Below are 110,489 nucleotides of genomic sequence, written 5' to 3' on the forward strand. Positions count from 1 at the left end.
CCAGGCGGGCACCCTCGGCCTTGCCCTTCTCGATGTAGTCCAGCACGCGCTGCGTCTGCCCTTCATCGACCATCGCCCCCATCGGCGCGCCGGGATCGAGTGGATGGCGCGGCCGCATCGCCTTGCCCGCCTCGACAACGCGTGCGACGAACTCGTCCTTGATCGAGCGCTCGACCAGCAGCCGCGACGCCGCGGTGCAGACCTCGCCCTGGTTGTAGAAGATGCCGCCCGCCGCCGCTTTCGCGGCGACGTCGAGATCATGCGCATCGGCAAAGACGATGTTCGGGCTCTTGCCGCCGCACTCCATGTACGCGCGCTTCATGTTCGACACGCCCGCGCACTGCAGCAGGCGCTTGCCGACCGCGGTGGAGCCGGTGAACACCAGTCCATCGACATCCATGTGCAGCGCCAGCGGCTCACCGGCGGTCTTGCCGAAGCCGGGCACCACGTTCAGCACGCCGGCCGGGATGCCCGCCTCGATGGCGATTTCAGCCAGCCGGATCGCCGTCAGCGGCGATTTCTCCGAGGGCTTCAGCACGATGGAGTTGCCGGTCGCCAGCGCCGGCGCCAGTTTCCACGACGCCATCAGCAGCGGGAAATTCCACGGCACGATGGCGCCGACCACGCCCAGCGGTTCGCGCGTGATCAGTCCCAGCTCGTCCGGACCGGTGGCGGCGACTTCGCCGTAGACCTTGTCCAGCGCTTCGGCGGTCCAGCCCATGCAGCGGATCGTCGCGGCGATGTCCACGTTGCGCGCATCGCTGACCGGCTTGCCCATGTCCAGCGACTCCAGCAGCGCCAGTTCGTCCGCATAACGCTCGATCAGCTGGGTGAACTTCAGCAGCACCTTCTTGCGGTGCGTCGGCCGCGCATTCGACCAGGCGCCGGCATCGAAGCTGCGACGCGCCGCGGCGACGGCCCGGTTGATGTCCTCTTCCTGCCCATCGGCGACCTGTCCCAGCACGCGCCCGTCGATCGGGCTGATGCAGTCGAAGGTCTTGCCGGCGGCAGCATCCACGTACTTGCCGTCGATAAACGCCTGCGTGCGGATCGACAAGCCGGCGGCCATCGCCTGCCAGTCCTGTTGCGTACGGGGATTGCTCATGGGGGCTCCAGGTTGGGTTTGTCCCCTTCTCCCACCGGGAGAAGGTGGCGCGAAGCGCCGGATGAGGGTTCGGCGGAGTCCACGATGCCGGTAACGCACTGGCTTCGCCGGACCCTCACCCCAACCCCTCTCCCGACGGGAGAGGGGCTCAAATCATCTAGAACGTCGCCGGTGTATTGGCGCTGACGATCACGGCATCGGTGTCGCCGACATTGCGGAAGCGGTGCGGCATGCGGCTTTCGAAGTAGTAGCCCTCGCCCGCCACCAGCACGCGGACCTGGTCGCCGACGGTGACCTCGACTTCACCGGCGATCACCACGCCGCCCTCCTCGCCGTCGTGCGCCAGCATGCTGTCGCCGGTGTCGCTGCCCGGCGGCATCACCTCGCGCAGGATGCACATCTGCCGCTGTGGCCGGTGCTGGCCCAGCAGGAAATAGTGGATGCCGTTGCTGCCGACGTCGGGCAGGTCGCCGGCGCCGTAGAACGGGCTGTCGGGCAGCCCCTTCTCGAGGTCGAGGGTGAAGAAGTCGGCCAGCGAGATCGGGATGCCGTCCAGCACCTTCTTCAGCGAACTGACCGAGGGGCTGACCTTGTTCTGTTCGATCAGCGAGATGGTGCTGTTGGTGACGCCCACGCGTTTGGCCAGCTCGCGCTGGCTGAGGCCTTTGGATTTGCGGACCAGTTGCAGGCGTGCGCCGATGTCCATCACCACCCTTGCCGGAAGACCGATGTGTTGCGGGATACTTTACACCCCGGGGCAGACGGGTCAATCCGCGTTCTCCGGGCGATTCGCCAGCCGGATGAACGTCGGCGGGCCAAGGCAGCGGAGGCGGCGCGGATTCTACCTTCGGCACGGTTGTAAAGTTTTTTCAACGCGCTAAGCTGCGCCCAGTCCTTGCCCCGGAGCCGTGATGAGCGCTGACGACACCCCCTCCGCCCTGGCCGACCACTACGCGCGCCAGAACCTGGAAGCGCCCGGTTCGCTGGACAACTTCTGGATGCCGTTCACGGCCAACAAGCAGTTCAAGGCCAAGCCGCGTCTTCTCGCCAGTGCCTCGGGCATGTATTACCGGGATGTCGACGGCAACGAGGTGCTGGATGCCACCGCAGGCTTGTGGTGCTGCAACGCCGGCCATGCGCGTCCGCGCATCGTCGAAGCAGTGAAGCAGCAGATCGGCACGCTCGACTTCGCGCCCAACTTCTCGATGAGCTCGCCGCTGCCGTTCAAGCTGGCCGAGCGCCTGGCCGCACTGGCGCCGGGCGATCTGAACAAGGTGTTCTTCAGCAACTCCGGCTCCGAGGCCGTGGACAGCGCCCTGAAGATCGCCCTGGCCTACCACCGCGTGCGCGGCGAAGGCCAGCGCACGCGCTTCATCGGGCGCGAGAAGGGCTACCACGGCGTCGGCTTCGGCGGCATGTCGGTCGGCGGCCTGCCGAACAACCGCAAGTGGTTCGGCCCCGGCCTGCCCGCGGTCTCGCATATCCGCCACACGCTCGACGTACCGCGCAACGCCTTCTCGAAGGGCCTGCCGCCGCAAGGACTCGAACTGGCCGAGGACCTCGAGCGTCAGATCGCGCTGTACGACGCGTCGACCATCGCGGCCGTCATCGTCGAACCGATCTCCGGTTCGGCCGGTGTGGTCATCCCGCCGGAGGGCTACCTGCAGCGCCTGCGCGAGATCTGCGACAAGCACGGCATCCTGCTGATCTTCGATGAAGTGATCACCGGCTTCGGCCGCGTCGGCCACGCCTTCGGTGCGCAACGCTTCGGCGTGACGCCGGACATGATCACCGCCGCCAAGGGCATCACCAACGGCTGTGTGCCGATGGGCGCCACCTTCGTCTCGGAGCGCCTGTTCGAGGCCTTCATGAGCGGGCCGGACAACGCCATCGACATGTTCCATGGCTATACCTACTCCGGCCATCCTCTGGCCTGCGCGGCCGCGCTGGCCACGCTGGATACCTATGAAGAGGAACACCTGTTCGACAAGGCGCTGCAGCTGGGCGATTACTGGCAGGAGGCCCTGCACTCGCTGAAAGGGCTGCCGAACGTCATCGACATCCGCAACTTCGGCCTGGTCGGCGCCATCGAACTGGCCCCGCGTCCCGGCGCCCCGGGTACCCGCGCCTATGACGTCTTCGCCCGTACCTTCCACGAAGGCCACGTGCTGACCCGGGTGACCGGCGACGTCATCGCCCTGTCCCCACCGCTGATCGTGGAAAAGGACCACATCGACCGGATCGTGAATGTCCTGGCGGACACCATACGGGCAACCGCGTAAAATTACGGATCAACGGCCCCAGCGCTCCCCCTCGCGCGAAGCCCCTTCCCGCTACTGGAGAGCAACATGCTGATTGGCGTCCCCAAGGAAATAAAGAACCACGAATACCGCATCGGCCTTACCCCGTCGGGCGCGCGCGAGCTGGTCTCGAATGGCCACCAGGTCATCGTGCAGCGCGACGGCGGCAAGGCCATCGGCCTGACCGATGAGCAGTACGTCAAGGCCGGCGCTGAAATCGTCGACACGGCCGCGGAGATCTTTGCCCGCGCCGACATGATCATCAAGGTCAAGGAGCCGCAGCCGAACGAGTGCGCCATGCTGCGCCCCGGCCAGGTGCTCTACACCTACCTGCACCTCGCGCCCGATCCCGAGCAGACCAAGGCGCTGGTCGCCTCCGGCGCCACCTGCATCGCCTACGAAACCGTCACCGACCGCAAGGGCGGCCTGCCGCTGCTGGCGCCGATGTCGGAAGTCGCCGGCCGCATGTCGATCCAGGCCGGCGCGCATGCGCTGGAGAAGGCGCAGGGCGGTTCCGGCGTGCTGCTCGGTGGCGTACCCGGCGTGAAGCCGGCCGAAGTGCTGGTGATCGGCGGCGGCGTGGTCGGCATCAATGCCGCGCGCATGGCGATGGGCATGAACGCGCACGTCACCATCCTCGACCGCTCGCTCGACCGCCTGAAGTACCTCGATGAACTGTACGGCCACCAGCTGACCACCATCTACTCGACCCGCGACGCCATCGAAGAGCGCCTGCCCGAGACCGACCTGGTGATCGGTGCCGTGCTGATCCCCGGCGCCGCCGCGCCCAAGCTGGTCTCGCGCGACCAGCTGAAGCTGATGCGTCCGGGCTCGGTGCTGGTGGACGTGGCGATCGACCAGGGCGGCTGCTTCGAGACCTCGAAGGCCACCACGCACCAGAACCCGACCTACGAAGTGGACGGCATCATCCACTACTGCGTCGCCAACATGCCGGGCGGCGTCGCCCGCACATCCACGTTCGCACTGACCAACGCCACCCTGCCCTTCGCCGTGCAACTGGCGAACAAGGGCGCGAAGCAGGCGCTGCTGGACGATGAGCACCTGCTCAACGGCCTGAACGTGCATGCCGGCAAGGTCACCTACAAGGCGGTCGCCGACGATCTCGGCTACGCCTACGTGCCGGCGCGCGAGGCGCTGGCCTGATCCATCCCCGAGGAGACATCGCATGAGCCACCCGCTGCACCATCATCTCAACGGACAGCGGGTGGAAGGCGGCAGCGGCCGCTTCGGCGATGTGTTCGACCCCGCCACCGGCACCGTCACCGCGCGCGTGCCGCTGGCCTCGGTCGATGACGTGAAACAGGCGGTGGACGCTGCGTCCGCCGCCTTTCCGGGCTGGTCCGCCACCACGCCGCTCAATCGCGCGCGGGTGATGTTCCGCTTCAAGGAGCTGCTCGAAACGCACGCGGGCGATCTGGCGAAAATCATCACGTCGGAACACGGCAAGGTGCTGTCCGACGCGCGCGGCGAAGTCACCCGCGGACTGGAAGTGGTGGAGTTCGCCTGCGGCATCCCGCATCTGCTCAAGGGCGAGCATTCGATGAACGTCGGTCGCGATGTCGATTCGTGGACCGAGTACGCGCCGCTGGGTGTCGTCGCCGGCATCACGCCGTTCAACTTTCCCGCGATGGTGCCGCTGTGGATGTTCCCGGTGGCGCTGGCCTGTGGCAACACCTTCGTGCTGAAGCCCTCCGAACGCGACCCGTCGGCCGCCCTGTTCATGGCCGACCTGCTGAAGCAGGCTGGCCTGCCGGACGGCGTGTTCAACGTCGTCCACGGCGACAAGGTGGCCGTCGATGCGCTGCTCGACGAGCCGCGCGTACAGGTGCTGAGCTTCGTCGGCTCCACGCCGATCGCCGAGTACATCTACGCGCGCGGCAGCGCCAACGGCAAGCGCGTGCAGGCGCTGGGCGGCGCGAAGAACCACATGGTCGTCCTGCCCGACGCCGATCTCGACGGCGCCGTGTCCGCACTGCTGGGCGCGGGCTACGGTTCGGCCGGTGAGCGCTGCATGGCGATCTCGGTGGCCGTCTGCGTGGGCGATGCCACCGCCGATGCACTGGTCGCGGCGCTGGCACCGAAAGTCGCCGCGCTGAAGATCGGTCCCGGCTGCCTCGATCCGGAAATGGGCCCGCTGGTCACCTCTGCGCACCGCGACAAGGTGCGCGGCTATGTCGATGCCGGGGTGGCCGAAGGCGCCGACCTCGTCGTCGACGGACGCGGCCATGTGGTCGACGGCCACGCGGATGGCTTCTTCCTCGGCGGCTGCCTGTTCGACCGCGTCACGCCGGACATGACGATCTACCGCGAGGAGATCTTCGGCCCGGTGCTGTGCGTGATGCGCGTGCCGGATCTCGACGCCGCACTGCAGTTGGTCAACGAGCACGAGTACGGTAACGGCACGGCGGTGTTCACCCGCGACGGCGGTGCCGCGCGCGAGTTCGCCCATCGCGTGCAGGCCGGCATGGTCGGCATCAACGTGCCGATCCCGGTGCCGATGGCCTTCCACAGCTTCGGCGGCTGGAAGCGCTCGATCTTCGGGCCGCTGCACGTGCACGGCCCGGATGGCGTGCGCTTCTATACGCGCCTGAAGACGATCACCGCCCGCTGGCCCGAGACGCATTCCGCCGAGTTCGTGATGCCGACGATGAAGTAAAGTCGGGGCCGGTTCCTGCACGGTACTGGCCCATGTGTTCACGTCGTCTCCGCGTTTTCGCCGCACTCGCCTGCCTGGCCTCGTCGATGGCCGCATCGGCGGGCGAACCCGTCGCCCAGGTGCGCGTCGCCTTCGATCGCAACGGCATTGTCGCCACGCGCGCCGAGGGCATGGCCGACCTGGCCACCGGACGCAAGATCACCGCCGACGATCCCGTCCGCGTCGCCTCGATCTCCAAGCTGGTGACGTCGATCGGGGTGATGCGACTGGTCGAAGCGGGCGAGCTCGATCTCGATGCCGACATCTCGACCTACCTGGGCTGGACGCTGCGCCATCCGCGCTTTCCCGACACGCCGATCACCCTGCGCCTGCTGCTGTCGCATCGTTCCAGCCTGACCGATGCCGCCGGCTACTACGCCACGCCGCTGGGACAGCCTCTGAAAGGCATCCTCGACGACCCCAAGGCCTGGGACGACATCCACGCGCCGGGTACGCACTTCCGCTACACCAACCTCAACTTCCCGCTGGTGGCGATGGCGATGGAGAACGTCACCGGCGAGCGTTTCGACCGGCTGATGCGCCGTCTGGTGCTGGAGCCGCTGAAGCTCGATGCCTGCTTCAACTGGGAAAGTTGCGACGCCGCCACCGCCACGCGCGCCGTCGTGCTCTACCGCGATGCCCAGCCCGTGCGCGACGACAACCGCACCGGCAAACCTGCGTGCGCCGTGGTCGTCGAGGATGGCGCGGACTGCGATCTGGCCCGCTGGAAGGCCGGCGAGAACGGCGCGCTGTTCTCGCCCCAGGGTGGCCTGCGCATCTCGGCGAACGGCCTGGCGAAGATCGGTCGCCTGCTGCTCAACGGCGGCGAGGTCGACGGCACACGCCTGCTGGCCCCGGCCAGTGTCGACGCGATGATGGCGCCGCAGTGGACGTTCGACGGCCGCAACGGCGTGACCCATGAAGAGGACACCGGCGACGGGCAGAACAAGGCCTTCTTCTGCCGTTACGGCCTCGCCGTGCAGACGCTGGCGACGCCCGTGGACGGCTGCGGCGACGATCCGTTCGGCGACCGCGTCGCCCGCGTCGGCCATTCCGGCGATGCCTACGGTCTGCGTTCCGGGCTGTGGGTCGACCGTGCGTCCGGCACGGGCGTGGCCTACTTCGCCACCGATGCCGGCGGTTCGCGCGGCGGTGCGCATTCCGCGTTCAGCCGCATCGAGGAAACGCTCGCCTCCGGACCGCCCTCGCCCTGACGCGACACGGTCCGCTCAAGATCTCCCTGTACCGGCCGATAGTGCCTACATGTCGGCCCGCGTCGATCGACGATGCGGGCGTCTTACGATCCAACAGGGGGATCCTTCACCATGACGTCACGTCCTACCGTCCTGCTTTGCGACGATTCGCGCGCCTTGCGCATGCTGGCCGCACGCCAGCTGGAAGACTGCGGTTTCGATGTCGTCGGCGAAGCCGGCAACGGCCTCGAGGCCGTCAGCCAGTACCAGGCGCTCAAGCCCGATGTGGTACTGATGGACCTGGTGATGCCCGAGTGCGACGGCAAGCAGGCGCTCGGCCGCATCCTGTCGCTGGACCCGGCTGCCCGCGTGGTGATCCTGAGTTCGCTGGGCGGACAGGCGGACATCGAGGAATGCCTCAAGCTGGGCGCCAGGTCGTACCTGCAGAAACCGATCGATCCGGAGGTGATGGATCGCGTGTTGCACGAAGCGGTCGCCTGACCGCGCGCACGTCCTCCTTCCTCTTCAGTACGAGACCACACAATGGCAGCGAAATTCCTGGGCCAGTTCCTGCTGGAACGCGGCACCATCACCTCGGCGCAACTGCTGGCCGCACTCGACGCGCAGCGCGCCTCCAATCCCCTGCTCGGCGAACTCGCCGTGCACCACCAGATGCTGGATGCCGCGCAGGCCCGCCGCATCAACGATCGCCAGCGCGCCGAGGACCGCCGGTTCGGCGACATCGCGCTGGAAATGGGGCTGCTGGATGCCGGCCAGCTCGACGTGCTGCTGGCGGCGCAGAAGAAGGGCCGCAAGCTGTTCGGGCAGGTCCTGATCGACCAGGGCACGCTGACCGCCGAGCAGCTGGAAAGCGAACTGGTCGCGCACCGCCGCGATCTGGACGAAGCCAACCATGCCCTCGCCCTCGGCATCGCCGGCCACGCGCTGGCCGACACTGCCACCAGCGCGATCCGCGTCAGCAACCGCCTGTTCCCGCGTCTGGTCGGAAGCCAGTGCCAGGCGTCGGGCATCGCCGATGCCGCCACGCTCGAGGCCTGCGAAGTCACCGCGCACGTGCGTATCGACGCCGGTACGGACTCACTGCTGATCGGCATCGGCTGCGGCCGCGCCACGATGCAGGCGATCGCCTGCGCCCTGCTGTCCATCGCACCCGCGCAATGCGACGACGAACTCGCCGTGGATGCGCTGGGCGAACTGGTCAACGTGCTGATGGGCTACGTGGTACGCGATACCCTGCCCGACGACGCCCGCTACCGCGCGCATCCGCCGAGCACCGCGCTCTCCGCCGCGGATCTCGCCGCGCGCGACAGCACACTGGCGCTGTCGATGGCGTCGCAGCGCGGCGATTTCGTCCTGATCGTCGGCTGACCGACGGGGGTGGGCGCTACGCCCGCGTCAGCCGCCACGCGCGGTGGATGCGGGCGTTGCGTTCGAAGTCCGGCGGGATCGTGCCCGCGCTGATCTCTTCGCAGCGCGCGAACTCGGCGATCGCATTCTCGTCCAGCTTGAAGCGGCGGAAGTTGTTGCTGAAGTACAGCACGCCACCCGGCGCCAGTCGGGCGACCGCCGCGCGCAGCAGACGCACTTGTTCCTTCTGCACGTCGAAATCGTCGGCGCGCGCGGAGTTCGAGAACGTCGGCGGATCGCAGAACACCAGGTCGTATTCGGCCTGCTCGGCCTCCAGCCAGCGCACGGCGTCCGCCTGCACCAGCCGGTGCTTCGCGCCGCCGAGGCCGTTCTCGGCCAGGTTGTCGGCGCACCATTGCAGGTACGTCGCGGACAGATCGACGCTGGTCGTCGTCGCGGCACCGGCCACCGCCGCCTGCACGCTCGCCACGCCGGTGTAGCAGAACAGGTTGAGGAACCGCTTGCCGCGCGCTTCCTGCGCCATGCGACGGCGCAAAGGCCGGTGGTCGAGGAACAGGCCGGTGTCGAGATAGTCGAACAGGTTCACCCGCAGCCGCGCATTCGATTCCTGCACGACGATGAACTCGTCGCGCTGCTGCATGCGGCCATACTTGGACCCACCCTTGCCGCGCTCGCGCGACTTCACTGCGATCTGCTCCTGCGGCACGCCGAACACCTCGCGGGTGGCGGCCAGCAGCTCGCTGAAACGACGGCGCACGTCGTGCTCGGGAATGGTGGCCGGTGCGGCGTACTCCTGCACATGCAGGAACGTGCGTGCCTGGCCGCCCTCATCCTGGTACACGTCGATCGCGGCGGCGTACTCGGGCAGGTCGGCATCGTAAACGCGATAGCAGGTGACGCCGTCGCGCGTGCGCCAGCTCTTGAACTTCTTCTGGTTCTTGCGCAGGCGGTTGGCGACCATCTGCGCCCCATCGGACAACGGCTTCGCCTCGCGCGGCTCGCGCGCCGGCGTGGCGACCGGATCGCAGACGATCAGCGCGCATTCGATCGCGCCATTGAACAGCTGGTACTTCTTGCCGGCGCGCAGACCCGTCGCATACCCGAGATCGGCATTGCCGCACAGCAGGCTGGCGCGCCACTGAGGCACGGCGCGCTGCAATGCATCGCCCAGCGTGCGGTACAGTTCGGCGTCGGCCGCGAGGCGTTCGTCGTACGGCGGATTGCAGACCACCAGACCGCGCGGCGTTTCCTGCACCGGCAACTGCGCCACATCGCGCGCATCGAACTGCAACTGTCCGGCCAGTCCCGCGAGCACGGCATTGTCGCGCGCGGCACGGATCGCACCCAGGTCGATGTCGCTGCCGAAGAACACCGGCCGCAACGCCTTCCGCCCGTCGGTTTCGCGCTGCACCGCATCGGCGAACAGCGCGCGCCACGCGTCGACGTCGAACCCCAGCCAGCGCGACGGCAGCACGTTGCCGTGCCGTTGCAGGCCCGGCGCGACGTCGGCCGCCATCAGCGCGCCCTCGATCAGCAGCGTGCCGCTGCCGCACATCGGGTCGAGCAATGCACCGCCCTCGTGGTACAGCGCCGGCCAGCCACCGCGCATCAACACGGCCGCCGCCAGGTTTTCCTTCAACGGTGCATCGTTCTGCGCCTGCCGCCATCCACGCCGGTGCATCGGGCCGCCGCCCAGGTCGATCGAGATCGTCGCGCGGTTCTTGCGCAGCGACAGGTTGATGCGCACGTCCGGCTGCTCGACGTCCACCGATGGACGTTCCAGGCCCTGCTGGCGCAGGCGGTCCACCACGGCATCCTTGACCCGCTGCGCGGCGAAGCGCGCATGCGTGATGGCGTCGCCCGAGACATGCGCATCCACCGACAGCGTCAGCTCGGACCGCGTGTGCTGTTCCCACGCGATCGCCATCACGCCGTCGTACAGCGCCTGCTCGTTGAGGCATTCGAACTCGGCGATGGGCCACAGGACGCGGCTCGCCAGCCGCGACCAGAGCACGGCGCGCTGCGCATCCGCCAGTTCGCCATCGGCATTGACGCCGGCGACGGTGGCGGTGGCCTTGGGCACGCCGAGCGCGAGCAGTTCGTCGGCAAGCAGGTATTCCAGGCCTTTCGCGCAGGAAACAAAGAACTTCAAGGGAAAACTCCGGAATTCGGGGCGGCAGCGCGTGGACGGGCGCAATTTTGCCGGACCGGAGGCAGGAACACACGGAAAACCCCGCCCGTGGAACCTCAGCAGGGCGACAGCCGCGCACCTTCACGCGACAGGGCGAGCCGGTGGGTCAGGTCCAGCCGTTCCAGCAGCGCTTCGTCGTGGGACACGATGACCAACGCGCCGCGGTATTGCCGCAGCATGCGCTCCAGCGCCTCCAGTCCATCCAGATCCAGGTGGTTGCCCGGCTCGTCGAGCAGCAGCAGGCCGGCCGGTTGCTCGGCATACAGGACGCAGGCCAGCGCAGCCTTCAGGCGCTCGCCGCCGCTCAGGCGCCCGCTGGGGTCTTCGATAAGGCGGGCATCCAGCCCCAGCAGGGCCAATCGCGTGCGCAGGGCGGATTCGACCTCCCCAGGGTTCGCCTCACGCAGTTGCGCCAGCACACTGGTGTCGGGATCCAGTCCGGCCAGACGCTGGTCGAGCCAGGCTACGGGCACGTGGGTGGTAACGCTTCCGGCCAGCGGCAGCACGTGCCCGGCCATCGCCCGCAGCAGGGTGGATTTTCCGCTGCCATTGGGACCGGTGACACCGATGCGCTGCCGGCCGGTGACAATCAGGTCCATCCCGCCGACCGTGGCCGGCACGAACGGCAGCACGGCGCGCTCCATCCGCACCACGACACGATCCTGCGCCGCGGCCGGCGGCGTGAACATCGCCAGTTCGACCGCCGTCTCCTGCTTGTGTGCGGCTTCCCGTAGCTGCAGCGCGAGTTGCTCGCGGGCCGCCTGCTGGCGGACCGCAAAGCGGCCTGCGCTCTCCTCGCTGCGCGACTTGCGCAGACCGAGCAGGATCGGCGGCAGGTTGGCGTCGCGCGCATCGCGGTTGCCGCGTGCCTGTCGCCGTTGCTGGCGCTCCCGCTGCTCATGCAGCGCGCGTGCCTGCCGCTGCACCGCAGCCTTGGCCTGCGCCAGTTCGCGCTGCGTCTGTTGCCGCTCGTCCGTCTTGCTGTCCGCGTAGAAACGGTAATTGCCGCCATACGTGCGCAGACCGCGCGGCGACAGTTCCTCGATGCGCACGACGGTGTCGAGCAGGCGGCGTTCATGGCTGATCACCAGCAGCCCGTTCGGCCATTGCGCCAGTTGCGCATGCAGCCGCTGCCGCTGATGGGCATCGAGATGATTGCTGGGTTCGTCGAGAATTAGGACATCGGCCTCGGACAGGAACGCGCCCGCCAGCGCGACACGCATCGCCTCTCCGCCGCTCAGCGTATCGGCGCGACGCCCGGGTGGCAGATCCGGCAAGCCCTGCGCGTCCAGCGCCAGCGCGAGCCGCTGGCGGATGTCCCAGCGATCGCCCAGCGCCTCGAAGTCGCGCACATCGGTACTGCCGGCTTCGATGCGCGCCAGCGCATCGAGCCAAGCGTCCACGCCGGCGAGTGAGGCGACGGTGGCGCCCGGCGGCACGTGGACCTGCTGCGGCAGGTAGTGGACGCAGCCACTTGCGCTGCGCTTGCCCGAACTCGGCGCGATCTCGCCAGCCAGCAGGCGCGCGAGCACGCTCTTGCCCACGCCATTGCGGCCGACCAGCCCCGTGGGGCGGCCGTCCAGATGCAGGTCGAGATCGGAGAACAGGATCCTGCCGTCAGGCAGGGACAACGACGCGCGGTCGAGCGTCAGGAACGGATGCGTCATGCGGATTCCACGGGATGCCATAGGAATGCCTCCGGCGCGAAGACCGGGAGGAACCTGGGCCGTCAGGCGACGGCGGCATCAATGGCGCATGGGCGTGAACACCTGGGACGAATGCAGGCCGCGATTCTACACGCAAGCCAGGACGTGGTCTGAACGCCACGCCCGCCGTGCGTTCAGAGCGACGCGAGCAACTGGCCGAACGCGCGAGCGGATGCCTCGACATGGTCGGAGAGGCGGTGCGTATCGTTGACCAGCAGCAGGCGCGCGCGACGCGGAAACGCCCAGTCGACCACGGCCTGTGCGGGGATCAGCTCGTCGTCCCAGCCATGGATGATCGACACCGGGATCGCGGCGGCGTCCAGTTCCGGCAGCGGCCCCATCGTGATCGGCGGCGCCATCAGGAACAGGCCGCGCACCGGCACCTCCAGCGAGATGCGCCCGGCGATGTAGGCGCCCAAGCTGGAACCGGCCAGCACCACCGGTCCGCGCGACGCCGCCGCCTGCGCCAAACCGCGCAGGCGCTCTTGGCGCGCGACGACGTCGCCCAGCGAGCTGACATCGCGGCGCGCATCCAGGTCGGTGAAGTCCGGCCGCTCGTGCGTCCAGCCAAGACGCTCGGCCACGTCGGCCAGCGCGGTGACCTTGGTCGCGTCCGGCCCGCTCTCGAAGCCGTGCGACAGGATGCAGTGGCCACGCATCACAGCGCCTCCACCGTGTCGCCCAGGCGGAACGTGCCGCCTTCGACGATGCGTGCACACAGGCCGCCGTGGCCGCGCATGGCGTTGTAGCCACCCGGACCCAGCGCGTCTTCCATGCGCGAACAGGGATCGCAGTCCTCCGTGCCTTCGAACACTGCATCGCCGATGCGAAAGCGACGGCCCTTCAGCGCGACCAACGGAATGCCCGACACCACCACGTTCCGGCGCAGCAGCGACGGCGCGAGATCCGGACGCTGCGCCAGCGCCGCAATGACCGGCAGGTGCTCGGCCTGGATCAGGGTGATGCCGCGCTTGCCACTGCCGCCCTTGTAGCGGTCGCCGACCAGACCGCCGCCGGTGACGGCTTCGACGGCCTCGGCAGCGACCATGACCTCATCGCGTGCGGGACGCAGGCCGATCCATTCGACCTTGCCGGCGCGCGGCAGGGTCGCCATCAGCTTGGCCAACGATGATTCAGGATTCAGTGGCATGGGCGACCGCACGCGACGTGGAAGGTCACCAGTTTACTGGACCGGCCTGGGGCCCGCCGCGCCTGCTAGCATCGGCGCATGAGCACCGAACGCACCGCCTTCGCACGTATCGTCGATCCGCTGCCCTACGAGGACAGACTCGAGGCGCGTACGCTGGACCAGATCGATCTGGTGGTCATCCACTGCACCGAACTGCCGGACCTGGCGACCGCGCGCGAGTACGGCGAGCGCATCCTGCACGCCTCAGGCACAGGCAACTGCGGCCACTATTACGTCGACCGCGACGGCAGCGTGCATGTCTACGTGCGGTCGGAGCGCGTCGCCCACCATGTACGCGGCTACAACCCGCGATCGGTCGGCATCGAACTGGTCAACACCGGCCGCTATCCGCACTGGCTGTCGACCGGCAGCCAGAGGATGGAAGAGCCCTACACCGACGCGCAGATCGCTTCGCTGGGCGCGCTGCTGGCGGACCTGCAGCGCGAACTGCCGTCGCTGCGCTTCATCGCCGGCCACGAGGACCTCGACACCGCCTGCGAGCCGGCCAGCGACGATGCGGACGTGCTCGTCCACCGCAAGATGGATCCGGGCCCGCTGTTCCCTTGGGACGTAGTGCTGCGTACCACGCCGCTGCAGCGCCTGCTGCCCTGACCGGGCCGCACGCGGCGGGCCGCTATAATCGCCGCTCGCCACGCATTCAGGCCCTGCCGTGCCCGCTCCCGAACCCGTCGTCTCCGAACTGATCGAACTGCTGTCGCTGGAGCGGCTGGAAGACAACCTGTTCCGCGGCCAGAGCCGCGACATCGGCACCAAGTACGTGTTCGGCGGCCAGGTACTGGGGCAGGCGCTGTCGGCCGCCCAAGCGACGGTGGAAGGTGGCTCCGGCAGCCGACGCGCGCACTCGCTGCACGCCTACTTCCTGCGCGCGGGCAACATCGAGGCGCCGATCGTTTACGAAGTGGACCGCACGCGCGACGGCGGCAGCTTCTCGGTGCGGCGCGTGACCGCCATCCAGCACGGCCGCGTGGTGTTCTTCTGCGCCGCCTCGTTCCAGGCCGAGGAAGAAGGCGCGGAACACCAGCTGTCGATGCCGGAAGTGCCGCAGCCGGAGGACATCGCCCCCGCTCCGCCCGTACCGGCCGAGGTGATGGCCACGCTGCCGCCGAAGGTGCAGCGCTGGATGTCGCGGCGCGGTCCGTTCGAGTTCCGCCACGTCTATCCACGCGACGAACTGAATCCGCCCAAGCGTCCGCCGTTCCAGCAGGTGTGGTTCCGCCTGAGCGAGCCGGTCGGCGATTCGCCGGAGTTGCATCGCGCACTGCTCGCCTACGCGTCCGATTTCCAGCTGCTGGGCACGGCGACCTATCCGCACGGCATCAGCTACTACCAGCCGAACGTGCAGATGGCCTCGCTCGACCACGCGCTGTGGTTCCACCGCCCCTTCCGCGCCGACGACTGGCTGCTGTATTCGATCGACAGCCCCAGCGCGAGCGGCTCGCGCGGACTCGCGCGCGGACAGATCTTCGACCGCCAGGGCCGGCTGGTCGCCAGCACCGCGCAGGAAGGCCTGATCCGCGTGGTGCCCGATGCCGAAGCGGCATCGGCCGTTCCGGCCAAGGACTGAGGAGCCAGCATGCGCCAGGTGTTTTCCAGCCAGCGGATCGAGACCGTCGAGGGCGTGGCCAAGCTGCTGATCGATGCCGGCATTCCCGTGCACATCAGCAACGGCCGCTCGTACCACAGCAAGCGCGGCGGGCAGTTCAGCTATACCGAACCGGTGAAGGCACAGCTGCAACCCTCGGTCTGGGTGCGCCACGCCGATGACCAGCCGCGCGCGCGCGAACTGCTGCGCGAGGCCGGCCTGCTGGAAACCACGCGGCCCGGGTATGCGTCCACGCTGACGTTCAACAGCCCTCAGGAACAGGCCACCGCGCAGCGGCCCTGGGCCTGGCGCATCCGCCTCGTCCTGCTGGCACTGATCGCCCTGGCGGCCGTCGTGATGTGGATGCGCCGTCCGGTGCCGCCACCGGCCGCCGTGCCGCAGCTGGAGCAGGCACCGCCCGTCCAGCCTGCCCCGGCGGAGGAAGAGGAAGACCGCATCCGTATCCAGCCCGCCACCGGCGGCTGAGCACCGGGGTGGCATGCAAAGGCGCGTTGCGCTGTCCGGTCACATCCTGCTCGCAGGACCGTCTCGGTCATCACTCCCATCGATGACTCCGACGCCATGAACGCGATCGCCCTCGACCTGATGCTGCAGACCGAACTGCCCGCCGCCACCCGCGGCAGCCAGGAAGCCTATGGCCGCATCGTCCACGCCTGCCAGAACACGGTCACCGCCATCGCCTTGGCGATCACCCGCGACGTGCAGGCCAGCGAGGACATCGCGCAGGAGGCGTTCCTGAAGGCCTGGCAGCAACTCGACCGGCTGAAGAACAGCGCCAGCTTCCTGCCGTGGCTGCGGCAGATCACCCGCAACCTGGCACGCGACTGGCTGCACGCGCAGCATGGCCGGCCGATGTCGGGCGAGGTGGCCGAGATCGCCATCGGCATGGCCGCCGATCCCGGTCCGACGCCGGCCGAACGCCTGTTGCAGACGGAAGAGGAAATCGTCGCCACCGAGATCATCTCGTCGCTGCCGGAAGACAGCCGCGAGACGCTGTTGCTGTTCTACCGCGAAGGCCAGAGTTCGCAGCAGGTCGCCGACCTGCTGGGCCTCAGCGATGCCGCCGTGCGCAAGCGCCTGTCGCGCGCCCGTGCGATGGTCCGCGACGAACTGCTGCAGCGCTTCGGCGAGTTCGCGCGATCCACCGCGCCGACCGCGGCCTTCACGATGATCGTGCTGGGCGGCCTGGTCGGCGCGATGCCGGCCGCGAGCGCGGCAACGGTGATCGGTTCCGGTGTCCTGGGCAGTGGCCTGGCCGGCAAGCTGGGAACGGGGGGACTCACCACCGGCGGCGTCACCGGCGGCGTAGCCGGCGGTTCGCTGGGCGTGATCTTCGAGCAGGTCACCCAGCATCCCGCCGCACTGTGGGGCGCCATGGGCGGCGTACTCGGCGGCCTGATCGGTTATGCCTTCACCTGGTGGTACCTGGCACGCTTCTGCCAGACCGCGCAGGAGCGGCAGCAGGTGCGGCGTTTCATGGCGCTCAACACCATCACCGGCTCGGCCTGGCTGTTCTGCCTGATGCTGGCATCGCTGCTGGCAACCGGCTGGCAGGCCCTCGCGATCATCACGGTCGCGGGACTGTCAGCGGTCAACTACCAGTACCTCGTCATGCTGCCGAAGATCATGGACCCGATCCTCGCCTACCCCGTCAACGAGCGGCGGCGCCGCGGCTACGGCTACCTGATCGGTAAACAGGCGATCGTGCTCAGCAGCGTGCTCGCCGTAGGCGCTGTCGTGTTCGTCCTCATCCGCACGGGTCGCCTGGTCTTCTAGCCAACACGCGCGCACCGGCCCCGAAGGACCGGTGCGCGATGATGCGCTACTCAGCGACGGGTCGGCCGGCCCGCAGCCAGCTCGTCCTTGGACAGGAAGCCATCCTTGTTGGTGTCGAGCGCATCGAAGCGCGCGGCGAAACGGCCCTTGTCCTTCACCTCATCGCGCGACAGGCGTCCGTCCTTGTTCGCATCCAGCGCCGTGAAGCGCTCGTCCATGCGCGCCTGCATGCGCTGCTGGAACTCGGCACTGCGTGCGACATCGGCCTGGTCGATCTCGGCACGCGTCAGCTTGCCATCCTTGTCGGCGTCGGCCTTGGCGAACCATTCGTCACGACGCTGCTTGCCGCGCAACTCGCGGTCGGCACGGTCGATCACACCATCCTTGTTCGCGTCCAGCGTATCGAAGCGTGCGGCGAAACGCGGGTTCGCGGCGGCCTCGGCCTTGCTGATCCGGCCATCGCCGTCGGTATCGAGCTTCCCGACGCCGTCGCCGTGGCGCGGGCCGCCATGACGGCCATGGCCACGCATGCCCTTGCGCTGCGGACGCTCGTCGGCGGTCAGTTTGCCGTCGCCGTTCTTGTCCAGTTCGGCGAAACGCTCCGCCAGACGCGGATGCGCGACGGCTTCGGCCTTGTCGATGGCGCCGTCGTTGTTCTTGTCGAGGCTGGCGCGCGCCGGCTTCGCGGCATCGCCGGTCTGCGTGGCGGCGAACGCGGATCCGGCGCCGAGGGCGGCCAGCACGGCCACGAAAAGCAGGGTCTTGCGGTTCATCGTGTTCTCCTGAAGACGCGGCGCCACCTGCGCCACTGGCAGGGAAAACGCGCCTGCACCCCGGCGGTTGACGCGCGGACGGACGCGTTCAGGCAGCGGACGGTCGCGATGCCCGAGACCGGGGCGCCGCAGTATGCTGGCCGCATGTCACTTCCGCTCGCCCGTGCCCTGTCGATCTTCGGCCATCCAATGCTGGTGCTGCCGATGGCCGTGCTGGCGATCGCGTTGGCCCAGGGCGATGCGCGGACAGCCGCATGGTCGGCGGCGGGCTTCGGCGCATTCGCTGCGCTGGTGATGGGCTACTCGTGGTGGCAAGTGCGTCGTGGGCGCTGGGGCCACGTGGATGCCAGCGCAACACACGAACGCAGCGCGTTGAACCGTTTCCTGCTGGTGGCCCTCACCGCCGGTGCCGTCCTGGTCGCGTGGCGCGGCGGTCAGCCGCTGTTCGCACTGGGACTCGCGCTGTCCGCGGCCATGATCCTGGTCGCGATGCTGACGGCGCGCTGGTGCAAGCTGTCGCTGCATCTGGCATTCGTCGTCTTCGCGGCATGCCTGTTGCGCGAACTCGGCACCGTGTGGATGCTCGCGGCGTTGCTCTTCGCCGCCGCCGTGGCCTGGTCGCGTCTCGCGCTGCAGCGGCATACGCATCGCGACCTGGTCGCCGGCGCGGTGGCCGGCACGCTCGCGGGCCTCGCCTTCTGGCCATTGGCTGCCCACTGGACGCACTGACATGGGCGAGAACACACAGCCCATCGACGACCTGCGCCTGTTCCATACCGGCGAGCATCCGTGCGGCTACTGGCCCGACCGCGTCGCCCGCGATCTGGTGCTGGATCCACGCGATCCGCGTCTGCCGCAGCTTTATCCGGATGCGCTGGGCTGGGGCTTCCGCCGCTCCGGCGACATCGTCTACCGGCCGCACTGCCGGCAGTGCCGCGCCTGCGTCGCCGTGCGGATCCCGGTGGCCGACTTCGTCCCCGACCGCAGCCAGCGGCGCTGCGCGGCACGCAACGCGCACGTGGACACGCGGATCGTCGCTGCGCTGCGCGACGAGGAACACTTGGCCTTGTACCAGCGCTATCTCGCCGCGCGCCATCCGCTCGGCGGCATGGACGACCACGGCGCGACCGAGTTCGACCAGTTCCTGGTGGGCAGCTGGTCGCGCGGGCGCTTCGTCGAGCTGCGCGAAGACGGTCGCCTGCTGGCGGTCGCGGTGACCGACGTCATTCCCGGTGCGCTGTCCGCGGTCTACACGTTCTACGATCCCGCACTTGAATCGCGCAGCCTGGGCACACTGGCCATCCTGCGCCAGATCGAATGGGCGCGACGCGACGGCTACGCTCACCTGTATCTCGGCTACTGGATCGATGGCCATCGCAAGATGGACTACAAGCGCCGGTTCGCGCCGCTGGAATGCTTCAACGGACGGAGCTGGGTGCCGGCCGATCTGTGAGTCGAGCGTTGCATCCGGGCGTCTAATGTGAGGCGTAAATGTAAATGGCAACTCCGTGATTGAGTGCACAGAATGTGCCACCGACGCGACTGCGTGTCGGCGCTGGAACATCCACTCAATCGCTTGGAGCTTTCATGAAGTTCAACATTCTTGCCCTCGCGGCGCTGACCACCCTGGCGCTGGCCGCCTGCAAACCGGCCGACGATGCCGCGCCTGGTGCCGATGCGCCGACCGTCGAAGCCCCTGCTGCCTCCGGTGACATCGTCGCTGCTCCCGCAGACGCCACGACCGGCACCGTCGATGCCGGCACCGGTGTGCCCGAGTGCGACCAGTACCTGGAAAAGGTCTACGCGTGCATCAGCGACAAGGTGCCGGAAGCGCAGCGCGAGATGATGAAACAGGGCATCGAGCAGTCGAAAGCCGGCTGGTCGGCCCTGACCGACAAGACGGCACTGGCCGCCCAGTGCAAGACCGCGATGGACCAGGCCAAGACCGCCTACGCGGCGATGGGCTGCACGTTCTAAGCGTTTCCCGGGCTAACTCGTCGTTAGCCTGCAGCGCCCCGGTTTTCCGGGGCGCTTTTTTACGCCTGTCATCGTGACGTGACAAAATCCACGCATGCGTACCCTCTTCCTCCTGTTCACGATGACCCTCGCCGCCTGCAGCTCGCCCGCCAAGATGGATGAGCCCGCCAGCAGGCAGGCCATGCCGCTGCGTGTGGCGACCTACAACACGTCGCTCTTTTCCGACGATGCGGGCGGCGTGATCCGGCAGCTTGAAGGCGATGACCCGCACGCGCGCAAGATCGCCGCGGTACTGCAGAAAGTGCGTCCCGACCTGGTATTGCTCAACGAGTTCGACTACGACGACGCGCATCGCGCCGCCGACCTGTTCCAGCAGCGCTATCTCGAGATTGCCCAACCCGGGGGCGGCGAACCGCTGCGGTACCCCTATCGCTATCTCGCACCGGTGAACACCGGCGTTCCGAGCGGCCTGGACCTGGATCGCAACGGCTCGGTCGGCACCAGCGGCCGCGAACGCGGCAACGATGCGTGGGGCTACGGACTGCATCCCGGCCAGTACGGCATGCTGGTGCTGTCGCGTTTCCCGATCGATGAAGCACAGGTGCGTTCGTTCCAGTTGCTGCGCTGGAGCACGCTGCCGGGCGCCACCAACCCCGTCGACCCGACGTCGAACCAGGCGTTCTATCCCGACGCGATCTGGAAACAGCTGCGCCTTTCATCGAAGTCGCACTGGGACGTGCCGGTGAGGACGCCGGGCGGCGTGGTCCACTTCCTCGTCTCGCATCCGACGCCGCCGGTGTTCGATGGTCCCGAGAACCGCAACGGCCTGCGCAATGCGGACGAGATCCGGCTGTGGCGCGAGTACCTGACGTCGCGTGATGCGCCGTGGCTCTGCGACGACCAAGGCCGTTGTGGCGGACTGGCGGCCGATGCGCGCTTCGTCATCGCCGGCGACCTGAACAACGATCCGGCCGATGGCGACGGCCAGCACGAGGCCATCATCGAACTGCTGGAACACCCGCGCGTGATGCGCATGGCCACGCCGCGCAGCGAAGGCGGCGAAGAGACCGCGCTCGCCTACGCGGCCAAGGGACTGCAGCGTCGTGGCTCACCTGCGCATGTCACGGGCGATTTCGGCCGCCGCAACGGTGCGCTGCGGCTGGATTACGTGCTGCCGTCCACCGGCTTCCGCCTGACCGGCAGCGGCGTGTTCTGGCCGAAGAAGGACCAGCCCGATGCCGCCATCGCCGACGGCAGCGACCATCACCTGGTGTGGGTGGACCTTACGCTGTAGCGGTCGACGGCGCCGCGCTCATGCGCGGTCCGAAGCCGAACAGCGATTCGTTCTGCGCCGACACGATCATCCGGATCATGCTGCCGGGCACCATCAGTTCCACCTGTACCTCATGACCCTCGGCGTCCTTGCCGACCAGCGTCATTTCGGTGAAGGCGCCGCCGGTGTCGATCTCCTTGCAGAAGATGTGCGGGCCTTCCGGTTGGTTGGTCAGATAGGGCTTGATCGCGTCGCCCAACGCTTCGAGCGCCTGTGGGAAGAAGAAGACGGCGTAGCCGGTGTTCCCGTTCACGGTGCGCGCCTCACGCCAGATCGATGGTAATGGCGGCGGCCGCATCGCGCGCTACCGCGCGTGCGGCATCGACGTCTGCGGCACGCGCCAGCGTCACGCCCACGCGACGATGGCCCTCCACGCGCGGTTTGCCGAACAGGCGCAGCGCGGTATCGGGCGCGACCAGCGCACCTTCGACGTTGCCGAACACCGGCACGCCGTGGCCGTGCGCCAGCATGGCGCAGGACGCGGACGGACCGCTCTGGCGGATCGCCGGGATCGGCAGGCCAAGGATGGCGCGCGCGTGCAGCGCGAATTCGGAGAGCTCCTGCGATACCAGCGTCACCAGACCAGTGTCGTGCGGGCGCGGCGAGACTTCGCTGAACCACACCTCGTCCCCCTTCACGAAGAGCTCCACGCCGAACAGGCCCCAGCCACCGAGGTCGTCGGTGACCGCGCCCGCGATCTGCTGCGCGCGCTCCAGCGCACGCGGCGACATCGGTTGCGGCTGCCAGCTTTCGCGGTAGTCGCCATCCTTCTGCCAGTGGCCGATGGGATCGCAGAATGAGGTGCCACCGGCATGGCGCACGGTCAGCAGGGTGATCTCGTAATCGAAGTCGATGAAGCCTTCCACGATGCAGCGGCCCGCGCCGGCGCGGCCGCCGGTCTGCGCGTAGTCCCACGCCGCATCGATATCGGCCTCGCTGCGCAACGTGCTCTGGCCCTTGCCGGAGGACGACATCACCGGCTTCACCACGCACGGCAGGCCGATCGCCTGCACCGCCTCGCGGTACTCCTCGCGCGTGTCGACGAAGCGGTATGGCGACGTCGGCAGGCCCAGCGTTTCCGCGGCCAGCCGGCGGATGCCTTCGCGGTCCATCGTCAGTCGTGCGGCGCGCGCGGTGGGAATGACCCGCGCGGCGCCTTCGGCTTCCAGCGCGACCAGGGTTTCGGTGTGGATGGCCTCGATCTCCGGCACGACCAGGTGCGGCTGCTCGCGGGCGATCAGCGCACGGATCGCGGCCGGGTCCAGCATGTCGAGCACGTGCGAACGATGCGCCACCTGCATGGCCGGCGCGTCCGCGTAGCGATCGGCGGCGATCACTTCCACGCCCAGGCGCTGCAGTTCGATGGCCACTTCCTTGCCCAGTTCGCCCGACCCCAGCAGCAGGACGCGGGTGGCATGAGGCGACAGTGGGGTTCCAAGGGTGGTCATGCGCAGGCGTCCGGAAAAGGGGGCGCCAGTTTAACGGGGCTGCCGACAGGCGGCGCCAACCGCCCGTTGACATCTGATATCAAATTGATATCTTTCAGCCTCAACCAAGGAAAAGTGCCATGAGAGAGAACGCCAAGTCGTCGTTGCCCGGTATTCCGGTCCTGCTGGGTGTCCTGCTGCTGGGCGCGGGGGCGCTCGCCATCTTCGTGACCGCCGCCGCGGGCAAGCTGCCTGCCGGGCTGATACTCGCCGTCCTGCTCGGCATCATCGCCATCTTCATCATGGCCGGCCTGTACAAGCTAGAGCCCAACCAGTCCGCCGTGCTCAGCCTGTTCGGCAAGTACGTGGGCACGGTGAAGGACAACGGCCTGCGCTGGAACAACCCGTTCTTCAGCAAGCGCAAGATCTCGCTGCGCATCCGCAACTTCGAGAGCAGCCGTCTGAAGGTCAACGAGCTGGATGGCAGCCCGATCGAGATCGCCGCGGTGATCGTGTGGCAGGTGGTCGATTCGGCCGAGGCCGTGTTCAACGTCGACGACTACGAGAGCTTCGTGCACATCCAGTCCGAATCTGCGCTGCGTGCGATGGCCTCCAGCTATCCGTACGACCAGCACGAAGAGGGCCAGATCGCCCTGCGCAGCCATCCGCAGGAGATCTCGCAGCACCTGCAGGAACAGATTGCCGAACGCCTGGGCAAGGCGGGCGTGGACGTGATCGAGGCGCGTATCAGCCACCTGGCCTACGCCCCGGAAATCGCCCAGGCGATGCTGCAGCGCCAGCAGGCCAACGCAGTGATCGCCGCGCGTACGCGCATCGTCGCCGGCGCCGTCGGCATGGTGGAGATGGCGCTGGCGGAGCTGCAGAAGAACGACGTGGTGAAGCTGGACGAAGAGCGCAAGGCGCAGATGGTCAGTAATCTGCTGGTCGTACTGTGCGGCGAGCGCGGCACCCAGCCGATCGTCAACACCGGCTCCATCTACTGACGCGGGCACGTCGGCATGCATGCCCTCGTCCCGCTGGTCCTGGCCATCTCCGGCCTCCCTGCCCTGCTCATCGGCGCATGGATGAGCCGCGAGCCCGACGCGCGCTCGCGTGCCCTGGCCCTGCACTGGGTGCTGGTAGGCCTGGCGATCCAGGCCGGCGCCGTTGGCGTCTACTGGGCGGGCGATGACGACAGGATCGCGCAGGGCATCGTGATCGCGATGGTGGTGCTGGTGAATGCGCTGATCGTATCGATGGTGCTGCGACTGCGCCGCAACAGGAAGAACCCGTGAGCGAGAAGCAGGACAAGAAGGCCTATCCGCTGCGCATCAATGCCGAGGTACTGGCGGCGATGCAACGGTGGGCGGACGACGAACTGCGGTCGCTCAACGCCCAGATCGAATACGTGCTGCGCGATGCGCTGCGCAAGGCCGGGCGGCTTCCGAAGGGGGGCGCCCAGGACAAAGACAACAAGGAATCGCCATGAACCACCGCTGGAGCCACAAGGTCGTCGAGATTCCCTACAGGATGTTCGCGGGCAAGCTGACTGACCGCATCCAGCAGGAGCTGGACAAGATGAGCACGCAGGGATGGGAGCTGGTCAGCACCCTCTTCATCGAACACGAGGTCTCGGTGCGGTTGTTCTTCAAGAAGCCTGCCTGAGCGGCAGCGATGGCCGGCCTGCTCAGACGGATCAAACGCCTCTGGATCGCGCTGGGAGTGGCGGCCACCGTCGTGTTCACCGCCTGGTGCCTGCTGGCCTATCGCGCCAATGCGGACGGCATCCGCGCATCGATGTCCGATGACCGCGTCGACGTCGTGCATGGCGATCACCGGTGGACGTTCCGCCCGCGCAGCATGCGGCCGCAGGCAACGGGGCTGTTGCTGTTCTCCGGCGCGCTGGTCGATCCGCGCGCCTACGCCCGGCTGGCACGCGATGCCGCCGCCGCGGGTCACCCCGCCGTCGTGGTCGAATTGCCCAGGCGCGGTGCGCTGGGCGGTGCGGAAGGATCGCCCGTCCTGCAGCGGGGCCGCGATGCGATGGCGGCCCTGCCCGAGGTGCGCTGCTGGGTCATCGGGGGACACTCCCGCGGCGGCGAAGTGGCGTCGCGTTACGTGCTTGCCTATCCCGATGCTGTCGCGGCCCTGCTGCTGATCGGCACCTCGCACCCCCGCGACGTGGACCTCTCAGCGCTGACGATACCGGTCGCCAAGCTGACCGGCGATCGCGACGGCCTCGCTACGCCCGAACGCGTCGCTCGAAACCGTCGCCTGCTGCCATCGACCACGCGCTGGGTCGACCTCCCGGGTGCCAACCACTCGCAGTTCGGGGATTACGGGTTCCAGCCCGGGGATCGGTTCGCACGACTGCCTCGCGAGCGTCAACACCGTCGACTGACCGAAGAAGTCCGCCGGCTGCTCGCGGCCACGACCCTTTCCGCCTGCCACCCCTCATCGACTCCGCCGTAGGAACCGCCATGCAGCAGAAGCACGAATTCGACGTCGCACCCTTGCCCTCCCATACCACCTGGTGGTTGTGGATCCCGATGCTGGTCGCCATCGGTGCGGCCGTCGCGGCGATCAGCATGGATTCGCATACCCCTCCTCCCGTGGCCGCCTGGCTCGTCGTGCCGTTCGTGTTGCTGGTCGGCATCGTGCTGACGCTGGCGCTTCGGCGCCGCCAGATCGCTCTCGACAACCGGACGCTGCGGGTACGCGCGACGTTCTACTCGAAGACGTTGCCCGTGGAAGCCATCGACGTGGACAAGGCCCGGGTACTGAGCCTGGAGGAGCACACCGATCTGGCGCCCATGTTGAAGACCAATGGCTTCAGCCTGCCGGGCTTCAAGGCCGGCCACTTCCGGCTGCGCAACCTGGGCAAGGCCTTCTGCCTGGTGACCGATCGCACCCGCGTGCTTACCCTGCCGCTGCGCGACGGTGGCATGGTGCTGCTGAGTCCAGCGCGCCCCGCCGATCTGCTCGCCCGGTTGCGCGAACTGGCGGCCTCCACGCCGCATCGCTAAGCTGCCGCCATGCACCGCCTGCCCGCCCGCGTCCTGACGACGCTGCTGCTCAACACGCCGCAGGTGGAGCTGTGGCCCGCCGACCTGCTGCGCGCACGCGGCAATGCGGATGCGCGCGCGCTCGCCGGCGCGCACACCGTACTGCGCCGCAAGCAGGATGGACGCTACCTGGCTGCCGTGTCGGCACACGCCGTCCTTCCGCTGGTACCGGGCCTGCGCCGCGAGCCCGGGCTCGACGACGCGTGGGACGCGCTGGACCGGCTCGAGGGCGCCTCACGCGGCTTGGATGCGGATGCACAGGGCGTGCTGCCGCTGCATGCGCTGCACGAACGCCTGCACGCCCTCGGGCTCGACGACAGCTACGGCGAGCGCAGCGGCCTCGCCCTGGTCGCCGAGCCGGCCGCGCTGGCGTTCGCCGGGCGCGACCGCTATCGCAGGCCGTTGTGGCTGACCGCCGCCGCCGCGCGCGCCTGGCTCACCATGCAGCGCGCGGCTTACGGGGAAGGCATCGTCCTCGACGCAATCTCCGGCTACCGCAGCCACGACTACCAGCTCGGCATCTTCACCCGCAAGCTGGCGCGCGGGCAGACGGTCGAAGAGATCCTCACTGTCAACGCCGCGCCCGGCTACAGCGAACACCACGGCGGTCGCGCGCTCGATATCGGCACGCCCGGCGAGCCGCCGGCCGAAACGTCCTTCGAGAATACGCCCGCCTTCGCCTGGCTCACGCGGCACGCCGGCGACTTCGGCTTCGCCATGAGTTATCCGCGCGACAATCCGCACGGCATCGTCTACGAACCGTGGCACTGGTGCCATGTCGCGAACTGACGCCGCGCACCCACCAGGGGTTTGATGATGGACCAACCGTACCAGCCGCCGGATGCGGAGCTCACACACGTAGACGACGGCACGCGCGGTCGCGTTTTCCGTGATGCGACCACGCTTACCCGCACCGCCACGGGCCTGCTGCTGGCCGGCGCGGCGACCTCAGCCGCAGCGATCGTTGTCTATCTCGTGCAGAACATCGTGCTTGGCGAAGTGGTGGCGGGCATGCGCGACTACGACGACATGCCATTCCCCCTGCTGATCGCCATGATGGGAATCGGTCTTCTGCAGTTGCTGGTCACCCTGGCCACCTACATCGTGATCGGCATGTGGCTCTACCGCATGTGCTGGAACGCCCACAGCCTGGCCGGTACCCGGCAAATGACGGTAACGCCCCGCTGGTCGGTGCTCTGGTACTTCATCCCGTTCGCCAATCTGTGGATGCCTTTTGTGGCGATGCGCGAGACATGGAAGGCCAGTGCGGCACCGCATGACGTGGCGAACGCACGCAGTCATCCGATAATCCCGCTGTGGTGGACACTGTGGCTGGTGACCGGCGTCCTGTCGTGGGCCGCGATGCGGACCGGGCTGACGGTCGCGGATGCGCAGGACGAGATCGACGGCAACATCGCGATGCTCGCCAGCGACGCGAGCAACATCCTGCTCAGCCTGGCCCTGCTGTTCATCGTCCGGCGCCTGTGGCGCATGCAGCAGGACGCCCGCGTCCGCCGCGCGTCGCGGGAGGTCTGACTCAGTCCTGCGACCGCTTCGTCGGCGTCTTCGCCTCGGTGCCGGCATCGGCGATACGCCACAGGTACTGCGCTGCATACGTGCGGTAAGGCCCCCACGTCTCGCCGCGCGCCGCCAGTTCCTTCGGCGTCGGCATGGCGTCCAGCTTGTCGACGAACTGCGCGCCCTTGCGCACGCCCAGATCATCGATCGGCAGCACATCCGGGCGACCCAGCCGGAACATCAGCATCATTTCCACCGTCCAGCGGCCGATGCCGCGCACGGGCACCAGCGCGGCGACGATCTCGTCTTCGTGCATCGTCGACATCTGCCGCAGCGTGGGGATTTCGCCACGCCGCTCGCGCGCCGCCAGATCGCGCAGCGCCAGCGTCTTGTTGCCGGACACTCCGCAGGCGCGCAGCGCCGCGTCGTCGATGCGGTCCAGGGTGTCGAAGTGGAGGCGCGCGCTGGCGATGGCGGCTTCGACGCGACCGACGATGGTCGCTGCCGCCTTGCCGCTCAGTTGCTGGTAAAGGATCGCCCTGGCCAGCGCGTCGACCGGATCGAAGGTCTTCTTCCAGGTGGCCTGGGGCTCGATGTAGCCGATCCGCTTCATCCACGCACCCAGCTTGCGGTCACGCCGGGTCAGGTGGTCCCAGGCGTGCTCCGTGTCGAAGCCGCGTGCGTGCCGGGGCATGGTGTCAGCGACGGATGGCGTCGACCGCCCACAACACCCAGCCCAGCATCAGGGTGATGCCGCCGGCGGGCGCCAACCGGGTCGGCAGGCCGAAGAGCGCCCCGCCCACCAGGCTTCCCGCAAACAGCAGCGTGCCCAGCAGCAGCAGGCAGAGCGCCCCGGTTCCGAGACGCCGGGTCGTACCGGGCGCCAGTGCGGCCAGCGCCAGCCCGTGACCGAATGCGAACAAGGCAGCCATCTGCACATGCGACTGCGCCTGGGCAACCGCTATCCCGTGCGAGGCATAGGCGGATAGACCCACCGCGACGGCCGCCAGCAGGCCGCCACTCAAAGCGAGGAACGAGGGTTTGCGTTGGCGTCGGTCGTAGTTCATCGGTTCGCGGGTCCCGGGATCGGGCGGGCATCCTGCCAGGGGAAGGACGTGCGATCCGGGAGTCGCAACCCCACAAACACAACGCGCCGCATGAAGCGGCGCGTTGGGGTGGAGCGGGTCATCCGGGACAGGCGTCCGGGAAGGTTTACTGCTTGACGGCCCAGTAGACGTCGAACTTGCCGTCTTCCAGGAACGCGCCATCGACGCCGGACTTCCAGGACTCGTACGGACGGTCGACGACTTCGTGACCGGCGGTGACCGCCCAGGCACGCAGTGCATTGCGCTGGTTGTCCAACTGCGACATATAACCCGTGTAGCTGCCGTAGGCCGACTTGCGGGCCTGCGTACGGACGTACTCCACCGGCGCACCGGACGGGATGGTGACCTTCAGTTCACCCGTGGAGGCGACCGGCGCCGGCGGCGGCGTGACCGGAGCGGCACCCTCGGCGGCGGCGTCGGCCTTCGGCGCGGCGCTGCCCTTGCGGACCGGCTGGGCGACATCGAAGGCGTACTTCTCGGTGCCGAAGTCGGTGGTGATGATGCGCAGCGGGCCGGCGGCGACCAGGCCGTTGGCGTCCATCACGCGCTTGATCCATTCCTGGTTCGACTTGATCGAGCCCTTGATGGCGTCGTTGTTGCGGTCGATGTTGCCGGCGTTGACGACCAGCAGGTCCTCGGCGGGCACGTCGACGATCTTGAGGTCGCTCAGCGTGCTGCCCGCTTCGCGGTAATCGATGTTCGGCACGGTGGCGAGCATGTTGCTCAGCTTGCCCAGGCCGGCCTTGACGGCGTCGCCGACGTGGCGGCTGACGTACATGCCGGCATAACGGCCGATCAGGTTGAAGCCGTACGAGACCTCATAGCTCTGCGTGACCTTGACGTTGCGGTTGTTCTTGCCGCTCGGCTCCAGCGCGAAGGTGCTGCGCTTGTCGGTGCCCATGCGCTTGTCGACGATCGAGTAGACGATCTTGCCCGGGCCGCCGGTCGGCGCGGGGCGCTCGCTCTCGGTGATTTCCCAGCTGCCCTGTCCCCAGGCCGCGTTGGCGGAATTGAAGTCCACCTTGGCGCCGACACCCGTGTTGTCTTCGCCGCCGGAGTAGCTCAGCTCGTTGGCCGCGCTCGGAATCAGCGGATTCCAGTCCTTCAGACGACGCACGTTGTTCAGCGTGTCGAACACGATGGTCATGCGACGGTTGGTCTCGATGCTTTCCTGCAGCTGGCGCGAGGACGGCAGGACCAGGCCGATCACCAGAAACAGCGCCAGAACCAGCGCCAACGCAATCACGAACTCGATCAAACGGGTCATTCAGGAGTCTCCGGGGGCCGGTGCCTCGGCCGTGAAAAAAATGCACCGCGCATCCTAGCAGGGTTGCAGGGCTTCGGGCAGCCCATCTGACACCGGTTGGCCGCCCCTCTCCGGGACGTACGCGGGCGCATGCCGAGTGGCTGCCGGAAGCCCTGTTGCGCTGCAACGGCGGGCGTTTCCGCCATCCAGCCGGGGGCCTTCGCTACGACCCCGGCGTCGCCCGGCGCACCCGGTCGGGTGGATGTCCTCGCCTCAGACCAGCTGCAGTTCGAACGCCTTCAGTACTGCCCTGGTGCGATCGCGCACGCCGAGCTTGGAGAGGATGTTGGAGACGTGGTTCTTGATGGTGCCTTCGGCCACGCCCAGCGAGTTGGCGATCTCCTTGTTGGAAAAGCCGCTGGCCATCAGGCGGAGGATCTCGGTCTCGCGGTCGGTCAGCGGGTCCGGCCGGTCCAGGCTGACGAACTCGTTGCGCATGTGTTCGAGCCCGGACAGCAGGCGCTGGGTGACGGCCGGCTGCACCAGCGAACCACCGTCGGCCACCGTGCGGATCGCGCCGACCAGCTGTTCCAGCGAGACATCCTTCAGCAGATACCCCTTCGCGCCCGCCTTCAGCCCGGCCAGGACCAGTTGGTCGTCGTCGAAGGTGGTCAGGATGATGGTGGGCGGCAACTGGCCCGCGCGCGCCAGCGCCTGCAGGGCCTCCAGGCCCGACATCACCGGCATGCGCATGTCCATCAGCACCACGTCGGGCTTGACCTGCGGGACCAGGTCCACGGCCTGCTTGCCGTCGGCGGCCTCGGCCACGACCTCGATGCCATCGTCCAGCGCCAGCAGGGAGCGGATGCCCTGGCGCACCAGGGTTTGATCGTCGACCAGACAGACACGGATCACGGGGTTCCTCCGGAGCTGAGCTCGGGTGTGGGTTCGGGTACGGGTTGGGGAGCGGAAAGGGGCGCGAGCGCGGGCGTTTCGGTCACGGGCAGGGCGATATGCAGGCAGAAGCCGCGCCCCGGCTGCGTTTCGATACGCAGTTCGCCGCCGTACTGGGCCAGGCGCTCGCGCATGCCGGTCAGACCGTTGCCGGCCACCACCTGCTGGCTGCCGGCACCGTCGTCGCGGGCGTCGATCAGGATCCGGGCGCCGTCGCGCCGGCAGTGCAGCCAGAGGTGCCGGGCACCGGCATGACGCACGGCGTTGGTGATGATCTCCTGGGTACAACGGAGCAACACGTGGGCGCGGTGCGGATCCTCGAGGGTCAGCGGCTCTTCGATGTCCATATGGATGGCCAGCGACGGCACCTTCTCGGCCAACGGCAACAGGGCGGCCCCCAGGTCGATCGCCCCACTGTCGCGCAGCTGGCTGACCGCCTCGCGCACGTCGGTCAGCAACAGACGGGCCAGCGTATGCGCCTGGCGCACGTGTTCCTGCGCACGCCCTTCCGTCATGTGGCCGGCCACTTCCAGGTTCAGACTGAGCGCGGTCAGGTGGTGGCCCAGCAGGTCGTGCAACTCGCGCGAAATGCGGGTGCGCTCGTTGACGCGGGCACTTTCGGCCAGCAGCACCCGCGTGGCGCGAAGCTCCGCGTTGAGCCGGCGCTGCTCCTCGCGCGCCTGGGCCTGCTGGCGCGCCACGTAGGTGGTGATCAGCACAAAGGCGGCGAAGCCCACGTAGAACATCGACTGGAAGAGCGCCTCCCAGAAATTGAAGTCGTCTCGCGCCATGAACGATGGCACCAGCAACACGTGCGCCGCGAGCAGCCAGGCCACCGCGAAGCGCAGTTCCAGCAGCCAGGGCAGCACGCCGGCCATGATCAGCAGCAGCACCGCGCCCAGGCCGGTCTGCGTATAGAAGCCCACGCCGATCGCGGTGGCCGTCAGCACCATCGCCAGCGGCACGTTCCAGGCCACCGGCAGGCCGTCGCGCCGTCCGTCCAGGGCGCGCGTGGCGAGCCAGTAGACGCCGCCGAAGCTGAAATAGCACAGGGCCGTCAGCGGCAGGTTCACGCCCTGCCCGTCGGTTCCGCTTGACGGCGGCAGCACCCACACGTTCAGGATGATGGGAATTCCCACCAGGGCCCACGTATAGAGCCCGGCGGCGCGCAGCAGGCGGGTATGGCTGAGTCGTCCCAACATCCGGGCATCTTAGGCGGAATCGTCCGGATCCATGGCCCAACTAAAGTCATGCCGGCGTTGAAGCAAGGGACGGCCGGGTTCATCCCCGGCTCACCCGCGCCTCACCGGTCGCGGCAGCGCCATGCGATAATCCGCCCTCGGCCACGCGCCGCCCTGCAAGACCCGTTCGGAGTCAGGTAATGTCGATTGTCATCCGCGACGTGCGCGAGCACGAGCTGGATTCCGTCCTAGCCCTCAACAACAATGCCGGCCTGGCCATCCTGCCGCTGGATTCGGCCAAGGTCCGCCGCTTCTACGAGACGGCCGAATACTTCCGCGTCGCCGAGCGCGACGGCAACCTCGCCGGTTTCCTCGTCGGCTTCGGCTCCGGCACCGCGCACGACAGCAGCAACTTCGCCTGGTTCCGCGAGCGCTACCCGCAGTTCTTCTACATCGACCGCATCGTCGTGGCCAGTCGCCGCCGCGGCGGCGGTGTGGGCCGTGCGTTCTACGCCGACGTGCAGAGCTTCGCCGAGCTGCGCTATCCGCACCTGGCCTGCGAAGTCTTCCTCGACCACGGCGCCGACCCGGCCCTGCTGTTCCACGGCAGCTTCGGTTTCCGCGAAGTGGGCCAGAACGTCATGGCCGAGGCGGAAGTCCGCGCCAGCATGCTGATGAAGGAACTCTGCAGCTATCCGTGGGTACGCGACACCTACGGGGATGCCCTGCCCGACCTCGCGTGGACCCGCACCCGCCTGCTGGCCGACGCCAGCGCACAACGGCCGACCGGTACATGAGCGTGACCCGGGCTTCCATGGACTACGAGCAGGCCGGCGAACTGAAGATCGGCCAGGTCGGTATCGCCAACCTCCGCATCCGCACCCTCGACGTCGACCAGCTGATCCGGGAGATGCGCGAACGCGTCGAGCGCGCGCCCAAGCTGTTCGGCCGCGCGGCGGTGATCGTCGATTTCGGCGGCCTGACCCGTCTGCCCGATGCGGACACCGCGCGCGCCCTGATCGACGGCCTGCGCGGCGCAGGCGTCATCCCGGTCGCGCTGGCCTACGGCACCCGCGAAACCGAAACGCTGTCCGAACAGCTCGGATTGCCGCTGCTGGCCAAGTTCCGCGCCCAGTACGAGCCGGTGGCCACGTCCGCACCCGCGCCTTCGCGCGCGGCGCCGGAACCCGCCCCGGCCAAGGCGCCCGTCGCGCCGGTCGCGAAAACGGCGGAGACGAAACCCGGGCTGGTGCAGAAGACCCCCGTGCGTTCGGGCCAGCAACTGTATGCCGAGAACCGCGACCTGACCGTGCTGAGCACCGTGGGCGCCGGCGCCGAAGTCATTTCCGATGGCTCCATCCACATCTACGGCCCCCTGCGAGGCCGCGCCCTCGCCGGCGCGCGCGGCAATGCCGACGCCCGCATCTTCTGCCGTGAATTCCATGCCGAACTGGTCGCCATCGCCGGCCACTACAAGGTGATGGAAGAAGTACCCAAGGAACTGCGTGGCAAGGCCGTGCAGATCTGGCTCGACCAGGACCAACTCAAGATCGTCGCGCAGGACTGACGCGCGGCGCCGACCGAACATAAGAACGACCAAGGAGAACACCGTTGGCTGAAATCATCGTAGTCACGTCCGGCAAGGGCGGCGTCGGCAAGACCACCACCAGCGCCAGCATCGCCTGCGGCCTGGCGCGCCGCGGCAAGAAGGTCGCGGTCATCGACTTCGACGTCGGCCTGCGCAACCTCGACCTCATCATGGGCTGCGAGCGCCGCGTCGTGTACGACTTCGTCAACGTCACCCAGGGCGAGGCGACGCTGAAGCAGGCACTGATCAAGGACAAGCGCTTCGACACGCTGTTCGTGCTGGCCGCTTCGCAGACGCGCGACAAGGATGCGCTGACCAAGGAAGGCGTGGAGAAGGTGCTGAAGGACCTGGACGCCGACGGCTTCGATTACATCGTCTGCGACTCGCCGGCCGGCATCGAGAAAGGCGCGTTCCTGGCCATGTACTTCGCCGATACCGCCATCGTGGTGGTGAACCCGGAAGTCTCCAGCGTGCGCGACTCCGACCGCATCCTCGGCCTGCTGGACTCCAAGACCCGCAAGGCCGAGAACGGCGAATTGCTGAAGCCGCACCTGCTGCTCACCCGCTACAGCCCGTCGCGGGTGGAAGGCGGCGAGATGCTGAGCATCAAGGACGTGGAAGAGGTGCTGGGGCTCAAGACGCTGGGCGTGATCCCGGAATCCGGCGACGTGCTCAATGCCTCGAACAAGGGCGAGCCGGTGATCCTTGAACTGGAATCGCCCGCCGGCCAGGCATACGACGATGCCGTCGGCAGGCTGCTGGGCGAAGACCGCCCGCTGCGCTTCACCACCGTGGAGAAGAAAGGCTTCTTCAGCAAGTTGTTCGGAGCCTGAGCATGGGCATGTTCGATTTCCTCAAGCCGAAGAAAGAAACCGCCTCCATCGCCAAGGATCGACTGCGGATCATCGTCGCGCAGGAGCGCACCACCCGTGGCGCGCCCGATTACCTGCCGATGCTGCAGCGCGAGCTGCTGGAAGTGATCAAGAAGTACGTCAATGTCGATGCCGAAGCGGTCAACGTGAAGCTGATCAAGGAAGGCGAGCACGACGTGCTGGATATCTCGGTGTCGCTGCAGGAAGGCAGCGCCTGACCGCGGGGGCGGAGCCCTGCTCCGCCCTTGCACGGTTCGACCATGGACGTCGTCGCAGACAGCATCGACGCCGAGGTGATGCGCGTCGACGCGCTGCCCTTTGCCGCGGCGGCGACCCTGCTGTCCCGTTACGGCCTGATGCTGCATCGCGTCGATGATGGCGCGTCCATCCCCGGCAGTTACTGGGGGGAACCCGAAGCCGGCGTCATCGCACACAACGTCTATGTGCGCGGCGACACGCCCGTGCACTCGATGCTGCACGAAGCCTGCCACCTGATCGTGCTGCCGCCGGAACGGCGTGCGCAGGTACACACCGACGCCACCGACTCGGTGATCGAAGAAGACGCCACCTGCTGCCTGCAGATCATCCTGGCCGACGACCTGCCGGGCGTGGGCCGTGGACGACTGATGACCGACATGGATGCGTGGGGGTACACGTATCGGCTTGGGTCGACGCAGGCGTGGTTCGAGCAGGACGCCGAGGACGCGCGTACCTTCCTCAGGGAACGTGGCCTGCCCCACTGCTGAGACCGCTCCGCTGCCGGAGGTCGCGCTGTCGCACTTGCACCCCCTGCCCCGCTCTCACTACCCTTCCGGTTCCTGCGCCCGCGCACCCTGAAGGACGTCCCGTGAAGCACCGCCACCTCCTGCTCGCCCTCGCCGTCGGCGCGAGTGTCGCCACGCTCGCCGCCTGCAAGAAGGACGAGCCTGCCGCCGATACGGCCGCTGCACCAGCCGCACCGAAGGGCGAGACCGCCGACCAGTTCATCGCGCGCGTCAACGACGAATTCAAGAAGATGTATCCGGAGCTGACCGCCGCGCAGTGGCTGTCGAGCACCTACATCAACGACGACAGCCAGCTGCTGGCGGCCAAGGGCAACGAGCGCTACCTGACCCAGCTCAACAGCTGGATCGAACAGGCGAAGAAGTTCGAAGGCCAGCAGATGTCACCTGAAACGGCGCGCGCCATCCAGCTGCTGAAGCTGGCCACCGCGATGCCGGCACCGAAGGATCCCGCCAAGCTCGCCGAGCTGACCCAGATCGCCACCAGGATGGAAGGCACCTACGGTGCGGGCAGCTATTGCACCGGCGAAGGCGATGCGAAGAAGTGCCGCCAGCTCGGCGAACTGGAAGACGTGCTGCGCAGCAGCCGCGACTACGATGCGCAACTCGATGCGTGGCAGGGCTGGCACACCATCGCCCAGCCGATGCGCAAGGACTACACGCGCTTCGTCGAACTGGTGAACGAAGGCTCGAAGGAAATGGGCTTCGCCGACGCCGGCGAAATGTGGCGCAGCGGCTACGACATGACCCCCGCCGAGATCGCCGCCGAGACCGACCGCCTGTGGGGCCAGGTCAAGCCGCTGTACGAGCAGCTGCACTGCTACACGCGCACCAAACTGCAGACCACCTACGGCGTGGAGAAGGGCCAGGTCAATGGCCTGCTGCCGGCGCACCTGATGGGCAACATGTGGCAGCAGGACTGGGGCAACCTGTGGGACGTGCTGGAGCCGTACAAGGGCGCCGGCGACCTCAACATCACCGCCGCGCTGGAGAAGCAGTACCAGGCGGACTACCAGGCCGCGCTGGCGAAGGCCGGCCCCGGCCCGAACACCGATACGCTGTTCAAGGCCGAACGCGACGCGCAGCTGCAGGTCGCCCGGCAGATGACCGAGCGCGCGCAGGACTTCTATACCAGCCTCGGCATGCCCAAGCTGCCCGAGAGCTACTGGTCGAAGACGCAGTTCATCAAGCCGATGGACCGCGACGTGGTCTGCCACGCCAGCGCTTGGGACATGAACATGACCGGCGACGTGCGCACCAAGATGTGCATCAAGCCGAACGAGGAAGATTTCACCACCATCTACCACGAGCTGGGCCACGTCTATTACTACCTGGCCTACAACAAGCTGCCGCCGCTGTTCCAAACCGGTGCGCACGACGGCTTCCACGAGGCGATCGGCGACACGATGGTGCTGGCGATGACGCCGGACTACCTGAAGTCGATCGGCATGATCGATGCCACGACGCAAAGCAACGAAGCGCTGATCAACAACCAGATGCGCATGGCGCTGGCCAAGGTCTCGTTCATGCCGTTCGGCCTGATGATCGACCGCTGGCGCTGGGGCGTGTTCGACGGCAGCATCAAGCCGGCCGACTACAACAAGGCGTGGTGGGAACTGAAGGCGAAGTACCAGGGCGTGGCGCCAGCCACTGCGCGCGGCGAGGACTTCTTCGATCCGGGCGCGAAGTACCACGTGCCGGGCAACACGCCGTATACGCGCTACTTCCTCTCGCACGTGCTGCAGTTCCAGTTCTACAAGGGCCTGTGCGATGCGGCCGGTTACAAGGGCCCGCTGTACAACTGCAGCTTCTACGGCAACAAGGCGGCGGGCCAGAAGTTCTGGGCGATGCTCGAGAAGGGCGCCAGCCAGCCGTGGCAGGGCACGCTGAAGGAACTGACCGGCACCGAGAAGATGGATGCCGGCGCGGTGCTGGAATACTTCGCCCCGCTGCAGGACTGGCTGAAGCAGCAGAACGAGGGCCAGACCTGCGGCTGGCAGACGCCAGCGCCCGCGCCCGCGGCCGCCGCGCCCACGAAGTCGTAAGCGAACGCGAGGGGCGGGTCGATGACGGCCCGCCCTTCCCCGGCACCAGACCTTGGAAAGGACGTCCTACCGATGACACATCCCATGACCTTCCGCCTGCTGGCGAGCCTGCTGCTCGCCGTGCCGCTGGCCGCGAGCGCCGCCGTCACCCAGGTGGCGGGTGAGGCCAGTCGTACGCCGGTCCAGACCGCGCCCGGCTGGAAGCTGGCGCAGTTCCCCGCACGCACCGCCACCCACGTTGGCTACCGCGAGATGGCGCTGGAACGGCTGGTGAAACTGCAGCAGTACAACGCCTCCGCCCGCCCCAAGGCCATGCAGATCGGCATCGGTCGCCAGCTCGCGGGTGAAGGCATCGGCAGGACGACACCGGCCTTGCGCTGGGTACCTCTGGCATCCGGCGGCGCCGTCGCGCGTCTGCAGGTCAGTTCGCCGGATGCGCTGGGATTGCGCGTGGGCCTGCAGGTGGCGGGACTGCACCCGCATGTCGAACTGAGATTCGGCGGCTCGGACGCGCCGACGCGTGTCGTTGCCGCAATCACCGCGGCCGAGGCCCGCCAGGCCGCCGACGCCCAGGGCATCTACTGGAGCCCGGCGACCGACGGCATCAGCCAGGTCATCGAGGTCTATCGTCCGGCGCACGTCACGGCGGCACAGGCGCGGCTGCAGGCGCCGCAGGTGTCGCACCTGCTGGCCAACAGTGAAAACAACTTCAAGATCGTCGAGAAGATCGGCGAATCCGCGAGCTGCAACATCGATGCGGTATGCCGCGTCGACAGCCTGGGCCCCGCCTACGTGCAAGCGAAGAATGCCGTGGCGCACATGGTCTTCAATGTCTACACCACCGCAGGCGGCATCTACGGCACCTACATCTGCACCGGCACCCTGCTCAACGACACCACGCCCGGCACGCAGGTGCCGTGGTTCTACTCGGCGGACCACTGCTTCGCCGGTGGCAGCGACGGCGTACCGGTGCAGGACCGCGCCAAGGTCGCGCTCAGCCTCAACACCTACTGGGGTTACGAGAATTCGGTCTGCGGCACCAACAATGGCGTGCGCGCCAATCCGCTGACCGGCGGCGCGGACGTCATGTTCCATGACGCCAACGTCGACGCCCTGCTGCTGCGTCTTCGCAACGCTCCGCCGACGTCGGCGACGTTCGCCGGCTGGGATGCCAGTCCGCTGGCCGCGAATGCCAGCGTGATCGCCCTGCACCATCCGTCCGGCGATGCCAAGAAGTACTCGCGTGGCCAGCATCTCACCGACGTCTATCCGGAGAACTTCACCGTCGGCTGGCAGGAGGGCACCACGGAGGGCGGCAGCAGCGGCTCCGGCCTGTTCACCCTGTATCGCGACAACAGTTACCGCCTGCGCGGCGGCCTGTACGGTGGAAGCGCGAGTTGCGCCAATGCCGGCAACCTCTCCAACCCGGGTAACCGCGACCACTACTCCCGTCTCGACCTGGTGTTCCCGCAGATCAAGCAGTGGCTCGCCGCCGATCCGGTCCGCGAGCACGGCACGCAGCCCCTGGTGCGTTCCGCCGGCGCGGTCGCACAGGGCCAGGGCGCACGGACCTCGCCCGCCACGGCTGCACCGGTACCTGCCGCCGTAACCGATCCGGCCGTACGCCAACGTCAGTCGCAGGCGGTGCCGTTGCGGGCCGGCACGCTCGAGCGCTGAGCCGGGCACGCACGCGAAGAGACAAGGCCGGCACCCGCCGGCCTTTTTTCTGCGTACGCACCCGCTTCATCGTGCGCACACGGAACGCAGCGAACCTGCGCACGACACCCTGCGGACCTGCCCATGCCGACGATCTTCACTCACGCGCTCATCCCGCTGGCGGCGGGCGTCGCGCTCGGCAGCAGACGAATCCCGCCCCGTCTGGTCGGCGCCGGCATGCTGGCCGCGATGCTGCCGGACGCGGATGTCCTGGCGTTCAAGCTGGGCATCGACTACGCGCATGCCTTCGGCCATCGGGGCGCCAGCCATTCCCTGGTGTTCGCGCTGGCCTGCGGTGCGCTCGCCGGCGCCGGTGCACGCGGGCTCCGGACCTCGGCCCTGACGGCTTTCCTGTTCATCGCGCTGTCGGCCGTGTCGCATCCGCTGCTGGATATGCTGACCGACGGCGGCCTCGGCGTCGCGCTGCTGTGGCCCTGGTCCGACGCCCGCCATTTCGCGCCGTGGCGGGTGATCGAGGTGTCGCCGTTCGCGAACCGCTTCTTCAGCGCGCGCGGCGTGGCCGTGCTGCTGTCGGAGTTCCGCTGGGTGTGGTTGCCGGTGTTGGCGCTGGCGGGACTGGCTGCGTGGCAACGCTGCAGAATGAAGGCTGTCTGTGGGAGCGACGTAAGTCGCGAATGAGCCACTTGAACGATTGAGAATTTTCGGTCTCGGATGATCGCGACTTACGTCGCTCCCACATCCGCATTCAGCGCCGAACGTCAGTTCACGTCCGGCGCAGACTCCGGCTTGCGGTCCTTCATCTGTGCGGCCAGTTGTTCCTCGAACTGCTCGAGCGTCAGCCCTTGCGCGGCCGCCTCGATCACCGCGGTGTCGCGCAGTTCGTCCGAATACACCAGCCGCACCGCATTGCCCTGCGCCTCGTGCAACGCGGCGGCCTGCTTGATCATCGCCAGCACTTCGGCGGCGCTGTCGGAGCTGCCGGCGATGCGGCCGTCCATGCCCAGCACCCACACGCCCGCCTGGCGCACTACGCCCGCCAGCAGTTCGCCCTGGGGATTGCGCAGCTCGGCATGCGGCTCGATGGCGGGCGCATTCGCGCGCGCCTGGTTGTGCGCCTTGATCGCCTTGCGTTTCTTCGCTTCGCGGCGGGCCTTGGACTGGATCGACATGGGAGTTCTCGCGGAAGGTCAGAGTTGATCGGTGGGTTCGAGCGCGGCGGCGTTCTTCGGGCAGGCCAGCCGCCGACGATGGGCCTGCGCCTCCCATTGCCACATCAGCCAGCCCAGCAGCGTGAATCCCGCCATGCCGAGCGCCAGGTGCAGGCCATGATGGCTCAACAGCGGCGACAGCACACCGGCGACCACGGCATTGACGATCAGATTGCTGAACGCCTGCAGCGACGACGCCGCGCCCCGCTGCCGCGGGTACATGTCGAGGATGGCCAGCGTCAGGATCGGGAACACCAGGGCCACGCCCAACGCCGCCAGCATCATCGGCAGCACCGCCCACGGCACCCGGATGTCGTCGCCGGCCCAGGCGTTGTAGCCCACGTTGGCCACCATGGCCAATGCCATGCAGGCGTAGCCGATCTTCACCAGCCGCGTGCCTTCGATGCGCCCGGCGGCGCGCCCGGACAGGAACGCGCCCAACACCATGCCGCCGATCGTGGGCAGGAACAGCCAGGCGAACTGCTGCTCGTCCAGGTGCAGCAGGTCCATCACGAACGCCGGTGCCGATGCGATGTACAGGAACAGGCCGGCGAAGCTCAGTGAACCGGCCAGCGCCAGCCGCAGGAAGCGCGGGTTCCGTGCGATGCCCACGTAGTCGCGCAGCAGATGGCGCGGCGAGACCCGGTGGCGCACTTCCGGCGGATGCGTCTCCGGCAGCCAGCCGACCACCGCGACGATCAGCAGCAGCGAGAAGCCGGCCAGGAACCAGAAGATCATCGGCCATGCGCTCCAGCCGAGGATCCAGCCGCCCACGATCGGCGCGATGGCCGGCGCGATGCCGAAGATCATCGACACCTGGCTCATCAGCCGCTGGGCGTCGTCGCCATCGCGCGCATCGCGGATCACCGCACGCCCGACGATGAAGCCGACGCCGGCGGACAGGCCCTGCACGCCACGGAACAGCAGCAGCGTGCCCATGTCGGTGGCCATCGCGCAGCCCACCGACGCCAGCAGGAACACCACCAGTCCGCCCAGGATCACCCGCCGACGGCCGAACGTGTCCGACAGCGGCCCGTGCACCAGGCTCATCAACGCGTAGGTCAGCAGGTAGACGCTGATGGTCTGCTGCATCGCCACCTTGTCGGCGCCCAGCTGCGCGGCCATGGCCGGGAACGCCGGAAAGATGGTGTCGATGGAGAACGGGCCGAACATCGCCAGTCCGCCCAGCAGCAGGGCCAGGCGCCGGTTCGAGATCGTGTGGGGGGCACTCATTGCGGGAAAACTCCGGACGGGCGCGGTGCGGCTTCATGAACAGGCCGCGCCGGGCGGCCCATGGTACGCCCAAACCGCCGGCCGGCCGTCCCGCCGGGCTATACTCCGCGGGCAAGACCCGGTGGGAGAAGTCCGTCGCCCGCGACGTGCTGCCGAAGGCGCAAACGCCCGTAATCGCTCAGGCCCGATACCACCACTGCAACGACACTCTGGAGAGACCGGCCGCCCATGCGGCAGCGCCGGCGCCGAAGGGGCACGAAGCGCGCGACCTCCTCGTCGGCGCGCTTCCAAACTCTCAGGCAAAAGGACAGAGGGGCATCCCACGCGCGGTTTCCGCGCGCCGGTCCCCATTGCCCTTCCCGGATGCCTTCCATGTCGAACACCCCCTCCCTGCGCGAGCTCGAGCACCACGGCGCGTTCCTCGAACGCCACATCGGCCCCAACGACGCCGAGATCGCGCACATGCTGCGCGTGGTCGGACACGCCTCGCTCGATGCGATGACCGACGCCATCGTGCCGGCCAGCATCAAGTCCGCGCAGCCGCTGGCCCTGCCCGCCCCGATCAACGAGGAAGAAGCGCTGGCGAAGATCCGCGCCGTCGCCGACCGCAACCAGGTCTTCCGCAGCTTCATCGGCCAGGGCTACTACGGCACGCACACGCCGAAGGTCATCCTGCGCAACATCCTCGAGAACCCGGCCTGGTACACGGCCTACACGCCGTACCAGGCGGAAATCTCGCAGGGCCGCATGGAAGCGCTGATCAACTTCCAGACCATGGTCACCGACCTGACCGGCATGGAGATCGCCAGCGCCTCGCTGCTGGACGAAGGCACCGCCGCCGCCGAGGCGATGACGCTGGCCAAGCGCTCGGCCAAGTCGAAGTCGAACACCTTCCTGGTCGCCGGCGACACCCACCCGCAGACGCTGGAAGTGCTGGCCACCCGCGCCGAACCGCTCGGCATCACCGTCGAGGTCGTGCGCTCCACCGATGCCTTCCACGAGAAGCTCGCCGCCGGTGATTACTTCGGCGTGCTGGTGCAGTACCCCGCATCGAGTGGCTGGGTCGAAGAGTGGTCGAAGGATGCCGAGACGATCCACGCACACCACGCGCTGTTCGTCGTCGCCACCGACCTGCTGGCGCTGACCCTGCTGAAGCCGCCGGGCGAGATGGGCGCCGACATCGTGGTCGGCAACTCGCAGCGCTTCGGCGTGCCGTTCGGCTTCGGTGGTCCGCACGCTGCGTTCATGGCATGCCGCGATGCCTACAAGCGCAGCATGCCCGGCCGCCTGATCGGCGTGTCGGTCGACGCCGAAGGCAAGCCGGCCTATCGCCTGACCCTGCAGACGCGCGAGCAGCACATCCGCCGCGAGAAGGCCACCTCGAACATCTGCACCGCGCAGGTGCTGCTCGCCGTCATGGCCAGCATGTACGCCGTCTACCACGGCCCCGAAGGCCTGGCGCGCATCGCCGGCCGCGTCGCCCGCCTGACCGCCATCCTCGCCGACGGTCTGCGCAAGATCGGCTATCCGGCCGTGCACGCCAGCGCATTCGACACGCTGTGCGTCGAACCCGGCGATGCGCGCGACGCCATCCTGGCCCGCGCCCGCGCCGCGCGCCTCAACCTGCGCGTGCGCGGCAACGGCTCGCTGTGCATCGCACTGGACGAAACCACCACCCGCGCCGACATCGAGGCGCTGTGGGGCGTGTTCGCCGGTGAAGGCGCCACGCTGCCGTCGGTCGATGCGCTGGATGCCAGCGCACCGTCGCTGATCCCGGCCGCCCTGCGCCGCACCAGCGATTTCCTGACCCACCCGGTGTTCAACACGCACCACAGCGAACACGAACTGCTGCGCTACATGCGCGCGCTCTCCGACAAGGACCTGGCGCTGGACCGCACCATGATCCCGCTGGGCAGCTGCACCATGAAGCTCAACGCCACCGCCGAGATGATCCCGGTGACGTGGCCGGAGTTCGGCAACATCCATCCGTTCGCGCCGGCCGAGCAGTCGCAGGGCTACACGCAGCTGATCGACGAGCTGGAAGCGATGCTGGTCGAATGCACCGGTTACGACGCCGTCAGCCTGCAGCCGAACTCCGGCGCGCAGGGCGAGTACGCCGGCCTGCTGGCGATCCGCGCCTACCACCGCGCGCGTGGCGAAGCGCACCGCGACATCTGCCTGATTCCCGAGTCCGCGCACGGCACCAACCCGGCCAGCGCGCAGATGTGCGGCATGACCGTGGTGGTGACCAAGTGCGATGCCAACGGCAACGTCGACGTGGAGGACATCCGCCGCGCCGCCGAGAAGTACAGCGACCGCCTGGCCGCGATCATGATCACCTACCCGTCCACGCACGGCGTGTTCGAGGAGGACGTGGTCGCCATCTGCGACATCGTCCACCAGCACGGCGGGCAGGTGTACACCGACGGCGCCAACATGAATGCGCTGGTCGGCGTGGCCAAGCCCGGCAAGTGGGGCTCGGACGTCTCGCACCTCAACCTGCACAAGACCTTCTGCATCCCGCACGGCGGCGGTGGTCCCGGCGTCGGTCCCTGCGCGGTAAAGGCGCACCTGGCGCCGTACCTGCCGAAGAAGCTCGGCGGCGAAGGCGACGTGGGCATGGTGTCGGCGGCCAGCTTCGGCAGCGCCAGCATCCTGCCGATCAGCTGGATGTACATCACGCTGATGGGCGCGGCCGGCCTGCGCAAGGCCACCCAGGTGGCGCTGCTCAACGCCAACTACATCGCCAAGCGGCTGGAACCGCACTTCGAGACGCTGTACACCGGCCGCAACGGGCTGGTGGCGCACGAATGCATCCTCGACCTGCGCCCGATCAAGGACCGCACCGGCATCAGCGCCGAGGACGTGGCCAAGCGCCTGATCGACTTCGGCTTCCACGCGCCGACGCTGAGCTTCCCGGTCGCCGGCACGCTGATGGTCGAGCCGACCGAAAGCGAATCGCAGCACGAGCTGGACCGCTTCATCGACGCGATGATCGAGATCCGCGAAGAGATCCGCGCGGTCGAGGACGGCCGCCTGGACCGCGAGGACAACCCGCTGAAGCACGCGCCGCACACCGCCACGATGGTGATGGCCAGCGAGTGGACCCACGCCTATCCGCGCGAACTGGCGGCGTTCCCGTTGGCCACGTTGAAGCTGCAGAAGTACTGGCCGCCGGTCTCGCGCGTGGACAACGTCTACGGCGACAAGAACGTCATGTGCGCCTGCATCCCCGTGGATGCGTACAAGGACGAAGTGGAAGCGTAAGCACCCGCTTCTCCCCGCTAGTCCGGCGAGGCCCCGCATGTCGGGGCCTCGTTTTTTTCACGGGCCCGTATCGCGCCATGCCGCCTGCGCCATCGGGCGCGTAAAGAGGTCTTCACGCCACACTGTGATATCACGTCAATGGGGCGATTGGCTCCGCAAGCACGCACGGCCGGCATGCAGACGACGGGATCGTGGCCCCGCCCTTTCTGGATTGTTCTCGCCTGTCTGGCGAGCCTGCTGGCCTCCGCTGTCGCCGACGCCTCCACCCTGGTCCGGGGCTACACCCCGCGCTACAGCGTCACTGCGCGTGGCGACCTGCTGGTCATCGGCAACACGCTGATGACCTGCCCCGCCACCGCGGCGAACTGCACGGCTGCCCAGGGCGGCAGCAGTTTCAACAACAACAGTTTCTCGATGGACTGGGTGAATGCGGACAACGTCACCACCTCGCCCCAGAATTCCTCGACCGCCACCCTGACCATCCCGGCCGGCAGCACGGTGGTGTTCGCCGGCCTGTACTGGGGTGCCGACACCAGCGGCAGTGGCGCCGCCGCCGCGCCGGCACCCGCCAGTCGCAACGTGGTGCGCTTCGCCACGCCGGCATCCGGCTATGCCAACACCACGGCGACCACGGTGGACGTGAGCGGCACCCGCTTCTCCGCGATGGCCGACGTGACCTCGCGCGTCCAGGCCGGCGGCTCCGGCGTCTACAAGGTCGCCGGCATCCAGGCCGGCCGCGGCACCGACCGCTATGCGGGCTGGTCGCTGGTGGTGGTGGTGACCAATCCCACCCTGCCGCCCCGCAACATGGTGGTGTTCGACGGCTACGCCACGATCAACAGCAGCGCGCCCACCGCCATCACCACCTCGGTCGCCGGCTTCCGCACGCCACCGACCGGTACCGTCGCATCGCGGGTCGGGTTCATCGCCTACGAAGGCGACCTGGACAGCACCGGCGACAGTTTCCAGGTCAACGGCACCAACCTCAGCAACGGCCTCAACCCCACCAACAACGCCTTCAACTCGACGATCAGCAGCGGCGGCACCCACTTCACCGCGAAGAGCCCGCATTACCTCAACCAGCTCGGCTTCGATGCCGACCTGTTCGACACCACCCTGCTGCCCAACAACGCGACCTCCGCCACGCTGACGTTCACCACCGGCGGCGAAACCTATTTCCCGGCTGCCATCCTCTTCTCGACCCTGGTGTTCGAGCCGGTGATCGATTCCAACTTCAGGAAGTCGGTGACCGACCTCAACGGCGGCACCGTGGGCACGGGCGACATCCTCGAATACACCCTCGCCTACGGCAACACCGGCAACGATGGTGCGTTGCAGGTGGTGGTGACGGATGCGATCCCTCCCAACACCACCTACGTGCCCGGCTCGCTGCAGATCGTCGCCGGCCCCAACGCGGGCGCCAAGAGCGATGCCGTCGGCGACGATCAGGCCAACTTCGACAGCGCGAACAACCGCGTCGTGTTCCGCCTGGGCACGGGCGCGAACGGCCTGGTCGGCGGCACGCTGTCGCCGGGCACCAGCGGCAGCGTGCGCTTCCGCGTGCAGGTCAATGCCACGGCGCCGCAGTACACCACCATCCCCAACACTGCGGAAACCGCCTATGTGTCGGCCTCGCTCAACGAAGCGAAGACGGCCACCTCCAACACGGTATCGGTCACGGTGTCCAACCAGGCGGATGTGTCCATCACCAAGACCGCCAGTGCGGCACAGGTCGTCGCCGGCGAACCGATGGAATTCACCCTGACCATCGACAACGCCGGCCCTGCTGCCGCCAACGGCACGGTGCTGCGCGACCCCGCGGTGGCGAATCTGGAATGCCTGGCCGCGCCGGCGCCTGGCAGCGCCACCTGCGAGGGCACCGGAGGCGCGCTGTGCCCCGGCGGCGTGGCCAGCGGGCCGGTGTCCGTCGCGGCGCTGCAGTCCACCGGCGGCGTCGTGCTGCCCACACTGCCTGCCGGCGGCCGCATCGTGGTCGAACTGACCTGCATTCCCGCAAGTCCCTGATCGACACCCGGGCCACGGTCCGCGCCGGATGTGAGGCGAGCGGCGGAATCGCCGCTATCATCCGCCCATGCCCGATCTTGCCGCCCTCGCCCTCGACGCCCTGATCTTCATTGGCCTTGCCTGGGTCGCGTGGCGTGCGCTGGGGCGGTCGATTCCGATCGCGGTCATCCCGATCATCATCGGCCTGTTGCTGGCGGCCATCGGCGTGCTGCCGGCCAGTTGGGGCGTACCGTCGAAGCTCGGCGACCAGATCGGCTTCCTCGGCGTGCTGCTGCTCGCGTTCACCGCGGGCCTGGAGACGCGCCAGTCGGCGCACCTGCCGACCGCCGCCGATGCCACGCCGCTGCCACGCACGCAGGCACTGCGCTTCGTCGCCAGCGCCGGCATGGCGCTGCTGCTGCCGTTCGCGCTCGGCACGCTGGCCGCGCACTACTACTTCACCGGCCTGCCGGGATGGGAAGCGCCGAAAGGCGGCGCCTGGATGGGCGCGCTGGCGATCGGCCTGTGCATCGCGGTCAGTGCGCTGCCGGTGCTGATCGGCATCGTGCGCGAACTCGGTCCGCTGCATCGACCGCTGACCCAGCTCGCGCTGCGCATCGCAGTGATCGACGACGCGGTGCTGTGGACCGGCCTGGCGCTGTTGCTGCTGGTGGCCGAAGGCGGCTCGCTGCTGGCCGGCGCGTCCACCACGCATGTGTTCGCGGTGGGCGTGATCATCGTGCTCGCCGCGGCCGGATCGCTGGCGTCGCGCCTGCGTACGCCGCCGACCTGGCTTGTGTGGCTGTCGCTGCCGGTGTTCCTCGTCGCCGGCGCCTGGGCCAGTTCGCAACTCGGCCTGCATGCGCTGCTAGGCGCGTACTTCGGCGGCGCGATGGTGCCGCCGTCCTGGACGAAGCGCCTGCCGGTCGAACGGTTGGGCCAGATCGCCCTGATCGGCCTCGCGCCCCTGTTCTTCGGCCACAGCGGCCTGAAGATCGACGGCAGCGTGCTGGGCTGGGCGTCGCTGCAGGCCTCGCTGGTGCTGCTGGTGCTGGCGGTGGTCGCCAAGCTGGTCGCGGTGATGCTCTGCCCGCCGGCCTCCACGCTGTCGCGGCGCGAAGCGCTCGCGGTCGGTGCGCTGCTGCAATGCAAGGGCCTGATGGAAATCGTCGCCGCCACCATCCTGCGCGACCACGGCCTGCTGTCCGAGCACGCCTTCGCTGCACTCGTCACGCTGGCCGTGCTGTCGACGCTGCTGACCGGTCCGTTCTTCCGCACGCTGGTGAAGCGCCACGCGACCGCGGACGCGCACGGCCGTCAGCCCGCCTGAGGTCTACGCGTCCAGATAAGGACGCGATGTTTCCGTCAGCCAGCCCATGAACGCCTGCACGCGCTGCGGCAGGTGGCGGCGGTGCGCATACAGCAGCGTCACCGGCATCGGTTCGGCGCGGTACTGCGGCAGCACTTCCACCAGCTGCCCCTGTTCGATCAACGTACGCAGCCCGGCCATCGGTGCCTGGATCAGGCCCAGTCCCGCCATGCACGCGGCTTCATAGGCATCGGAACTGTTGACCGTCAGTGCACCGGTCATCGGCAGGCTGGCGAACTGCGTGCCGTCCCAGTACTCCCAGCCGTCCGGCTTGCCACCGAAGGTGCTGGCGTAGTGGATCAGCCGATGCCCCTGCAGGTCGTCGAGGGACGACGGTACGCCATGGCGCTGCAGGTATGCGGGACTGGCGCAGGTCACCACGCGCAGCTCGCCCAGCGGTCGCGCCACCAGGCTAGTGTCGGCCAGCGTGCCGACCCGCAGCACGCAGTCGAAACCTTCCCGCACCACGTCGACACGGCGGTCGGTGCAGCTGAGTTCCAGTTCCAGTTGCGGGTGCGCCTGCAGGAAGTCCGGCAAATGCGGCAGCACGAAGTGGCGGGCGAAGCGCGCCGGCATGTCCACCCGCAGGCGGCCGCGCAGTGCCTGTGGCGTGCGCGCGAACAGATGCTGCACCTCGTCCATGTCGGCCAGCAGGTCGCGGCAGCGCTCGTAGAACGCTTGGCCGTCCTGGGTCATCTGCACGCGTCGCGTGGTCCTGTGCAGCAACTGGGTGCCGAGCCAGGCCTCCAACTGCTGCACGGCCGTCGAGACGCTGGCTTTGGGCAGGCCCAGGCTGTCGGCGGCGCGGGTGAAGCTGGCCATCTCGGCGACCCGGACGAAGGCCTGCATGGCGTCGAGGCGGTTCATGACGGCTCCAGCAATTGTTCTTACATGACGAACGGTCCAATCAGTTTAAGCCGATTTATCCGCCCATCGCCGCCCAATACAGTGGCGCTACGGTGAATCCACCGCCCGTCCCCACTGGAGCCCTGCCATGACCACAACCCCTTCCCCCCTCACCCTGATCACCGGCGGCAGCCGCGGGCTGGGCCGCAACATGGCCCTCGCCGTCGCCCGCCAGGGCCACGATGTGCTGATCACCTACCGCAGCCAGCAGGCCGAGGCCGCGGCCGTCGTCGCCGAGATCGAAGCACTCGGCCAGCGCGCCGCGGCGCTGCCGCTGGATGTCGGCCAGAGCGGCAGCTTCGACGCCTTCGCCGAGGCGGTGCGTGCGCAGCTCGCCGCATGGCATCGCGATCGCGTCGACCACCTGGTCAACAATGCCGGCATGGGCGTGCACGCCGGCTTAGCCGAGACCACGCGCGAGCAGTTCGACGCGCTGGTCGACGTGCATCTCAAGGGTCCGTTCTTCCTGACCCAGACGCTGCTGCCGCTGATCGCCGACGGCGGTCGCATCGTCAACATCTCGTCCGGCCTGACGCGCTTCGCCCTGCCCGGCTACGCCGCCTATGCGGCGATGAAGGGCGCAATGGAAGTGCTGACGCGCTACCAGGCCAAGGAACTCGGTGCGCGCGGCATCGCCGTGAACATCGTCGCGCCCGGCGCGATCGAAACCGACTTCGGCGGTGGTGCCGTCCGCGACAACGCCCAGCTCAATGCCTTCGTCGCTTCGCAGACCGCGCTCGGTCGCGTCGGCCAGCCGGACGATATCGGCGGCGTGGTCGCTTCGCTGCTGTCGCCCGCGATGGGGTGGGTGAACGCGCAGCGCATCGAAGCGTCGGGCGGGATGTTCCTGTAAGCCATGACCGTCCCCTCTCCCCGTGCAACGGGGAGAGGGTGCCGAAGCCGGGTGAGGGGCGAACGGAGGCGAGATGAATCAGGTTTCGCGATGCTGCCACGTTCGGCGCGCTGCCCCTCATCCGCCTTGCGGGCACCTTCTCCCCGCGACGCGGGGAGAAGGGTCATGACATCAGAACTCGATCTTCACCGATGCCGCACTGCGTTTCGCTTCACCGTGGTAGACCGCTTCGATGTTGTTGCCATCGGGGTCGAGCACGAAGGCGGCGTAGTAACCCGGGTGGTAAGGCCGCTCGCCCGGCGCGCCGTTGTCGGTGCCACCGTTCGCCAGCGCGGCCTTGTGGAATGCCTCAACGGCCGCCCGGTCACTGGCCTGGAACGCGAGATGGTGCCGGCCGGTCAGCGTGCCCTGCGCCGCTTCGCTGTCGGCGGTGGAGACGAACAGTTCGTCCGCCCAGAAGTAACCTTCGTCCTCGCCCCCCATCGGTACGCCCAGCGTGTCGAACACAGCGCTGTAGAACGCCTTGCTGGCCTTCAAGTCGCGCACGACCAGCTGGATATGGTCGATCAGGCGACCGCGATGCAGTTCGTTGGTTTCCATGGATGCCTCTCCGGTGGTGGTGCGGCAGTATCCGTGCCGATTGTGGACAGCGAGTGTCCGCGATGCGCCGTTAACGCGGCTTCGACATCGCGTGACGGACGCTGTCGCTCCGCCAGCCATCGCGAGCGCGCCATGCCCGAGTCCATCTACGACGCCCTGCACGAAAGCCACGAGGCGCAGCGCTCGCTGTGCCGCCGCCTGCTGCGCTCGAAACCCGGCACCCGCGAGCGGCTGGACCTGTTCACCGCGCTGCGCATCGAACTGGCCGCCCATGCCGCCGCGGAGGAACGGTTCCTCTACGTGCCCATCCTGATGGACGACCGCGGCCTGAACTCCTCGCGCCATGCACTTCACGAGCACCACGAGATCGACGAACTGGTGGAAGACATCCAGTCGCTCGACCCCCGTTACGCGTCCTGGCTGAAGAAAGCGCGCGAGCTGTCGGAAAAGGTGCACCACCACCTGCGCGAGGAAGAGAAGAAGTTCTTCCAGGTATCCGGCCGCATCCTCAGCACGACGAAGAAGGCGCAGTTGGCGCGCCAGTACCGGCGCGACTACGCGCGCATGCGACGCGAACTGGAAGCGGCATAGTCCTCGCACTACGCGTTCTTTACGGGATGCGGCACGGGACGCGGTAGAGGCTTTACGCGCACGCCCCCTATCGTGGCGTCACCGCACTCCGGTGCGCTTCATCGCTCCCATGTCCATCCTGATCCTGCGCGGCCCGCATGCCGCCATCCCGCCGTTCTCCGCGTCGTCCCATACTTTCTACCGTCCGCTGCGTGAGCGTGCCCGCGCCGCCGGACAGGCGCTGCACTGCCGCGCCTTCGCCAGCGTCCGCGAGCTGATCGCCGGCTTGCGGCGCGCACGCCGCGAACGCACCGACCTGCTGCTGCTCGACATCGGCGACCTCGCCCTGCGCGACACCGCACAGGCCACCGCGCTGCGCGCTGCGCTCGACGACCTGCCGTCGCCCTACATCGAAGTGCACGACGATGCCGCGCATGCACTGGAGCCGCGCGTGCAGCCGCAACACGCCCCGCTGGTCACCGTCATCCTGCGCGACGACCTGTCGCGCGCCTATGCGATGGCGCTCGCCATCGCCCTGCGTCGCCTCGACCGTGCGACCGCGGCGGACGCCTTCCATGCCTGAGCCGGAGCCCCTCATGTCCATCCTCGTCATCCGTGGCCCCGAACACCACGACCGCCTGACCTCGCCACCGCCCCCGCTGCCGCCGTCCGTGCTGGGTGCACTCGTGCAGCGTGCCGGCTGCGCAGGCCAGACGCTGGCCGTGCGCAGCTGCGGTTCCACCACCGAAGTGCTCACCGCCCTGCGCCTGGCCAACGAATGGGGCGTCCGCGCCACCCTGCTCGATCCCGGCACGCTGTCCGACCATCCGCTGCTGCAGCGTGCGGTGCAGGGCCTGACGCATCCCTACGTGGAAGTGCACGACGGCCTGGGCGAACAGGAACCTTCCCTTCCTGCCTCCACCGGACGCCGCCTCGCGGTGGTCGATGGCTACGGCGCACGCAGCTATGCGCTGGCGCTGGAGATCGCGCTGGAACAACTGGGCTGCGCCGAGTGCGAGTGCGATGTGCACGTCGGCACCTGACGCGCCGCGTGAGTACTTCGCCGACTACGAGGTGTACCAGGAAGGTCATGCCGTCGCCTGGGGCCAGGTGACGTACCGCGCGCGCAACGCTGCGGACGCCACCGCGGCAGACGTGGTGGCGTCGTTGCGCCAACAGGCTGCTTACATGCACGAGGTAGACGCGGGCGCGATCCGGTTGCGTTGCATCGCACGCCTCTGATCCCCTGTCATGCCGGCGTCATCCCGCTCGCGTACGTTGCCGGGTTTTCCGACAGGCGGGGCGACACGTTGGCCGAGCAGGCGATCCGGGCGCTGACACGCGTCTTCACCGACCAGGCGCCCGCCCTCCGTGGTTTCTTCGCGCGTCGCGGCGCCAACGACGAGGCCGAAGACCTGGTGCAGGAAACCTATCTCCGCCTGCTGCGTGCCCACCAGGGCGGTGGCGAGCGCATCGCCAATCCGGAGGCCTACCTCTATACCGTCGCCACCAACCTGGCGCGCGAACAGGCTGCGCGCCGGCAGCGCTCGCCGGTGCCGATCGAAGACGTCGAACAGGTGGCCGCGCTGATGACGAATCCGGAAGGCGTCGAGGACGCGACCGAGCGCGCGCAGCGCCAGCAGCACATGCACGTCCTGCTCGCCGGCCTGCCGGCATGCACGCGCGCCGTGCTGGTCATGCAGTACCGCGACGGCCTGACCTACCGCCAGATCGCCGACCGCATGGGTGTCTCCCCACACATGGTGAAGAAGCACGTCGTGCGCGGGCTGGCGGTGTGCCGCCGCGCGGTCGGGGACGCCCGATGAGCGACCGCCGCTTCGGCAGGATGAGCGCCACCGAGGAAGCCGCGCACTGGCATCTGTTGCAGCGCGAGGGCGCGTTGAGCGCGACCGACCAGCAGCGTTTCATGGATTGGCTGGTCGCGTCGCCCGACCATCTGCGCGAATACCTCGCGATGGCACGCGTGACCGCGGAGCTGGGGGAAGCCCTGCGCACCCTGCCGGCCGATGCGGAGACCGATGCACTCATTGCCGGCCGTCCGGCGGATCACGCCAACATCATCCCGCTGGGCCGTACACGAGCCATCGAGCATCCGCCCGCGCGCGCGACGCGCCGTACTTGGTTGCCGCGCGCGGCTGCCGCGGCGACGCTGCTGCTGGCGGTCACCACCGGCTGGCAAGCGGTATCGCCTTCGCCGCGCCATTACCTTGCGCCGCATGGCGAGCCGCGCGTCTTCGCGCTGGATGACGGCACCGTGCTGCACCTCAATGCGGAAAGCGAAGCCAGTGTCTCGCTCGGCCTGTTCCACCGCCGCGTGGCGCTGACCCGCGGCCAGGCGAGCTTCGTGGTCGCGCCCGGCCGACGACCCTTCACCGTCCGCGCGGCCGGCATGGAGGTGCGCGACATCGGCACCACATTCGATGTTTCGCTGCAACGCGACCAGGCGCGCTTCGGTGTCACCGAAGGCCGCATCCACGTGGTCGATGAGGACGGCGCCGGACGGCTGCTGGCCGACCTGCAGGCGGGCCAGGCCGCGCGCATCGCGCAGGCGGATCGCCGGGTACACATCAGCCAGGAAGACAGCGACGTGCTGACCGCCTGGTGGGACCGGCGCGTCGTGTTCCGCGACGAGCCCCTGCGCGACATTGCCGACCGCTTCAACCGCATGAACCGCGTGCGCCTGCACGTGGACGACAACGTGGCCGGTGCGTTGCGTCTGACCGGCAACCTGCAGGCGAACGATCTCGCCTCGCTGCGCGCCTTCCTCGACGAGCAACCGTCACTGGCCACGACGGCGGACGCGCGCGAGATCCGCGTGCGTTCGCGCCACGTGCTGGTGCCCGGCGCGTACTGATCCAGCTGCTGTAAGAAAAAATTCACGAAGAAATCGGTGCCCGATCTTCTTCGTCGGGAATCGTAGGGAGGTGAGCACGCGTTGATCGCGCTGCCGCCACCCCACCCCACTGGACTCCCCGATGCGCCGACTCCTCGCTCTTTCCATCGCCCTCGCGCTGCAGGCCGCGACCGCCAATGTCGCGGCCCAGCAGGCGAACGTCGCGACCGACGCCATCCCGCCGCAGTCGCTCGATACCGCGCTCAACACGCTGTCGCGCCAGACCGGCCTGCAGTTCGTCTACAACGCGCAGGCCGGCAACCCGCGCACGCGCGCCGTGCCCGCCGGGCTGTCGTCCGAACAGGCGCTGACGCAACTGCTCGACGGCACCGGACTGCGCTACCGCTACCTCAACGCCAGCACCGTCACCATCGAAGCCGACGCGGCACCGGCTGCGCCCGCCGCGCCTGCTGCGGAACCTGCCCGCGCGCCTGCCGCCACAGCACCCACCGCACAAGCGGTGGACACGCAGGAGCTGGAAAGCATCGAAGTGGTCGGCAGCTACAGCCGCAGCCTGGAGCAGGCAGTCGACATCAAGCGCTACACCGTGGGCTTCTCGGACTCCATCGTGGCCACCGACGTCGCCGACTTCCCCGAACAGAACCTCGCCGAGGCGCTGCAGCGCATGCCCGGCGTGACCATCGAGCGCAACAAGGGCATGGGCAGCAAGGTCAACGTGCGTGGCCTGCCGTCCGAGTACACCCATGTGTCGATCAACGACCTGGCGACGGCCTCCGGCAGTGGCGGCCGCGACGTCGAGTTCGACCTGTTCGCCTCCGAGATCATCCAGCAGGTCACCGTGCAGAAATCGCCCACCGCGGCCGACGAGGAAGGCGGCATCGCCGGTTCGGTGAAGATCTCCACCGCGCGCCCGTTCGACTACAGCGGCCGCAAGCTGGTGTTCTCGGCCGAGGGCGCACACAACTCGATCTCCGAAGAGACCGACCCGAAGTTCGCCTTCCTCGCCAACGACACCTGGGGCGACTGGGGCGCACTGGTGTCGTTCTCGCATGCCGAGCGCACCAATCGCACCGACTCGACGTCCGGCATCAATTTCCGTCCGATGTCGCGCTTCCTCGGTGCGTCGGGCACCCGTGGATCGCAGGCCGAAGCCGTGATCGAACGCGATACCGGCTGGGTCATCGACAACCGGGCGAACACCGCCGAGAGCAACCTGATCGTGTTCCAGGACAAGGTCGGCGACCGCGTCTACCTCAACGACCAGGACAAGTGGGGCGCGACCGCCTCGCTGCAGTACAGGCCCAGCCGCACCTTCAGCCTGACTTTCGACGCGATGGTCGGCGGCTACGACACCATCGAGGACGAGTACGACGCCGCGGCCTATTCGGCGTCCAGCCGCAGCACGCTGGAGACGATCCACGAGTACGACGACACCACGCTATCCGACTACGGCATGCTGGTGCTGCGCGATGTGTCCTACACCGCCACCCAGCACGAGTTCCTGAGCAAGGAGCGCATCAACAAGACCGACTACGGCCAGTACAGCGTGGCCCTGGACTGGAACAACGACCTGTGGGACGTCGAGGCGATGGCCGGCTACTCGGGTGCCGAGAAGACGCTGGACTACTCCAATCTCAAGCATGTGGCCTACGCACCGTCGCGCACACGCTGGACCGGCCGCAGCGGCGAGACCCTTCCCAGCGCCACCTCCGGCGGCTTCGACATGTACGGCTCGCCCGAGCGCTACCTGTTCGAGGCCTACGAGACCACGCTGGAGAAGATCAACGACGACAAGTACGCCGCCAAGGTCGACGTGACGCGCAGGCTGGAACTGCCGTTCCTCCCCGCGCTGCGCAGCGTGCAGTTCGGCGGCCGCTACACCGACCGCAGCAAGGAACGCCAGTACGGCGAGCTGAAGATCACCGGCCCGTCCGCCGGCGACACCTCGTGGGTGAACGTCCGCACGCTGGCCGACAGCCCGCTGCAGTGGATCGGCGACATCGTGCCGGGTGGCAACTACAGCGTGAAGGATCTCGACTGGCGACAGGTCTCCAACGACTTCGCCCGCGGCTACTTCCGCTATCCCGGCTTCTCCACGCCGTTCGACGACGCCCAGTACTACCGCGTCGACGAGGAAGTCGCCGCGCTGTACGCGATGACCAACTTCGACTTCACCCTCGGCCGCGTGCCGGTGACGGTGAACGCGGGCGCACGCTACGTCGATACATCGGTGACCTCGTTCGGCTACCACCCGGTGCAGAACCCGGATGGCAGCACCGGCTACACCGACACGCCGGTGTCGAAGGATGGCGGCTACACCGACGTGCTGCCCAGCTTCAACCTGACCGCAGAACTGGCCGATGGCCTGCTGCTGCGCGCCGCGGGCTCGGAAACGTTGATCCGCCCGGCCCTGGGCGACGTGGCCTACAAGCGCACGGCCAGCTGGAGCTCGTTCCGCTTCACCGACGGCAACCCGGACCTGAAGCCGACCTACGCCAAGCAGTGGGAAGTCGGCCTGGAGAAGTACCTGGAGAACGGCGGCCTGCTGGCGGCGTCGTACTTCCGCAAGAAGATCGACGGCGTGGTGGTCAGCGCGCTGACCGGTGTGGTCGAGGACGTGGCCGTGTACAACGCCAACGGCACGCTCAACGGCTACTACGACTTCGACGTCTACCAGCCCGTGAACGCCAAGGGTTCTTACGATGTCGACGGCATCGAGCTGATCGCCAACCTGCCGCTGGCCACGTTCCATCCGGTGCTCGAAGGCTTCGGCATAAACGCCAACTACACGATGCTGGACAGCTCGCTGGCCGGCGAATCCGATCTCGGTATCCGCACGCCGATGCCGGGCCTGGCCGAGAAGACCTGGAACCTGACCGCGTACTACGAGAACGCGCGCTTCGACGCCCGCGTGTCGTACAACCACAAGGACGAGTACGTCGAGTCGATCGGCTACAACATGTACCCGATCTGGCGCGATGCCTACGGCCAGCTCGACGTGTCGATCGGCTACCGGATCAGCGACCACCTGAAGCTGAGCCTGAAGGGCATCAACCTGACCGACGAGGAAACCAGCGGCTACACCATGGATCCATCGTTCCCGACCATGTACGAGAAGTCGGGCCGCCGCGTCAGCCTGGGGCTGCGCGCCGACTTCTGATCCCACGCGCGTCGCCGGCTACCACCGCGGCGCGCTTCTTCTTCCTGCGATCCCGCCGTGAACGCGGCGGCATCGCCGTGCCATGCGAGGTTCGTGATGCGCTCTTTCCTGTTGCTGGCCTTGCTGGCGGCTCCTCCCTCCGTTCTTGCCGTCGAAGACGACACCGGCCGCGCGTGGCAGCCCGGCGACCATCACGTACACAGTGAATGGAGCGTCGACTGGGACCGCACCACTTCGCCGCCGACGCCGATCCGCGGCGGCGATTCACCGTATACGCGCAGCGACAATGCGCGCCAGGCAGCGAAGTTCGGTCTGACCTGGATGGTGCACACCGATCACGGCGGCCCCGGCCACTCGGTGGTGACGCGCGACCACGCCTGGCCGGCGCTGGAACAGGCGCGCCGCGACGTGCCCGCGCTGATCCAGTTCAACGGTGCGGAGTTCGACGTGCCCGCTGCCGAACACGCGTCGTTGATCATCGCGCCGACGCCACGCGAACGCGACGAGCTGGTCGAGATCGAACGCCGCTTCGGCCGCAGCGAGCCGGTGGACGGCGTGCCGCGCGACGATGGCCAGACCATGCTCGATGCGCTGGCGCACATGCGCGCCCTGCCGGCGCCGCCGCTGGTGTTCGTCAACCATCCCTCGCGCACCGCCACCGGTGTCGGCCAGTGGGGCGAGGTGGAGCCGGCCGAACTGCGCGCCTGGCACGACACCGCGCCGCGCGTGCTGGTCGGCATGGAAGGCGCACCCGGCCACCAGGCCATCCGCAGCGAGCGCGGCCTGTACCGCAACGCCGCGGCACCGACCTTCGGCGGCTTCGACCAGATGACCGCACAGGTCGGCGGCGTATGGGACACGCTGCTCGCCGAAGGACGCCGCTTCTGGATCACCGCCACGTCCGACTCGCACGTCAACCTGCGCGATGGCGGTCGTGATTACGATCCGGGGGAGTACAGCAAGACCTATGTGTGGGCGCGCCACGACGCCGACGACATCCTGGACGGTCTTCGGAACGGACGCATGTTCGCGGTGACCGGCGACCTGGTCGATCGGCTCGACCTGAAGGTGCACGCCACCGGCAAGCACCCGCGCGCCGCTACGCTCGGCGAGACCTTGGGCGTGGACGCCGGCGACACGGTGCGCATCGAACTGCGCGTGCACCAGCCCACTCAACCCAACACGCACGGCGACCATCCGGTACTGGCGCAGATGGAAGTGATCGTCGGCTCGCCCGGCGATGACGGCGCGCCGGTGATGCAGACCCGACGCTGGACCGCGAAGCAGTGGCGTCGCGACGGCGACTGGCGCGTCGCCACGTGGGAACTGCCTGTCCCGGCACGCGGCGCCTTCGTGCGTGCACGCGGCAGCAACACAGGGGAAGCGGCGCCGCTGGCCGACGTGCCCGGCGAGGATCCGTGGCAGGACCTGTGGTTCTATTCCAATCCGGTGTTCATCGACACCGCCGGCACACATGCGCAACGCCCTGCACGTTGAGCACAAGACAGCGCGTGTTCACGCCCGCGTGTGATCCGGCCCGCAGTTCCTGCCGTCGGCGCGCCATGCGTTGACGCGGTCTTTGCGAAACGCACGCGACACTTCGCGTGTGGTCGATGCCGCAACCGCGGCGTGCCGGATCCAGGTGAAACAGCCACGGCGGCCACACCGGTACCGTTGTACGAAGCCCTAGCTTCGTCCAGCCTGGCTGCAAGTGCGTCCCCGTCCGAAGGATCGCTGGCGCGGTACCTGCTTCATCGCAGAGGGAAGACGGAACGCGTGGCCTCAGCCGCGCGTTCCGTCTTTCTGTGGCTCGTGGGAAGCGCGGACATCGCAACGCGTCTCGACGGACGCGTTCGACCCGGACAACGAACCGGGTGCCGTAAATGTCGCCACCGCCAGCGTGGCCGCGGCGAGCAGCCCCGTGGCGCAGTGCGGCACCAGGTCCATGGAGGTCATCGCTTCGCGCCGGAGCACGCGCCGGCGTCCAGCATCAGGTGAAAAGCGCTTCATACGTTCCTCGGCGGCAGCGGCACGCGCACGCGCGGGGTGACGTCGGCGGGCGACGCCAGCGACTGCATCTGGCAGAAGGTGGCGTCGTAGGCGGCGACCTCTTCCTGGTACTGGCAAAGCGCGCGGAACGGGTTGCGCGCCGACAGCGCCTGGGCCGAGGCACGCAGGCGTTCGCCGTCGGGATGGGTCTGCACCAGTGCGGCGACCCATACGGTCAGGGCTTCGAGTTGCCCCGTGGCGCGGGCGTCGCTGGTTTCCAGTCTTTCCAGCAGGGAATGCAAATGGGTCTGTGTGTACAACAGCATGGGGCAAGCGTCCGGTGCGTGATCACCGCGTCCTGGCCCCTGTTCCGGCTGCGGTTTCCCCTGATCACGCGCAGGCGATGCGGCGGCGGCCAGGGCCGCCACCGCGCGAGTCATGCACCGTTAGGGAAAACGTGACTTGTGGCCTACCCGCGCAGATTCACTTCGGCGACCTTGTCTTCGTAGTCTTCCTTGGGATCCACGCCCAGCAGCATCTTCACGCCGGCCAGCAGGCTCTGCTCGTTGAGCCAGATCTCCGCGTGTTCGGCATCGAAGCGCAGCAGCGCGAGTTTGGGGTCGTCCTTGCCACCTTCGTACCACGCGGCGATGAACGGGTTCCACAGCCGCTCGATCACTGCGCGGTCGTCGTCGCGCACCAGCGACCCCTGCAGGCTGGCGAAGATGTCGTGTCCCATCGACGCGAACGTGGCGATGGCGCGCTGCGGCGCCGACGTGCGCTGCGCCAGCAGGTTGTCGGTGGCAGTGAAGATCCACAGCGGCCCGCGCCCCTCGTGTTCCAGCAATGCCGTCATCGGCCGCGTATGCCCGTCCTCGGCGCCGTCCAGGCCCAGCATCATCGTGCGATCGGACTTGATCGCCTTCCACAGCTTCTTCTCGAGTTCCTCGGGCGTATGCATGGCGTGCTCCTGGTCTGGAATATCTGCACGCTAGGCCGACCGGCGTCGCCGCGCCGTCAACCGCGGCCGCGTTCTTCAGCCGTGCGTCATCTTTGTCGCGCCGGCGTCACGGGCGACGCACCGGCACATGAACGACACCGGTCGATTTCACCGCGCGTTCGCGAACCTCCGCGCACGCTGGCCCGGCGATTCCCATCAGGAGATCCGCCATGAAAACCTCCCCACTCCTGCTGTCGCTGGGCCTGATGTCGCTCATGTCCGCGGCGGCCGCACAGACGTATGGTCCGGAAGACGAGGGCCGCCGCTTCAGCGATGGCAGCAAGATCGAATGCCGCAACGTGGAAGTGCAGAAGAACAGCCGCGATCCCAACCGCGTTGCGGGCACCGCCATCGGCGCGGTCGTCGGCGGTCTGCTGGGCAACCAGGTCGGCAGCGGCAACGGCAAGAAGGTCGCTACCGTCGGCGGCGCCGTCGCGGGCGGCGCGATCGGCCGCAAGGTGCAGGGCAACAGCCAGGAGAACAAGGGCGACCGCATCGTCGAACGTCGTTGCGAGCGCATCTACCGCTAAGTGCGCCTGCCCCCGGGACAGGCGCACCGGGCGCCTGCGGTGACGAGGCCGCAGGCGCTTTTTTCTCGCGCTGACTGCGGTCATCGCCGCCGCGTCGGTACATCGTCACAGTTCGTCCTGGCACGCCCGCTTCAGCCTGTCGTCGCCGCTGCCTGCGCAGCGGGCGGCATAGAGGCGTGCCGCGTCGGCCTTGCCTGCGCGACGGTTCAGGCGCACGCCGTACGGCAGCAGCTCCGGCGGATCGCCCAGGCTCTTGCGGCTGGTTTCCAGCACCTGCAGTGCCTGCTCGCGGTTGCTGCTGCGGCTGGCCATGTCCAGCGTGAGCTGGTGCAACGCGAACAGCGAGTCGTTGCGCCCGATCTCGCCCTGCAGTACCGGCAATGCCTTGTCGCGATCCATCTGCGATTCCATCAACCGCATCGCCGTGTAACGGATCAGCGGCGTTTCCGCGGCCGGGCTGCGCACCAGCGCCTGCAGCACCGCATCCTGCTGGGGACGCGTCAGGCGTGTGGCATCGGCAGCCAGGACCTGGTGCGCCAGTTGCATGGACGCGAACATCGCATCCACCTGCGTGTCCCCCGCCCACGACAGCGCGCGCATGTCGGGCCGTTCCAGGTCGGCGTGTTTCGTTTCGATGTGCGCACGCACCCGTTCGATGCGCTGTGCCGAATCACGGTGCGTATTGCCGCCGGCCTGCTGCACACGCTGCTGGGTGGCGCCGACCAGCGCGGTGATCAGATTGTCCACGCCCTTGTTGTCGTCGAGCCGACGCTTGGCCGAGCGCGCCTGGTCACTGTTCTGCAGGTAACGGCCCAGCGTCGCCGCCACACCCTGCTGCATGGCGGTGGACGGCGTACCCGCCTGCCGGCGTTGCTGCTCCCACAGTTCCATGCGGCCCAGCATGTCCATCATGGCGATCGGGTTGTAACCGGCAGCGACCATCAGGTCGGTCCCCATCCGATCGGCTTCATCCTCCTGCGCGCGTGCCCGCGTGGGCACGATGCCGGCCTGCACCGACTGCATCGCCGTCTCGCGCAGCAGCGCGTGGCGCACGTAGTCGGTGCTCGGGCGCGAGGTGCTGACGCCGGCGTACTCGCGGTCCAGGTAGATCGAGGTCAGGCCGGCGCCCACGCCCTTCGCGGTTTCCAGCGCGCTCTTGCCCGGGTGCTTGCGCAGCACATGCACGTATTCGTGCGCCAGCAGCGCGGCGATCTCGTCCTGGCTCTCCAGGCTCTGCAGCATGCCGGCCGCAACGAAGATGGACCCGTCCTCCGCCGCATACGCCTGGAAGGTGGGGTCGGGAATCACGTAGACGCGCGCCGCCGGCGCCCTGGGCCCTGCGGCACGCCGGATCTCCTGCAATACCCGGTCCAGCGCGCCGTCCAGCTGCGGCTGCTGTACCACGCCATAAGCCCACCGTTGCCGTTCCACCGGCGTCATCGTGCGGTTCTGGCGGAACGACTGCAGAACGCCTCCCAGCAACTGCGCGTTGCGGTTCAATCGCTCCAGGTCCTTGTCGCTGATCAGCGGCTTGCCCGCCTGCGCGGCCGACGACGCGCAGGCCAGTGCGAACACCAGCAGCGCGCAGGCGCCGCGGCGCGCGTTCACGGACAGCCCTCGCCCGCGCCGCGCACGCCGGCGGTAGCCGCGTCGCGGCTGGCGGTGACGCCGCTGCCCGTGCGCGCGGGGGCACAACGCACGCCGGGCGCCAGGCTCAGGTCGCCCTCGATGCGCAGCTTCAACTTGTCCACCCACACCGGGCCTGCGGCGGTCTGCACCTGCACATAGCCTTTGCGCGACACATCGAGCACCGGCGCGTTGGCCAGCGACGCCCCCGCTACGCTCTGGCCGGTACGCTTGAAGCGCTCGCCGTCCTGCTCGAACGTGGCGACCTGCTCACTGGTGGCCTGGATCACCTTCGCCTTCAGCGGCGTGCCGCCGTTCCCCGCCCACGCTGTCGCTGTCGCCGCCACCAGTACCACCAGCAGCGCCCACGCCCGGCGCATCTTCGCTTTCGCCTTGTCCATCGCCCTGCTCCCACTTGTCGGGGCCCTGCGGCCCGAGGTTTGCCACGTACCACGTCACGGCCAGCGCAAGTCCCAGCAGACCGATCCAGTCCTGCGGCGGCTGGTGCAGCACGACCTGCGCGAACACCGCCACACCCAGCCCCAGCAGCACCGACAGCGCCGCCATCAACACCAGGCGTTTGATCGTGCCGCGCACCGTTACCAGGACGATGCCTGCCGCCAACGACAACAGCACCGCGTTGAGCAACGCCAGGCGATTGTTCGCGCCCTCGGTGCGGTGCGTGCGGCGTTCGCCCCAGGTCATCAGGTTGTCCAGCGCCATCGCATGCAGGTAGACGCCGGGAATCTGCTGGTGCACCGGCGACAGCACGCGGTCGTTGAGACCGGTCAGATGGGTGCCGACCAGGACCACGCGATCGGTCAATGCATCGCGCATCGCCTCATCGTCCAGTTGTTCTTCGAACACAGTGAACGTATACGCGCACTGCGCGCGGTGGCGGTCCTCCACCTGCTCGTCGCGGCCGCTGTTGAAGCTGTCCCACAGCAGCCGCGCCGAAGCGGCCAGCCGCGTACCGAGGGCCACGTCACCGGTGCGCGTGCAAGCGCCGTTGCCGCTGCTGCTCTGCGGCAGCGTGCTGCCCCAGCGCACCACCATCGGTTGCGCCCGCGCCTGCGCGGACAGTGCCGAGGCCGGCGCGCTGCATCCCGTCCCGCGCTCGGCGCACGCTGCGTCGTACAGCGCCAGGGCAACGCTGCACGCGTCGGCGCCTCCGGTTCCGCCCGCGTCCGTGCGCATCGCCGCGCCCTGGGCATTGATGTAGTCGCCGCGGATGCTCAACGGGTAATCGCTGCCCGCCCCCTGCCAACTGGTCACCACGTCGCGCGCGCCGCCCGCGCCGGAAAAGATCGAACGTCCGCCCGGCGCGGCCACACCGAAATACACCGGAATCCCCGCCGCCGCGATTTCCTCGCCGATGCCCAGGCGTGCGTCCTCGTAGCTGTCGTCGTAGTCGCGGCGCTGCTGCATCAGGATGTCCAGGTACACCGCGCGCGGACGCTGGGCCAGGATGCGGCGCAGCAGTTCGTCGTAATAGGTGTACTGCGGCGGCCACCCCACGCCACGTGCCGCCAGCGTGTGGTCGTCGATCATCACCACCGCCACGTGGTCCTGCGCATCGCTGCCGTAGAACGGTGCCAGCACGCGTGCGGTGATGCGCTGCGACTGCGCCTTGCTGGCGTTGTCCAGGCCGAACGGCTCGAGCCAGTTCATCAGCAGGCCCAGCAGGAACACGCACAGGAACACCAGCGCGCTCGCGTCGAGTAACCGTCCTGCAAGACTGGTCGGGCGCCCGCTGAGCTTCTTCAGTGGCGAGAGCCAGGGGTGAAGCTTGCCCAGCCCGGCCAGGAACGCAAACAGCCCCACCCCATCCCCGCGCGCGTCCGCGCCAGGCGGCGTGTCCTTTCCCTGCGGTGTGGCCTGCTCCGCCACGCATTCCCCCGGTCTGCGCCGGCACCCCCGTCCCGGCTCCGTGCACCATAACGGCGGTTACACGCAGCATCAACCTCGGCGCGCGCTACCCGTGCGTACGCCAGGCTACGGGCGGTTCCTGCGACACCAGCGCCGGCATGTCTTCCACCGCGCGCGGCTTGCCGATGTAGTAGCCCTGCAACCGACTGCACCCCATGGCCGCCAGCATCTGTTTCTGCTCGAGCGTCTCCACGCCTTCGGCCACCACTTCCAGGCCGAGTTGCTGGCCCAGCATCACCACCGATTGCACGATGGCGGCGTGACGCGAGCCGGTGGTCATCTGCCGCACGAACTGGCGGTCGATCTTCAGTTCGTGCGCCGGCAGGTAGGCCAGGTACGACAGGCTGGAATAGCCCGTACCGAAGTCGTCCAGCGAAATGCGCGCGCCCACCGCCTCCAGCTGCGTGAGCACCTCCACCGTGCGCTCGGGCTCCAGCATCGCCATCGATTCGGTGATCTCCAGGGTCAGCGCGCCCGGCGGCAGGCCGTGCCGGCGCATGGCCGAGGCGACCTGCGCCACCAGATAGTCGCCACGCACCTGTACCGGCGACAGGTTCACCGACACCGTGGGAACGCGCGCGCCGGCGCGACGCCACACCGCCCACTGGCGGCAGGCTTCATCCAGCACCCATTGGCCCAGTTCCACGATCAGGCCGACGCGCTCGGCCAGGGCGATGAAGCGGTCCGGCATCACCAGGCCCAGGCGCGGATGCTGCCAGCGCACCAGGGCCTCCATGCCGGCCATGCCGTTGTCCTGCGCACGCACCTGCGGCTGGTAGTGCAGCACCAGCTGTCCGCGTTCCAGGGCCTTGCGCAGTTCGTAGGTCAGTTGCAGCTGCCCCTGCACCTCGTCGCCCATCGACGGCGCGTAGAGGGCAAGCCCGTTGCGGCCGGCCTGCTTGATGTAATACATCGCCACGTCCGCGTGCGCGATCATCGACTGCGCATCCTCGCCGTCACCGGGATACTGCGCGATGCCGATACTCGCGCTCACCGTGACGTCGTCGTTCTCCTGCAAGCGGGTCGATTCCAGCAGCGCCGCCAGCAGGCGCTCGCCGCGCGCCGTGGCCTCGCCCACCTCGGTCACGCGCGTGACCATGACGAACTCGTCGCCGCCCAGCCGCGCCACCGTATCGTCGGCGGCCGCCATGCGCCGCAACGTGTCCGCCACGCGGACCAGCAGCGCGTCGCCCACGTGGTGGCCGAAAGCGTCATTGACGCCCTTGAAGCCATCCAGGTCGATGAACAGCAACGCGAACCGCTCGCCCTGCAACTGCGCGCGCAGGATGCGCTCCTGCAACTCGTCGGTCAGCATCATCCGGTTGGGCAGGCCGGTGAGCGCGTCGTGCATCGCCAGATGGGTCAACTGGCGGTTGGCCAGCTGCAGCGAATCCGACAGCCGCGCCGTGCGTTCGTGCAGCAGCCGGTCCAGCGCGCTCGCACCTATCGCGGTGCCCAGCACCGCGGTGTTCACCACCACCACCAACCAGGCCAGCGAATCGGGCGACAGCCCGTCGCGCAGCGCCGCACTGCAGATCGAGCCTTCGGGGAAGTGCGCCGCGGCCATGCCGGTGTAATGCATGCCGACGATGGCCACGCCCATCACGCCCGCAGCGAGCAGGCGGTGCAAGCATTCGTGATGCGCGTTGTCACGCAGGCGATAGGCGATGGCGAGCGCGGCGCCGGCGGCGACGATGGCGATCAGCAACGAGGCGGCGAACCAGAGCGGCTTGTAGATGATGTCCGGGTCCATCCGCATCGCTGCCATGCCGATGTAATGCATGGCCGCGATGCCCAGCCCCATCACCACCGCGCCGCTCACCAGGCGCAACCGGGTGACGTGGTCGCGGGTGACCAGCCACAACGCATAGCCGCTGGCCGCCACCGCCAGCAGCAGCGACAACAGGGTGATGCCGATGTCGTAGCCCAGCCGGATGGGCAGGCGCAGCGCGAGCATGCCGATGAAGTGCATCGACCACACGCCGATGCCCATCGCCAGCGCGCCGCCGGCCAGCCACCAGCGACGGGCGACCGGGTCGCTGGCGCGGATGCGTCCGGTGGTCTTCAGCGCGGCATACGAGGCCACGACGGCCACGACGACAGACGTGACCACCAGTTCCGGCACATAGGTCGCAACAAGCCCTGCTTCCATGGAACGTCCCTGGCACTCCTCTTCTGACAGCTACAACGGCGTGGCCATTCAAGAATGAAGCCGTGCGCCGACCACCGGCGTCGGCGTGATCGATTGTGCGGATGCTGTCACATTACAGCCGCCGCGTAGGGCTCGACGGCGCCGATGCCGGGCGTGTGGGCGCTGTCCTTGCTCCCGCCCCCGCCCCCGCGTATAACGACCGTTATAACGTCTGGAGACACCCCGTGAAGCTCAAGATCACCGCCATCGGCAATTCCGCCGGCGTCATCCTGCCCCGCGAGCTGCTGGCACGCCTGCGCCTGGAGAAGGGCGACGAACTGCACGCGCTGGAAACCGCCGACGGCATCCGCCTGACCGTCTACGACCCCACGCTGGCCGAGCAGATGGAGATCGCCGAGCAGGTGATGCGGGAGGATCGCCAGGTCCTGCATAAGCTGGCGCAGTAGAGCGCGCCATGATCATCTGGATCAGCAGGACACTGGCCTTGGCCATCCACGACCGCCAACTCGCCGAGCATGGTGGGGGCACTGGCGTGCGCGACGACGGATTATTCGAGGCGGCCCTGGCGCGTCCGCAGCAACGCCATGCCTACGGCGACCCGCCTCCGGATCTTGCCGATCTCGCAGCAAGCCTCGCGTTCGGTCTCGCGCGCAACCATCCTTTCATCGACGGCAACAAGCGTACCGCCCACGTCTGCTATCGCGTCTTCCTCCGGCTCAACGGTGGCGATCTCGCAGCCAGTGATGAGGAGAAGTACGCGATGACACTGGGCCTTGCCGAAGGCTCCATCAGCGAAACCGAGTTCGCCGACTGGCTTCGCCCTCGCATCGGGATGACGGCGACCGGCAAGGTGCAGGAACCGCCGGCACGTTACGCCCGCTGACAGGCTGTCAGGTCATCCGGCAGGCGCCGACATCGGCATCCGCAACGCGTGCCCATCGCGTCCGTGCGCCTAGGCGTCGAGTGCCGCGCGCAGTCCATCCAGGTCAGACGCCCGCGTCGGGCGCACCAGGCGGGCACGCTCGCGACCGTCCTCCAGCACGATCACCGTCGGCCACAGCGTCACGCCGAACGAGCGTCCCAGCGGCCGCCCCTTGCCGTCCTCGATCTTGATGTGGGTGGCACCGGCCTCGTCGGCCAGCCAGTCGCGCAGCAGGGGCTGGGCGAGCCGGCAGTGCCCGCACCACGGCGCGCCGAACTCGATCACCACCGCGCCCTGCATGGCGTCCACGGCGGTACGCGCGGGCTCCACGGCCGCGTAATCGGCGCGGTACGTCACGACGCCTTGGCGATCAGCCGCTCGATGTCGTCGAGCCGGCTGTTGGTCAGGTCCTTGCCGATCTCCGCCACGATCCGCTGCGCCGCTTCCTTATGCAGCAACGGGCGCATGCGGCCCAGCGTGGCAGGATCGGCGACCAGCACCAGGTGTTCGTACTGCTGTTTCAGCGCGCTGTCGTTCAGTCCTTGCGCCAATTGTTTCGCGAACGTCGCTTCGTCGATCTGACGGCTGGTGGCTTCGCCGGGCACGCTGCCCGAGGGTCCATCGTCGTTCGCGTTCATCAGTTCGAGCAGGTCGTACTGGTGCAACGACACCGCGCCGTCTTCGCCGCGGTTGCGGAAGATCCGCGCACCCTCGCCGTCGGCGACCACCACCAGCGCATCCACGGGCAGAGCATTCATATCGATCTCCTCGGAAGGTAAGCCCATGCGCGATGCGCCCCGCCGTTCACGACGGAGCACATCGCGCGGTTCGTCAGTGCGGCTTCTGCCTGTCCAGGGTGAATGCGTCGGCGACCGCATGCTTGGCGCGATCCCACGTCAGCCGCGATCCGCCCTTGAAGCGGCCCCAGCCGCGTTCCAGGTCGTTCGACAGGCTGTCGTCCCACGGGCGCTCGGCATACTGGCTGCGCGCGTAAGTGCCGTAGCGGTAGGCAGAACGGTAGTCGTCGAACTCGTCGCCGTCCTGCCGGTACGGTGCCGTCTGGAAGCGCTGGGCGAACGTGTCGTCGGTGCGCGCGTACGCATCGTACGTGCGGTCGGCACGCTCCCACGCATCCTGCAGCGCCGGACGCGCGCGCTCCCAGTCCAGGCGCGACTCACCGCGGCGCGCTTCCCAGCCCGCCTGCAGGCGGCGCTCGGTCTCGTCCCACGACTGTTCCGGATACTCGCCGCGCGCCACCGCGCCGGCTTGGTAGACGCCTGCGTAGTCGCGCTGGAAATCGTGCTCGCCCGAATAGTACGGACGCGTGGGTGCGGCTTCGCGCCAGTAGTCGACCTCGCCCGTCGGATCGATGCGTTCGGCCACGCCTTTGCCTGCCGCGGCGCCTAGCACCGTACCGGCAGCGGCGCCGATCAGTGTGCCGATGGGACCGAACACCGTGCCGGCCACGGCACCGGCGGCCAGGCCACCGGCGGCGCCACCGACGCCGATGCCGACCGGGTGCGAACCCGGTGCGCCACTGATGGGATCGCGGTTCGCATCGCGTTGTGAAGTATCGCGTGTCATCTGGAAAGTCCTCCGAATGCGGACGCCATGCGACATGCATCGCGTCATTCTGCGCACGCGCCGCCATGGCGAGTGCAGGGAATGCATTCGATGTTCCGCATCCGGGGTGACAGCGATGTGCACTCGCGTCATGTTGGTGAGTGCATCGTGACGGAAAGGTGCGTTTTCCGACAACCGGGCGTGAATGGCTGTCGCCCAGCGCGGCAAGCGTTTGCTAGATGCCGACGATGACGCTGTCCCGTGCATCGAACATCGTGGCCGCTGCATCCGAGCGGCGCGGAAGCACGATCGCGAAGGTCGTGATGCGGCCGCCGGAATGCGCCGTCACCTCGCCGCCATGGGCTCGTGCGATCTCGCGCACGATGAACAGCCCCAGGCCCAAACTCGCGTGTTCGCCCTTGTGGGCGCTACTGGATCCCCGCCGCAAGGGATCGAACAGCGCGTTGATCGTATCGCTCGAGAGCGGCTCGCCGGTATTGCTCACCGAGACGCGCACCTGCCCGTCCTCGCCCGTGACGGATACGTCGATCTCACCACGTTCGTCGCCGTACTTCGCCGCATTGGTCACCAGGTTGTGCACCGCTTCGCGGATACGCACCTCGTCGAAGTCGCCATGCACCGTCCCCGTCACCTGAAGCGTCAGCGGCGCTTCGGGCAACGCAGCGCGTAGCAGATCGACCTCCTCGGCGACCGCTTTGCCAAGATCGCACACCGATTTTTTTAAACCCATGCCGGCGCCCAGCGTGCTCCTGCAGTAATCCAACAGACTGTCCACGAGCTGCCCCAGTTGCACGGCCCCCTTGAGGATGCGCTCGGCCTGACGCGCATAGGGTGTATCCCGCGTACTGTCCGCCAACAGTTCCGCCGTGCCGATGACGGCGTGCAATGGGCCACGCAGATCGTGCCCAAGCGCGCCCAAGAAGACGTTGCGCCAGGATTCTTCCGTGCGAGAGAACTCGGCCAGCGATTCGGCGACCGCCTGGTCGATCGCTTCGTTGAAACGGATCATGTCCTCGATCGACGCGGTGACCAGCGCCTCATCGGCCGCCCACAGCCGGAGCACCGAGGCCCGCAGGGCACGGTACTCGGCGATCATCTGGTTGACGCCGAAGCCGTCGTCCGCGCGGCTACGGCCGTGGCTGGTAGCGGCCGATTCCGGGCCTGCGCGTTCGGGCGCGCGTCCCTCCGCCTTGGCGCGCTGCTGGGCGGGACTCTGCGCGGTGCGCAGGTCCAGTACGATCGCGCGCAGGATCAGCGGAATGTCGTTGCGCAAGGTCTTGACGTCGAACGTCACGCCGTCCGGCGTTTGGGTGGTCGCAAACTCCACGGCGTCATCGAGGATCCGCTCGGTGTTCGCCTGGATGAAGTCGGCAAGTCGCATGAGCACTCCTTCCTGCTCCAGTCGTGGGGTGACGTCTGCGGTCATTCGTGTTCCTTCCGTCGCGTCACAGGGGCGGTGATCAGTCGGCGATGCTGCGCGGATCGCGCGGATCGTCGATATGGGGTTGCGGGTCCGGCGGCTGATCGGGCCCGCCGGGTACGTCGTCGGGATCCGACGGATCGCGTGGCATCGGCGGCGCCTGCGGATCTTCCGGGCGATACGGATCGCTGGGCGTGCCGGGCTCGCTCGGCTTGCCGGGCTCTGTCGGTTCACCGGGCGGCGTCGGCGTGCCCGGCGGCGTGGGTTTGCCCGGCTCGCTGGGTTTGGGCGTGCCGTGGGCAGTAACGGGGATCTGCATGCGTATCTCCTGCGCGCCGGTGGCGCGATCAGTCCTTCGCGGTGGAGGCCTGCAGCGCGGCGGCAACACCGGCATCGCCGGAGACCAGATCGGCCCATCGCACTTCCACGCCGTTGCGACGTCCCTTTTCGACCAGCTTCAGGCCGTTGGGATCGATGGTCAGCGTGTACGCCTGTTCGCCGATGGTGAGTTCGCGCCGCAGCGCCTTGTCGAGAGGGGTCATGGTGCGTCCTATATCTGTGCGGGATGGTCGCGGAGCTGGCCTTCCGCAGCGCCGGGCTCCACAGCCGGATCGTTGCGTTCCTCGTTGGTACGTTTTCCGGGCGATTCGCCGCGCGTCATCGGGCCGTCGGGACGGCGTTGCCGCTCCCATGCATTCGGGGCCACGGGCGTGGCATCAGGGGTTTTGCGATCCATGGCGGGTCCTCGCTTGCGAGCGGCCAGCGTGGCCGGCAAAACGTTGAAGATGCGTGATGAGCGCGTGCAGGTTTTCAGCCCGCAGTCACCCGACGCGTCCTGATCGACTGGACGCTGAACCCGCGCATCGTCTGCGCACGGCGTCTTTACGAATGCGTCAGCAGCATGTCAGTCATGCTCTGCCAAGAACGCATCGATGCGCGTCTCTCCGACGCCGAAAGCCTGGTCCGCGCGCATGCCGACATCGGCGATCCGCAGCTGTTCCTGCGCAACCTGTGGACGCAGGTCTACGACCAGGCGCCCATGCACCTGCGCTCGGCCGTGCTGCGTCGCCTGCACGCCCTCTCGCGCCATCTCGGCGTGGCGTACGTACACGGCGGGGATGCCGCGCCGTCGTCGTGAGGCGGAAGGGTGTCAGTGCGTTGGCTGCAGCCGCGCCAGCGCCGCTTCGATGTCGTTGCGGCGGAACGGCTTGGCCAGCACCGGCGCGTCGGCGAAGCGCGGCGGCAATCCCTGCTGCCCGTAGCCGGTGGTGAACAGGAACGGGGTGCCGCGCTCGCGCAGCGCATCGGCGACCGGAAAGGACTCCGTGCCGGCGAGATTGACATCCACCACCGCCAGGTCGATCTGCAGCGCCTGCAGCTGCTCCAGTGCCTGGTCCACCGATGCGGCGGTGCCGGCCACTTCGTAGCCCAGCGTCGGCAGCAGCTCTTCCATCAGCATGACCAGCATGAATTCGTCCTCGACGATGAAAACGCGCTTGGCGGCATCCGGGGTCATGCGACGGCTCCTGTGTTGGCGAGGGGGGCGGTGATCTCGCAGACCACGCCGGTGGGCAGGAATTCCAGCGAGACGTGGCCGCCCAGGTCATGGCGCAGACCGCGTTCGATCATGCGCGAACCGAAGCCGCGACGCTCCGGCGTCGCGACCGGCGGCCCGTCGCGTTCTTCCCAGCGCAGCACCAGGCAGTCGCGTCCATCGCGCGTCTCGCGCGTCCAGCGGATGTCGACATGGCCGTGCTCGCCCGACAGCGCGCCGTACTTCATCGCGTTGGTGCACAGCTCGTGCAGCGCCATGGTCAGCGCCAGCGCGCGCTGCGGTTCCAGTTCGATGGGAAAGCCCTGCAGGGTGAAGCGGTGGTTGTCGCCCTGCGTGCACGGCGCGATCGCGGTGCGCACGATCGCCTCCAGCGGCGCGTTCACCCATTGCTTCAGGGTCAGCATGTCGTGGGCCTGGCTCAACGCGTGCAGGCGCGCCTCGAAGCGGTCGTAGGCGGGCGACGCATCGCCGTTGGTGCCCAGCGTCTGCAGGGCGATGGACTGCACGATGGCCAGCGTGTTCTTGACCCGGTGGTTGAGTTCGGCGAGCAGCAGGCGCTGGTGCTCCTCGTGGCGCTTGCGCTCGCTGATGTCGGTGGCCGCGCCGAACCATTCGGTGATCTGGCCGCCGATCGGGCGGATCGGCACCGCGCGCGAGGACACCCACGACCAGCCGCCATCGTCGTTGCGGACGCGGTGCTCGGCTTCGTAGGGCGTCTGGGTGGCACGCGCATGGGCGATGGCGTCGCGGACCCGGTCGCGGTCGTCGGGGTGGATCAGCACCTCCAGCCAGTCCGGTGTCAGCGACCCGTGCCGGCCCAGCAGCAGGCTGCCGCCGACGATGTCCACTTCGCTCCAGTCGGCGTTGGTGCGGTAGACCAGGTCGGTGGTGGCGTCGACCATCGCCGCCAGCCGTTCCTCGCTGCGACGGCGCGCGTCTTCGTGCAGCTTGCGGTCGGTGACGTCGCGGGTGGTGCCGGCGACCGCCTCGACCTGTCCATCCGGTCCGATCACCGGCATCAGCAGGTAATCGTAGATGCGGCGGCCGTTGGTGCCGTTGAACGGCACGTCGCCGCGCACCGGCTGGCGGGTGGCGACGACCTGCTCGATCTCGCGGTCGTGCAACGCCGCATGCCAGGGCTCGTAGCCGATCTCCAGGCAGTTCTTGCCGATCGCTTCGTCCCAGGTCATGCCCCACATGGCGAGCAGCGCGGCATTGGCGTAGGTAAAGCGGTGCTGCAGGTCCCACATGTAGACCAGGTCGGGCGTGACCTGCAGGAGGGTTTCGTACAGCCGGGCCCGCTGCTCCAACGGAGCCGCCGGTCCGGCTGCCATCAACGGATTGTCCACGCGTGTCCTTGCCCACCTGCAACGCGTTCAGCTTATCGTCCGCGCGTGTCGGCAACCCGTGAAACCACGTGCGCCACATACCTGCGGTTAATCCTTCGCGAAACACAGCCTGCCGACGACGATGACGATCGCGATGGATAACCCGATGCCGCGGTCGACACGCCGGCACCGTCGATTCGCGTGTCGATGCGCTCCGACGCTGCCCTCAGCGGGCCTCCGTCAGCAGTCCGTACGCCACCAGCCCCCCGAACAGGAGCAGCAGGCCCAGCGCGAACACACCGGTCCCGATCACGCCGCGTTGCCAGCCTTTCAGCGCATTCCAGCGATCGGACAGGTCGGCGAACGGCACGCCCGTGACCGATTGCACCAGACCCGCCAGCGCGAATCCGCCGGGCACCACCATCGCCAGCAGACCGAACGGTCCGCCCGGCAACGCAAAGTCGGGGCTGGCGGCACGCTGCGCCGAATACCACGCGATGATGAAGCCGAACACGGTGCCCGATGCCGCGAACTGCAGGAAACCCCTGAAGCGGATGCTCACGATGCCGTCCTTGTCGTTCGATGATGTCAACGCGCGTCCGGCGCCGGGACCGGCGGCGCGAAAAGACCCTTCTGGCTATCCGCGAATGCGTAGACGACCCTGCCGCCCTTCTGCGCAGCATGCACGCGCAGCACCAGCCAGTACCCGCCCAGCGACGCCGGCCCCTGCGTGGGAACCCTGGGGGTCGACGCCCCCAGGGACACGGACTCGCCGGCCTTCAGCGTGGTCCTGTATTCGATCGTGGACGAGCACGTCCCCAGGCTCCAGACCTCCACGGATTTCTGGTACGCCAGGCACACGCTGTAGCCCACGATCCTGCGCCCGTCGGGCGAGTCGGCGTTGGCGGTCAGGGTGACGTCGTCGAGCGCGATGGTGATGTCGCGCCCGGACACGGCCAGCGTGCCGGCCGCGGTGGCGCCGACACCCCAGTCGTCGCTGTTCGGCGCGAACGCGACCGGCGTCGCGGGCGTGCTTGCACTCGCCTGCAGCAGGGCAACAAGGAACACGCTACTGATCATCTGCGCACTCTCCAGAAACCTTAGGGACGACAGGCACGAGGACGGAAGGAACGGCCACAAGCCGGATGACCCCGCACGCCGCACGAGCGACACGTCACCTGCGAACCCGCAAGGCGATCATGAGCACCATCAAGGACAGGCCGAGCGCCACCCACACCAGACCGAAGACCAGGTTATACAGCGGCTGGCCGAAGAGTGTCAGCAGCGCTTGCTCCAGGCCGCACGTGCGACCGCATGGCCCCGTCCCGTCGGGACGCAGAAACAGCATGATGGAGCCATAGCCCACCAGCACAAGGCCCAGGAAAACACCGAACGCGACAACGACGCGCGGCGGCCGCTTTCGCATGGCCTTGGAGGATGTCTTCCACATGCCGTTCAACGCCTGTCCGATCCGTGAAGCGGATCCGGCGTGGGGCGGTCGGGCGGCTCTCCACTCCGCTTCACCGACATCACCGCGAACAGGAAGGACAGGCCCAACCCCAGGATGAGCAGCGACTCGCACGCGCGTCCGATCCGATGCGTGTACCCCATGGCCGCAAGCACGGCCGCGGCGTTGCTGCTGTCTGTCGCCGCGGGGACCGGCGGAGGCGTGCCGAACAGGAACACATCCAACCACGTCACGATGGATTCGCTCCAGACGGCCCATATCGCGATCGCAGCCATGCTGGCGACCAGCGCGCCACCCGCGTACCTGCCGGCGCGCCAGGCAAGCAACAGAAGGCCCGCGAGCGCCGCCAGCCATCCCGCGTTCTGGGCCATCGTCAGTGCCAGTTGCATGCGACGCTCCTATCCGACCTGATGCCTGAGCCCTAGAACCGCCACGGCTGCGGATGCAGGAAGGGTTGCGCGATCATCAGCGCCCACAGCAGCAAGGCCGCGACGAGCGCCAGCTTCGCCGTCGGGCTTCGATAGGAGTCGGTGGCGGCCAGCAGCAGGAAGGACAGCGGCGCCAGCACATCCATGGCCAGCTGCAGCGGGTGCCGAAGGTCGAGCGATATCGCCAGGTAGATCGGCACGAGTGCGATGCAGAAGTACGCCACCCGGGCGAGTGGCGATATGCGCGAGGAAGGCCGGGATTGCTGCGTCATGCCCCTGCTCCATGTCCGTGTGGAAACGTTCGCGATGCGTCCGGGTACCCGCGTGACGTTCAAGGCGCCCCGTGATCCGATCATACCCGGCCCGCGGCCACCCGTAGGGCGGGCTCAAGCCCGCCGTCGCACGACGTCACCTCGCGTGGAAAGCGGCGAACACGGGTTCCCGCGGGGTCCAACCACACGACGCCTGCCGGCATCAGGACGGCGGGCTTGAGCCCGCCCTACGCGGCCGTCGCGTAGACATCGCGTCGCATGAAAGCGGCGAACATGGACTCCCGCGTGATCCAATCCATCCAACGGCGCCTGCCGGCAGGACGGCGGGCGTGAGCCCGCCCTACGCGCTAGTCGATGTAGGCCTGCTCGGCGGACACGACGCGTCCGTCCTTCGCCTTGACCATGCACAGGAATCGCGACAATGGCGTCATGCCCACGTACATGATGGCGAGACTGTCGAAGCCGCCCGACGATGACCAGCGGGCGCTGCGCGTGCTGGCACCGTCCTCGAGCGCCCGCTCGATCAGCGGCGCGGCATCCGAACCGGGAAGGATCGACGCACACATGGCCGCTGCCTTGCGCGCCGCCACACGGTCGGCATACAGGCCGTAGGCGGAAAACACGGCAAACAGAACGACCAGCGCAAGCGCGATCTTGCCGAGCCCGATGACCAGGCTTCTCAGGAACTTGAGGAATGGCATCGATGCCGCACCAGGTGTAGGACGGGACATCAGCCTACGCGATGCCTGCTCCGTAGGGCGGGCTCAAGCCCGCCGTCGCACGCCATCACGTCGCGGAGAAAGCGGCGAACACGGGTTCCCGCGCGATCCATCCACACGCCGCCTGCCGCAGGACGGCGGGCTTGAGCCCGCCCTACGCGGCCGTCGCACGGCGTCACGTCGTGTGGAGAGCGGCCAACACAGGCTCCCGCGCGGTCCATCCACACGACGCCTGCCGGCATCCGGACGGCGGGCTTGAGCCCGCCCTACGCGGCCGTTGCACGACGTCACGTCGCATGAAAAGGGGCGAACACAGGTTCCCGCGCGGTCCATCCACACGACGCCTGCCGGCATCCGGACAGCGGGCTTGAGCCCGCCCTACTTGCGTGCGCCGCCTTATGCGTGGAAGCGCTCCACCGCTTCCAGCAGCTGTGCGGCCTGGTCCTGCAGGCTGTGCGCGGCGGCGGAGGCTTCCTCCACCAGGGCGGCGTTCTGCTGGGTGTTGTGGTCGATGTGGTTGATGGTCTGGTTGACCTGGTCCAGCGCGAGGCTCTGTTCCTGCGAGGCCTGGCTGATCTGGCCGATCAGCGCGCTCACCCGCGCCACGCTGGCGACGATCTCTTCCATGTTGGCGCCGGCGTCCTCCACCTGGCGGCTGCCCGCTTCCACCCGCGCCAGCGAATCGCCGATCAGCTGCTTGATCTCGCGCGCCGCACCACCGCAGCGCTGGGCCAGCGAGCGCACTTCGCTCGCCACCACCGCGAATCCCCTGCCCTGCTCGCCCGCACGCGCCGCTTCGACGGCGGCGTTGAGCGCCAGGATGTTGGTCTGGAACGCGATGCCGTCGATCACGCCGATGATGTCGGCGATGCGCCGCGACGAGGCGTTGATCTGCGCCATGGTGTCCACCACGCCATGCACCACCTGCCCGCCGCGTGCGGCGACATCGGTCGCGCCCACCGCCAGGTCGGCGGCCATGCGGGCATTGTCGGCGGTGTGGCGCACGGTCGCGCTCAGCTCGGCCACCGACGAGGCGGTTTCCTCCACCGAGGCGGCCTGCTGTTCGGTGCGCACGGACAGGTCGCTGTTGCCCGCGGCGATGTCGCGCACGCCGGCATTGACCACTTCGGCCGCACCATGGATGTCGCCTACCAGGCTGCCCATCATCTCCACCAGCGCGTTGATGCCCTGGCACAGCTCGGCCACCGCGCCGTCCTTGTCGCGGGTCGGCACGCGCGCGGTCAGGTCGCCCGACTGCGCCGCCTGCACCACCTGCCGGCTCTGCGCCAGCGCGGCCTGCATGGCCAGCGTGGCGCGCACTTGCGCGGTCACGTCGGTGGCGTACTTGACCACCTTCACCGGGCGCCCGGAGGCATCGAAGATCGGGTTGTACGAGGCCTGGATCCAGATCTCGCGCCCGCCCTTGCCATGGCGCAGGTACTGGCCGGCGTCGTACTCGCCGCGGCCCAGCTTCTGCCAGAACGCACGGTACTCGGCGCTGTCGCGGTAGGCCGCGTCGGCGAACATGGAATGGTGCCGGCCCTGCACTTCCTCCAGCGTGTAGCCCATCGCATCGAGGAAATTCCGGTTGGCCGACAGGATGGTGCCGGTCAGGTCGAATTCGATCACCGCCTGCGATTTGCCGATCGCCGCCAGCTGACCGGCGTAGTCGGCGGCCTGCAACCTTTCCCTGGTGATGTCGGTGGCGAACTTGATGACCTTGTACGGTTTCCCGTGCGGATCGAACACGGGGTTGTACGAGGCCTGGATCCAGACCTCGCGCCCGCCCTTGCCGAGGCGCCGGTACTGGCCTTCGTCGAATTCGCCGCGGCCCAGCCGCGCCCAGAAATCGCGGTAGTCCGCGCTCGCCGCATAGTCGCCGTCGACGAACATGCGGTGGTGCCGGCCGACGATCTCCGGCAGCGTGTAGCCCAGCGCGCCGAGGAAGTTGGCGTTGGCGGTCAGGATGTTGCCGGCCAGGTCGAACTCGATGACGGCCTGCACCTTGTGCAGCGCATCCACCTGCGCCTGCAGTTCGGCCAGCCGCGCCAGGCGCTGCCCCTCCTTGGCCGATACCCGCTGTCCGCCGCCGGCCAGCCGGGCGACCCACGAGCGCCACTCGAAGGCGGGCCGGGCGTGGTCGGGCGAGAAGGTGGCGGCAGTGGTCATGGTGATGCTCCTGGGTGTGTTCGCGATGGCGTACCCGGTCGGATCGACAGGGCGGCTGGCGCTGCGCCGGCGCGCTCACATCGATCGCACCGCACCTGCATAACGGCCCTGCGCACCCTGCCTTGAGGGCGCGACACGCCGACCGGGCAGGTAAATGCATATCCGTGACAAACCTCTGTTTTTCCGCTGTTTCGCGGTGCTAACGCAGAGTGAGCAGCCCTTACGCGCGCGCTACGCGACAGCAACGCAGGCCTCGCCTCCACGCGATGCAAACATGTCCGGCGAGAGGATGGCCGCATGTCGCACTGACAGGATGTTGGCATGTCCACGTGGCCTCGCAGGATGGGAGGGTCGGACATCGTCCTGGTCGCCTTGCTGATGGTGGCGGGTGCCTGGTTGTCGATCCGCTGGGCCGTCGGGCCCGGCGCGCTGCCGGCCGTGTGGATGCCGGCCGGCCTGCTGTGCGCGTGGCTGCTGGTGCGGCCACGCGACACGTGGTGGCGCTACGGTGTCGCCGGCCTGGTGGCGGATGCCGCGGGCCAATGGCTGGCCGGCACGCCGACCGCCATCGCGCTGCCGCTGGCCCTCTGCCATCTCTTCGAATCGTTCTGCGTCGCGTTCTTCATCCGCCGCAGCATTCCCGACATCAGCGATCCGCGGCACTGGGTGCATCTGGGCGGCGTCGCCACCGCCAGTACCGTCTTGGCCTGCGCGATCTCGGGGGCGGTGGTGTCGCAACTGGCCCGCCTGCTGCCCGGCGCGGATCCGCTGATGACGTTCGCCCCGTGGTACGGCGCGCATGTGCTGGGCCTGGTGATCGTGGGCACCACCGCGCTGATCGTCCATGTGGAAGGCCTGCGCTCGCTCGCACCGCCGGGCCGGCGCGTCGGCTTCCTGCTGGGCATGGCGCTGGTGGCGTTGATGGCGGGACTGGCGTTCATGACCCACTACGCGCTGCTCTTCGTCACCTATCCGCCGGTGCTGTTCGCGGCGTTCCGCCACCGCTTCGGCGGCGTCGCGGTCGGCGTGTCGCTGCTCGCCGTCATCGGCGTGGGGTTCACCGCCGCGGGCCACGGCCCGCTCGCGGACCTGCCCGCGCTGGACGATGCCTGGCGCACGGTACTGCTGCAGCTGTATCTCGCCGGTGCCTGCCTCATCACCCTGCCGGTGGTGCTGGCGATGGCCGAGCGCGACCGCCTGACTGCGCGCGTGCGCGACAGCGAGCAGCGCTACCGGCTGTTGGCCGACTTCTCCGGCGACCTGGTGGTGCGGCTGGATGCGGCCGGCGAACGCACCTACGTGTCGCCGTCGTCGCGCGAAATGCTGGGCTGGGCGCCCGAGGAGATGCTGGGCACGCGCTGGGACCTGCTGCACCCCGACGACCGCGAGGCGCAACGGCAGGCGATGCTGGAAGTCGTCGCCTCCGGCCTGCCGCAGACGCACCGCTACCGCGTGCGCCATCGCGATGGCCGCTACGTGTGGACGGAAGTGGTGATGCGCTCGGCACCGCGCGACGGCGACGACGGCGCGCGCGACCTGATCCTGTCCGGGCGCGACATCAGCAAGCGCGTCGCCGCCGAACAGGCGCTGGAGGCCAGCCGCCAGGAACTGCAGCGGCTGTCGATGATCGATGCGCTCACCGGCATCGCCAACCGGCGCCAGCTGGAACACCGCCTGTCGCTGTCGATCTCCCGGCTGGGCGAGGAAGGCAGCGCGATGGCGCTGTTCTTCCTCGACATCGACTACTTCAAGGGCATCAACGACACCCATGGCCATACCAGCGGCGACGGCGTGATCCGCACCTTCGCCCAGCGGCTGCAGACGCATGCCGGCCCCGACGCGCTGGTGGTCCGGCTGGGCGGCGACGAGTTCGTCATCCTGCTGGACGGCGACGTGACGCTGGCGTCCGCCGCCAAGGTCGCGCGCAAGCTGCTGGTGGCCGTGCGGGCGCCCATGCGCATCGGCAACACCACGCTCACCGTGACCACCAGCATCGGCGTCGCATTCACCGCCGGGCCCGCCAGCGAGGACGACCTGTTGGCGGCGGCGGACGAAGCCCTGTACAAAGCCAAGCAGAAGGGGCGCGACCGGTACGAGGTCGCGGTCGTCGCGGTGGGGGGCGACCCTGGCGGGACAGGACACGGGACGGCCGCGCCGGCCGGCGACGATCCGTCGCGCGCCGGCCGCGGACGCCGCAGCAGATGGGGGACCGGATGAAGGCAGCAGCATCGGACGCCGCCACGGCACGGACCACGTTCGTGCGCTGGATCGGCATCTGGCTGGGGATCGTGATCAGCGCCGGCCTGCTGTTCACCATCTTCCTGGACCGTTCGGCACGGACCGACGCCGCGCGCCGCCAGAGCATGGCGGTGACGATGGGCGTGGACCGGCTGCTGCATTTCGAGATCCGCAACCTGGAACGCGCCATGCGCGGCATGGCCACCATCGCGGACGGCTACGCCAACGACCACGAGGACCGGAGCCGCTGGGACCTGCCCGGCGAGATCCGCGGCGTCGTCTCCCGCCATGCGGAACTGCAGGACATCGACCTGTACGGCCGGGACGGCCAGGCGATCTATCGCGGCGTCAGCACCTACGGGCAGGACACCCTGCCTCTCGACATCCAGCGCGCACCGCCGCGTGCGCTCAACGTCGGCAGGCTGATCGTCGAAGGACGGGCGGAACCCATCGTGCCGTTGATGCTGCGTACCCCCGAAGGCCACTGGCTGGTGGCGCGCCTGCGCACGGCCGAGCTGCAGCGGATGCTGGAAGACCTGGATGTCGGCAAGGAAGGCAGCGTCGGCATCCTCAGCCACGACGGCATCGTGCTGGCGCGACGCGGCGCCAGCGGGGCGCACGTGGGGCGGCAGGTCCCGGTGCCCGCCGGCCTGACATCGGGCGAGACCTCACAGGTGGACGTGGTCAGCCGGCTGGACGGCGTCGAGCGCTTCGCGAGTTTCGCCGGCACCAGCGGCTATCCGTTCGTGGTGGCCGCCGGCATCTCGAAACGCGAGGCGCTGGCGCCGTGGCGGAACTACGCGGTGACCGCCATCGTGCTGCTGGCGCTGTACTGGCTGGGCACGCTCTACCTGATGCGCAGGACCGCCAGTTCGGAGTCCGCGCGCGACCTCGCCCACGACGAACTGCAGCGGCACGCGGACTGGCTGGCCAAGGCGCAGGAGGCCTCGCAGGCCGGCGTGTGGGCGATGGAACAGGACAGCGACCGCGTGCGCGCCTCGGCGCATGCCGCGCGCCTGTTCGGCTTCCCGCCGGTGCCCGGCATGCTGCCGCTGGGCGAGTTCTTCGCGCGGATGCACGACGACGACCGCGCGCGCGTTGAGCAGGCCTTCGCGGCGTCATGGGAGAACGGCACGCCGTTCCATGCCGAGTACCGCATCCTCCTGCCGGATGGCCGGCAGCGCTGGATCGACGCCAAGGGCGCGCCGGCCCACGACCCGGGCCAGGTGCCGCGCATGAGCGGCACCATCGTCGATGTCAGCGAGCGCCGCGACCAGCAGGAACAGTTGGCGCGGGCGGAAGCCCAGTTCCGCGAGCTGTTCGAACTGAACCCGCTGCCGTTCTGGGTCTACGACGTGCACACCCTGCGCTTCCTGGCGGTGAACGGCACGGCGATCCGCCGCTACGGTTACTCGCGCGAGGAATTCCTCGGCATGACCATCCTGCAGATCCGTCCGCCGGAGGAACACGCCGCGGTGCTGGCGAGCGTCGAGGAGGCCACCGAACCCGACGATGGGTTGCGTGTGTGGCTGCACGCCACGCGCAGCGGCAAGCGCATCCACGTGCGCATCCACAGCAGCCGCATCCGCTTCGACGGGCACGATGCGCGCCTGGTGCTGGCGGAGGACGTCAGCGAGCGGGTCGCCTACGAATACGATCTGGCCTGGCGCGCGGCGCACGACGAGAACACCGGCCTGCTCAACCAGCGCACGTTCGTGGAGCGGGTGGAGCAGTTGACGCGGCACGATCCCGAGGCCACGTACGCGGTGGTGTACGTGCAGCTGCGCGACCTGGAGCTGGTGTCGCCGATGTTCGGGCGGCGCACGCGCGACGAGATCATCGCCGCCATCGCGCGCCGCATCGCCGCGACGGACGGCGGGGCCGGCCCGGTGGCCTACGTGCCGGCCGATGCCTTCCTGATCGCGGTGCCGCAGGCCGCGCAGTGGGATCGCGTGGTCGACGACCTGCACGCACTGTTCGCCGCGCCGGTGGTGTCGGAGACCGGCAGCCACCGGGTGGAAGCCTGGATCGGCGTGGCGTTCCAGCAGCAGCCCGAGCAGAGTGGCGAAGAGGTCATCGGCCACGCCGCGCTGGCGGCGCTGCAGGCGCGCACCGAGAACGTGCCGACGATGCACTACACGGACCTGCTGGCGGAAAAGGCGAGCGCGCGCATGGCGATCGTCGGCCGGCTGCGGCATGCGCTGGCGAACGGGGAGTTCGAGCTGTTCTTCCAGCCCATCCAGCGCATGCGCGACGGCACGGTGGTGGCCGCCGAGGCCCTGCTGCGCTGGCGCACGCCGGACGGTTACGTGCCGCCGTCGAGTTTCATTCCGCTGAGCGAGGAATCGGGGCTGATCGTCCCGATCGGCGAATGGGTCATCGAGCAGGCGGCGCAGGCGCAGGCGCGGCTGGTCGCGGCGGGTTTTCCGCAGGTCGCGGTGGCCATCAATGTGTCCGCAGTGCAGTTCATGTCGGGCGCGGTACCGCGGCAGATCCGCGAGGCGGCGCGGCGCCATGGGCTGGCGCGCGGTGCGCTGCACGTCGAGCTGACGGAGAGCGCGATGCTGCGGCGGCCGGATGCGGCGAAGTTCGCGATGGAGGAGTTGCAGCAGGACGGGGTGTGCGTGTCGATCGACGATTTCGGCACCGGTTTCTCCAGCATGGCCTACCTGCGCGACCTGTCGGTGGACCACCTGAAGATCGACCGCAGCTTCGTCGACCACGTGGACCAGGACCCGCGCAACGCGTCGATCTGCCGGGCGCTCATCGCGCTGGGCAAGGGCCTGGAACTGAGCATCGTGGCCGAAGGCGTGGAGCGCGCGGAGGAACTGGCCTGGCTGTCCACCCACGGCGTGGAGCAGGTGCAGGGCTACTACATCGCCCGCCCGGTACCGCTGGAGGCGTTCATCGCGTGGCTGGAGGCGCCGGTGGAATCGCGGTGAGGGGTGCGCTGCGGCCGCGGCTGACATGAGAAAGGCCCCGCGATGCGGGGCCTTCGTCGTTTGGAACAGGGAGGCTCAGACCTTCGGAGGTGGCGTTCCGTCCGCAGGTCGGCGGCGGCTGAAGCGCGAGGCGAGTTCGCGGCGGGCTTCGTCCACGCCCTTGTCCTTCCCCGCCACCTTCAGCACGCCGTAGACCTCCAGCGCGGCGGCCATCAGGTCGCTGCCGAGGGCGAGTTCGGTGTCGGCCATGCGTTGGGCCAGGTGGGCCAGCCGCATGGCGCGCGGACGCAGGATCTCGAGCGCCATGTGGTCGCGGCGGAATTCGTCGATGTCGAAGTCGCGCGGCATCAGGCCGGCATGCTGCTGGGCAACGTCGAGCGCAGTCGTGCAGAAGGCATGGGACTTGGTGCCCATCTTGAACAGTTCCCTGCGTTCTTCGACGGTCAGGGCGATGAGCATGTCGAGGTCGGCCTCGAGGGCATTCAACGAGCCATCGATGCGTTCCAGGCGGTCGCCATCGATGCTGGTACTGAAGCGGTTCTGCGTCATGGTGATTGCATCCTTTCAGGTTGTACCGGCCGGATCCGGCCGGCACTCGCAGCCTACCGCTGCACACCCTTGCTGCGACCTGTCACTTTTCTAATGGAGTAGTTCTCACACTAGACGTGGCGGTTGAGTGGAAAAGACTGACGCGCCAGCGGGAAAGACTGGGCGATGAGAGAGGAAGACTCGGCGACCAGTGAAAAAGACTGGCGCACCCGTCTTAGTGTGAGTGGATCCAGTGGCGAAGACTCAACGACGCGTCTTTGTGTGAGTAGAAACAGCGAGAAAGACTCAGCGATCAGCGGAAAAGACTCACGCGCCAGTCTTGGTGTGAGTAGAACCGGTGAAAAAGACTGGGCGATGAGTATTTGTGTGAGTAGAGAGAACGAGAGAGGCCGACGGTTCGATGACCATCGACCCCACTATCCGTTCGCTCAAGGCAGGGCCAGCTGTTGGCGGATGACACTGACGAGATCATCCGGGTTGTGCACGACATCCGGGAGCGGCATGGAGCGCCAGTAGCCTTGGAGGCTCTCGTGAACCTGGTGCCAAGCGGTCTGCTCCGTATCCGGCGCGTTGGCCTTGTCCCATACCGCATCAAACGAGTCAGTGGCGTCAGCGCTTGCCCGGTAAAGTTCCAGCTCAAGCACCGCAGCTCCCGCCGGCAGCAGGACAGGATCGGGGTCGCCCTTCACCCCCGCGGCTTTCCGCTTCTCAGGCTTGAAGGCGTCGTCAAGATACAGGCAGAACGACACCGCCATATCGCCCTTCTGGAGCGGACCACCGGCTACTTTCCGATAGACGTGGCGCGAGGCGAACAACGGCACCATGTCCCACAGCCACTTGCGCGTCGGCCGCGTCCCGCTGGCCGCAGGTCTCGCGGTGAACACCGGCTCCCAATACCAGAACTCGCTATCGAGCGCCTCAGCAGCCGCGTCCAGCGCAGGCATCATCCGCTGATAAAAGCCTACCGACAGGCGATGGGCAATCCTGACGTTCTCGACCAGCTCAACTGCCTGTTCCTTACTTGGATTCATACGTCCTTCTCAATGGATGGTTGGTTGAAAATTCAATGAGTGCGCCCCACTCCACCACGCGCTTAGTCGATGGAAGCGCCGAGGGTGCATCCGCACCCTTGCCGCCATGGGAGCGCGCAGGCCACGCAGCCAAAGATTCCAGCAACAGGTCGCGATTGCCGGGCCAGGCAACCAGGGGAGGCCACATCGCCGCGGGGGATGCCTTCGGCACAAGGCCGAACAAGTCGAAGGCCTGCATCCAGTCATCGAACACCGCATCGTCGGACGCAACGCCCGCGGATTGCCACGTGGACACGAACTCGATGAGGTCTTCCCACTCGCGGCACTGGATGGTCAAGGAGAACTCGCCATGAAGCTCGTCCTGAAGTTTCTCAATCTCTCCAGAACGCTGGGCTCTCAGACTCCTTCCCAGCGCGACGAAATGGACAGCAGACATCGGGTCTCGCTCTTTCGCACGATATTCCGCAGCGAGTGCTTGGATCTCTGCCCTCCACTGGCCCACATACTGATCACCGCCATAAGGCGGCTTGACTTCGATCAGCACGGCACCCGCCTGAAACGTCATCAGGACATCCGGCTCTACAAAAGAGCGGCCTTCCAGACCTTTCAGCCGCGGCCATAAATCGATGGCCTGAAGTTCGCCGAGCGTGCTCGACGCTGTCTCCTTGAGCAGGCAGCCCATCACGGCAACCAGCGCATCCCTGGACAGGTAGCGGAACCGACCGAACACGACGCCTGTCAGCAAGTCCTCGTTTCGGCGGAAAACTTCACGCCAATTCAAGCTGGCATCACTGCCGGGCAGCTGAACCCGACCCGCCTTGTTCTTGCTGATCGTCGTCAGCATGCCAAGGGCATCCCACTGGCGAGCCCCACAGACCACTTCTTCATGCATCTGCCCTGATGCGTGTAGAGCGAGATTATGGTTCGAGCTTCACCCCGCTGGCCAGTTCATAGGCGGGGCAGTGTTCGCCAACTCCAACATCTCATCTCGCGGATACCGATATTGGGGTTCTTTGTTTTCCCAACCTATGCACTCAAGCCCGCCGTATAAAGCGATCGGAAGCCTCGAAACTACAGCGCTGGATATCTGACGGCCAACGCCTGTGCAATCAACTTGCGCTGCTCCGGCGCCAAGCGCTCCTGGCCTCGTGCCAGAAAGTCCGCGCCCTTGCCCATCGGCGTAAACACCACCACGTCCGCGCCCTTGCCTGCCTCGGTGCGATCGATGAACCAACCCGGCAGCGCGAGCGCCGCCACGACAGGGACTTCCATGCCAAGCGCTTCGTGCAGCTTCCGCTTCAACCACTGCGCCTGTCGGCCGGCCTGGGCCAATGCGTCCGTACTGACGAAGTCGGGAAAGCGAAGCGTTTTGCCGTCATAGCTGACGCGATGCACGTCAGTTTCGCCCTTCCCCTTCGGCCGCCGGACCGATTTTGTTTCCACGGCATACACCGCACGCGGGCCAATGACGATGTGGTCAATATTGAAATTCTCGGCGGGCAGGTCGTGCATCACGACACACCCTTCCGCCACCAGTCGATTGAGCTGCATCCCGGTGACGCGCTCGGCGAGCAGGCCATCCTTGGCGGCCTGTGAAAGCCTGAAATGCTTCACGAAGCCATAGGCACCCCAGGCAAACAGGAGGAGCGCGCCCGCGACAAAGATCCAGGTGGCGCCATCCGGACGCAGGCGTTCTGGAGGCACGCGCACCATGGCCCATGCCAGCAGCATCAGGGGTGCGGACAGATACATCAGCAAGCCCGATACCAGCATGCCATCGCCGGCTTCGCTGTGCCGCTTGACCAGTTGCTGGCCCGGCACATGCCCCACCTGCCGTCCATAGAGAGGCGAGCGCCGTTCGACGCGCCCCTTCCATAGCCCGATACAGAACACGGTCAACACGCTGAATGCCAGCGACATCCCGCAGACCGCCAACATGATCAGGTTCGCCTTCAATGCCCCCTCCTTCCTTGGTCGCCACGGTATTACTGGCGTACGCCCCTAGCACCATATACTCACATTCCAGGGGGGCAAAGGAAGGGGTGGACATGAGCAACGAGGTGCAGGCGCTGCAAACCGCCCTTCGCCAGTTTGCGGAGGAACGGGACTGGGGTCAGTTCCATACCCCCAAGAATCTGGCGGCTTCCTTGTCCATCGAGGCCGCCGAGGTGCTGGAGCATTTCCAGTGGCTAACAGACCAGCAGAGCCAGGATCTTTCCCCGGAGCAACGGGAGAAGGTGGCGCTCGAGATCGCCCATGTCCTGCTCTACCTGCTGCAACTGTCCGACAAGCTCCAGATCGATCCGGTAGAGGCCGCCCAGCGGAAGCTGGCGTTGAACGCCGCCAAGTACCCGGTCGAGAAAGCCAAGGGCAGCAGCAAGAAGTACACGGAACTCTGACCGCACCGCCAAGGGGAAGGCACGCGTGATCGTTTACCAAGCGACAAAGACCACGTTCCTAGACGACAACGACAACCGGAACATCGAGGACGTCATCAATGCGGCCTACGTCCAGAAGACGGGTCGATACGCGTCCGATGCCGAGTTCAAGTCGTGGGCTGCCTCACTGCGCGAGATGTCGCGGGTTCTTCGCGACCCGCAGATTCCCGACGACATCGGCGTCGGCATTGAGTTCGGCATCCCGCAGACGGCCAAGCGCATCGACTTCATTCTTTCGGGCGAGGACGACACGGGAACACCCCACGTCGTGATCGTGGAACTCAAGCAATGGTCGACCTCGAAGCTCAGCGACAAGGATGGCCTCATCGTCGCCAACCGTGGCGGGCGGTCCGAGACCGAAGGCCCCCACCCCAGCTATCAGGCCTGGTCCTACGCCGCGCTGCTCAACGGCTTCAACGAGGCCGTGTATGAATCAGGCACCGGGCTTCGTCCCTGCGCCTATCTGCACAACTATCGGGATGACGGCATCATCCGCGATGCTCGCTATACCCCCTATCTCGACAAGGCACCGGTCTTCCTGAAGGGCGAGGAAGAACTGAAGCTGCTGCGTGACTTCATCAAGAAGCACGTCAAGAAGGGCGACAAGGGCGAATTGCTCTACAAGATCGAGAACGGCCGCATCCGGCCCTCGAAGATGCTGGCCGACAGCCTGGGCAAGATGCTCAAGGGCAATCAGGAGTTCATCCTGATCGACGACCAGAAGGTCGTCTACGAAACGTGCCTGGCCCGCGCCGAGCAGGCCAGCGAGACCCGGAAGCAGGTCGTCATCGTCAAGGGCGGCCCCGGCACGGGCAAGTCGGTAGTGGCCGTCAACCTGCTGGTCGCCCTGACCAAGCGTGGGCAGGTCACCAAGTACGTCTCCAAGAATGCCGCGCCCCGTGCTGTCTATGCCAAGAAGCTGGCGGGACAGGTCCGGAGAGTGGAAGTCAGCAATATGTTCTCTGGTTCCGGGGGCTTCCACGAAGCGACGCCGAACACGTTCGACACGCTGGTCGTCGACGAGGCCCACCGGCTCAACGCAAAGAGCGGCTTGTACGGGAACCTGGGCGAGAACCAGGTCATGGAGCTTATCCGCAGTGCCAAGTGCACCATCTTCTTCGTGGACGACGACCAGATCGTCACGCTGGCCGACATCGGCCACACGAAGGAGCTGATCCACTGGGCGAACGCCGCTGGCGCCGACATCACCATGCTGGAGCTGAGTTCGCAGTTCCGTTGCAACGGCTCGGATGGGTACGTGGCCTGGCTGGACAACTGGCTCGGCATCCGCGAGACCGCCAACACCGATTTCGATCGCGAGAGCTTCGACTTCCGGATCGTGGACTCCCCGGTGGAGTTACACGACCTGATCCGCGAGAAGAACAAGATTAACAACAAGTCGCGGGTCGTCGCGGGCTACTGCTGGGACTGGAAGAGCAAGAAGGATCCCAACGCATACGACATCGAGATCCCGGAGTTCGGCTACCGGGCGCAATGGAACCTGAGTGTGGACGGGAGCCTATGGATCACCGCCGATAAATCCGTTGAGCAGGTTGGGTGCATTCACACCTGCCAAGGGTTGGAGCTGGACTATGTGGGAGTGATCATTGGCCCGGATGGTACGCCCCCGATTCCGTAGACACCTGATAGTGTCTTTTGAGGATCGGAGGATCTATGGCGAGCAAGCGATTCACAGACGAGTTCAAGGCCGAGGCGGTCAAGCAGGTCAGCGAGCGCGGTTACCCCGTCACTGAAGTTGCCGAGCGACTCGGCGTGTCATCGCACAGTCTGTACGGCTGGCTTCGTGAGCGCGGGATAAGTCGCGAAGTGCGCAAGGCCAAGAAGAGCGTGGACCTTGTCCAAGAGAACGCCCGGCTGCGTGCCGAGCTGCGTCGCGCCGAAGAGGAGCGCGACATCTTAAAAAAGGCCGCCGCGTACTTTGCCAAGGGGTAAGGGCAAGGTACGCCTTCATGCAGGCCCATCAGCAGCAGTTTCGGGTCGTGACGATGTGCCGGGTGCTCAAGGTAGAGCGCAGCGGTTACTACGCATGGCTGAAGTGTCCGCAGTCGGCACGTGCCAAAGAAGATGCTCGCCTGTTGGCGTACATCGAGGAGTCTTACCTGGCCTCCGGTGGCGTGTACGGCAGTCGTAATGTGCACCGCGATCTGACCGAAGCCGGCGAACGTATTGGCCGTAAGCGGGTGGAGCGATTGATGCGGCAGAAGGGACTGCGCTCGGTGCGCTCTCCGCTGCGTCGCAGATACAAGGGCGGTAAGCCTGCAGTCGTGGCGCCCAATCGCTTGCAACGACAGTTCACGGTCAAGCAACCCGACCTTGCCTGGGTCACCGACATCACTTACCTGCGCACCGCCGAAGGTTGGTTGTATCTGGCCGTGGTGATCGACCTCTACTCGCGCGCGGTCATTGGTTGGTCGATGAAATCCAGCTTGGCGCGCGAACTGGCGATGGATGCTTTGCTGATGGCTATCTGGCGTCGTCGACCCACATCGGAGGTCGTCATCCACTCCGACCAGGGCGTGCAATACGGCAGCGACGACTGGCGTCGCTTTTGCCGCGAGCACGGCTTGGAAGTCAGCATGAGTCGTCGTGGCAACTGCTGGGACAACTCAGTGGCTGAGTCGTTCTTCAGCAGCCTGAAGAAGGAGCGCGTACGCGGCAGGGTCTATAGCAGTCGCGAAGAAGCGCGCAGCGACGTGTTCGATTACATCGAGGTTTTCTACAATCGACAGCGCCGCCATGGACATCTGGGAGGCCTTGCCCCAATGATGTTTGAGGCGGCTAACTCAAAACAAAGCCCCTAACCGTCTACGAAAGCGGGGGCGTACCACCTGGCGTGCGGCGCTTTGTGAAGCACTTGCAGGTTCAGACTGGTACGTCCGAACTGGATTCCTAGGATAAGCGTGCGGCGCGTACATCCGTACTGCTCCGGGGCGATCAAAGCGCATCAACAACAAGGGCAAATGAGGGGCGACATTTACGCAGCCCCTCACCGATTGCTACAAGTAGATTGTGCGCCTCAAAACCCCCGCGACAGCCCAATGAAGATCGAGGCGTTGCTGTCGGTGTCCCGCTCCAGCAGGGGGCTGTCGGACAGTTCGTCGGGCAGGCGGCTGTACTTGGCGAAGCTCATGATCGACCACTTCTCACCGATCGGGCGGAAGTAGCTGAAGCCGATGTGCGGCACCGTCACCGCATCCGGCTTGTAGTTCACCACCCCCCGCGCCACCTCCTCCTTCAGCGTGCCGTAGTAGTAATTGGCCAGATCGTCCGACTGCCAGGTCACGCCCACCTGCGGCGTCAACTGCCCCTTGCCGATCTGGAACGGATACCCGTACTGCAGCGACAGCTCCTGGCCCTCGCTGGTGCCCGTCGCATCGGCCAGCAACTCCACGTCCAGCTCGCCACCGCGGCCCTTCCACTTCGCCGCCATGCCCACGTCGAAACCCTTGTCGCGGTCTTCCAGCTGACGGTAGTCGATGCCGTTGCGCGCCAGCTCGACGCGGCCCAGATCCTTCACGTCGAACCCGTCGAACCGGAACTTGCCGATCGCCGCCAACTCGAACGCATCGTTGTCGATGAACTTCCAGCCCGCGGTGATGCCCTGGAAGAAGAACCGCTCGCCGTTGTACGTCACCAGCGGGATCGGCATCACGTCCGAACCCTCGCCCGCGTACTGGCCGTTCTTGATCATCGCGCCCAGCCCCACGCTCCAGCGCGGCGGACCGCCTTCGGGAGGACCGTCGCCATCGCCGGCCTGGGCGAACGCGACGGACGACATGCCGGACAGCAGCACGGACAACAGGAGCTTCTTCATGGGATGCAGGACCTCGTCTTGGGTGGGATGGGGCGTCCGCGTGGGGGAACCTGCGCGCGAAAACGCAGGGTGCGAACGTCCAACCCAGAATGGCGAGGCGATGTCGCTGCAATGTCGTACCTGGCGGCGCGGCGCTGAACGGATCCTGTCGCCCGCCCCTGCCCCACCCATCGCGTCACCGCACCGGCGTGCGAACGCGAAGCGCGCAGAAACGACAACGCCTGCCGACAACGCGGCAGGCGTCGATGCAGGTCGGACGCGTGGACTTACAGCGGGATGACGCTGGCCGACACGTCCAGGTGCGCGCGCGTACCGGCGACGGTGCCGGCGTCGATGGCCAGGCGCCAGCCGAAGCGCTCGCAGATGCGGCCGATCAGGAACAGGCCCAGCCCCTGCCCGCGCGTGGGCGCCGCATGGCGCAGGCTCTCGCGGTAACGGCGCGCGGCTTCGACCGGATTGAAGCCGCTGCCCGAATCGACCACCGCGATGACGCCGTGCGACAGCGTCACTTCCACATAGCCCGCCTCGGTGTTCTCGATGGCATTGCGGATCAGGTTGCTGACCGCGATGCGCACCATCGCTTCCGGCGCGGCCAGATAGGTCGGCGGCAACTCACCGACCCGCAGCTGCGCGCCCCGCCCCGCCAGCAGGTGCTCGTGGTCCTCGACGATCCGCGGCAGGCACTCGTGCAACGCCGTGACCTCGGCGGGCTCGCTGCCGTTCTCCGGCTCGCGCGCCAGGTACAGCAGCGCCACCATGGTTTCGGACAAGCCTTCCACCGCATGCTCGATGCGCGCAAGCGCCGGTTGCGAGGTGTCGGGCAGCGACATCTGCTTGAGCACGTCGACCGCGCCGGCAATCACCGCGATGGGCGTGCGGAACTCGTGGCTGGCCTGGTCGAGCAGGCTGCGCTCGCGTTCGATGAACTGGCCCACGCGCTCCAGGTGCACGTTGCTGGCCTGCGCGATGACCTGGATTTCCTCGCGCAGGTAGGTGGTCGGCAGCCGCGACGTGCTGTCGCGCGGATCGATGGCCTGCATGCGGTCGGCCAGGTCGCGGACCGGGCGCACCAGGTTGGCGTGCAGCCACGCGATCACCGCCCAGATCATCAGCGCGAACGACAACGCCCACACCAGGCTCCACCACGACGTGCGGTTCTGCTGGTCCTCGATAGGCCCGATGTCGAGTTCGGTGACCAGCCGGCCCGGCGGCAGGTCGACGACCACCGCATGGAAACTGCCGTGGCCATCGAAGTCTTCGAGCTCGGTGAAGTTGCGGAAGCCGTTCTCGGTGGAGTATTCGCCCGGCGGCAGGTCGGCCAGGTAGTCCGGCGCCGAGGTCGACGCACCGGGCGCGATGTACCACGAGCGCACCAGCCCCTCCTGCGGCAGCGCGTCGCCCGCGCGCACCCGCGCCGCGTGCTCGTCCGACACTTCACGCAACAGGTCGGCCCAGTAGCGGTGCTCGATCAGGCCCTGGCTGCTGAAGTTCTGGAACGTCAGCGAGGTCATCATGATCAGCCCGAACACGACCAGCGCGACGGTGATGCCCCCGTGCACGCCGCGCGGCTTGAGGACGCGGGCGAAGAACCTATTCAAGCACGCACAACCGGTAGCCGGTGCCGGGCACCGTATGCAGCAGCGTGGTTTCCGGCGCCTGTTCCAGCGCACGCCGCAGCACGTACATGTGCGAGCGCAACAGGTCGGTGCCGGGTACTTCGTCGCCCCACGCCGCGCGTTCCAGCTTCGCCCGCGACACCACCTGCGGGCTCTCGCGCATCAGCAGCTCAAGCAGGCGCCGGCCGGTGCGCGTCAGCACGATGCGGCGATCGCCGCGGTGGATCTCCATGGTGCCCATGTGGAACTGCAGGTCGCCGACGGTGAGGACATCGTCCGGTGCGGCCGACTGGCGCAGGCGCGCTACCAGCGAGCGCAGGCGCACTTCGATCTCGGGCAGCGCCACCGGCTTGACCAGGTAGTCGTCCAGGCCGGACTCGAAGCCGTCGATCTTGTCGCTCAGCTGGTCGCGTGCGGTCAGCATGATCACCGGCACCTTCTTCTTCGCCTCGCCGCGCAGGCGGCGCAGCACGGTCAGGCCGTCCAGGCGCGGCAGGTTCCAGTCCAGCACGATGGCGTCGTAATCCTTCGATGCCGCCAGGTGCAGGCCGGACAGGCCATCGGGCGCGGCATCCAGGTTGTGGCCGCAGCCTTCCAGGTAGTCGTAGAGGTTGGCCGCGAGCTGCGCGTTGTCCTCGATGATCAGGATCGACAGGGAGTCCCTGCTCATGGCTCGTGCGCCTCGGGATGGGCTGGCAGAAAGTCGCGCATGGTTCAGTACACCGCCGCGAGGCCCGCGCGCTCGATCCACTGTAGCACGGCGAAAACGGGCAGGAAGGCGAGCAGCAGGAGCATCGCGTTCAACGAATACTTCAGCAGCACGTACAGGCCACGATGCTGCGCTTTCAGCACCACGGCACGCGTGCGCAGCGGCGCAACCGACGCGAACACGGCGGTCAGCACGCCGCGCCGGTCCTCGCCGGTATTGGGCACGGCCAGCGCGCGCGCCAGCTGCGAGTACAGCCGGTTGAAGGCGCGGCCGAGCGGATTCATCGGACGCTCCACGTCGCACATCAGGATCAGCCGCAGCGTGTCGGTGTCGTTGCGGGCGTAGTGCGGATAGGTTTCGTCGAACACGAAGTCGCGGCCGTCGCGCCACGACAGCGCCTGCCCGTCCACGTTGATGAAGCAGGCATCGTCGTTGGGCGTGACCAGGCCCAGGTGGTAGCGGAACGAACACGCCAGCGGATCCGAGTGCAGCGTCAGTTCCGCACCCGGCGGCAGCACCGAGAACATCGCCGCGCGGATGCCCGGCACCTGCGCCAGCAGCCACAGCGTTTCCGGGCACAGCCGCTGCGCGGAGGCGTGCGGCGTGCCGTACCAGCGCAGGTAGAACTTGCGCCAGCCGCGCTTGTAGAACGTGCGGAAACCGAGATCGTGGTAGCCGGCCGAGCCGGGCTGGCTGGTCGCCTCCAGCGCACCGCTGGCGTACAGCGCCAACGCCTCGCTGCGGATGCGCGGCCAGTGCGCACGCAGGATGGAGATACCATCCAGGTAGGCACTGTCGATCACCGGCCGCCGCGCGGCGCGGTGCGTGGCCAGGTACAGCAGGCAGTTGAACGGCGCGAACACCGGCCAGCTCTTGCGCAGGTATTCGCCGAAGCCGGCGTAACGCAGGCGGCCACGCCAGCGGTAGACGTAGGCGACGGACGCCACCGCGTAGAGGGCGAGCGCGGTCAGCGCGAGCGTGCTGACGTTCATGACAGATCCCCGAAGTAAAAAGGCGCGGACGGGGGCGCTTGCCTGACCCCCGCCGCGCAAGAAGGACCTGCCCCGATGCGCGTCCCGCCCATCGTCTTCATGCACCCGCCTCCACCGCCGCCGCGTCCGCGGGACGACGCGCGGCGACCGCACGACGCACGCGGCCGATGGCGTCGTCGACCAGGCTGTAGACCACCGGCACCACCAGCAGGCACAGCACGGTGGAGGTGATCAGCCCACCGATGACGACGATCGCCATCGGCGCACGGAAACTCGGATCGGCACCGATGCCGAGCGCGACCGGCAGCATGCCGGCGCCCATCGCCAGCGTGGTCATCACGATGGGACGCGCGCGCTTGCGGCAGGCATCGACGATGGCATCGCCGAGCGCCATGCCGTGGTCGCGGCGCGCGATGACGATGTAGTCCACCAGCAGGATCGAATTCTTGCTGGTGATGCCCATCAGCATGATCAGCCCGATCATCGACGGCATCGACAGCGAGGCGCCGGTCAGGAACAGCGCCAGGAACGCGCCGGGAATGGCCAGCACCAGCGCCACCAGCACCGTCAGCGGCTGCGCGAAGTCCTTCAGCAGCAGCACCAGCACGGCGTAGACGCAGAAAATGCCGGCCAGCATCGCCACGGCGAACCCGACCACCAGTTCGCCCATCACCTCGGCCTCGCCGGTGGCGGCATGGGCCACGCCGCGCGGCAGGTTGCGCAGGCTGGGCAGCTTGTCGGCGGCGGCTTCGACATCGCCCAGCGGCTGTCCGTTGAGCTCGACCGCGAACTCGACGTTGCGCATGCGGTCGTAGCGCGTCAGCTCCGACGGGCCGGTCAGCAGCTGCAGGTCGGCGACGCTCTCCAGCGGTACCGGTCCGCGCGCGCCGGGCACCGGCAGGCGGCGCAGCGTGTCGAGATCGTCGCGGCCACGATCGGCCAGCCGCACCACCACCGGCACCTGCCGCTCACTGAGGTTCAACTTGGCCAGGTCCTGGCGATAGTCGCCGGCGGTGGCGATGCGCAGCGTTTCGGCGATGGCGGCGGAGGTCACGCCGAGGTCGGCGGCGCGGGCGAAGTCGGGCCGCACGACCAGTTCCGGACGCACCAGGCTGGCCGACGAGGTCACCGCGCCGACGCCGGGAATGCCGCGCAGTTCGCGTTCGACCACCGCGGCATGGCGCGCGAGCGCGGCACCGTCCTCCGAGGTCAGCACCAGTTCGTAGCCCTCGTCGTCGCCCCCGCCGACGCGGATGCGCGCACCGGGCAGGTCGAGCAGATCCTCGCGCAGGCGCGCTTCGATCTGCTGCCGCGTGAGGTCGCGCTCGCCGCGCGGCGCCAGGTTGGCGGTGAGCGTGGCGCGGGTGACGGTGCCGGGCTGCGCGTCCTCGCCGGGTCCGCCACCGCCGCTGCTCGCGCCGATGGCGGTGTAGACCGAGACCACCTCGGCATGCGCGGCGATCAGGTCGCGGGCACGTTCGGCCAGCGCACGCGTGTCCTGCAGCGTGCTGCCCGGCGGTAGGGTCAGCGTCACCTGCGCCTGGTTGCCGTCGTCGGCGGGAATGAATTCGCCCGGCAGCAGCGCGGCGACGCCGAGCCCCGAGACCACCAGCAGCGCCGCCGCCGCGGCGGTCGCCGCGCGATGGCGCAGGCAGAGCCCGACCAGGTCCAGGTAACGCGCCAGCCAGCGCGGCGGCGCGTGCACCTTCTTCGGCGCCTTCAGCAGGTAGGCCGCCATGGTCGGGGTCAGCATGCGCGCCACCACCAGCGAGAAGAACACCGCCACCGCCGCGGTCCAGCCGAACTGCACGAAGTACATGCCGACCTCGCCGCCCATCAGCGAGGTGGGCAGGAACACCGCGATCAGGGTGAACGTGGTGGCCACCACCGCCAGCCCGATCTCGTCGGCGGCTTCGGTGGCCGCACGCATCGGCGTCTTGCCCATCAGCAGGTGGCGCTCGATGTTCTCGATCTCGACGATGGCGTCGTCGACCAGCACGCCGACCACCAGCGACAGCGACAGCAGCGACACCGTGTTGAGGCTGAAGCCCATCAGGTGCATCACCGCGAACGTCGGGATGGCCGACAGTGGCAGCGCCACCGCGGCGATCAGCGTGGCGCGGCCATCGCGCAGGAAGCAGAACACCACCAGCACCGCCAGTGCGGCGCCTTCGTACAGCAGCATCATCGAGCCGTGGTAGTTCTCGGCGATGGGCGTGACGTGGTCGACCGCCTCGGCGAAGACGATCTCCGGATGCGCGGTGCGCAGTTCGTCGATCACCGCACGCGAGGCCTCGGCGACATCCAGTTCGCCGGCACCGCGCGAGCGCAGCACGTCGAAGGCGACCACCGGACGCCCGTCCATCAGCGCCATCGAGCGCGGCTCGGCGACGGTGTCGGACACGTCCGCGACCTGGTCCACGCGCAGGCGGCGACCGTCGCTCAGCGACACGTCCAGCCGCGCGATGTCCTGCGCCGCCTCGACCGTGGCGATGGTGCGCACGGACTGCTCCGCACCGCCGACATCGATGCGGCCGCCGGAGGCTTCCTGTTGCAGCTCGCGCAGCTGCCGCGACAGATCGGCGGCGGTGGCGTTGAACGCCAGCAGGCGCACCGGATCGAGTTCGACGCGGACTTCGCGGTCGACGCCACCGACGCGCGAGACCGCGCCGACACCGGGCACGGCCAGCAGCTTCTTGCTGACCTGGCTGTCGACGAACCATGACAGCGCTTCGTCGTCGCGCGTGGCCGAGGACACGGTGTAGGTCAGCACCGGCGCCGCGGCCAGTTCGCGCTTCCTGATGATCGGGTCCTGCAGGTCCGCGGGCAGATGGGCGCGGGTGGCGGAGACGGCGTCGCGCACGTCGTCCATTGCCTCCTGCACCGGCTTGCCGACCTGGAACTCGGCGGTGATCGTGGCCACGCCGTCGGTCAGCGTGGTGACGAGATGCTTGAGGCCCTGCACGTTGGCCAGCGAGTCCTCGATCCTGCGCGCGACATCGTTCTCCAGCTGCGCCGGCGACGCGCCCGGCAGAGCCGCCGTCACGGTGATGACGGGGAAGTCGATGTCGGGGAAGTTCTGCACCTTCATCGCCAGGAAGCCGCCGATGCCGGCCAGCGTCAGCAGGATGAAGAGCAGCGTGGTGGCGACCGGGTTGTGGATCGACCAGGTGGAGACGTTGAGGTTCACAGGGCGCCCCGCGCCAGCGCTTCGGCATTCGTGCGCGCCGCGCGGGACACGCGCGCATCGGCGGCATCCGGCGCCGCGTCGACCACGCGCACGGTGTCGCCTTCGCTGAGGAAGCCCAGGCCGGCGGCGATCACCGCATCGGTGGCCGCCAGGCCGGAGACGATTTCGATGCGGTCGCCGATGCGGCGGCCCACGGCGACCTTCTTCGCGACCACGTCCGACGCCGGACCGACGCGCATCACGTAGTGGAAGCCGTCGCGCAGCAGCACGGCGCCCTGCGGCAGCGTCAGCGTGGCGGCCTCGCGCACGTCGATGTGGCCGGTGACGAACGCGCCGGCACGCAGCGCGTCGTGGCGCGGCAGGTCGACGTAGACCAGACCGCTGCGGGTCTGCGTGTCGATGTCGGGCGCGATCATCCGCAGCGTGCCGCGCACCTCGTCGTGTCCGGGCAGGCGGATCCGCACGTCCTGGCCCACGGCGAGCGCGTCGAGATCGGCGACGGCGACCGCGGCGCGCCATTCCAGCCGGCCGTCCTTGATCATGCGGAACAGCTCCTGCCCCGCCGGCACCACCGCGCCGACGGTGGCGGTGCGCACGGTGACGATGCCGTCGGCGGGCGCGAGCACACGCGTCTGCGCCAGTCGCTTGCGCTGGCGTTGCTCGGTGGCGCGCGCCGCCTGCAGCCGCGCCTGCGCCACCGCGGACGCGGCGACGTACTGCTCGACCTGCTGCCTGGACATCGCGCCGGAGCCGTCGAGCAGCGTCGCGCGCCGTGCATTGCCGGCCGCCTCCAGCGACTGGGCCTGCGCGACGGCGACGGCCGCGACGGCTTCGGCCACATCGGCTTCCACCAGCGCTGGATCGAACGTCGCCAGGATCTGGTCGCGACGGACGCTGTCGCCGACGTTGACGCGCACCTCGGTCAGGCGCAGCGCATCGGTATCGGCGCCGATGCTGGCTTCCTGCCAGGCGGCGATGCTGCCGCTGGCCGGCACGCGCACGGGCAGCGTGTCGATGCTGGGTCGGGTCAGGCTGACCGACAGCACCGGCGCGGGGTCGGCCGGTGCCGCCGAGGCGTCATCGCGGCCGACACCGAGGGCGATCAGGACGACCGCGACGACGGCCACGACCAGGACGAGAGCGATGCGACCGCGCTTCATGGGGAAGGAATTCCTCGGACTCCGGTTCCACAGCGCGCATCGACGCGCCGCGGCAGCACGCGGAATGGCGTGTGCGCGGCGGATGATGGAGGGGGGATGTCGTGGGAATGTCGCGCGGTGCGACGACGCGACGCAGGCTCAGTCGCGCAGCGTCAGCGTGGGATTCTCATCGATGGTGCCGTCTTCGTTGACCACGACGAAGCGGTCGCCTGCGCGATTGAACAGCACGGGGATCGGGGTCTTGAACAGCGGACGACGGACGAACTTCAGGTGCCAATGGAAGGTTTCCATCGTCTGCACGGTGGCCTGCTGCTCCGGCGTCAAGCCGGCCAGCAGCGTGGCGTCGTCCATCGCGTGGGCGTCCTTGCGGCGCTCGGGCGTGCGGGGGGCGGTGCCGGCGGTATCCGGCTCGGAGGGGTCGCGGGGGCGTTGCGGATCCGACATCCGGTGGGGGGCTCCTGATGGCGTGGACGAACACGCGCGCCACCGGCGCACGCAGGGTTACACCCTGTATCGGCCGACAGGAACAAAACGTGAGGGCGGAGATGCGACAGCTAGGTCCGGTTCAGCGACGCGGCATCAGGCCCGCAGTTGCAGCGTGGGTTGTTCGTTGAGCGTGCCGTCTTCCTCGATGACCACGTAGCGCGTGTCCTCGCGGTCGAACAGCACCGGAATGGGCGCCTGGAACAGCGGGCGACGCACGAAGGCCAGCCGCCACTGGAAGATTTCCAGGGCTTCCAGCGTCATCAGCTGCGCAGGCGTCAGGCCCGTGCGCAACGCATCGGTGTCCGGCGCCGGCACGGCCTTGCGGCGTTCGGCGGGGGTGGACGCCTTCGCCGGCGCGGGCGAAGACCAGGGGCCGGTGATGACGGCGGCTCGGGCGGCACTACGGTACATGGGGGAAACTCCAACGATGGCTGGCGACACCTGGTATCCGTAACGGCCGCGGACGGCCGCTATTTAGGGTCGTGATGACGATGCAAGACGTGTGCCGGACCCGCAGGTCGGCGAATGCGCTCATTGGCGCAAGGTCAGCGTGGGGTGTTCGTCGATGCTGCCGTCTTCGCGGATCACCACGTAACGGGTCCCGGTGCGGTTGAACAGCACCGGGATGGCGGCCTTGAACACGGGCCAGCGCACGAATCCCAGGCGCCACTGGAAGCTTTCCATCGTCTCCAGCGTATCGAGTTGCGCGCGCGACAGGCCCGAACGCAGGGCGATGGGGTCGTTCGCAGACGTGTCGTCGCGACGATCGAGGAGGGTGGCCGCGGTCGCGGCATCCTCCGTCTCCAGGTCGTCGTGCGCGCGGTCGTTGGGGTCGAGCATGGGAATGGCTCCATGGAAAACAGGCGCGCGCACGCACGGACGGCACGGAGCGGCCGACGCAGGCACAACCAGGGAAAGGGATCTCCAGCGGCGTGGCGCCGCTTCACGCGGCCCGCCATCGATGCATAAAAAAAGCCCCGCATCCGCGGGGCTTCCTTTCAATGCGGCGTGCATCCGTGCACCCCTGTTATGTCGCGTTGCCACGCGGCGACAGGACACCCTGCGCCCGGACGTACGCTCCGTTACGCGAACGGATCCTGCAGCACCATGGTGTGGTCGCGGTCGGGACCGGTGCTGACGATGGCCAGCGGGCAACCGGACAGTTCCTCCAGCGCACGCAGGTAGGCACGCGCGGCCGGCGGCAGCTTGTCCCACTCGGTGACGCCGTGGGTGTTCTCTTCCCAGCCCGGGAACTCCAGGTACACCGGCGTGCACTCTTCCCAGCCGGCGGCATCGAGCGGTGCGTACTCGGTGCGCTTGCCGCGGTACTCGTACGCGATGCAGATCTTCAGCTTCTCCATGCCGTCCAGCACGTCGAGCTTGGTGATGCACAGGCCGGAGATGCCGTTGATGGCGACGGCGCGCTTCAGCGCGACGATGTCCATCCAGCCGCAGCGGCGCGGACGGCCGGTGGAGGCGCCGTATTCCTGGCCACGGTCGCGGATGCCCTGGCCGACTTCGTCGTCCAGTTCGGTCGGGAACGGACCGCCGCCGACGCGCGTGGCGTAGGCCTTGCAGATGCCCAGCACGTAGTCGATCGCGTCCGCGCCCACGCCGGTGCCGGCGAACGCGCCGCCGACCGTGGTGTTGGAACTGGTGACGTAGGGATAGGTGCCGTGGTCGATGTCCAGCAGCGCACCCTGCGCGCCTTCGAACAGCACGCGCTTACCCTGCTTGCGCAGGTCGTGCAGGATGCCGGCGACGTCGGACTTCATCGGCTGCACGTACTCGCCGAAGGCCAGCGCTTCGTCGTAGGTCTTCTGGAAATCGACCGGCTCGACGTTGAGGTACTTGGTCAGCACGAAGTTGTGGTAATCCAGCGCGGTGCGCAGGAGCTCTTCCAGCTGCTTCGGATAATGCAGGTCGGCCACGCGGATGCCGCGACGCGCCACCTTGTCTTCGTACGCCGGGCCGATGCCGCGGCCGGTGGTGCCGATGGCCTTGCCGCCGGCGGCCTTCTCGCGGGCCTGATCGAGGGCGATGTGGTACGGCATGATCAGCGGCGTGGCCGGCGAGATCTTCAGGCGCGAACGCACTTCCACGCCCGCCGCTTCCAGCTCCGCGATTTCCTTCATCAACGCGGCCGGCGACAGCACCACGCCGTTGCCGATCAGGCACAGCGCGTCGGGACGCAGGATGCCGGACGGGATCAGGTGGAGAACGGTCTTCTTGCCACCGATGACCAGCGTATGGCCGGCATTGTGGCCACCCTGGAAGCGGACGACGGCACCGATTTCCTCGGTGAGCAGATCGACGATCTTGCCCTTGCCTTCATCGCCCCACTGGGCGCCGAGAACGACGACTGACTGACCCATGACGGGTAACTCCTCGATTGTTGGCGGCCATCGGGGCCGCCGGAAGGGGTCGCGCTGGTCCGCAGCGCCGTTGCTGCCGGCAGGCTCCATCGGGGAGCCGCCCGCCACGCCGGGCCCAGACACGGAAAAAGCCGGCGGTCTTCCCACGCAGGGAGCCCGTCCGGCTTTTGTGCATTATCCGGGTTTATGGGGACGGGGGCTACCCTGCCGGCCCTGGCGCCTTGGGTGTTCAGGAATGGCGCGAAAGGCGACCCCTCATCCGCCTTCGGCCTCTTCCTCCCGCACGCCGGGCGAAGGGAACAGCCTGGCGCCCTCCCTTCTCCCTGCAACGCGGGGAGAAGGTGCCCGGAGGGCGGATGAGGGGCGCCTTCCTATCCGATAACGCGCTCTTTCCCGATTCTGCCTACAACGTTCCCCAACGAGGCTGATCCTCCTGCATGGAGATCGCCCGATGCGCAGCACCCTTGATCACGAGCGCGAACGCCACCTGCGTCGCGAACAGACCGAAGCCGAGCGTGCGCTGTGGTGGCAGCTGAGGAACCGTCGCCTGCTGGGGTGGAAATTCCGCCGCCAGCATCGTATCGGACGCTACTTTGCCGACTTTGCCTGCCTGGAAGCGGGGCTGGTGATCGAGCTGGATGGAAGCCAGCAGCTGGACTGCGTGGCACACGACGCAGCGCGCACCGCCTGCCTGAAACGTGCGGGCTTCGATGTCCTGCGGTTTTGGAACGATCAGGTGTTGCGCGAGACCGAGGCGGTGTTGATTGCGATCACCATCGCGCTTGCCTCTGTCGGCGGACGATGACGTTCAAACGATCGTCAGTGCTTCACCCACCACAGCAGCGTCAGCCCGAAGACCAGGATGAAACCGCCCACCGCGCGCACCTGGCCGTCGGACATCCGCAGCAGTTGCACGACGGCGCGCTTCCAACTGGCCGGGATGGCGAACAGCACCAGGCCTTCGAGGATGGCGACCAGGCAGAGAGCGGACCAGAGTTCGGACATGAGTGGGGTTCCGGGCGTGCCAGCAACGGCGAGGCGATGAAGACAGGAGGCTGAAACGGCACCGGCCGCCTCGTGGGCGGCCGGTGCGGGACTGCTCAGCGATCGCTGCGCATGTACTGGAGGAACGGATCGTCCTTGTCCAGCACGATCACGCCCTGTCCGTCCTTGAACGAGGTGCGGTAGGCCTCGAGGCTGCGCTGGAAGGCGTAGAACGACGCATCGCGGCCGGCGGCGGCACCGTAGATGCGGGCGGCTTCGGCATCGCCTTCGCCGCGCAGCTTCTGCGCATCGCGCTCGGCCTCGGCCAGCAGCACCGCGACATCGCGGTTGGCCTGCGCCTCGACGATGCGCGCCTGCTCCGCGCCCTGCGCGCGCAACGCGCTGGCCACCTGCGTGCGCTCGGCGCGCATGCGGTTGTAGACCTGGTCGATGACTTCGCTGTCGGTGGGCAGGTCGATCTGCTTGAAGCGGATGTCGACCACCTGCATGCCCAGGTTCTTGGCGCCGGCGTTGATGCCCGGCAGCTGCTTCTCGATCAGCTCGTTGCGGTTGCCCGACACCAGCTGGGTCAGCGTGCGCGAGTTGATCTCGTTGCGCAGCGACTCCTTGATGATCGGCGCCAGGCGCTCGGTGGCCAGCTCGGCCTGGCCGCCGGTCGCGCGGTAGAAATCCGCTGCGTTGACGATGAAGCCGATGGCGATGAAGTCGACGCTGACGTCCTTGCGCTCGGAGGTCAGCGAACGCTCGGGCGGGAACTCGTTGGCGGTGAAGCGGCGGTCGAAGACGCGCGCGGTTTCCACCAGCGGCAGCTTGAAATGCAGGCCGGGGCCGATCTCGCTGCGCACCACGCGGCCGAGGTTGAGCACCAGGCCCACCTGCCCTTCGCGCACGACGTACACCGAACCCATCAGGCCCAGCAGCACGGCCACGAGGATGCCGACGATCAGGGAATTCCTCATGGCTGCGCCTCCTCACGGCCGGCCGGGCGTGGGCTACGCGCCGAATTGCGGGAACTGGATGGAGTGCTTTCGACCTGCGGCAGCACTTCGGTGGGAATGACGCCGGCCGGCGGCTGCGCCGTGGCCGGCGCGTTGCCCATCGGCACGTAGATCAGCTGACGGCTGTCGCCGCCGACCACCTTGCGGTTGCCGGCGAGCACCTGCTGCACGGTATCCAGCCACAGGCGCTTGCGGGTGACTTCCGGGGCGTTGCGGTACTCGTCCAGCAGCAGGCTGAAGCGGGTCGCGTCACCGGTCGCCTTGGCGATGGCGGCAGTCTTGTAGCCTTCGGCCTGCGTGCGGATCTGCTGCGCGTCGCCGCGCGCCTCCGGCACGATGCGGGCCGCGACGGCACGCGCCTGCGACACCAGGCGCTCGTTTTCCTGCTGGGCGCTGTTGACCTCGTCGAACGCCGGCTTGACGGCTTCCGGCGGACGCGCGTCCTGCAGGCTCAGTTCGGTGACGACCAGGCCGGTGCGGTAGGCCTCGAGCGAGGCCTGCAGCGCGGTACCGGCGGTGGCGGACAGCGGACCACGGTTGTTCAGTGCGGCGTCGAGGTCGGAGCGGCCGATCACTTCGCGCACGGCGCTCTGGGCGGTCTGTTCCAGCACGCGGGTGGCGTCGGTGGTACCGAACAGGAACAGCTTGGGGTCGCCGACGCGGTACTGCACGTTGAACGATACGGTGATGATGTTCTCGTCGCGCGTCAGCACCGGCAGGCTGTTGCTGAAGGTGCGCACGCCGGTGGCGTTGACCTTGGTGACGCTCTCGATCGGCCAGGGGAACTTGAAGTTCGGGCCCGGCTGCATGGTGCGCGCGTACTGGCCGAAGCGCAGTACGACGCCACGGTCCTGTTCGCCGATCAGCTGGAAGCTGGAGAACAGCACCAGCAGGCCGATACCAAGCAGTACCCAGCGCAGCGGATTGCCACCGCCGCCGACACCGCCGAACAGGCTGCGCAGACGTTCGATCACGTCACCGATGCCGCCGCCTCCCTGCGGGTTGCGCGGCTTCCAACTGTTGTTCCGGTTGCCGTTGTTGCCAGATCCGCCGCTGCCGCTGCCAGGGGTGTTCCAGGCCATGCCCACTCCATTCTGAAAGATTCGCGCGGCCGGGGCCGGCGCAGGTTTCGATTCTACTAGATAGGGGCGGCCTGGCCGGGAGGCAAGGCCGGGAGGTCATGCCTCCGACCTTTGTAAGAGCGACGTCAGTCGCGACCGTGGACATTCCGTGCCGGGGCAATCGACGCAGGTAATCCAGCCGTGCGGTCGCGACTGACGTCGCTCCTACAGATGCCCCCCTACTGCCACTCCTCCCGCTCCGCCTGCGGCAGCAGGGCTTCCAGCGGGTGTCCGCCGGCCTGCGAGGCCAGGCGCTGGGCGTCGGCCAGGGCGAGGTCGACGGTGACGCGCCAGCCGTTTTCTTCGAAATCCTCGGCCAGCACGGCGCCCAGTGCATGCAGGCGCGAACGCAGGCGCGCGGAGTTCGCCGGCAGATGCAGTTCACCGCGCACGCGCTGGAAACCCAGCCGCTGCGCCAGCGCGCCCTTCAGCAGGTCGATGCCGACGCCATCGCGCGCGGACAGCCACACGCGCTCGCGTCCCATGCCGGCACTGGGCGCCTCGCCTTCGTCGACGCCGGGATCGGGCTGGTCGTGGCGCGGAGCGGCGCCTTCGATACGGTCGATCTTGTTGAAGACCAGCATCTGCGGCAGGTCGCCGGCGCCGATCTCCTGCAGCACCTCGTCGACCTGCGCGATGCGCTCCTCGCGGTGCGGGTCGGCGGCATCGATGACGTGCAGCAGCAGATCGGCCTCGCGCGCCTCGCTCAGCGTTGAGCGGAAAGCCGCCACCAGTTCGTGCGGCAGGTCGCGGACGAAGCCGACGGTATCGGCCAGCACCACCGCACCGCCGGGCAGGTCGATGCGGCGCACGGTCGGGTCCAGCGTGGCGAACAGCTGGTCGGCCGCGTAAGCCTCGGCACCGGTCAACACGTTGAACAAGGTGGACTTGCCGGCATTGGTGTAGCCGACCAGCGCCACGCGCGGCAGTTCGCTGCGCACGCGGGCGCGGCGCATCTGGGTGCGCTGCACTTCCACTTTCTCCAGTCGCTTCTGCAACTGCTCGACCCGCTTCTGCAGCAGGCGGCGGTCGGTTTCCAACTGCGTTTCGCCGGGACCCCGCAGGCCGATGGAGCCGCCGCGCTGGCGCTCGAGGTGGGTCCAGCCGCGCACCAGGCGCGTGGCCATGTGGCGCAGCTGTGCCAGTTCGACCTGCAGCTTGCCTTCGTGGCTGCGCGCGCGCTGGGCGAAGATGTCGAGGATCAACCCGGTGCGGTCCAGCACGCGACGCTGCAGGAGTTTCTCCAGGTTGCGTTCCTGGCCCGGCGACAGGGGGAAGTTGACCAGGATCAAGTCGGCGCCAGTGGCGTCGGCCGCGGCCTTCACCTCTTCCAGCTTGCCGCTGCCGATCAGCGTGGACGGATTGGGCCGGTCGATGCGCGCGGTGAGCAGCGCGGCGACGGTGGCGCCGGCCGAGCGCGCCAGGTCGCTGAATTCCTCGGTGATGCCGTCGTCGGGACGGCCGCCGGCATGCGGCTGGATCAGCAGCGCATGCTCGCCCTTGCGGGATCTTTCAAACAATGGGGTCGTGCCTCTTCAAGCGAGGCACGCATTATCACGCGGTTTCGTCTTCGCCGCCTTCCGCGTCCTCGTCACCCTGCTGCACGTAGCCGCCACCCGGACCCACGCGCACGTTGCGCGCCGGCACCACGGTGGAAATGGCGTGCTTGTAGACCATCTGGCTGACCGTGTTGCGCAGCAGGACCACGAACTGGTCGAAGGATTCGATGGTGCCCTGCAGCTTGATGCCGTTGACCAGGTAGACCGACACCGGGACGCGCTCGCGCCGCAGTGCATTCAGGAAAGGATCCTGCAGGGATTGCCCCTTGGACATGACGTACTCCCGCCTTGCGTTCTTATAGGTATGTAGTGGTGCCGTGCCGGGCCGACGACCTGCTCCCCTGTCGTCCCGGAACCCCGATGTTACACAACATCGGCCCCGCGGGGCGTGCCAAGTCAGGCAACTGGTCCCAATTCCGGAGAATGCGCCCCGAAGGGCTCACGATGCCGGCAGGAACAACCGCAATGCCGCGTCCAGGCCGGCGCGATCGACGGCAGGGTCGAACCAGCGCGCGTCCCGTTCCCCACGCAACCAGGTCAGCTGACGCTTGGCGAGCTGGCGCGTGGCGGCGATGGCGCGCTCGCGGAACGCCGCAGCGTCGCCCTGCCCGTCCAGAAACTCCCAGGCCTGGCGATAGCCCACGGCGCGCACCGCGGGCAGGTCGAGCGGCCCGACCACGGCCTGCATGCCGGGCAGGGCGCGCAGGCGACGGACTTCGTCAAGGAAGCCCTGTCCGAGCATCAGGTCGAAGCGCCGCTCGATGCGTGCATGCAGGACGGCGCGATCGCCGGGTGCCAACACCAGCTTCATCACCCGGAACGGCAGGCGTGCGCCGCGCGACTCGCGCTGCCACTGGCTGATCGGCGTGCCGGTCAGCCGATACACCTCCAGCGCCCGCTGGATGCGCTGGGGATCGGTGGCATGGATGCGGGCCGCCGCCACAGGATCGATCTGGGCCAGTTCGGCATGCAGTGCAGGCCAGCCGCGGGTCGCCGCCTGCGCAGCAAGGTCGGCGCGCACGGCAGCATCGGCCGCTGGCATCGCCGCCAACCCCTCGAGCAGGGCCTGGAAATAGAGGCCGGTGCCGCCCGCCAGGATGGGCAGGCGGCCACGCGCAGCGATGTCGTCCAGTGCACGTCGTGCGTCCTGCGCGAACTCGGCAGCGGAGTACGCCTGCCAGGGTTCGCGCACGTCGAGCAGATGGTGTGGCACGCGGGCCTGCTCGTCGGCGGTGGGCTTGGCAGCCCCGATATCCAGGCCGCGATAGACCAGCGCCGAATCCACGCTGACGATTTCGCCGCCGAAACGTTCGGCGACCTCCAGTGCGAACGCCGTCTTGCCCGAGGCGGTCGGACCCATGATGGCGATGGCAGGCGGACGAAGGTCGAGTGGCATGCGGCATTCTCGCATCCCCCTTCGGGGTGTGCCGTGCGAGACCCGCGTCATCGTGTCGCACATTCGGCCCCCGCCTTGCGCCAGCGCGACCACGCCTCACCGGGGGCGCGATGGAATCACCGGAACATCCCGTTGTCATGCGGGCGACGCAAGATCCGCATAGGTGACTGGCTTAATGCAGTGTGAGGACGCGCAGCCCTGCAATCGAACTGTCGTCGCACTACCGGGATACCCGTGTCGATTAAGTGTGGCGCAGTACTCGATATCGAAAACTGCGTCTGGCTATTTCCATGAACCCGGATATCCTTCCATCGCGCGTGAAGGGTCCGATGTTTGGATTTCTCCACACGGATCGACGGGGGCGCCCTGCGGGGTGCGTGACGATCCGCCGCATACCCACCGCATGAGACCTGCATCTCCGGCGTGCCGCATGGCATGGCCGCGGACGCTGGAGGCATGCACGTCATTCCCCCGAAGACGCACATCCGCATGATCCGAAATGCCCTCGGCACTTTCCGTATCCCTTCCCTGGCTCTGGGATTCGGCCTTCTGCTGTCCGCCTGCGACGGTAGCCAGTCCTCCCTTGAGGATGCATCGGCCGTCACTGCCGACAGCGCCGCCCTGACCTCACCGGCGCCTGCCGCGCGGGTGACCGCATCGGCCGTCGCGGCCGCCGCGGTGGAATCCTCGGCAGTGTCCACACCCGTCATGTTCGTCACCCAGGTGCCGACCGCGGGCGCCGACCGCTTCTCCAGCCGTCTTGCCGCGTTCGCCAACCATATGGGCGACCTCGGATCCGCGCCCCGTGGCGGCGACCTGATGATCCGCTACCCGGACGGTTCGCTGCGCAACCTGACGAAGGAAGCCGGCTACGGCATGGAAGGCCAGCAGGGCGCCAACGCGATCGCCGTGCGCGAACCCACTGTGCACTGGGATGGCCGCAAGGCGGTCTTCAGCATGGTGGTCGGGGCGCCGACGCGCCAGTACGGCACGGTCAACGTCAAGTGGCAGCTGTACGAGGTAACCAACCTCGCCCAGGGCCAGACGGCCGTGATCACCAAGGTGGCCAACCAGCCCACCGGCTACAACAACATCTCGCCGCTCTACAGCAGCGACGACCGCATCCTGTTCACCTCCGACCGCCCCCGCAGCGGCGAGGCGCACCTGTATCCGCAGCTGGACGAGTACGAGAGCACGCCCACCGTCGTCGGCATCTACAGCCTCACGCCGTCCACCGGCGAACTGCGCCTGCTCAACCATGCCCCGAGCGGCGCGTTCTCGCCGACCATCGACAGCTATGGCCGCGTGATCTTCACCCGCTGGGACCACCTGCAGCGCGACCAGCAGGCGGACGCCGGCAGTTTCGGCGACTTCAACTACGCCAGCGAAGCCGTGGGCGCGGCCAACGTCGGGCGCCAGGCGGAAGTCTTCCCCGAGTCCCGCAACGGCATGACGTCAGCGGCCTACGGCCGCATCAACGGCTTCACCTTCAACCTGTTCTCTCCCTGGCAGATGAACCAGGACGGCACCGAAGAGCTGACGCTCAACCATATCGGCCGGCAGGAGTTGTCGTTCGGCTATCTGACGCGCTCGTTCGCCACCGATTCGGCGCTGTCGGACAACACGAACACCTCGATCATCGCCAACAAGAAGTACATCCGCAACGACGGCGGCATCTTCCAGATCCGCGAAGATCCTCGCACGCCGGGCACGTACTACGGCATCTATGCGCGCGAGTTCGGCTCGATGACCAGCGACCAGATCGTGCGCTTCACCGGTGCGCCCACCTTGAACGCCGAGCAGATGAAGGTCGAAGACGCTTCGCCCGCCGCGGTCAACAACAGCCTGTCCGGCGGCCGGTTCCGTAATCCGCTGCCGACCAGCACCGGCCACATGGTGTCCACCTACACGGCCAGCGCGACCACCGGTAACAACACCTCGTTCCGCCTGTACCAGCTGCGCACGGACGCGTCCGGCATGCTGATCGCCGGCAGCCCGCTGACGCCCGGCATCAGCAAGTCCATCACCTGGTGGAATCCCGACTCGCTGTCGTCCTTCAACGGCGTGCTGTGGGAACTGGAGGCCGTCGAGGTGGTGGCGCGTACGCGTCCGACCGGAAGTGCGGCCGCCGCTGCGCTGGAAGCGCCGGAACGCGCGGTGCTGGCCGAAGAGCAGGTCAACGAGGCGGCCCTGCGCCAGTGGCTGAAGACCAACAATCTGTCGCTGATCGTCACCCGCAACCAGACCAGCCGAGATCGCGGCGACACGCAGCAGCCGTTCAACCTGCAGGTCCCCGGCGGTGCGAAGACCGCCAAGGCCAGCGGGCGCGTCTACGACATCTCCCACTACCAGGTCCTGCAGGGCAACCAGGTCCGCGCCTACAGCAACTTCAACAGCGGCCGCCGGGTGATCGCGCAGCCGATGGCGGCGAACAGCAACAATGTCGCCAACCCCAGCGGTCCGGCGGGCAGCGTGAAGATCGCCGCCGACGGCTCGACGGCCGTGTTCGTGCCGGCCAATCGCGCGCTGACCTGGCAGACCACGGATGCCAACGGCGAAGCCATCGTGCGCGAGCGCGTGTGGGTGACGATGCAGCCCGGCGAAATCCGCACCTGCGCCGGCTGCCATGGCGAGAACAGCGTGAACCAGGCCAACGGCGCGGAAGCCACCAACAAGCCTGAGGCCCTGCGTGCGCTGCTGCGGCAGTGGAAGCAGGCGACGGGCGGCAGCCCGACGCTCGTCAACGGTTCGCAGCCCCTGACTCCGACCCGCAGCACGAGCGCGACATCGCAGCCGGTCGCGGCCGGCAGCGCTGCCGTCACCCCGACGGTTTCCACGCTGTCCACGGCGGTGATCGAACAGACGCGTCCGCTGTCCCGTGGTACCGCCGGCACGCCGCAGCGCACGGCCCGCGCAAGCCTGACCCGTTGAACGGTACCCGGCGCTTGCCGCCGGGGATCTCCAACCCTACCCGCCAGCG

114 protein-coding genes, 2 pseudogenes and 1 riboswitch (1 of these 117 only partly in view) are annotated in these 110,489 nt (G+C 67.9%); of the genes and pseudogenes, 53 read left to right on the forward strand and 63 right to left on the reverse strand.

What is annotated here, in order from left to right; genetic code table 11:
• Together ACSQ1W_RS11660 and ACSQ1W_RS11665 are read right to left on the reverse strand one after the other, a co-directional pair.
• On the reverse strand, positions 1-1,105 hold the 5' portion of the coding sequence (locus ACSQ1W_RS11660) for an aldehyde dehydrogenase (RefSeq protein ID WP_436043661.1). The gene continues 398 nt to the left of window position 1, outside the view; the window shows 1,105 of its 1,503 coding nt (coding positions 1-1,105); its start codon is at positions 1,103-1,105; its stop codon lies beyond the left edge, outside the window.
• Between the two features lie 157 nt (positions 1,106-1,262).
• Complete coding sequence (locus tag ACSQ1W_RS11665; RefSeq protein WP_436043663.1) at positions 1,263-1,811, reverse strand: cupin domain-containing protein; 549 nt, start codon at positions 1,809-1,811, stop codon at positions 1,263-1,265.
• Between the two features lie 205 nt (positions 1,812-2,016).
• On the opposite strand from ACSQ1W_RS11665, the gene ACSQ1W_RS11670 reads away from it, so the two are divergent.
• The 6 genes from ACSQ1W_RS11670 to ACSQ1W_RS11695 all read left to right on the forward strand — a co-directional run bounded on the left by ACSQ1W_RS11670 (position 2,017) and on the right by ACSQ1W_RS11695 (position 8,703).
• On the forward strand, positions 2,017-3,387 hold the full coding sequence (locus ACSQ1W_RS11670; protein ID WP_436043664.1) for an aspartate aminotransferase family protein: 1,371 nt from the start codon (positions 2,017-2,019) through the stop codon (positions 3,385-3,387).
• 66 nt (positions 3,388-3,453) lie between these two features.
• Positions 3,454-4,569: an alanine dehydrogenase gene (gene ald, locus ACSQ1W_RS11675; RefSeq protein ID WP_436043666.1), complete on the forward strand. Its 1,116-nt coding sequence runs from the start codon at positions 3,454-3,456 to the stop codon at positions 4,567-4,569.
• Between the two features lie 22 nt (positions 4,570-4,591).
• On the forward strand, positions 4,592-6,082 hold the full coding sequence (locus ACSQ1W_RS11680) for a CoA-acylating methylmalonate-semialdehyde dehydrogenase (RefSeq protein WP_436043667.1): 1,491 nt from the start codon (positions 4,592-4,594) through the stop codon (positions 6,080-6,082).
• Positions 6,083-6,114: 32 nt separating this feature from the next.
• Positions 6,115-7,335 (forward strand): serine hydrolase domain-containing protein, encoded by a 1,221-nt coding sequence (locus ACSQ1W_RS11685; protein ID WP_436043669.1) that lies wholly within the window; start codon positions 6,115-6,117, stop codon positions 7,333-7,335.
• Positions 7,336-7,446: 111 nt separating this feature from the next.
• Positions 7,447-7,815 carry a response regulator gene (locus ACSQ1W_RS11690; RefSeq protein ID WP_192271804.1) on the forward strand — a complete coding sequence of 123 codons (369 nt, stop codon included), beginning with the start codon at positions 7,447-7,449 and terminating at the stop codon, positions 7,813-7,815.
• Between the two features lie 42 nt (positions 7,816-7,857).
• The gene (locus tag ACSQ1W_RS11695) at positions 7,858-8,703 is read left to right on the forward strand and encodes a chemotaxis protein CheX (RefSeq protein WP_436043671.1); all 846 of its coding nucleotides are present in this window, start codon (positions 7,858-7,860) and stop codon (positions 8,701-8,703) included.
• A 16-nt stretch (positions 8,704-8,719) separates the two neighbouring features.
• Here ACSQ1W_RS11695 and rlmKL read toward each other — a convergent pair whose 3' ends face one another.
• From rlmKL to ACSQ1W_RS11720, 5 genes and pseudogenes are all read right to left on the reverse strand, one after another.
• Complete coding sequence (rlmKL, locus tag ACSQ1W_RS11700) at positions 8,720-10,855, reverse strand: bifunctional 23S rRNA (guanine(2069)-N(7))-methyltransferase RlmK/23S rRNA (guanine(2445)-N(2))-methyltransferase RlmL (RefSeq protein WP_436043673.1); 2,136 nt, start codon at positions 10,853-10,855, stop codon at positions 8,720-8,722.
• A gap of 95 nt (positions 10,856-10,950) precedes the next feature.
• Positions 10,951-11,583: an ATP-binding cassette domain-containing protein gene (locus ACSQ1W_RS11705; protein ID WP_436046172.1), complete on the reverse strand. Its 633-nt coding sequence runs from the start codon at positions 11,581-11,583 to the stop codon at positions 10,951-10,953.
• Positions 11,584-12,038: 455 nt separating this feature from the next.
• A pseudogene (locus ACSQ1W_RS11710) lies at positions 12,039-12,582 on the reverse strand (ATP-binding cassette domain-containing protein); the annotation flags it as partial.
• A 152-nt stretch (positions 12,583-12,734) separates the two neighbouring features.
• Positions 12,735-13,262: an alpha/beta fold hydrolase gene (locus ACSQ1W_RS11715; RefSeq protein ID WP_192271812.1), complete on the reverse strand. Its 528-nt coding sequence runs from the start codon at positions 13,260-13,262 to the stop codon at positions 12,735-12,737.
• Positions 13,259-13,750, reverse strand: coding sequence for an MOSC domain-containing protein (locus tag ACSQ1W_RS11720; protein ID WP_192271814.1), 492 nt, complete (start codon positions 13,748-13,750; stop codon positions 13,259-13,261). The genes ACSQ1W_RS11715 and ACSQ1W_RS11720 overlap by 4 nt, the downstream gene beginning before the upstream one ends.
• Before the next feature lie 78 nt (positions 13,751-13,828).
• Between ACSQ1W_RS11720 and ACSQ1W_RS11725 the strand changes: the two genes are divergently transcribed.
• From ACSQ1W_RS11725 to ACSQ1W_RS11740, 4 genes are all read left to right on the forward strand, one after another.
• On the forward strand, positions 13,829-14,401 hold the full coding sequence (locus ACSQ1W_RS11725; protein ID WP_436043676.1) for an N-acetylmuramoyl-L-alanine amidase: 573 nt from the start codon (positions 13,829-13,831) through the stop codon (positions 14,399-14,401).
• Positions 14,402-14,459: 58 nt separating this feature from the next.
• Positions 14,460-15,374: an acyl-CoA thioesterase II gene (gene tesB / locus ACSQ1W_RS11730; protein WP_192271818.1), complete on the forward strand. Its 915-nt coding sequence runs from the start codon at positions 14,460-14,462 to the stop codon at positions 15,372-15,374.
• A 9-nt stretch (positions 15,375-15,383) separates the two neighbouring features.
• Positions 15,384-15,878, forward strand: coding sequence for a pathogenicity-like protein (locus ACSQ1W_RS11735; protein ID WP_436043678.1), 495 nt, complete (start codon positions 15,384-15,386; stop codon positions 15,876-15,878).
• Between the two features lie 96 nt (positions 15,879-15,974).
• On the forward strand, positions 15,975-17,189 hold the full coding sequence (locus ACSQ1W_RS11740) for an RNA polymerase sigma factor (RefSeq protein WP_436043680.1): 1,215 nt from the start codon (positions 15,975-15,977) through the stop codon (positions 17,187-17,189).
• A gap of 50 nt (positions 17,190-17,239) precedes the next feature.
• On the opposite strand, the gene ACSQ1W_RS11745 is transcribed toward ACSQ1W_RS11740, so the two are convergent.
• Complete coding sequence (locus tag ACSQ1W_RS11745; protein ID WP_436046173.1) at positions 17,240-17,347, reverse strand: hypothetical protein; 108 nt, start codon at positions 17,345-17,347, stop codon at positions 17,240-17,242.
• Positions 17,345-17,962 (reverse strand): annotated as a pseudogene (locus ACSQ1W_RS11750) (hypothetical protein); the annotation flags it as partial. The pseudogene ACSQ1W_RS11750 and the gene ACSQ1W_RS11745, both read right to left, overlap by 3 nt.
• Positions 17,963-18,106: 144 nt before the next feature.
• On the opposite strand from ACSQ1W_RS11750, the gene ACSQ1W_RS11755 reads away from it, so the two are divergent.
• The 4 genes from ACSQ1W_RS11755 to ACSQ1W_RS11770 all read left to right on the forward strand — a co-directional run bounded on the left by ACSQ1W_RS11755 (position 18,107) and on the right by ACSQ1W_RS11770 (position 21,233).
• Positions 18,107-18,691: a hypothetical protein gene (locus tag ACSQ1W_RS11755; RefSeq protein ID WP_436043682.1), complete on the forward strand. Its 585-nt coding sequence runs from the start codon at positions 18,107-18,109 to the stop codon at positions 18,689-18,691.
• A 1-nt stretch (position 18,692) separates the two neighbouring features.
• Positions 18,693-19,415: an arginyltransferase gene (locus ACSQ1W_RS11760; RefSeq protein ID WP_436043684.1), complete on the forward strand. Its 723-nt coding sequence runs from the start codon at positions 18,693-18,695 to the stop codon at positions 19,413-19,415.
• Between the two features lie 134 nt (positions 19,416-19,549).
• Positions 19,550-19,939, forward strand: coding sequence for a hypothetical protein (locus ACSQ1W_RS11765; protein ID WP_436043686.1), 390 nt, complete (start codon positions 19,550-19,552; stop codon positions 19,937-19,939).
• A 94-nt stretch (positions 19,940-20,033) separates the two neighbouring features.
• The gene (locus ACSQ1W_RS11770) at positions 20,034-21,233 is read left to right on the forward strand and encodes an endonuclease/exonuclease/phosphatase family protein (protein ID WP_436043688.1); all 1,200 of its coding nucleotides are present in this window, start codon (positions 20,034-20,036) and stop codon (positions 21,231-21,233) included.
• Here the strand turns inward: ACSQ1W_RS11770 and ACSQ1W_RS11775 are convergent.
• Together ACSQ1W_RS11775 and purT are read right to left on the reverse strand one after the other, a co-directional pair.
• Positions 21,223-21,525: a hypothetical protein gene (locus ACSQ1W_RS11775; protein WP_436043690.1), complete on the reverse strand. Its 303-nt coding sequence runs from the start codon at positions 21,523-21,525 to the stop codon at positions 21,223-21,225. The two genes, ACSQ1W_RS11770 and ACSQ1W_RS11775, sit on opposite strands and share 11 nt — an antisense overlap.
• A 10-nt stretch (positions 21,526-21,535) precedes the next feature.
• Entirely contained in the window at positions 21,536-22,720 is a 1,185-nt protein-coding gene (gene purT, locus ACSQ1W_RS11780; RefSeq protein WP_436043691.1) for a formate-dependent phosphoribosylglycinamide formyltransferase, read from the reverse strand.
• A gap of 119 nt (positions 22,721-22,839) precedes the next feature.
• Between purT and ACSQ1W_RS11785 the strand changes: the two genes are divergently transcribed.
• From ACSQ1W_RS11785 to ACSQ1W_RS11820, 8 genes are read left to right on the forward strand one after another with little or no spacing between them, the layout of a single operon-like run.
• Positions 22,840-23,703, forward strand: a complete 864-nt coding sequence (locus ACSQ1W_RS11785; protein WP_192271836.1) for an SPFH domain-containing protein — start codon at positions 22,840-22,842, stop codon at positions 23,701-23,703.
• A 15-nt stretch (positions 23,704-23,718) separates the two neighbouring features.
• Positions 23,719-23,994: a hypothetical protein gene (locus ACSQ1W_RS11790; protein WP_192271838.1), complete on the forward strand. Its 276-nt coding sequence runs from the start codon at positions 23,719-23,721 to the stop codon at positions 23,992-23,994.
• The gene (locus ACSQ1W_RS11795; protein WP_436043695.1) at positions 23,991-24,188 is read left to right on the forward strand and encodes an Arc family DNA binding domain-containing protein; all 198 of its coding nucleotides are present in this window, start codon (positions 23,991-23,993) and stop codon (positions 24,186-24,188) included. The genes ACSQ1W_RS11790 and ACSQ1W_RS11795 overlap by 4 nt, the downstream gene beginning before the upstream one ends.
• The gene (locus ACSQ1W_RS11800) at positions 24,185-24,364 is read left to right on the forward strand and encodes a DUF4177 domain-containing protein (protein WP_436043697.1); all 180 of its coding nucleotides are present in this window, start codon (positions 24,185-24,187) and stop codon (positions 24,362-24,364) included. The genes ACSQ1W_RS11795 and ACSQ1W_RS11800 overlap by 4 nt, the downstream gene beginning before the upstream one ends.
• A 9-nt stretch (positions 24,365-24,373) precedes the next feature.
• Complete coding sequence (locus tag ACSQ1W_RS11805) at positions 24,374-25,171, forward strand: alpha/beta hydrolase (RefSeq protein ID WP_436043699.1); 798 nt, start codon at positions 24,374-24,376, stop codon at positions 25,169-25,171.
• An 8-nt stretch (positions 25,172-25,179) separates the two neighbouring features.
• Positions 25,180-25,725: a PH domain-containing protein gene (locus tag ACSQ1W_RS11810; RefSeq protein WP_436043701.1), complete on the forward strand. Its 546-nt coding sequence runs from the start codon at positions 25,180-25,182 to the stop codon at positions 25,723-25,725.
• 9 nt (positions 25,726-25,734) lie between these two features.
• A complete protein-coding gene (locus ACSQ1W_RS11815) occupies positions 25,735-26,553 on the forward strand; it encodes a M15 family metallopeptidase (RefSeq protein WP_436043703.1) in 819 nt (272 codons plus the stop codon).
• A 27-nt stretch (positions 26,554-26,580) separates the two neighbouring features.
• The gene (locus ACSQ1W_RS11820) at positions 26,581-27,300 is read left to right on the forward strand and encodes a DUF4328 domain-containing protein (RefSeq protein WP_436043705.1); all 720 of its coding nucleotides are present in this window, start codon (positions 26,581-26,583) and stop codon (positions 27,298-27,300) included.
• Position 27,301: 1 nt separating this feature from the next.
• On the opposite strand, the gene ACSQ1W_RS11825 is transcribed toward ACSQ1W_RS11820, so the two are convergent.
• From ACSQ1W_RS11825 to ACSQ1W_RS11845, 5 genes are all read right to left on the reverse strand, one after another.
• A complete protein-coding gene (locus tag ACSQ1W_RS11825) occupies positions 27,302-27,976 on the reverse strand; it encodes a DNA-3-methyladenine glycosylase family protein (protein WP_436043707.1) in 675 nt (224 codons plus the stop codon).
• 4 nt (positions 27,977-27,980) lie between these two features.
• Entirely contained in the window at positions 27,981-28,349 is a 369-nt protein-coding gene (locus ACSQ1W_RS11830; protein WP_436043709.1) for a DUF423 domain-containing protein, read from the reverse strand.
• 145 nt (positions 28,350-28,494) lie between these two features.
• Positions 28,495-29,655 carry a polyketide cyclase gene (locus ACSQ1W_RS11835; protein ID WP_436043710.1) on the reverse strand — a complete coding sequence of 387 codons (1,161 nt, stop codon included), beginning with the start codon at positions 29,653-29,655 and terminating at the stop codon, positions 28,495-28,497.
• Positions 29,656-29,907: 252 nt separating this feature from the next.
• On the reverse strand, positions 29,908-30,549 hold the full coding sequence (locus ACSQ1W_RS11840; RefSeq protein ID WP_162109974.1) for a response regulator: 642 nt from the start codon (positions 30,547-30,549) through the stop codon (positions 29,908-29,910).
• Positions 30,546-31,790, reverse strand: coding sequence for a sensor histidine kinase (locus ACSQ1W_RS11845; RefSeq protein WP_192271856.1), 1,245 nt, complete (start codon positions 31,788-31,790; stop codon positions 30,546-30,548). Before ACSQ1W_RS11845 ends, ACSQ1W_RS11840 begins: the two co-directional genes overlap by 4 nt.
• Positions 31,791-31,969: 179 nt before the next feature.
• Here ACSQ1W_RS11845 and ACSQ1W_RS11850 point away from each other — a divergent pair, with 179 nt between their 5' ends.
• The 8 genes from ACSQ1W_RS11850 to ACSQ1W_RS11885 all read left to right on the forward strand — a co-directional run bounded on the left by ACSQ1W_RS11850 (position 31,970) and on the right by ACSQ1W_RS11885 (position 39,411).
• Entirely contained in the window at positions 31,970-32,566 is a 597-nt protein-coding gene (locus ACSQ1W_RS11850; RefSeq protein WP_192271858.1) for a GNAT family N-acetyltransferase, read from the forward strand.
• Positions 32,563-33,336 (forward strand): septum site-determining protein MinC, encoded by a 774-nt coding sequence (minC, locus tag ACSQ1W_RS11855; protein ID WP_225589483.1) that lies wholly within the window; start codon positions 32,563-32,565, stop codon positions 33,334-33,336. Before ACSQ1W_RS11850 ends, minC begins: the two co-directional genes overlap by 4 nt.
• 44 nt (positions 33,337-33,380) lie before the next feature.
• Positions 33,381-34,190, forward strand: a complete 810-nt coding sequence (gene minD / locus ACSQ1W_RS11860) for a septum site-determining protein MinD (protein ID WP_436043713.1) — start codon at positions 33,381-33,383, stop codon at positions 34,188-34,190.
• Positions 34,191-34,192: 2 nt separating this feature from the next.
• Positions 34,193-34,447: a cell division topological specificity factor MinE gene (minE, locus tag ACSQ1W_RS11865; protein ID WP_055941742.1), complete on the forward strand. Its 255-nt coding sequence runs from the start codon at positions 34,193-34,195 to the stop codon at positions 34,445-34,447.
• Between the two features lie 78 nt (positions 34,448-34,525).
• On the forward strand, positions 34,526-34,975 hold the full coding sequence (locus tag ACSQ1W_RS11870) for a hypothetical protein (RefSeq protein ID WP_225589556.1): 450 nt from the start codon (positions 34,526-34,528) through the stop codon (positions 34,973-34,975).
• 101 nt (positions 34,976-35,076) lie between these two features.
• Positions 35,077-37,056 carry a M2 family metallopeptidase gene (locus ACSQ1W_RS11875; RefSeq protein ID WP_436043716.1) on the forward strand — a complete coding sequence of 660 codons (1,980 nt, stop codon included), beginning with the start codon at positions 35,077-35,079 and terminating at the stop codon, positions 37,054-37,056.
• A 72-nt stretch (positions 37,057-37,128) separates the two neighbouring features.
• A complete protein-coding gene (locus ACSQ1W_RS11880; protein WP_436043718.1) occupies positions 37,129-38,733 on the forward strand; it encodes a trypsin-like serine peptidase in 1,605 nt (534 codons plus the stop codon).
• 123 nt (positions 38,734-38,856) lie between these two features.
• A complete protein-coding gene (locus ACSQ1W_RS11885; RefSeq protein WP_436043720.1) occupies positions 38,857-39,411 on the forward strand; it encodes a metal-dependent hydrolase in 555 nt (184 codons plus the stop codon).
• An 80-nt stretch (positions 39,412-39,491) separates the two neighbouring features.
• Here the strand turns inward: ACSQ1W_RS11885 and ACSQ1W_RS11890 are convergent, their stop codons facing one another.
• A complete protein-coding gene (locus ACSQ1W_RS11890; RefSeq protein WP_436043721.1) occupies positions 39,492-39,902 on the reverse strand; it encodes a hypothetical protein in 411 nt (136 codons plus the stop codon).
• Positions 39,903-39,920: 18 nt separating this feature from the next.
• Positions 39,921-41,174: a multidrug effflux MFS transporter gene (locus ACSQ1W_RS11895; protein ID WP_192271874.1), complete on the reverse strand. Its 1,254-nt coding sequence runs from the start codon at positions 41,172-41,174 to the stop codon at positions 39,921-39,923.
• Positions 41,175-41,373: 199 nt separating this feature from the next.
• Positions 41,374-41,495: riboswitch (glycine riboswitch) on the forward strand.
• 42 nt (positions 41,496-41,537) lie between these two features.
• Between ACSQ1W_RS11895 and gcvP the strand changes: the two genes are divergently transcribed.
• The 3 genes from gcvP (at position 41,538) to ACSQ1W_RS11910 (ending at position 47,775) form a co-directional block, all read left to right on the forward strand.
• Positions 41,538-44,441 carry an aminomethyl-transferring glycine dehydrogenase gene (gcvP, locus tag ACSQ1W_RS11900; protein WP_436043724.1) on the forward strand — a complete coding sequence of 968 codons (2,904 nt, stop codon included), beginning with the start codon at positions 41,538-41,540 and terminating at the stop codon, positions 44,439-44,441.
• Positions 44,442-44,615: 174 nt separating this feature from the next.
• Positions 44,616-46,466 (forward strand): hypothetical protein, encoded by a 1,851-nt coding sequence (locus ACSQ1W_RS11905; protein ID WP_436043725.1) that lies wholly within the window; start codon positions 44,616-44,618, stop codon positions 46,464-46,466.
• Between the two features lie 67 nt (positions 46,467-46,533).
• The gene (locus ACSQ1W_RS11910) at positions 46,534-47,775 is read left to right on the forward strand and encodes a cation:proton antiporter (protein WP_436043727.1); all 1,242 of its coding nucleotides are present in this window, start codon (positions 46,534-46,536) and stop codon (positions 47,773-47,775) included.
• Positions 47,776-47,778: 3 nt separating this feature from the next.
• On the opposite strand, the gene ACSQ1W_RS11915 is transcribed toward ACSQ1W_RS11910, so the two are convergent.
• A complete protein-coding gene (locus tag ACSQ1W_RS11915) occupies positions 47,779-48,681 on the reverse strand; it encodes a LysR family transcriptional regulator (protein WP_436043729.1) in 903 nt (300 codons plus the stop codon).
• 127 nt (positions 48,682-48,808) lie between these two features.
• On the opposite strand from ACSQ1W_RS11915, the gene ACSQ1W_RS11920 reads away from it, so the two are divergent.
• On the forward strand, positions 48,809-49,573 hold the full coding sequence (locus ACSQ1W_RS11920) for an SDR family NAD(P)-dependent oxidoreductase (RefSeq protein WP_436043731.1): 765 nt from the start codon (positions 48,809-48,811) through the stop codon (positions 49,571-49,573).
• 171 nt (positions 49,574-49,744) lie between these two features.
• Here ACSQ1W_RS11920 and ACSQ1W_RS11925 read toward each other — a convergent pair whose 3' ends face one another.
• Positions 49,745-50,173, reverse strand: coding sequence for a VOC family protein (locus ACSQ1W_RS11925; protein ID WP_436043733.1), 429 nt, complete (start codon positions 50,171-50,173; stop codon positions 49,745-49,747).
• A 132-nt stretch (positions 50,174-50,305) separates the two neighbouring features.
• Between ACSQ1W_RS11925 and ACSQ1W_RS11930 the strand changes: the two genes are divergently transcribed.
• From ACSQ1W_RS11930 to ACSQ1W_RS11965, 8 genes are all read left to right on the forward strand, one after another.
• Positions 50,306-50,764 carry a hemerythrin domain-containing protein gene (locus tag ACSQ1W_RS11930; RefSeq protein WP_436043735.1) on the forward strand — a complete coding sequence of 153 codons (459 nt, stop codon included), beginning with the start codon at positions 50,306-50,308 and terminating at the stop codon, positions 50,762-50,764.
• A gap of 109 nt (positions 50,765-50,873) precedes the next feature.
• Complete coding sequence (locus ACSQ1W_RS11935; protein ID WP_192271897.1) at positions 50,874-51,326, forward strand: hypothetical protein; 453 nt, start codon at positions 50,874-50,876, stop codon at positions 51,324-51,326.
• 13 nt (positions 51,327-51,339) lie between these two features.
• Positions 51,340-51,786 (forward strand): 3-dehydroquinate dehydratase, encoded by a 447-nt coding sequence (locus tag ACSQ1W_RS11940; protein ID WP_436043737.1) that lies wholly within the window; start codon positions 51,340-51,342, stop codon positions 51,784-51,786.
• Positions 51,767-51,985, forward strand: a complete 219-nt coding sequence (locus ACSQ1W_RS11945) for a hypothetical protein (protein ID WP_225589484.1) — start codon at positions 51,767-51,769, stop codon at positions 51,983-51,985. The genes ACSQ1W_RS11940 and ACSQ1W_RS11945 overlap by 20 nt, the downstream gene beginning before the upstream one ends.
• A 68-nt stretch (positions 51,986-52,053) precedes the next feature.
• Positions 52,054-52,569, forward strand: coding sequence for an RNA polymerase sigma factor (locus tag ACSQ1W_RS11950; protein ID WP_436046174.1), 516 nt, complete (start codon positions 52,054-52,056; stop codon positions 52,567-52,569).
• Complete coding sequence (locus ACSQ1W_RS11955) at positions 52,566-53,618, forward strand: FecR family protein (protein WP_436043739.1); 1,053 nt, start codon at positions 52,566-52,568, stop codon at positions 53,616-53,618. The genes ACSQ1W_RS11950 and ACSQ1W_RS11955 overlap by 4 nt, the downstream gene beginning before the upstream one ends.
• Positions 53,619-53,739: 121 nt before the next feature.
• Positions 53,740-56,778, forward strand: a complete 3,039-nt coding sequence (locus ACSQ1W_RS11960; RefSeq protein ID WP_436043741.1) for a TonB-dependent receptor — start codon at positions 53,740-53,742, stop codon at positions 56,776-56,778.
• 96 nt (positions 56,779-56,874) lie between these two features.
• Positions 56,875-58,275: a hypothetical protein gene (locus tag ACSQ1W_RS11965; RefSeq protein ID WP_436043743.1), complete on the forward strand. Its 1,401-nt coding sequence runs from the start codon at positions 56,875-56,877 to the stop codon at positions 58,273-58,275.
• 285 nt (positions 58,276-58,560) lie between these two features.
• Here ACSQ1W_RS11965 and ACSQ1W_RS11970 read toward each other — a convergent pair whose 3' ends face one another.
• The 3 genes from ACSQ1W_RS11970 to ACSQ1W_RS11980 all read right to left on the reverse strand — a co-directional run bounded on the left by ACSQ1W_RS11970 (position 58,561) and on the right by ACSQ1W_RS11980 (position 59,728).
• The gene (locus ACSQ1W_RS11970; protein ID WP_436043745.1) at positions 58,561-58,788 is read right to left on the reverse strand and encodes a hypothetical protein; all 228 of its coding nucleotides are present in this window, start codon (positions 58,786-58,788) and stop codon (positions 58,561-58,563) included.
• Positions 58,785-59,093 (reverse strand): hypothetical protein, encoded by a 309-nt coding sequence (locus tag ACSQ1W_RS11975; protein ID WP_192271913.1) that lies wholly within the window; start codon positions 59,091-59,093, stop codon positions 58,785-58,787. Before ACSQ1W_RS11975 ends, ACSQ1W_RS11970 begins: the two co-directional genes overlap by 4 nt.
• A gap of 143 nt (positions 59,094-59,236) precedes the next feature.
• The gene (locus ACSQ1W_RS11980; RefSeq protein WP_192271915.1) at positions 59,237-59,728 is read right to left on the reverse strand and encodes a pyridoxamine 5'-phosphate oxidase family protein; all 492 of its coding nucleotides are present in this window, start codon (positions 59,726-59,728) and stop codon (positions 59,237-59,239) included.
• Between the two features lie 209 nt (positions 59,729-59,937).
• On the opposite strand from ACSQ1W_RS11980, the gene ACSQ1W_RS11985 reads away from it, so the two are divergent.
• The gene (locus ACSQ1W_RS11985; protein ID WP_436043747.1) at positions 59,938-60,297 is read left to right on the forward strand and encodes a glycine zipper 2TM domain-containing protein; all 360 of its coding nucleotides are present in this window, start codon (positions 59,938-59,940) and stop codon (positions 60,295-60,297) included.
• A gap of 105 nt (positions 60,298-60,402) precedes the next feature.
• On the opposite strand, the gene ACSQ1W_RS11990 is transcribed toward ACSQ1W_RS11985, so the two are convergent.
• The 4 genes from ACSQ1W_RS11990 to ACSQ1W_RS12005 form a co-directional block, all read right to left on the reverse strand.
• On the reverse strand, positions 60,403-61,905 hold the full coding sequence (locus tag ACSQ1W_RS11990) for a M48 family metallopeptidase (protein WP_436043749.1): 1,503 nt from the start codon (positions 61,903-61,905) through the stop codon (positions 60,403-60,405).
• Complete coding sequence (locus ACSQ1W_RS11995; protein ID WP_192271921.1) at positions 61,902-62,213, reverse strand: hypothetical protein; 312 nt, start codon at positions 62,211-62,213, stop codon at positions 61,902-61,904. Before ACSQ1W_RS11995 ends, ACSQ1W_RS11990 begins: the two co-directional genes overlap by 4 nt.
• The gene (locus ACSQ1W_RS12000; protein ID WP_436043751.1) at positions 62,194-63,747 is read right to left on the reverse strand and encodes a CHASE2 domain-containing protein; all 1,554 of its coding nucleotides are present in this window, start codon (positions 63,745-63,747) and stop codon (positions 62,194-62,196) included. Before ACSQ1W_RS12000 ends, ACSQ1W_RS11995 begins: the two co-directional genes overlap by 20 nt.
• A gap of 151 nt (positions 63,748-63,898) precedes the next feature.
• Positions 63,899-66,004 carry a putative bifunctional diguanylate cyclase/phosphodiesterase gene (locus ACSQ1W_RS12005; RefSeq protein WP_436043753.1) on the reverse strand — a complete coding sequence of 702 codons (2,106 nt, stop codon included), beginning with the start codon at positions 66,002-66,004 and terminating at the stop codon, positions 63,899-63,901.
• 224 nt (positions 66,005-66,228) lie between these two features.
• On the opposite strand from ACSQ1W_RS12005, the gene ACSQ1W_RS12010 reads away from it, so the two are divergent.
• Both ACSQ1W_RS12010 and ACSQ1W_RS12015 read left to right on the forward strand, forming a co-directional pair.
• Positions 66,229-66,450, forward strand: a complete 222-nt coding sequence (locus tag ACSQ1W_RS12010) for an AbrB/MazE/SpoVT family DNA-binding domain-containing protein (protein ID WP_192271927.1) — start codon at positions 66,229-66,231, stop codon at positions 66,448-66,450.
• A gap of 8 nt (positions 66,451-66,458) precedes the next feature.
• Complete coding sequence (locus tag ACSQ1W_RS12015) at positions 66,459-66,887, forward strand: type II toxin-antitoxin system death-on-curing family toxin (RefSeq protein ID WP_436043756.1); 429 nt, start codon at positions 66,459-66,461, stop codon at positions 66,885-66,887.
• Positions 66,888-66,956: 69 nt separating this feature from the next.
• On the opposite strand, the gene ACSQ1W_RS12020 is transcribed toward ACSQ1W_RS12015, so the two are convergent.
• The 7 genes from ACSQ1W_RS12020 to ACSQ1W_RS12050 all read right to left on the reverse strand — a co-directional run bounded on the left by ACSQ1W_RS12020 (position 66,957) and on the right by ACSQ1W_RS12050 (position 70,666).
• Entirely contained in the window at positions 66,957-67,226 is a 270-nt protein-coding gene (locus ACSQ1W_RS12020) for a thioredoxin family protein (RefSeq protein ID WP_436046175.1), read from the reverse strand.
• A 53-nt stretch (positions 67,227-67,279) separates the two neighbouring features.
• Positions 67,280-67,684, reverse strand: coding sequence for a host attachment family protein (locus tag ACSQ1W_RS12025; protein WP_436043758.1), 405 nt, complete (start codon positions 67,682-67,684; stop codon positions 67,280-67,282).
• 73 nt (positions 67,685-67,757) lie between these two features.
• Positions 67,758-68,510, reverse strand: coding sequence for a hypothetical protein (locus ACSQ1W_RS12030; RefSeq protein WP_436043760.1), 753 nt, complete (start codon positions 68,508-68,510; stop codon positions 67,758-67,760).
• A gap of 214 nt (positions 68,511-68,724) precedes the next feature.
• Positions 68,725-69,936, reverse strand: a complete 1,212-nt coding sequence (locus tag ACSQ1W_RS12035; protein ID WP_436043762.1) for a sensor histidine kinase — start codon at positions 69,934-69,936, stop codon at positions 68,725-68,727.
• 34 nt (positions 69,937-69,970) lie between these two features.
• Positions 69,971-70,249 carry a hypothetical protein gene (locus ACSQ1W_RS12040; RefSeq protein ID WP_436043764.1) on the reverse strand — a complete coding sequence of 93 codons (279 nt, stop codon included), beginning with the start codon at positions 70,247-70,249 and terminating at the stop codon, positions 69,971-69,973.
• A 28-nt stretch (positions 70,250-70,277) separates the two neighbouring features.
• Positions 70,278-70,472, reverse strand: a complete 195-nt coding sequence (locus tag ACSQ1W_RS12045; protein ID WP_436043765.1) for a hypothetical protein — start codon at positions 70,470-70,472, stop codon at positions 70,278-70,280.
• Positions 70,473-70,480: 8 nt separating this feature from the next.
• Entirely contained in the window at positions 70,481-70,666 is a 186-nt protein-coding gene (locus ACSQ1W_RS12050) for a hypothetical protein (protein ID WP_192271947.1), read from the reverse strand.
• A gap of 174 nt (positions 70,667-70,840) precedes the next feature.
• Between ACSQ1W_RS12050 and ACSQ1W_RS12055 the strand changes: the two genes are divergently transcribed.
• Positions 70,841-71,068: a hypothetical protein gene (locus ACSQ1W_RS12055; protein WP_436043767.1), complete on the forward strand. Its 228-nt coding sequence runs from the start codon at positions 70,841-70,843 to the stop codon at positions 71,066-71,068.
• Positions 71,069-71,080: 12 nt separating this feature from the next.
• Here ACSQ1W_RS12055 and ACSQ1W_RS12060 read toward each other — a convergent pair whose 3' ends face one another.
• From ACSQ1W_RS12060 to ACSQ1W_RS12100, 9 genes are all read right to left on the reverse strand, one after another.
• Entirely contained in the window at positions 71,081-71,446 is a 366-nt protein-coding gene (locus tag ACSQ1W_RS12060) for a response regulator (RefSeq protein ID WP_436043768.1), read from the reverse strand.
• Positions 71,443-72,819 carry a sensor histidine kinase gene (locus ACSQ1W_RS12065; protein ID WP_436043770.1) on the reverse strand — a complete coding sequence of 459 codons (1,377 nt, stop codon included), beginning with the start codon at positions 72,817-72,819 and terminating at the stop codon, positions 71,443-71,445. Before ACSQ1W_RS12065 ends, ACSQ1W_RS12060 begins: the two co-directional genes overlap by 4 nt.
• Before the next feature lie 220 nt (positions 72,820-73,039).
• Positions 73,040-73,375, reverse strand: a complete 336-nt coding sequence (locus tag ACSQ1W_RS12070; RefSeq protein WP_192271955.1) for a hypothetical protein — start codon at positions 73,373-73,375, stop codon at positions 73,040-73,042.
• Between the two features lie 26 nt (positions 73,376-73,401).
• On the reverse strand, positions 73,402-73,893 hold the full coding sequence (locus ACSQ1W_RS12075) for a hypothetical protein (RefSeq protein ID WP_436043772.1): 492 nt from the start codon (positions 73,891-73,893) through the stop codon (positions 73,402-73,404).
• Positions 73,894-73,987: 94 nt separating this feature from the next.
• The gene (locus ACSQ1W_RS12080) at positions 73,988-74,263 is read right to left on the reverse strand and encodes a hypothetical protein (RefSeq protein ID WP_436043774.1); all 276 of its coding nucleotides are present in this window, start codon (positions 74,261-74,263) and stop codon (positions 73,988-73,990) included.
• Between the two features lie 5 nt (positions 74,264-74,268).
• Entirely contained in the window at positions 74,269-74,670 is a 402-nt protein-coding gene (locus tag ACSQ1W_RS12085; protein ID WP_436043776.1) for a hypothetical protein, read from the reverse strand.
• A gap of 32 nt (positions 74,671-74,702) precedes the next feature.
• Positions 74,703-74,981: a hypothetical protein gene (locus tag ACSQ1W_RS12090; protein ID WP_436043778.1), complete on the reverse strand. Its 279-nt coding sequence runs from the start codon at positions 74,979-74,981 to the stop codon at positions 74,703-74,705.
• A gap of 347 nt (positions 74,982-75,328) precedes the next feature.
• A complete protein-coding gene (locus ACSQ1W_RS12095) occupies positions 75,329-75,682 on the reverse strand; it encodes a hypothetical protein (protein ID WP_436043780.1) in 354 nt (117 codons plus the stop codon).
• Between the two features lie 414 nt (positions 75,683-76,096).
• Positions 76,097-77,869 (reverse strand): methyl-accepting chemotaxis protein, encoded by a 1,773-nt coding sequence (locus ACSQ1W_RS12100; RefSeq protein WP_436043782.1) that lies wholly within the window; start codon positions 77,867-77,869, stop codon positions 76,097-76,099.
• A 321-nt stretch (positions 77,870-78,190) separates the two neighbouring features.
• On the opposite strand from ACSQ1W_RS12100, the gene ACSQ1W_RS12105 reads away from it, so the two are divergent.
• A complete protein-coding gene (locus ACSQ1W_RS12105) occupies positions 78,191-80,086 on the forward strand; it encodes a diguanylate cyclase domain-containing protein (protein ID WP_436043784.1) in 1,896 nt (631 codons plus the stop codon).
• Entirely contained in the window at positions 80,083-83,049 is a 2,967-nt protein-coding gene (locus ACSQ1W_RS12110) for a bifunctional diguanylate cyclase/phosphodiesterase (protein ID WP_436043786.1), read from the forward strand. The genes ACSQ1W_RS12105 and ACSQ1W_RS12110 overlap by 4 nt, the downstream gene beginning before the upstream one ends.
• Before the next feature lie 75 nt (positions 83,050-83,124).
• On the opposite strand, the gene ACSQ1W_RS12115 is transcribed toward ACSQ1W_RS12110, so the two are convergent.
• The 4 genes from ACSQ1W_RS12115 to ACSQ1W_RS12130 all read right to left on the reverse strand — a co-directional run bounded on the left by ACSQ1W_RS12115 (position 83,125) and on the right by ACSQ1W_RS12130 (position 86,585).
• A complete protein-coding gene (locus ACSQ1W_RS12115; RefSeq protein WP_436043787.1) occupies positions 83,125-83,598 on the reverse strand; it encodes a hypothetical protein in 474 nt (157 codons plus the stop codon).
• 428 nt (positions 83,599-84,026) lie between these two features.
• Positions 84,027-84,629, reverse strand: coding sequence for a hypothetical protein (locus ACSQ1W_RS12120; protein WP_436043789.1), 603 nt, complete (start codon positions 84,627-84,629; stop codon positions 84,027-84,029).
• Positions 84,616-85,473, reverse strand: a complete 858-nt coding sequence (locus ACSQ1W_RS12125) for a hypothetical protein (RefSeq protein ID WP_436043791.1) — start codon at positions 85,471-85,473, stop codon at positions 84,616-84,618. Before ACSQ1W_RS12125 ends, ACSQ1W_RS12120 begins: the two co-directional genes overlap by 14 nt.
• Positions 85,474-85,700: 227 nt before the next feature.
• Complete coding sequence (locus ACSQ1W_RS12130; RefSeq protein WP_436043793.1) at positions 85,701-86,585, reverse strand: nuclease-related domain-containing protein; 885 nt, start codon at positions 86,583-86,585, stop codon at positions 85,701-85,703.
• A 92-nt stretch (positions 86,586-86,677) separates the two neighbouring features.
• Here ACSQ1W_RS12130 and ACSQ1W_RS12135 point away from each other — a divergent pair, with 92 nt between their 5' ends.
• From ACSQ1W_RS12135 to ACSQ1W_RS12145, 3 genes are all read left to right on the forward strand, one after another.
• Positions 86,678-87,028, forward strand: coding sequence for a nucleotide pyrophosphohydrolase (locus tag ACSQ1W_RS12135; protein ID WP_436043794.1), 351 nt, complete (start codon positions 86,678-86,680; stop codon positions 87,026-87,028).
• Positions 87,029-87,053: 25 nt separating this feature from the next.
• Positions 87,054-88,706: a DNA/RNA helicase domain-containing protein gene (locus tag ACSQ1W_RS12140; protein WP_436043796.1), complete on the forward strand. Its 1,653-nt coding sequence runs from the start codon at positions 87,054-87,056 to the stop codon at positions 88,704-88,706.
• A gap of 35 nt (positions 88,707-88,741) precedes the next feature.
• Positions 88,742-89,889 (forward strand): IS3 family transposase gene (locus ACSQ1W_RS12145; protein ID WP_436043798.1). Its coding sequence is split into 2 segments (ribosomal slippage): positions 88,742-88,994 and positions 88,994-89,889, totalling 1,149 coding nucleotides; the frame shifts between segments, so codons are not numbered across the junction.
• A gap of 215 nt (positions 89,890-90,104) precedes the next feature.
• On the opposite strand, the gene ACSQ1W_RS12150 is transcribed toward ACSQ1W_RS12145, so the two are convergent.
• The 10 genes from ACSQ1W_RS12150 to ACSQ1W_RS12195 form a co-directional block, all read right to left on the reverse strand.
• Positions 90,105-90,902, reverse strand: coding sequence for a MipA/OmpV family protein (locus ACSQ1W_RS12150; protein WP_436043799.1), 798 nt, complete (start codon positions 90,900-90,902; stop codon positions 90,105-90,107).
• A gap of 266 nt (positions 90,903-91,168) precedes the next feature.
• A complete protein-coding gene (locus ACSQ1W_RS12155) occupies positions 91,169-92,500 on the reverse strand; it encodes a sensor histidine kinase (RefSeq protein WP_436043801.1) in 1,332 nt (443 codons plus the stop codon).
• Entirely contained in the window at positions 92,493-93,173 is a 681-nt protein-coding gene (locus ACSQ1W_RS12160; protein ID WP_436046176.1) for a response regulator transcription factor, read from the reverse strand. Before ACSQ1W_RS12160 ends, ACSQ1W_RS12155 begins: the two co-directional genes overlap by 8 nt.
• Before the next feature lie 59 nt (positions 93,174-93,232).
• Complete coding sequence (locus ACSQ1W_RS12165) at positions 93,233-94,219, reverse strand: aspartyl/asparaginyl beta-hydroxylase domain-containing protein (RefSeq protein ID WP_436043803.1); 987 nt, start codon at positions 94,217-94,219, stop codon at positions 93,233-93,235.
• A gap of 97 nt (positions 94,220-94,316) precedes the next feature.
• On the reverse strand, positions 94,317-97,409 hold the full coding sequence (locus tag ACSQ1W_RS12170; RefSeq protein ID WP_436043805.1) for an efflux RND transporter permease subunit: 3,093 nt from the start codon (positions 97,407-97,409) through the stop codon (positions 94,317-94,319).
• Positions 97,406-98,569 (reverse strand): efflux RND transporter periplasmic adaptor subunit, encoded by a 1,164-nt coding sequence (locus ACSQ1W_RS12175; protein ID WP_436043806.1) that lies wholly within the window; start codon positions 98,567-98,569, stop codon positions 97,406-97,408. The genes ACSQ1W_RS12170 and ACSQ1W_RS12175 overlap by 4 nt, the downstream gene beginning before the upstream one ends.
• A gap of 138 nt (positions 98,570-98,707) precedes the next feature.
• Positions 98,708-99,013, reverse strand: coding sequence for a hypothetical protein (locus ACSQ1W_RS12180; RefSeq protein WP_436043808.1), 306 nt, complete (start codon positions 99,011-99,013; stop codon positions 98,708-98,710).
• A gap of 135 nt (positions 99,014-99,148) precedes the next feature.
• Positions 99,149-99,466, reverse strand: coding sequence for a hypothetical protein (locus ACSQ1W_RS12185; protein ID WP_436043810.1), 318 nt, complete (start codon positions 99,464-99,466; stop codon positions 99,149-99,151).
• A gap of 120 nt (positions 99,467-99,586) precedes the next feature.
• Positions 99,587-99,895, reverse strand: coding sequence for a hypothetical protein (locus ACSQ1W_RS12190; protein ID WP_225589489.1), 309 nt, complete (start codon positions 99,893-99,895; stop codon positions 99,587-99,589).
• A 242-nt stretch (positions 99,896-100,137) separates the two neighbouring features.
• Positions 100,138-101,430 carry an adenylosuccinate synthase gene (locus ACSQ1W_RS12195; RefSeq protein WP_192271998.1) on the reverse strand — a complete coding sequence of 431 codons (1,293 nt, stop codon included), beginning with the start codon at positions 101,428-101,430 and terminating at the stop codon, positions 100,138-100,140.
• A 451-nt stretch (positions 101,431-101,881) separates the two neighbouring features.
• Here ACSQ1W_RS12195 and ACSQ1W_RS12200 point away from each other — a divergent pair, with 451 nt between their 5' ends.
• Positions 101,882-102,235 carry an endonuclease domain-containing protein gene (locus tag ACSQ1W_RS12200; protein ID WP_436043812.1) on the forward strand — a complete coding sequence of 118 codons (354 nt, stop codon included), beginning with the start codon at positions 101,882-101,884 and terminating at the stop codon, positions 102,233-102,235.
• A gap of 14 nt (positions 102,236-102,249) precedes the next feature.
• Here the strand turns inward: ACSQ1W_RS12200 and ACSQ1W_RS12205 are convergent, their stop codons facing one another.
• From ACSQ1W_RS12205 to miaA, 6 genes are all read right to left on the reverse strand, one after another.
• Positions 102,250-102,435 (reverse strand): DUF2065 domain-containing protein, encoded by a 186-nt coding sequence (locus ACSQ1W_RS12205; protein WP_436043814.1) that lies wholly within the window; start codon positions 102,433-102,435, stop codon positions 102,250-102,252.
• Between the two features lie 95 nt (positions 102,436-102,530).
• Positions 102,531-103,394: a protease modulator HflC gene (gene hflC / locus ACSQ1W_RS12210; protein WP_192272004.1), complete on the reverse strand. Its 864-nt coding sequence runs from the start codon at positions 103,392-103,394 to the stop codon at positions 102,531-102,533.
• On the reverse strand, positions 103,391-104,515 hold the full coding sequence (gene hflK, locus ACSQ1W_RS12215) for an FtsH protease activity modulator HflK (RefSeq protein WP_436043816.1): 1,125 nt from the start codon (positions 104,513-104,515) through the stop codon (positions 103,391-103,393). The genes hflC and hflK overlap by 4 nt, the downstream gene beginning before the upstream one ends.
• 218 nt (positions 104,516-104,733) lie before the next feature.
• Positions 104,734-106,074 (reverse strand): ribosome rescue GTPase HflX, encoded by a 1,341-nt coding sequence (hflX, locus tag ACSQ1W_RS12220; protein ID WP_436043818.1) that lies wholly within the window; start codon positions 106,072-106,074, stop codon positions 104,734-104,736.
• A 34-nt stretch (positions 106,075-106,108) separates the two neighbouring features.
• Positions 106,109-106,387 carry an RNA chaperone Hfq gene (gene hfq / locus ACSQ1W_RS12225; protein ID WP_192272022.1) on the reverse strand — a complete coding sequence of 93 codons (279 nt, stop codon included), beginning with the start codon at positions 106,385-106,387 and terminating at the stop codon, positions 106,109-106,111.
• Positions 106,388-106,552: 165 nt separating this feature from the next.
• Positions 106,553-107,509, reverse strand: coding sequence for a tRNA (adenosine(37)-N6)-dimethylallyltransferase MiaA (gene miaA / locus ACSQ1W_RS12230; RefSeq protein ID WP_436043820.1), 957 nt, complete (start codon positions 107,507-107,509; stop codon positions 106,553-106,555).
• A gap of 456 nt (positions 107,510-107,965) precedes the next feature.
• On the opposite strand from miaA, the gene ACSQ1W_RS12235 reads away from it, so the two are divergent.
• Positions 107,966-110,440, forward strand: coding sequence for a hypothetical protein (locus ACSQ1W_RS12235; protein WP_436043822.1), 2,475 nt, complete (start codon positions 107,966-107,968; stop codon positions 110,438-110,440).
• Positions 110,441-110,489 lie beyond the last annotated feature (49 nt).

This window comes from Pseudoxanthomonas sp. LjRoot143 (genome assembly GCF_964252945.1).
Classification (GTDB): domain Bacteria; phylum Pseudomonadota; class Gammaproteobacteria; order Xanthomonadales; family Xanthomonadaceae; genus Pseudoxanthomonas_A.

What these genes read in the sequence shown, in the direction of transcription:
- ACSQ1W_RS11665 (WP_436043663.1), bottom strand. Translation starts at nt 1,811, where the DNA reads ATGGACATCGGCGCACGCCTGCAACTGGTCCGCAAATCCAAAGGCCTC.
- ACSQ1W_RS11670 (WP_436043664.1), top strand. Translation starts at nt 2,017, where the DNA reads ATGAGCGCTGACGACACCCCCTCCGCCCTGGCCGACCACTACGCGCGC.
- ald (WP_436043666.1), top strand. Translation starts at nt 3,454, where the DNA reads ATGCTGATTGGCGTCCCCAAGGAAATAAAGAACCACGAATACCGCATC.
- ACSQ1W_RS11680 (WP_436043667.1), top strand. Translation starts at nt 4,592, where the DNA reads ATGAGCCACCCGCTGCACCATCATCTCAACGGACAGCGGGTGGAAGGC.
- ACSQ1W_RS11685 (WP_436043669.1), top strand. Translation starts at nt 6,115, where the DNA reads ATGTGTTCACGTCGTCTCCGCGTTTTCGCCGCACTCGCCTGCCTGGCC.
- ACSQ1W_RS11690 (WP_192271804.1), top strand. Translation starts at nt 7,447, where the DNA reads ATGACGTCACGTCCTACCGTCCTGCTTTGCGACGATTCGCGCGCCTTG.
- ACSQ1W_RS11695 (WP_436043671.1), top strand. Translation starts at nt 7,858, where the DNA reads ATGGCAGCGAAATTCCTGGGCCAGTTCCTGCTGGAACGCGGCACCATC.
- ACSQ1W_RS11705 (WP_436046172.1), bottom strand. Translation starts at nt 11,583, where the DNA reads ATGTTCACGCCGCCGGCCGCGGCGCAGGATCGTGTCGTGGTGCGGATG.
- ACSQ1W_RS11720 (WP_192271814.1), bottom strand. Translation starts at nt 13,750, where the DNA reads ATGCCACTGAATCCTGAATCATCGTTGGCCAAGCTGATGGCGACCCTG.
- ACSQ1W_RS11725 (WP_436043676.1), top strand. Translation starts at nt 13,829, where the DNA reads ATGAGCACCGAACGCACCGCCTTCGCACGTATCGTCGATCCGCTGCCC.
- ACSQ1W_RS11735 (WP_436043678.1), top strand. Translation starts at nt 15,384, where the DNA reads ATGCGCCAGGTGTTTTCCAGCCAGCGGATCGAGACCGTCGAGGGCGTG.
- ACSQ1W_RS11740 (WP_436043680.1), top strand. Translation starts at nt 15,975, where the DNA reads ATGAACGCGATCGCCCTCGACCTGATGCTGCAGACCGAACTGCCCGCC.
- ACSQ1W_RS11755 (WP_436043682.1), top strand. Translation starts at nt 18,107, where the DNA reads ATGTCACTTCCGCTCGCCCGTGCCCTGTCGATCTTCGGCCATCCAATG.
- ACSQ1W_RS11760 (WP_436043684.1), top strand. Translation starts at nt 18,693, where the DNA reads ATGGGCGAGAACACACAGCCCATCGACGACCTGCGCCTGTTCCATACC.
- ACSQ1W_RS11765 (WP_436043686.1), top strand. Translation starts at nt 19,550, where the DNA reads ATGAAGTTCAACATTCTTGCCCTCGCGGCGCTGACCACCCTGGCGCTG.
- ACSQ1W_RS11770 (WP_436043688.1), top strand. Translation starts at nt 20,034, where the DNA reads ATGCGTACCCTCTTCCTCCTGTTCACGATGACCCTCGCCGCCTGCAGC.
- purT (WP_436043691.1), bottom strand. Translation starts at nt 22,720, where the DNA reads ATGACCACCCTTGGAACCCCACTGTCGCCTCATGCCACCCGCGTCCTG.
- ACSQ1W_RS11785 (WP_192271836.1), top strand. Translation starts at nt 22,840, where the DNA reads ATGAGAGAGAACGCCAAGTCGTCGTTGCCCGGTATTCCGGTCCTGCTG.
- ACSQ1W_RS11790 (WP_192271838.1), top strand. Translation starts at nt 23,719, where the DNA reads ATGCATGCCCTCGTCCCGCTGGTCCTGGCCATCTCCGGCCTCCCTGCC.
- ACSQ1W_RS11800 (WP_436043697.1), top strand. Translation starts at nt 24,185, where the DNA reads ATGAACCACCGCTGGAGCCACAAGGTCGTCGAGATTCCCTACAGGATG.
- ACSQ1W_RS11805 (WP_436043699.1), top strand. Translation starts at nt 24,374, where the DNA reads ATGGCCGGCCTGCTCAGACGGATCAAACGCCTCTGGATCGCGCTGGGA.
- ACSQ1W_RS11810 (WP_436043701.1), top strand. Translation starts at nt 25,180, where the DNA reads ATGCAGCAGAAGCACGAATTCGACGTCGCACCCTTGCCCTCCCATACC.
- ACSQ1W_RS11815 (WP_436043703.1), top strand. Translation starts at nt 25,735, where the DNA reads ATGCACCGCCTGCCCGCCCGCGTCCTGACGACGCTGCTGCTCAACACG.
- ACSQ1W_RS11820 (WP_436043705.1), top strand. Translation starts at nt 26,581, where the DNA reads ATGGACCAACCGTACCAGCCGCCGGATGCGGAGCTCACACACGTAGAC.
- ACSQ1W_RS11825 (WP_436043707.1), bottom strand. Translation starts at nt 27,976, where the DNA reads ATGCCCCGGCACGCACGCGGCTTCGACACGGAGCACGCCTGGGACCAC.
- ACSQ1W_RS11830 (WP_436043709.1), bottom strand. Translation starts at nt 28,349, where the DNA reads ATGAACTACGACCGACGCCAACGCAAACCCTCGTTCCTCGCTTTGAGT.
- ACSQ1W_RS11835 (WP_436043710.1), bottom strand. Translation starts at nt 29,655, where the DNA reads ATGACCCGTTTGATCGAGTTCGTGATTGCGTTGGCGCTGGTTCTGGCG.
- ACSQ1W_RS11845 (WP_192271856.1), bottom strand. Translation starts at nt 31,790, where the DNA reads ATGTTGGGACGACTCAGCCATACCCGCCTGCTGCGCGCCGCCGGGCTC.
- ACSQ1W_RS11850 (WP_192271858.1), top strand. Translation starts at nt 31,970, where the DNA reads ATGTCGATTGTCATCCGCGACGTGCGCGAGCACGAGCTGGATTCCGTC.
- minC (WP_225589483.1), top strand. Translation starts at nt 32,563, where the DNA reads ATGAGCGTGACCCGGGCTTCCATGGACTACGAGCAGGCCGGCGAACTG.
- minE (WP_055941742.1), top strand. Translation starts at nt 34,193, where the DNA reads ATGGGCATGTTCGATTTCCTCAAGCCGAAGAAAGAAACCGCCTCCATC.
- ACSQ1W_RS11870 (WP_225589556.1), top strand. Translation starts at nt 34,526, where the DNA reads ATGCGCGTCGACGCGCTGCCCTTTGCCGCGGCGGCGACCCTGCTGTCC.
- ACSQ1W_RS11880 (WP_436043718.1), top strand. Translation starts at nt 37,129, where the DNA reads ATGACACATCCCATGACCTTCCGCCTGCTGGCGAGCCTGCTGCTCGCC.
- ACSQ1W_RS11885 (WP_436043720.1), top strand. Translation starts at nt 38,857, where the DNA reads ATGCCGACGATCTTCACTCACGCGCTCATCCCGCTGGCGGCGGGCGTC.
- ACSQ1W_RS11890 (WP_436043721.1), bottom strand. Translation starts at nt 39,902, where the DNA reads ATGTCGATCCAGTCCAAGGCCCGCCGCGAAGCGAAGAAACGCAAGGCG.
- ACSQ1W_RS11895 (WP_192271874.1), bottom strand. Translation starts at nt 41,174, where the DNA reads ATGAGTGCCCCCCACACGATCTCGAACCGGCGCCTGGCCCTGCTGCTG.
- gcvP (WP_436043724.1), top strand. Translation starts at nt 41,538, where the DNA reads ATGCCTTCCATGTCGAACACCCCCTCCCTGCGCGAGCTCGAGCACCAC.
- ACSQ1W_RS11905 (WP_436043725.1), top strand. Translation starts at nt 44,616, where the DNA reads ATGCAGACGACGGGATCGTGGCCCCGCCCTTTCTGGATTGTTCTCGCC.
- ACSQ1W_RS11910 (WP_436043727.1), top strand. Translation starts at nt 46,534, where the DNA reads ATGCCCGATCTTGCCGCCCTCGCCCTCGACGCCCTGATCTTCATTGGC.
- ACSQ1W_RS11915 (WP_436043729.1), bottom strand. Translation starts at nt 48,681, where the DNA reads ATGAACCGCCTCGACGCCATGCAGGCCTTCGTCCGGGTCGCCGAGATG.
- ACSQ1W_RS11920 (WP_436043731.1), top strand. Translation starts at nt 48,809, where the DNA reads ATGACCACAACCCCTTCCCCCCTCACCCTGATCACCGGCGGCAGCCGC.
- ACSQ1W_RS11925 (WP_436043733.1), bottom strand. Translation starts at nt 50,173, where the DNA reads ATGGAAACCAACGAACTGCATCGCGGTCGCCTGATCGACCATATCCAG.
- ACSQ1W_RS11930 (WP_436043735.1), top strand. Translation starts at nt 50,306, where the DNA reads ATGCCCGAGTCCATCTACGACGCCCTGCACGAAAGCCACGAGGCGCAG.
- ACSQ1W_RS11935 (WP_192271897.1), top strand. Translation starts at nt 50,874, where the DNA reads ATGTCCATCCTGATCCTGCGCGGCCCGCATGCCGCCATCCCGCCGTTC.
- ACSQ1W_RS11940 (WP_436043737.1), top strand. Translation starts at nt 51,340, where the DNA reads ATGTCCATCCTCGTCATCCGTGGCCCCGAACACCACGACCGCCTGACC.
- ACSQ1W_RS11945 (WP_225589484.1), top strand. Translation starts at nt 51,767, where the DNA reads ATGTGCACGTCGGCACCTGACGCGCCGCGTGAGTACTTCGCCGACTAC.
- ACSQ1W_RS11955 (WP_436043739.1), top strand. Translation starts at nt 52,566, where the DNA reads ATGAGCGACCGCCGCTTCGGCAGGATGAGCGCCACCGAGGAAGCCGCG.
- ACSQ1W_RS11960 (WP_436043741.1), top strand. Translation starts at nt 53,740, where the DNA reads ATGCGCCGACTCCTCGCTCTTTCCATCGCCCTCGCGCTGCAGGCCGCG.
- ACSQ1W_RS11965 (WP_436043743.1), top strand. Translation starts at nt 56,875, where the DNA reads ATGCGCTCTTTCCTGTTGCTGGCCTTGCTGGCGGCTCCTCCCTCCGTT.
- ACSQ1W_RS11970 (WP_436043745.1), bottom strand. Translation starts at nt 58,788, where the DNA reads ATGAAGCGCTTTTCACCTGATGCTGGACGCCGGCGCGTGCTCCGGCGC.
- ACSQ1W_RS11975 (WP_192271913.1), bottom strand. Translation starts at nt 59,093, where the DNA reads ATGCTGTTGTACACACAGACCCATTTGCATTCCCTGCTGGAAAGACTG.
- ACSQ1W_RS11980 (WP_192271915.1), bottom strand. Translation starts at nt 59,728, where the DNA reads ATGCATACGCCCGAGGAACTCGAGAAGAAGCTGTGGAAGGCGATCAAG.
- ACSQ1W_RS11985 (WP_436043747.1), top strand. Translation starts at nt 59,938, where the DNA reads ATGAAAACCTCCCCACTCCTGCTGTCGCTGGGCCTGATGTCGCTCATG.
- ACSQ1W_RS12005 (WP_436043753.1), bottom strand. Translation starts at nt 66,004, where the DNA reads ATGGAAGCAGGGCTTGTTGCGACCTATGTGCCGGAACTGGTGGTCACG.
- ACSQ1W_RS12015 (WP_436043756.1), top strand. Translation starts at nt 66,459, where the DNA reads ATGATCATCTGGATCAGCAGGACACTGGCCTTGGCCATCCACGACCGC.
- ACSQ1W_RS12020 (WP_436046175.1), bottom strand. Translation starts at nt 67,226, where the DNA reads ATGCAGGGCGCGGTGGTGATCGAGTTCGGCGCGCCGTGGTGCGGGCAC.
- ACSQ1W_RS12025 (WP_436043758.1), bottom strand. Translation starts at nt 67,684, where the DNA reads ATGAATGCTCTGCCCGTGGATGCGCTGGTGGTGGTCGCCGACGGCGAG.
- ACSQ1W_RS12030 (WP_436043760.1), bottom strand. Translation starts at nt 68,510, where the DNA reads ATGACACGCGATACTTCACAACGCGATGCGAACCGCGATCCCATCAGT.
- ACSQ1W_RS12035 (WP_436043762.1), bottom strand. Translation starts at nt 69,936, where the DNA reads ATGACCGCAGACGTCACCCCACGACTGGAGCAGGAAGGAGTGCTCATG.
- ACSQ1W_RS12040 (WP_436043764.1), bottom strand. Translation starts at nt 70,249, where the DNA reads ATGCAGATCCCCGTTACTGCCCACGGCACGCCCAAACCCAGCGAGCCG.
- ACSQ1W_RS12045 (WP_436043765.1), bottom strand. Translation starts at nt 70,472, where the DNA reads ATGACCCCTCTCGACAAGGCGCTGCGGCGCGAACTCACCATCGGCGAA.
- ACSQ1W_RS12050 (WP_192271947.1), bottom strand. Translation starts at nt 70,666, where the DNA reads ATGGATCGCAAAACCCCTGATGCCACGCCCGTGGCCCCGAATGCATGG.
- ACSQ1W_RS12055 (WP_436043767.1), top strand. Translation starts at nt 70,841, where the DNA reads ATGCTCTGCCAAGAACGCATCGATGCGCGTCTCTCCGACGCCGAAAGC.
- ACSQ1W_RS12060 (WP_436043768.1), bottom strand. Translation starts at nt 71,446, where the DNA reads ATGACCCCGGATGCCGCCAAGCGCGTTTTCATCGTCGAGGACGAATTC.
- ACSQ1W_RS12065 (WP_436043770.1), bottom strand. Translation starts at nt 72,819, where the DNA reads ATGGCAGCCGGACCGGCGGCTCCGTTGGAGCAGCGGGCCCGGCTGTAC.
- ACSQ1W_RS12075 (WP_436043772.1), bottom strand. Translation starts at nt 73,893, where the DNA reads ATGATCAGTAGCGTGTTCCTTGTTGCCCTGCTGCAGGCGAGTGCAAGC.
- ACSQ1W_RS12080 (WP_436043774.1), bottom strand. Translation starts at nt 74,263, where the DNA reads ATGTGGAAGACATCCTCCAAGGCCATGCGAAAGCGGCCGCCGCGCGTC.
- ACSQ1W_RS12085 (WP_436043776.1), bottom strand. Translation starts at nt 74,670, where the DNA reads ATGCAACTGGCACTGACGATGGCCCAGAACGCGGGATGGCTGGCGGCG.
- ACSQ1W_RS12090 (WP_436043778.1), bottom strand. Translation starts at nt 74,981, where the DNA reads ATGACGCAGCAATCCCGGCCTTCCTCGCGCATATCGCCACTCGCCCGG.
- ACSQ1W_RS12095 (WP_436043780.1), bottom strand. Translation starts at nt 75,682, where the DNA reads ATGCCATTCCTCAAGTTCCTGAGAAGCCTGGTCATCGGGCTCGGCAAG.
- ACSQ1W_RS12100 (WP_436043782.1), bottom strand. Translation starts at nt 77,869, where the DNA reads ATGACCACTGCCGCCACCTTCTCGCCCGACCACGCCCGGCCCGCCTTC.
- ACSQ1W_RS12105 (WP_436043784.1), top strand. Translation starts at nt 78,191, where the DNA reads ATGTCCACGTGGCCTCGCAGGATGGGAGGGTCGGACATCGTCCTGGTC.
- ACSQ1W_RS12110 (WP_436043786.1), top strand. Translation starts at nt 80,083, where the DNA reads ATGAAGGCAGCAGCATCGGACGCCGCCACGGCACGGACCACGTTCGTG.
- ACSQ1W_RS12115 (WP_436043787.1), bottom strand. Translation starts at nt 83,598, where the DNA reads ATGACGCAGAACCGCTTCAGTACCAGCATCGATGGCGACCGCCTGGAA.
- ACSQ1W_RS12120 (WP_436043789.1), bottom strand. Translation starts at nt 84,629, where the DNA reads ATGAATCCAAGTAAGGAACAGGCAGTTGAGCTGGTCGAGAACGTCAGG.
- ACSQ1W_RS12125 (WP_436043791.1), bottom strand. Translation starts at nt 85,473, where the DNA reads ATGCTGACGACGATCAGCAAGAACAAGGCGGGTCGGGTTCAGCTGCCC.
- ACSQ1W_RS12135 (WP_436043794.1), top strand. Translation starts at nt 86,678, where the DNA reads ATGAGCAACGAGGTGCAGGCGCTGCAAACCGCCCTTCGCCAGTTTGCG.
- ACSQ1W_RS12150 (WP_436043799.1), bottom strand. Translation starts at nt 90,902, where the DNA reads ATGAAGAAGCTCCTGTTGTCCGTGCTGCTGTCCGGCATGTCGTCCGTC.
- ACSQ1W_RS12165 (WP_436043803.1), bottom strand. Translation starts at nt 94,219, where the DNA reads ATGAACGTCAGCACGCTCGCGCTGACCGCGCTCGCCCTCTACGCGGTG.
- ACSQ1W_RS12175 (WP_436043806.1), bottom strand. Translation starts at nt 98,569, where the DNA reads ATGAAGCGCGGTCGCATCGCTCTCGTCCTGGTCGTGGCCGTCGTCGCG.
- ACSQ1W_RS12180 (WP_436043808.1), bottom strand. Translation starts at nt 99,013, where the DNA reads ATGTCGGATCCGCAACGCCCCCGCGACCCCTCCGAGCCGGATACCGCC.
- ACSQ1W_RS12185 (WP_436043810.1), bottom strand. Translation starts at nt 99,466, where the DNA reads ATGTACCGTAGTGCCGCCCGAGCCGCCGTCATCACCGGCCCCTGGTCT.
- ACSQ1W_RS12190 (WP_225589489.1), bottom strand. Translation starts at nt 99,895, where the DNA reads ATGCTCGACCCCAACGACCGCGCGCACGACGACCTGGAGACGGAGGAT.
- ACSQ1W_RS12195 (WP_192271998.1), bottom strand. Translation starts at nt 101,430, where the DNA reads ATGGGTCAGTCAGTCGTCGTTCTCGGCGCCCAGTGGGGCGATGAAGGC.
- ACSQ1W_RS12200 (WP_436043812.1), top strand. Translation starts at nt 101,882, where the DNA reads ATGCGCAGCACCCTTGATCACGAGCGCGAACGCCACCTGCGTCGCGAA.
- ACSQ1W_RS12205 (WP_436043814.1), bottom strand. Translation starts at nt 102,435, where the DNA reads ATGTCCGAACTCTGGTCCGCTCTCTGCCTGGTCGCCATCCTCGAAGGC.
- hflC (WP_192272004.1), bottom strand. Translation starts at nt 103,394, where the DNA reads ATGAGGAATTCCCTGATCGTCGGCATCCTCGTGGCCGTGCTGCTGGGC.
- hflK (WP_436043816.1), bottom strand. Translation starts at nt 104,515, where the DNA reads ATGGCCTGGAACACCCCTGGCAGCGGCAGCGGCGGATCTGGCAACAAC.
- hfq (WP_192272022.1), bottom strand. Translation starts at nt 106,387, where the DNA reads ATGTCCAAGGGGCAATCCCTGCAGGATCCTTTCCTGAATGCACTGCGG.
- miaA (WP_436043820.1), bottom strand. Translation starts at nt 107,509, where the DNA reads ATGCCACTCGACCTTCGTCCGCCTGCCATCGCCATCATGGGTCCGACC.
- ACSQ1W_RS12235 (WP_436043822.1), top strand. Translation starts at nt 107,966, where the DNA reads ATGCACGTCATTCCCCCGAAGACGCACATCCGCATGATCCGAAATGCC.